This is a genomic window from Candidatus Methanocrinis alkalitolerans (genome assembly GCF_029167205.1).
In the GTDB taxonomy this organism is placed as follows: Archaea; Halobacteriota; Methanosarcinia; order Methanotrichales; family Methanotrichaceae; genus Methanocrinis; species Methanocrinis alkalitolerans.
Genome location: NZ_JARFPL010000001.1, coordinates 1 through 115,343 on the forward strand (window position 1 = coordinate 1; position 115,343 = coordinate 115,343).

Annotated in this window: 108 protein-coding genes, 1 tRNA gene and 1 pseudogene (1 of these 110 running past the window's edge); 62 read left to right on the top strand and 48 right to left on the bottom strand. The window is 56.9% G+C overall.

Translation table 11 applies throughout. The features are described from left to right. Window positions 1-528: 528 nt before the first annotated feature. The 3 genes from P0O24_RS00005 to P0O24_RS00015 all read right to left on the bottom strand — a co-directional run bounded on the left by P0O24_RS00005 (window position 529) and on the right by P0O24_RS00015 (window position 2,846). Window positions 529-900 (bottom strand): hypothetical protein, encoded by a 372-nt coding sequence (locus P0O24_RS00005; protein WP_316967683.1) that lies wholly within the window; start codon window positions 898-900, stop codon window positions 529-531. Between the two features lie 226 nt (window positions 901-1,126). After that, complete coding sequence (locus P0O24_RS00010; protein WP_316967684.1) at window positions 1,127-2,272, bottom strand: hypothetical protein; 1,146 nt, start codon at window positions 2,270-2,272, stop codon at window positions 1,127-1,129. A 310-nt stretch (window positions 2,273-2,582) separates the two neighbouring features. Continuing rightward, window positions 2,583-2,846, bottom strand: a complete 264-nt coding sequence (locus tag P0O24_RS00015; protein ID WP_316967685.1) for a hypothetical protein — start codon at window positions 2,844-2,846, stop codon at window positions 2,583-2,585. Between the two features lie 171 nt (window positions 2,847-3,017). On the opposite strand from P0O24_RS00015, the gene P0O24_RS00020 reads away from it, so the two are divergent. Continuing rightward, window positions 3,018-4,292, top strand: coding sequence for an IS4 family transposase (locus P0O24_RS00020; RefSeq protein WP_316967804.1), 1,275 nt, complete (start codon window positions 3,018-3,020; stop codon window positions 4,290-4,292). Window positions 4,293-4,852: 560 nt separating this feature from the next. Next, window positions 4,853-5,809 (top strand): annotated as a pseudogene (locus P0O24_RS00025) (IS701 family transposase). 108 nt (window positions 5,810-5,917) lie between these two features. On the opposite strand, the gene P0O24_RS00030 reads toward P0O24_RS00025, so the two are convergent. The 4 genes from P0O24_RS00030 to P0O24_RS00045 form a co-directional block, all read right to left on the bottom strand. Further along, a complete protein-coding gene (locus P0O24_RS00030) occupies window positions 5,918-6,253 on the bottom strand; it encodes a hypothetical protein (protein WP_316967686.1) in 336 nt (111 codons plus the stop codon). A 216-nt stretch (window positions 6,254-6,469) separates the two neighbouring features. Then, window positions 6,470-7,087, bottom strand: a complete 618-nt coding sequence (locus P0O24_RS00035) for a hypothetical protein (protein ID WP_316967687.1) — start codon at window positions 7,085-7,087, stop codon at window positions 6,470-6,472. A gap of 1,769 nt (window positions 7,088-8,856) precedes the next feature. Then, on the bottom strand, window positions 8,857-9,018 hold the full coding sequence (locus P0O24_RS00040; RefSeq protein ID WP_316967688.1) for a hypothetical protein: 162 nt from the start codon (window positions 9,016-9,018) through the stop codon (window positions 8,857-8,859). Between the two features lie 13 nt (window positions 9,019-9,031). Continuing rightward, on the bottom strand, window positions 9,032-9,418 hold the full coding sequence (locus tag P0O24_RS00045) for a DUF1699 family protein (RefSeq protein WP_316967689.1): 387 nt from the start codon (window positions 9,416-9,418) through the stop codon (window positions 9,032-9,034). 708 nt (window positions 9,419-10,126) lie between these two features. Between P0O24_RS00045 and P0O24_RS00050 the strand changes: the two genes are divergently transcribed. The 8 genes from P0O24_RS00050 (at window position 10,127) to P0O24_RS00085 (ending at window position 17,499) form a co-directional block, all read left to right on the top strand. Then, a complete protein-coding gene (locus tag P0O24_RS00050; RefSeq protein WP_316967690.1) occupies window positions 10,127-10,966 on the top strand; it encodes a hypothetical protein in 840 nt (279 codons plus the stop codon). A 655-nt stretch (window positions 10,967-11,621) separates the two neighbouring features. Then, window positions 11,622-12,158: a hypothetical protein gene (locus P0O24_RS00055; RefSeq protein WP_316967691.1), complete on the top strand. Its 537-nt coding sequence runs from the start codon at window positions 11,622-11,624 to the stop codon at window positions 12,156-12,158. A 117-nt stretch (window positions 12,159-12,275) separates the two neighbouring features. Beyond that, complete coding sequence (locus P0O24_RS00060; protein ID WP_316967692.1) at window positions 12,276-13,349, top strand: DEAD/DEAH box helicase; 1,074 nt, start codon at window positions 12,276-12,278, stop codon at window positions 13,347-13,349. A gap of 12 nt (window positions 13,350-13,361) precedes the next feature. Then, window positions 13,362-13,559 carry a helicase-related protein gene (locus tag P0O24_RS00065; RefSeq protein WP_316967805.1) on the top strand — a complete coding sequence of 66 codons (198 nt, stop codon included), beginning with the start codon at window positions 13,362-13,364 and terminating at the stop codon, window positions 13,557-13,559. Window positions 13,560-13,706: 147 nt separating this feature from the next. After that, the gene (locus P0O24_RS00070) at window positions 13,707-15,494 is read left to right on the top strand and encodes an NACHT domain-containing protein (RefSeq protein ID WP_316967693.1); all 1,788 of its coding nucleotides are present in this window, start codon (window positions 13,707-13,709) and stop codon (window positions 15,492-15,494) included. A 228-nt stretch (window positions 15,495-15,722) separates the two neighbouring features. Next, complete coding sequence (locus tag P0O24_RS00075; RefSeq protein ID WP_316967694.1) at window positions 15,723-15,935, top strand: type II toxin-antitoxin system HicB family antitoxin; 213 nt, start codon at window positions 15,723-15,725, stop codon at window positions 15,933-15,935. Further along, window positions 15,922-16,152, top strand: a complete 231-nt coding sequence (locus P0O24_RS00080; protein ID WP_316967695.1) for a type II toxin-antitoxin system HicA family toxin — start codon at window positions 15,922-15,924, stop codon at window positions 16,150-16,152. Before P0O24_RS00075 ends, P0O24_RS00080 begins: the two co-directional genes overlap by 14 nt. 186 nt (window positions 16,153-16,338) lie before the next feature. Next, window positions 16,339-17,499: an NAD(P)/FAD-dependent oxidoreductase gene (locus P0O24_RS00085; RefSeq protein ID WP_316967696.1), complete on the top strand. Its 1,161-nt coding sequence runs from the start codon at window positions 16,339-16,341 to the stop codon at window positions 17,497-17,499. Window positions 17,500-17,537: 38 nt separating this feature from the next. On the opposite strand, the gene P0O24_RS00090 is transcribed toward P0O24_RS00085, so the two are convergent. Next, complete coding sequence (locus tag P0O24_RS00090; RefSeq protein WP_316967697.1) at window positions 17,538-17,843, bottom strand: DUF3467 domain-containing protein; 306 nt, start codon at window positions 17,841-17,843, stop codon at window positions 17,538-17,540. A gap of 98 nt (window positions 17,844-17,941) precedes the next feature. Here P0O24_RS00090 and P0O24_RS00095 point away from each other — a divergent pair, with 98 nt between their 5' ends. The 6 genes from P0O24_RS00095 to P0O24_RS00120 all read left to right on the top strand — a co-directional run bounded on the left by P0O24_RS00095 (window position 17,942) and on the right by P0O24_RS00120 (window position 21,060). Next, complete coding sequence (locus P0O24_RS00095) at window positions 17,942-18,466, top strand: hypothetical protein (protein ID WP_316967698.1); 525 nt, start codon at window positions 17,942-17,944, stop codon at window positions 18,464-18,466. Continuing rightward, window positions 18,463-19,323, top strand: a complete 861-nt coding sequence (locus tag P0O24_RS00100) for a shikimate kinase (RefSeq protein ID WP_316967699.1) — start codon at window positions 18,463-18,465, stop codon at window positions 19,321-19,323. The genes P0O24_RS00095 and P0O24_RS00100 overlap by 4 nt, the downstream gene beginning before the upstream one ends. Further along, complete coding sequence (locus tag P0O24_RS00105) at window positions 19,320-19,604, top strand: chorismate mutase (protein WP_316967700.1); 285 nt, start codon at window positions 19,320-19,322, stop codon at window positions 19,602-19,604. The genes P0O24_RS00100 and P0O24_RS00105 overlap by 4 nt, the downstream gene beginning before the upstream one ends. Window positions 19,605-19,637: 33 nt before the next feature. Beyond that, entirely contained in the window at window positions 19,638-20,027 is a 390-nt protein-coding gene (locus P0O24_RS00110; protein WP_316967701.1) for a 5-(carboxyamino)imidazole ribonucleotide mutase, read from the top strand. A gap of 21 nt (window positions 20,028-20,048) precedes the next feature. Further along, window positions 20,049-20,489: a universal stress protein gene (locus tag P0O24_RS00115; protein WP_316967702.1), complete on the top strand. Its 441-nt coding sequence runs from the start codon at window positions 20,049-20,051 to the stop codon at window positions 20,487-20,489. 139 nt (window positions 20,490-20,628) lie between these two features. After that, window positions 20,629-21,060, top strand: a complete 432-nt coding sequence (locus P0O24_RS00120) for a universal stress protein (RefSeq protein ID WP_316967703.1) — start codon at window positions 20,629-20,631, stop codon at window positions 21,058-21,060. A gap of 264 nt (window positions 21,061-21,324) precedes the next feature. Here P0O24_RS00120 and P0O24_RS00125 read toward each other — a convergent pair whose 3' ends face one another. Together P0O24_RS00125 and P0O24_RS00130 are read right to left on the bottom strand one after the other, a co-directional pair. Beyond that, complete coding sequence (locus P0O24_RS00125; RefSeq protein ID WP_316967704.1) at window positions 21,325-22,383, bottom strand: M42 family metallopeptidase; 1,059 nt, start codon at window positions 22,381-22,383, stop codon at window positions 21,325-21,327. Between the two features lie 45 nt (window positions 22,384-22,428). Beyond that, a complete protein-coding gene (locus P0O24_RS00130) occupies window positions 22,429-23,964 on the bottom strand; it encodes a beta-ribofuranosylaminobenzene 5'-phosphate synthase (RefSeq protein ID WP_316967705.1) in 1,536 nt (511 codons plus the stop codon). A gap of 85 nt (window positions 23,965-24,049) precedes the next feature. Here P0O24_RS00130 and P0O24_RS00135 point away from each other — a divergent pair, with 85 nt between their 5' ends. The 7 genes from P0O24_RS00135 (at window position 24,050) to P0O24_RS00165 (ending at window position 33,687) form a co-directional block, all read left to right on the top strand. After that, on the top strand, window positions 24,050-25,306 hold the full coding sequence (locus P0O24_RS00135; RefSeq protein ID WP_316967706.1) for a hydroxymethylglutaryl-CoA reductase, degradative: 1,257 nt from the start codon (window positions 24,050-24,052) through the stop codon (window positions 25,304-25,306). Window positions 25,307-25,314: 8 nt separating this feature from the next. Further along, complete coding sequence (gene pheA, locus P0O24_RS00140) at window positions 25,315-26,133, top strand: prephenate dehydratase (RefSeq protein WP_316967707.1); 819 nt, start codon at window positions 25,315-25,317, stop codon at window positions 26,131-26,133. Between the two features lie 255 nt (window positions 26,134-26,388). After that, entirely contained in the window at window positions 26,389-27,543 is a 1,155-nt protein-coding gene (locus tag P0O24_RS00145) for an inositol-3-phosphate synthase (protein WP_394356630.1), read from the top strand. 212 nt (window positions 27,544-27,755) lie between these two features. Further along, complete coding sequence (locus P0O24_RS00150; protein ID WP_316967709.1) at window positions 27,756-29,411, top strand: PAS domain-containing protein; 1,656 nt, start codon at window positions 27,756-27,758, stop codon at window positions 29,409-29,411. Window positions 29,412-29,507: 96 nt separating this feature from the next. After that, window positions 29,508-29,789: a peptidylprolyl isomerase gene (locus P0O24_RS00155; protein ID WP_316967710.1), complete on the top strand. Its 282-nt coding sequence runs from the start codon at window positions 29,508-29,510 to the stop codon at window positions 29,787-29,789. Window positions 29,790-29,998: 209 nt separating this feature from the next. Beyond that, window positions 29,999-31,780 carry an SLC13 family permease gene (locus P0O24_RS00160; protein ID WP_394356631.1) on the top strand — a complete coding sequence of 594 codons (1,782 nt, stop codon included), beginning with the start codon at window positions 29,999-30,001 and terminating at the stop codon, window positions 31,778-31,780. A gap of 128 nt (window positions 31,781-31,908) precedes the next feature. After that, entirely contained in the window at window positions 31,909-33,687 is a 1,779-nt protein-coding gene (locus tag P0O24_RS00165) for an SLC13 family permease (RefSeq protein WP_394356632.1), read from the top strand. Between the two features lie 78 nt (window positions 33,688-33,765). Here the strand turns inward: P0O24_RS00165 and P0O24_RS00170 are convergent, their stop codons facing one another. Continuing rightward, window positions 33,766-34,662 (bottom strand): sulfurtransferase, encoded by an 897-nt coding sequence (locus tag P0O24_RS00170; RefSeq protein WP_316967713.1) that lies wholly within the window; start codon window positions 34,660-34,662, stop codon window positions 33,766-33,768. Window positions 34,663-34,804: 142 nt separating this feature from the next. Between P0O24_RS00170 and P0O24_RS00175 the strand changes: the two genes are divergently transcribed. The 3 genes from P0O24_RS00175 to P0O24_RS00185 all read left to right on the top strand — a co-directional run bounded on the left by P0O24_RS00175 (window position 34,805) and on the right by P0O24_RS00185 (window position 36,091). Next, window positions 34,805-35,377, top strand: coding sequence for a thioredoxin domain-containing protein (locus P0O24_RS00175; protein WP_316967714.1), 573 nt, complete (start codon window positions 34,805-34,807; stop codon window positions 35,375-35,377). A gap of 85 nt (window positions 35,378-35,462) precedes the next feature. Beyond that, window positions 35,463-35,858 carry a hypothetical protein gene (locus P0O24_RS00180; RefSeq protein ID WP_316967715.1) on the top strand — a complete coding sequence of 132 codons (396 nt, stop codon included), beginning with the start codon at window positions 35,463-35,465 and terminating at the stop codon, window positions 35,856-35,858. Window positions 35,859-35,926: 68 nt separating this feature from the next. Beyond that, window positions 35,927-36,091: a hypothetical protein gene (locus P0O24_RS00185; protein ID WP_316967716.1), complete on the top strand. Its 165-nt coding sequence runs from the start codon at window positions 35,927-35,929 to the stop codon at window positions 36,089-36,091. 6 nt (window positions 36,092-36,097) lie between these two features. Here P0O24_RS00185 and P0O24_RS00190 read toward each other — a convergent pair whose 3' ends face one another. From P0O24_RS00190 to P0O24_RS00205, 4 genes are all read right to left on the bottom strand, one after another. Further along, window positions 36,098-36,673 (bottom strand): OapC/ArvC family zinc-ribbon domain-containing protein, encoded by a 576-nt coding sequence (locus P0O24_RS00190; protein WP_316967717.1) that lies wholly within the window; start codon window positions 36,671-36,673, stop codon window positions 36,098-36,100. 5 nt (window positions 36,674-36,678) lie between these two features. After that, complete coding sequence (locus P0O24_RS00195) at window positions 36,679-37,041, bottom strand: DUF2073 domain-containing protein (RefSeq protein ID WP_394356634.1); 363 nt, start codon at window positions 37,039-37,041, stop codon at window positions 36,679-36,681. Window positions 37,042-37,045: 4 nt separating this feature from the next. Further along, complete coding sequence (locus tag P0O24_RS00200; RefSeq protein WP_394356627.1) at window positions 37,046-37,681, bottom strand: Era-like GTP-binding protein; 636 nt, start codon at window positions 37,679-37,681, stop codon at window positions 37,046-37,048. A 357-nt stretch (window positions 37,682-38,038) separates the two neighbouring features. Then, the gene (locus tag P0O24_RS00205) at window positions 38,039-39,139 is read right to left on the bottom strand and encodes a radical SAM/SPASM domain-containing protein (protein WP_316967720.1); all 1,101 of its coding nucleotides are present in this window, start codon (window positions 39,137-39,139) and stop codon (window positions 38,039-38,041) included. 96 nt (window positions 39,140-39,235) lie between these two features. Here P0O24_RS00205 and P0O24_RS00210 point away from each other — a divergent pair, with 96 nt between their 5' ends. The 18 genes from P0O24_RS00210 to P0O24_RS00295 all read left to right on the top strand — a co-directional run bounded on the left by P0O24_RS00210 (window position 39,236) and on the right by P0O24_RS00295 (window position 62,708). Continuing rightward, window positions 39,236-40,408, top strand: coding sequence for an argininosuccinate synthase (locus P0O24_RS00210; RefSeq protein ID WP_316967721.1), 1,173 nt, complete (start codon window positions 39,236-39,238; stop codon window positions 40,406-40,408). 99 nt (window positions 40,409-40,507) lie between these two features. Continuing rightward, entirely contained in the window at window positions 40,508-40,888 is a 381-nt protein-coding gene (locus tag P0O24_RS00215; RefSeq protein WP_316967722.1) for a DUF2111 domain-containing protein, read from the top strand. Further along, window positions 40,885-41,373 (top strand): GNAT family N-acetyltransferase, encoded by a 489-nt coding sequence (locus P0O24_RS00220; protein ID WP_316967723.1) that lies wholly within the window; start codon window positions 40,885-40,887, stop codon window positions 41,371-41,373. Before P0O24_RS00215 ends, P0O24_RS00220 begins: the two co-directional genes overlap by 4 nt. A 1-nt stretch (window position 41,374) precedes the next feature. After that, complete coding sequence (locus P0O24_RS00225; RefSeq protein ID WP_316967724.1) at window positions 41,375-44,587, top strand: tetratricopeptide repeat protein; 3,213 nt, start codon at window positions 41,375-41,377, stop codon at window positions 44,585-44,587. Between the two features lie 112 nt (window positions 44,588-44,699). Next, window positions 44,700-46,565: a tetratricopeptide repeat protein gene (locus tag P0O24_RS00230; protein ID WP_316967725.1), complete on the top strand. Its 1,866-nt coding sequence runs from the start codon at window positions 44,700-44,702 to the stop codon at window positions 46,563-46,565. Between the two features lie 68 nt (window positions 46,566-46,633). Next, the gene (gene htpX / locus P0O24_RS00235) at window positions 46,634-47,467 is read left to right on the top strand and encodes a zinc metalloprotease HtpX (RefSeq protein ID WP_316967726.1); all 834 of its coding nucleotides are present in this window, start codon (window positions 46,634-46,636) and stop codon (window positions 47,465-47,467) included. 148 nt (window positions 47,468-47,615) lie between these two features. Further along, window positions 47,616-48,926 (top strand): hemolysin family protein, encoded by a 1,311-nt coding sequence (locus P0O24_RS00240; RefSeq protein ID WP_316967727.1) that lies wholly within the window; start codon window positions 47,616-47,618, stop codon window positions 48,924-48,926. Between the two features lie 154 nt (window positions 48,927-49,080). Then, window positions 49,081-49,746 (top strand): ArsR/SmtB family transcription factor, encoded by a 666-nt coding sequence (locus tag P0O24_RS00245; RefSeq protein ID WP_316967728.1) that lies wholly within the window; start codon window positions 49,081-49,083, stop codon window positions 49,744-49,746. 22 nt (window positions 49,747-49,768) lie between these two features. Then, window positions 49,769-51,931 carry a CDC48 family AAA ATPase gene (locus P0O24_RS00250; protein WP_394356635.1) on the top strand — a complete coding sequence of 721 codons (2,163 nt, stop codon included), beginning with the start codon at window positions 49,769-49,771 and terminating at the stop codon, window positions 51,929-51,931. Window positions 51,932-52,060: 129 nt separating this feature from the next. Next, a complete protein-coding gene (lonB, locus tag P0O24_RS00255; RefSeq protein WP_316967730.1) occupies window positions 52,061-53,983 on the top strand; it encodes an ATP-dependent protease LonB in 1,923 nt (640 codons plus the stop codon). Between the two features lie 193 nt (window positions 53,984-54,176). Beyond that, a complete protein-coding gene (locus tag P0O24_RS00260; protein ID WP_316967731.1) occupies window positions 54,177-55,499 on the top strand; it encodes a TldD/PmbA family protein in 1,323 nt (440 codons plus the stop codon). Window positions 55,500-55,683: 184 nt separating this feature from the next. Then, a complete protein-coding gene (locus P0O24_RS00265) occupies window positions 55,684-56,955 on the top strand; it encodes a UDP-glucose dehydrogenase family protein (RefSeq protein WP_394356628.1) in 1,272 nt (423 codons plus the stop codon). Window positions 56,956-57,015: 60 nt separating this feature from the next. Next, on the top strand, window positions 57,016-57,747 hold the full coding sequence (locus P0O24_RS00270; protein ID WP_316967732.1) for a sugar phosphate nucleotidyltransferase: 732 nt from the start codon (window positions 57,016-57,018) through the stop codon (window positions 57,745-57,747). 48 nt (window positions 57,748-57,795) lie between these two features. Continuing rightward, complete coding sequence (locus P0O24_RS00275) at window positions 57,796-58,968, top strand: glycosyltransferase (RefSeq protein ID WP_316967733.1); 1,173 nt, start codon at window positions 57,796-57,798, stop codon at window positions 58,966-58,968. Continuing rightward, window positions 58,965-60,038, top strand: coding sequence for a glycosyltransferase family 4 protein (locus P0O24_RS00280; RefSeq protein WP_316967734.1), 1,074 nt, complete (start codon window positions 58,965-58,967; stop codon window positions 60,036-60,038). The genes P0O24_RS00275 and P0O24_RS00280 overlap by 4 nt, the downstream gene beginning before the upstream one ends. A 282-nt stretch (window positions 60,039-60,320) precedes the next feature. Beyond that, the gene (gene gmd / locus P0O24_RS00285) at window positions 60,321-61,295 is read left to right on the top strand and encodes a GDP-mannose 4,6-dehydratase (protein WP_316967735.1); all 975 of its coding nucleotides are present in this window, start codon (window positions 60,321-60,323) and stop codon (window positions 61,293-61,295) included. A gap of 1 nt (window position 61,296) precedes the next feature. After that, on the top strand, window positions 61,297-61,935 hold the full coding sequence (locus tag P0O24_RS00290) for a class I SAM-dependent methyltransferase (protein ID WP_316967736.1): 639 nt from the start codon (window positions 61,297-61,299) through the stop codon (window positions 61,933-61,935). 14 nt (window positions 61,936-61,949) lie between these two features. Beyond that, the gene (locus P0O24_RS00295) at window positions 61,950-62,708 is read left to right on the top strand and encodes a class I SAM-dependent methyltransferase (RefSeq protein ID WP_316967737.1); all 759 of its coding nucleotides are present in this window, start codon (window positions 61,950-61,952) and stop codon (window positions 62,706-62,708) included. Between the two features lie 30 nt (window positions 62,709-62,738). On the opposite strand, the gene P0O24_RS00300 is transcribed toward P0O24_RS00295, so the two are convergent. Genes P0O24_RS00300 through P0O24_RS00310 form a run of 3 tightly spaced genes read right to left on the bottom strand, consistent with a single transcriptional unit; the run spans window position 62,739 to window position 65,789 of the window. Next, window positions 62,739-63,911 (bottom strand): glycosyltransferase family 4 protein, encoded by a 1,173-nt coding sequence (locus tag P0O24_RS00300; RefSeq protein ID WP_316967738.1) that lies wholly within the window; start codon window positions 63,909-63,911, stop codon window positions 62,739-62,741. A gap of 35 nt (window positions 63,912-63,946) precedes the next feature. Next, the gene (locus tag P0O24_RS00305; RefSeq protein ID WP_316967739.1) at window positions 63,947-64,984 is read right to left on the bottom strand and encodes a glycosyltransferase family 4 protein; all 1,038 of its coding nucleotides are present in this window, start codon (window positions 64,982-64,984) and stop codon (window positions 63,947-63,949) included. A 40-nt stretch (window positions 64,985-65,024) separates the two neighbouring features. Further along, a complete protein-coding gene (locus P0O24_RS00310; RefSeq protein WP_316967740.1) occupies window positions 65,025-65,789 on the bottom strand; it encodes a glycosyltransferase family A protein in 765 nt (254 codons plus the stop codon). A 193-nt stretch (window positions 65,790-65,982) separates the two neighbouring features. Between P0O24_RS00310 and P0O24_RS00315 the strand changes: the two genes are divergently transcribed. Then, window positions 65,983-67,410, top strand: coding sequence for an oligosaccharide flippase family protein (locus P0O24_RS00315; RefSeq protein WP_316967741.1), 1,428 nt, complete (start codon window positions 65,983-65,985; stop codon window positions 67,408-67,410). 94 nt (window positions 67,411-67,504) lie between these two features. On the opposite strand, the gene cofE is transcribed toward P0O24_RS00315, so the two are convergent. The 12 genes from cofE to fpoO all read right to left on the bottom strand — a co-directional run bounded on the left by cofE (window position 67,505) and on the right by fpoO (window position 77,055). Then, window positions 67,505-68,674, bottom strand: coding sequence for a coenzyme F420-0:L-glutamate ligase (gene cofE / locus P0O24_RS00320; RefSeq protein WP_316967742.1), 1,170 nt, complete (start codon window positions 68,672-68,674; stop codon window positions 67,505-67,507). A gap of 5 nt (window positions 68,675-68,679) precedes the next feature. Then, the gene (folP, locus tag P0O24_RS00325; protein WP_316967743.1) at window positions 68,680-69,876 is read right to left on the bottom strand and encodes a dihydropteroate synthase; all 1,197 of its coding nucleotides are present in this window, start codon (window positions 69,874-69,876) and stop codon (window positions 68,680-68,682) included. Window positions 69,877-69,968: 92 nt separating this feature from the next. Then, entirely contained in the window at window positions 69,969-70,754 is a 786-nt protein-coding gene (locus P0O24_RS00330; RefSeq protein WP_316967744.1) for an ABC transporter permease, read from the bottom strand. Then, window positions 70,738-71,661, bottom strand: coding sequence for an ABC transporter ATP-binding protein (locus tag P0O24_RS00335; RefSeq protein WP_316967745.1), 924 nt, complete (start codon window positions 71,659-71,661; stop codon window positions 70,738-70,740). The genes P0O24_RS00330 and P0O24_RS00335 overlap by 17 nt, the downstream gene beginning before the upstream one ends. A 92-nt stretch (window positions 71,662-71,753) precedes the next feature. Further along, entirely contained in the window at window positions 71,754-72,770 is a 1,017-nt protein-coding gene (locus P0O24_RS00340) for a COG1361 S-layer family protein (protein ID WP_316967746.1), read from the bottom strand. Window positions 72,771-72,840: 70 nt separating this feature from the next. Then, window positions 72,841-73,635 (bottom strand): metal ABC transporter permease, encoded by a 795-nt coding sequence (locus tag P0O24_RS00345; RefSeq protein ID WP_316967747.1) that lies wholly within the window; start codon window positions 73,633-73,635, stop codon window positions 72,841-72,843. A gap of 19 nt (window positions 73,636-73,654) precedes the next feature. Continuing rightward, window positions 73,655-74,425, bottom strand: coding sequence for a metal ABC transporter ATP-binding protein (locus P0O24_RS00350; protein ID WP_316967748.1), 771 nt, complete (start codon window positions 74,423-74,425; stop codon window positions 73,655-73,657). Between the two features lie 111 nt (window positions 74,426-74,536). Further along, a complete protein-coding gene (locus P0O24_RS00355; protein ID WP_316967749.1) occupies window positions 74,537-75,490 on the bottom strand; it encodes a metal ABC transporter solute-binding protein, Zn/Mn family in 954 nt (317 codons plus the stop codon). Beyond that, a complete protein-coding gene (locus P0O24_RS00360) occupies window positions 75,487-75,789 on the bottom strand; it encodes a hypothetical protein (protein WP_316967750.1) in 303 nt (100 codons plus the stop codon). Before P0O24_RS00360 ends, P0O24_RS00355 begins: the two co-directional genes overlap by 4 nt. A gap of 89 nt (window positions 75,790-75,878) precedes the next feature. Continuing rightward, the gene (locus tag P0O24_RS00365; RefSeq protein WP_316967751.1) at window positions 75,879-76,460 is read right to left on the bottom strand and encodes a hypothetical protein; all 582 of its coding nucleotides are present in this window, start codon (window positions 76,458-76,460) and stop codon (window positions 75,879-75,881) included. Next, window positions 76,454-76,807, bottom strand: coding sequence for an OB-fold nucleic acid binding domain-containing protein (locus P0O24_RS00370; protein ID WP_316967752.1), 354 nt, complete (start codon window positions 76,805-76,807; stop codon window positions 76,454-76,456). Before P0O24_RS00370 ends, P0O24_RS00365 begins: the two co-directional genes overlap by 7 nt. A gap of 71 nt (window positions 76,808-76,878) precedes the next feature. After that, a complete protein-coding gene (gene fpoO, locus P0O24_RS00375) occupies window positions 76,879-77,055 on the bottom strand; it encodes a F420H2 dehydrogenase subunit FpoO (RefSeq protein ID WP_316967753.1) in 177 nt (58 codons plus the stop codon). A 114-nt stretch (window positions 77,056-77,169) separates the two neighbouring features. Here fpoO and P0O24_RS00380 point away from each other — a divergent pair, with 114 nt between their 5' ends. The 3 genes from P0O24_RS00380 to P0O24_RS00390 are packed head-to-tail and all read left to right on the top strand — an operon-like array spanning window position 77,170 to window position 79,402. Further along, window positions 77,170-77,943 carry an SAM hydrolase/SAM-dependent halogenase family protein gene (locus tag P0O24_RS00380; protein WP_316967754.1) on the top strand — a complete coding sequence of 258 codons (774 nt, stop codon included), beginning with the start codon at window positions 77,170-77,172 and terminating at the stop codon, window positions 77,941-77,943. Continuing rightward, on the top strand, window positions 77,931-78,890 hold the full coding sequence (gene mer / locus P0O24_RS00385; protein WP_316967755.1) for a 5,10-methylenetetrahydromethanopterin reductase: 960 nt from the start codon (window positions 77,931-77,933) through the stop codon (window positions 78,888-78,890). Before P0O24_RS00380 ends, mer begins: the two co-directional genes overlap by 13 nt. Beyond that, window positions 78,887-79,402 (top strand): nicotinamide-nucleotide adenylyltransferase, encoded by a 516-nt coding sequence (locus P0O24_RS00390; RefSeq protein ID WP_316967756.1) that lies wholly within the window; start codon window positions 78,887-78,889, stop codon window positions 79,400-79,402. The genes mer and P0O24_RS00390 overlap by 4 nt, the downstream gene beginning before the upstream one ends. A gap of 8 nt (window positions 79,403-79,410) precedes the next feature. Here the strand turns inward: P0O24_RS00390 and P0O24_RS00395 are convergent, their stop codons facing one another. The 6 genes from P0O24_RS00395 to P0O24_RS00420 all read right to left on the bottom strand — a co-directional run bounded on the left by P0O24_RS00395 (window position 79,411) and on the right by P0O24_RS00420 (window position 84,883). Next, window positions 79,411-80,781: a tetratricopeptide repeat protein gene (locus P0O24_RS00395; protein WP_316967757.1), complete on the bottom strand. Its 1,371-nt coding sequence runs from the start codon at window positions 80,779-80,781 to the stop codon at window positions 79,411-79,413. 147 nt (window positions 80,782-80,928) lie between these two features. Further along, a complete protein-coding gene (locus P0O24_RS00400) occupies window positions 80,929-81,396 on the bottom strand; it encodes a phosphopantetheine adenylyltransferase (RefSeq protein WP_394356636.1) in 468 nt (155 codons plus the stop codon). Window positions 81,397-81,495: 99 nt separating this feature from the next. Beyond that, complete coding sequence (locus P0O24_RS00405) at window positions 81,496-81,930, bottom strand: adenylyltransferase/cytidyltransferase family protein (RefSeq protein WP_316967759.1); 435 nt, start codon at window positions 81,928-81,930, stop codon at window positions 81,496-81,498. Continuing rightward, a complete protein-coding gene (locus P0O24_RS00410) occupies window positions 81,911-82,312 on the bottom strand; it encodes a Mov34/MPN/PAD-1 family protein (protein ID WP_394356637.1) in 402 nt (133 codons plus the stop codon). The genes P0O24_RS00405 and P0O24_RS00410 overlap by 20 nt, the downstream gene beginning before the upstream one ends. Window positions 82,313-82,409: 97 nt before the next feature. Further along, window positions 82,410-83,387 carry a biotin--[acetyl-CoA-carboxylase] ligase gene (locus tag P0O24_RS00415; protein WP_316967761.1) on the bottom strand — a complete coding sequence of 326 codons (978 nt, stop codon included), beginning with the start codon at window positions 83,385-83,387 and terminating at the stop codon, window positions 82,410-82,412. 8 nt (window positions 83,388-83,395) lie between these two features. After that, window positions 83,396-84,883, bottom strand: coding sequence for an acetyl-CoA carboxylase biotin carboxylase subunit (locus P0O24_RS00420; protein ID WP_316967762.1), 1,488 nt, complete (start codon window positions 84,881-84,883; stop codon window positions 83,396-83,398). Window positions 84,884-84,972: 89 nt separating this feature from the next. Between P0O24_RS00420 and P0O24_RS00425 the strand changes: the two genes are divergently transcribed. Together P0O24_RS00425 and P0O24_RS00430 are read left to right on the top strand one after the other, a co-directional pair. After that, window positions 84,973-85,401, top strand: coding sequence for a pyridoxamine 5'-phosphate oxidase family protein (locus P0O24_RS00425; RefSeq protein WP_316967763.1), 429 nt, complete (start codon window positions 84,973-84,975; stop codon window positions 85,399-85,401). Between the two features lie 71 nt (window positions 85,402-85,472). Beyond that, window positions 85,473-86,996, top strand: coding sequence for a replication factor C large subunit (locus tag P0O24_RS00430; protein WP_316967764.1), 1,524 nt, complete (start codon window positions 85,473-85,475; stop codon window positions 86,994-86,996). 27 nt (window positions 86,997-87,023) lie between these two features. On the opposite strand, the gene P0O24_RS00435 is transcribed toward P0O24_RS00430, so the two are convergent. Beyond that, window positions 87,024-88,214: a methionine adenosyltransferase gene (locus P0O24_RS00435; protein ID WP_316967765.1), complete on the bottom strand. Its 1,191-nt coding sequence runs from the start codon at window positions 88,212-88,214 to the stop codon at window positions 87,024-87,026. Window positions 88,215-88,395: 181 nt separating this feature from the next. Between P0O24_RS00435 and P0O24_RS00440 the strand changes: the two genes are divergently transcribed. The 4 genes from P0O24_RS00440 to P0O24_RS00455 all read left to right on the top strand — a co-directional run bounded on the left by P0O24_RS00440 (window position 88,396) and on the right by P0O24_RS00455 (window position 92,620). Continuing rightward, on the top strand, window positions 88,396-89,298 hold the full coding sequence (locus tag P0O24_RS00440) for an ArsA family ATPase (RefSeq protein ID WP_316967766.1): 903 nt from the start codon (window positions 88,396-88,398) through the stop codon (window positions 89,296-89,298). A gap of 404 nt (window positions 89,299-89,702) precedes the next feature. Beyond that, window positions 89,703-91,091, top strand: a complete 1,389-nt coding sequence (locus P0O24_RS00445) for a right-handed parallel beta-helix repeat-containing protein (protein WP_316967767.1) — start codon at window positions 89,703-89,705, stop codon at window positions 91,089-91,091. A 71-nt stretch (window positions 91,092-91,162) separates the two neighbouring features. Then, window positions 91,163-92,236: a hypothetical protein gene (locus P0O24_RS00450; RefSeq protein ID WP_316967768.1), complete on the top strand. Its 1,074-nt coding sequence runs from the start codon at window positions 91,163-91,165 to the stop codon at window positions 92,234-92,236. Window positions 92,237-92,542: 306 nt separating this feature from the next. Then, window positions 92,543-92,620: transfer RNA gene (locus P0O24_RS00455), tRNA-Arg, on the top strand. Between the two features lie 64 nt (window positions 92,621-92,684). On the opposite strand, the gene hisG is transcribed toward P0O24_RS00455, so the two are convergent. Next, the gene (hisG, locus tag P0O24_RS00460; protein WP_394356638.1) at window positions 92,685-93,557 is read right to left on the bottom strand and encodes an ATP phosphoribosyltransferase; all 873 of its coding nucleotides are present in this window, start codon (window positions 93,555-93,557) and stop codon (window positions 92,685-92,687) included. A 117-nt stretch (window positions 93,558-93,674) separates the two neighbouring features. Between hisG and P0O24_RS00465 the strand changes: the two genes are divergently transcribed. Both P0O24_RS00465 and P0O24_RS00470 read left to right on the top strand, forming a co-directional pair. Continuing rightward, window positions 93,675-94,193, top strand: a complete 519-nt coding sequence (locus P0O24_RS00465) for a nitroreductase family protein (protein WP_316967770.1) — start codon at window positions 93,675-93,677, stop codon at window positions 94,191-94,193. Further along, window positions 94,190-95,815, top strand: coding sequence for a tRNA uridine(34) 5-carboxymethylaminomethyl modification radical SAM/GNAT enzyme Elp3 (locus tag P0O24_RS00470; RefSeq protein ID WP_316967771.1), 1,626 nt, complete (start codon window positions 94,190-94,192; stop codon window positions 95,813-95,815). Before P0O24_RS00465 ends, P0O24_RS00470 begins: the two co-directional genes overlap by 4 nt. Window positions 95,816-95,846: 31 nt before the next feature. Here the strand turns inward: P0O24_RS00470 and P0O24_RS00475 are convergent, their stop codons facing one another. From P0O24_RS00475 to P0O24_RS00490, 4 genes are all read right to left on the bottom strand, one after another. Then, a complete protein-coding gene (locus P0O24_RS00475; RefSeq protein WP_316967772.1) occupies window positions 95,847-95,993 on the bottom strand; it encodes a hypothetical protein in 147 nt (48 codons plus the stop codon). Between the two features lie 116 nt (window positions 95,994-96,109). Further along, window positions 96,110-96,808, bottom strand: a complete 699-nt coding sequence (locus P0O24_RS00480; RefSeq protein WP_316967773.1) for a hypothetical protein — start codon at window positions 96,806-96,808, stop codon at window positions 96,110-96,112. 120 nt (window positions 96,809-96,928) lie between these two features. After that, window positions 96,929-97,168 (bottom strand): DNA polymerase domain-containing protein, encoded by a 240-nt coding sequence (locus P0O24_RS00485; RefSeq protein WP_316967774.1) that lies wholly within the window; start codon window positions 97,166-97,168, stop codon window positions 96,929-96,931. A 318-nt stretch (window positions 97,169-97,486) separates the two neighbouring features. After that, window positions 97,487-97,636, bottom strand: a complete 150-nt coding sequence (locus P0O24_RS00490; protein ID WP_316967775.1) for a hypothetical protein — start codon at window positions 97,634-97,636, stop codon at window positions 97,487-97,489. Window positions 97,637-97,883: 247 nt separating this feature from the next. Between P0O24_RS00490 and P0O24_RS00495 the strand changes: the two genes are divergently transcribed. After that, window positions 97,884-99,368 (top strand): ABC transporter substrate-binding protein, encoded by a 1,485-nt coding sequence (locus tag P0O24_RS00495; RefSeq protein WP_394356639.1) that lies wholly within the window; start codon window positions 97,884-97,886, stop codon window positions 99,366-99,368. 237 nt (window positions 99,369-99,605) lie between these two features. On the opposite strand, the gene P0O24_RS00500 is transcribed toward P0O24_RS00495, so the two are convergent. Beyond that, a complete protein-coding gene (locus tag P0O24_RS00500) occupies window positions 99,606-99,848 on the bottom strand; it encodes a type II toxin-antitoxin system ParD family antitoxin (protein WP_316967776.1) in 243 nt (80 codons plus the stop codon). Between the two features lie 446 nt (window positions 99,849-100,294). On the opposite strand from P0O24_RS00500, the gene P0O24_RS00505 reads away from it, so the two are divergent. After that, window positions 100,295-101,332, top strand: a complete 1,038-nt coding sequence (locus P0O24_RS00505; RefSeq protein WP_316967777.1) for an FmdE family protein — start codon at window positions 100,295-100,297, stop codon at window positions 101,330-101,332. 77 nt (window positions 101,333-101,409) lie between these two features. Here the strand turns inward: P0O24_RS00505 and mtxX are convergent, their stop codons facing one another. From mtxX to P0O24_RS00520, 3 genes are all read right to left on the bottom strand, one after another. After that, complete coding sequence (mtxX, locus tag P0O24_RS00510; RefSeq protein ID WP_316967778.1) at window positions 101,410-102,210, bottom strand: methanogenesis marker protein Mmp4/MtxX; 801 nt, start codon at window positions 102,208-102,210, stop codon at window positions 101,410-101,412. A gap of 4 nt (window positions 102,211-102,214) precedes the next feature. Continuing rightward, the gene (locus tag P0O24_RS00515) at window positions 102,215-103,177 is read right to left on the bottom strand and encodes a methanogenesis marker 2 protein (RefSeq protein ID WP_316967779.1); all 963 of its coding nucleotides are present in this window, start codon (window positions 103,175-103,177) and stop codon (window positions 102,215-102,217) included. 73 nt (window positions 103,178-103,250) lie between these two features. Further along, complete coding sequence (locus tag P0O24_RS00520) at window positions 103,251-104,195, bottom strand: HEAT repeat domain-containing protein (RefSeq protein WP_316967780.1); 945 nt, start codon at window positions 104,193-104,195, stop codon at window positions 103,251-103,253. Between the two features lie 313 nt (window positions 104,196-104,508). Here P0O24_RS00520 and P0O24_RS00525 point away from each other — a divergent pair, with 313 nt between their 5' ends. Further along, a complete protein-coding gene (locus tag P0O24_RS00525; protein WP_316967781.1) occupies window positions 104,509-108,039 on the top strand; it encodes a PAS domain S-box protein in 3,531 nt (1,176 codons plus the stop codon). A gap of 109 nt (window positions 108,040-108,148) precedes the next feature. On the opposite strand, the gene P0O24_RS00530 is transcribed toward P0O24_RS00525, so the two are convergent. Together P0O24_RS00530 and P0O24_RS00535 are read right to left on the bottom strand one after the other, a co-directional pair. Beyond that, on the bottom strand, window positions 108,149-109,333 hold the full coding sequence (locus tag P0O24_RS00530) for an MFS transporter (RefSeq protein WP_316967782.1): 1,185 nt from the start codon (window positions 109,331-109,333) through the stop codon (window positions 108,149-108,151). Window positions 109,334-109,440: 107 nt separating this feature from the next. Further along, entirely contained in the window at window positions 109,441-109,986 is a 546-nt protein-coding gene (locus P0O24_RS00535; protein WP_316967783.1) for a GbsR/MarR family transcriptional regulator, read from the bottom strand. Window positions 109,987-110,077: 91 nt separating this feature from the next. Here P0O24_RS00535 and P0O24_RS00540 point away from each other — a divergent pair, with 91 nt between their 5' ends. From P0O24_RS00540 to P0O24_RS00550, 3 genes are all read left to right on the top strand, one after another. After that, the gene (locus P0O24_RS00540; protein WP_316967784.1) at window positions 110,078-112,411 is read left to right on the top strand and encodes an RND family transporter; all 2,334 of its coding nucleotides are present in this window, start codon (window positions 110,078-110,080) and stop codon (window positions 112,409-112,411) included. Next, entirely contained in the window at window positions 112,408-113,463 is a 1,056-nt protein-coding gene (locus P0O24_RS00545; RefSeq protein ID WP_316967785.1) for a COG1361 S-layer family protein, read from the top strand. The genes P0O24_RS00540 and P0O24_RS00545 overlap by 4 nt, the downstream gene beginning before the upstream one ends. A 359-nt stretch (window positions 113,464-113,822) precedes the next feature. Next, window positions 113,823-115,343, top strand: the 5' portion of a protein-coding gene (locus P0O24_RS00550; protein WP_316967786.1) for a C25 family cysteine peptidase. 765 nt of this gene lie beyond the right edge of the window; only the first 1,521 of its 2,286 coding nucleotides appear in the window; it begins with the start codon at window positions 113,823-113,825; its stop codon lies off the right edge, out of view.

Below are 115,343 nucleotides of genomic sequence, written 5' to 3' on the forward strand. Positions count from 1 at the left end.
AGGAGATGAAACGTATCATTGCGGAGTCCTTTTGTAGTTTCGCTAAATGCAAAAGTTATGCAGGTTATTGGATAGAGAAATTTTTATTGAATAATATGCATTATAAAGATTTATGCGAATGACTATAGATCGTTATCTACTGCTTCTAGAATTGTCTCGTTATCGTTTGGTATATAGTTATTCGGGGTTATTCTATAAATTCTATCCCATAACAACAGGCTTGCCTTTACCCAGTTTTCATCGTTAAATTCAATGGATGGAAAATACAATATAGAACCAGATGAGCCACTCATACAAATCCAAGGAGTCCTTTTCCTCACTTATATTTAAGGATTTTGGAGAGGATGCTATGTTGTAGAGTCCTTAATCTATTAAACTTCGAGAGTCTCATTTGCATAATACAGAAGGGGCCAATAAAGGTCGTAATAATTCACGATCCCTTCTTCTGAAAGCTCCATCGATTACCACCTAGATTTCGAGTAGCTTTGATTAGAACGCCACATCTCCCTCATATATCTCGGCGCCGAACTATATACCCTCATCAACCGCAGCATGATCCTTCATCAAGAAGATCCGCTCCTTGGGCGTCTCCGTGAATGCCACAGAGTTCTTTAGGACTGGAGCATACTTGCTGAACTTGTCCAGCTTGACTACATAACCCTTTAGATCCTCTATGGGATACGCATTGAACCCGTTCCTTTCGAGGAGCTTCAGCCCCTGGTTCCTCTCCCCTAACGACTTGAACTCAAACCTGTATGTATCCCGGTTGTAGTGGTAAGCAAGCTGCCTGAAAAGATCCTGGTTATCAGCGAAGAAGTATTTGAAGACCCATAGCTTCCCTACCTTGAAGACGTTAATACGTTTCCGTTTTTCTTCTACATCGAAGGTTTGCACGCTCATTGGCTACTCACACCTCCGTAATCATGGTCTTCGCACCTTTCCAAGAACCTGGGTCAATTAGTTGAATGCAACGCGATGAGAACTAAGACAATCGCACGGTTCGCGAACTAGGGCGCTTTTCGACGCCAAATTACGACGCTTCCTTGTGGAAATTCGCACGTATTTACTAGTAATAGTCGAAGTTGTTCGTGCCGGAGATTTAAACTACTTATTAAATATACATACATTAAATCATGTTATACAGTATAAGTTGAATTATTGAAACAATACTTGCAAGAAATGTTACTACAATCTTTAAAATGCTCTCCATATCAAACGGCCATGTTCTGATCTTATCTATCCGATCGATTGCATGTATATAAGCATTATAAGCGATGCAGGATTCTATATATCTGTTACTTTTATCGTCATTATATATAATAACTTCCAAATCTTTAATTAATTTTAATGTCCTGCTTTCATAAAACTCTTTACAGTTTTTTATTGTTTTATGTATATAGATTCCGGGCAATATTAAAACTATAAAAAAGCCAAATGGTGCAAGCAAAAAAACCGCTAAATCGGAATAAAACAAATATCTTTCATAATTTTGATTCAATATTCCTGATAAAATGCTTGGGAGGCCTATTATCAATGCGCTGTATGAATATAATAAGTTCATATGTATTATGTTTAATTTGCGGACTTGTATTATTGAATTAGGAGCATCGATTTGAAATTTATAGGATTCGTTAGAGATTTTTCGTAACAGTATCATTAATCCTAATATTATATATACTAAAGTCAGGGATGCCACCCAAGCACAAGTCACACCAATAAAGCCCAATATAGAGGTTAACAAAACGTCATTGTATGTGACAAGACCTGCTTTATAATAATTTATAAAATCAAAATATGATAACATAGAGAAGATTATCCCTAGAATAATTGAAATAAATGATATGTAGAAAAACCTATTAGATAATATGGAATATTCTTTGAACCATTCGGGCACAGGTTCATTCTTAAATTTGTATGGTGCAAATATAGCATATAGATAATTGTCCATATTATTACGTACTTTACATGGAAAATATAGTTCGCTACAAATAAATACGTCTAATGATACATCTCGCAATCTCCTTATCATAATCAATATCATAAAAACAGATACTGCCCATAGAAATCCCAAATTATTATAATAGAATTGTTTTGCTAATGGATACGCCAAATCTGATACTAAACCAAGAGTTATTAACGTGCCTATCGACGCAAAAAACACAGCGAATATGAGATATATGCGCGGTATTTTAGTTTTACTAAGCACAAATTCTATATAAAGTTCATATTGACGTCTTAATTTATCCCTACAATTCTCTTTATCTTGCTTCATATAGATCAGACGCTCTAATTCTTCAGATTACACTATCAGATATCAATCTTTCAGAGCCCTCAAAATGATTATATTCTCTGGCCATTATCTTTGTCCTCTTCTTGAAGAACTCATCTCTCTTGAATCGTTGACGGACTAGATGACACCTTCGCATTCACCTTCTGTGTGTATATTTTATCATCTGCAGTGGTGTTCAATCTATTCATTTAAAAGAGTATCCTAATTATGGCTGCAAATACATCAGGATTATTCGCTGAGGTGTAATCTATGATGGTGCTCTTTGAATTGGTCGATAACTCGCTTAGAGTTCTTAGAGGACTATACACCTTCTCCTCAGATACATGTCCCGGGCTCCATCGCCTTCCCACCAGCTAAGGTGCCAGTAGGTGTGGATCCTCGCAACCCCTTCCGCCGAGCATTTCGCTTTCTCCACTATGTAGAACCTCAGATCCTCCATCCTCGAATCAGGCTTCAAGCACTCAACCTCGGTTCTTAGCTGTCGGGCTTCTTCTTCTTCTTCTTCTTCTTCTTCTTGGCTCCTCGCTGTTTTATTTGGTTGGATTTCATAGGTCATCGGTTAAGGATCGGTTTAAATAGTCTCGCTGATTTTTGATCCCACTTCCGTCATACAAAATATAGCATAACCTTATTAATAACCTATTGGAACTATAGACCACTGATATATAATTCGCCGGGGGTAGCATCCGTGGTCGCTCGTCACTTAAATGTGGATATTGACCTGATCATGATGGAGCTTTGTGCTCTGTTTCCGCCTGAATGGCTTAGAGATAAGGCGAAAGAGACAGGTTTGATAAAGCGTGAGCGTAAGATCGATCCAATTTATATTTTCTGGTCATTATCGATAGGCTATGGGGTCTTTCTTCAACGGACTCTTGCCGCTTTGAAGCGCGACTATGAAAGATTTTCTAAGCAAATTTTGAGCGATAGTAGCTGGTACTACAGGTTCACTCCAGAGCTTGTTGCGTTTCTCCGAGAATGTGTGGTGCGAGGCGTTGAATACTCGGCCCAGGAACCCGGTCGAACCCTCAGCGATCGTCTTTCACCTTTCGAAGACGTCTTGATCCAGGACTCCACCATCGTCAGGTTACACTCAAAGCTGGCAAAGATCTGGCCAGCCACGAGATCGCGAAAAGTAGCAGCAGGTGTCAAGGTTTCCGTCCTCACAAGCGCAGTAGCTTGCGGTCCTAAGAGCGTAGCTCTGTTCTCCGAAAACACGAACGACATAAAGACTTTGAGGATAGGGCCATGGATAAAGGACCGGATCCTGCTTATTGACCTGGGGTTCTACAAGTATCAGATGTTTACTCGGATCAAGGAAAACGGCGGATACTTCGTTTCGAGGCTGAAAAGCAACGCTAATCCTCTCATCATTGAAACCCATCGTACCTGTCGAGGCAGAAGCATCGACGTTCGAGGAAAGCATCTTCAGGATGTATTGAAGGACTTAAAGAGACAGGTATTAGATGTCGAAGTTGAGGTGAACTTCAACCGCCGAGCTTATCGAGGCAAGGAGAAAAAGGACATCGAGCGGTTCAGGCTGGTGGCGATATACAACGAGGATGAAGATAAGTATCATTTGTATGTCACAAATATCTCTCCAGAGTTGTTGGAACCTGAAGAAGTTGCCAGGCTGTACGGGGCTCGATGGGAGGTCGAGATCCTGTTTAAAGAACTCAAGAGCAGGTATGCGCTAGATATGGTTCCTACATCTAATCCTCAAGTTATTGAGGCGATGATCTGGATAGCTATACTTACGCTAATAATAAGTCGGAAAATTTATAAAGTTGTCCGAGCCTTAAATCCCGAGGTTAAGATGGCAAGATTCACCACCCTTAGATGGAGCAATATCTTCACCGAAAACGCAAGCTCTCTACTCGCTGGCGTCCTTCAACATATGGGATTAGAAACTTCCTTAAAAACATCTTTAGAATTTAGTATGAGTGAAGCAGTAGATCCGCATGTAAATAGAAAGCGCTTTACCGAGGAGTGGTGGGCTTAACCGATGACCAATGGGTTGGATTTAAGGGATCATCAAACCTGTAACTTGGCCCCTATAACTTCATGAAGATTTCGAAAAACCCCTCAAAATCCCAAAATGCAGACCGTCCCTACTTAAAGGGTATTTAAATATGGGCGCTCGACCAGAGGATAATCGAAGTCCTCTCATGACTGCTGGGAACAGGGATGATCATGAGACGTATAGTTACCTGATGATTCAGGAGCGGGATTCATGGCAGGCATTCACATGATCAAGTCCGCTTATCGCTACCCTGAAGTTACCCACACGGAATAGCTAAGAGCCATTTTTTACTTTTTGCTGATACCCTGAAGCTCCGTCTCGGGGAGAGCCGTCGCAACTCGAATATTATAAGGTCATATCCTTTTGAGCTCGCGTTCTAGTGCCACTTCAAGATCAAGAAAAGTTATACGAATAGGACTTACGCATTTGACGGAAGATTTTTAGATGATCCGGTCCATCCAAATACAAACACAAATATGAGGTGACGTATAAAATTGAATCCACCCAAGTGTTGCGACCTGGACTATATCCACTTTCTGATGGCTGCTGCCAACGTTTTTACGTGTACCGAAGCAGCTCGATGTCATCCGGAGGGGTCAGATTAACCCTCCCACGATGCATTTACTCGACTTCTACAAAGATGGCCGCCAGATACGGAGGCATTGTGGATCGAATCATCACATCTCGTTCGGCCTGGTGAAGGCATCTTAATCGTGGACGATACCACTTTAGACAAGCTTTATGCAAAAAAGATGGATTTAGTTTACCAACAATATAGTGGGAAACATCATAGTGTTGTTAATGGGATCAATATTACTACATTGGTATGGACAGATGGAAATTACGTGATTCCTGTTGATTTTCGGATCTATGACAACTACAATGATGGAAAGACCAAGAACGATCACCTCCAGGACATGTTGGAAAAAGCAAAGGAACGAGGCTTCCGACCCGATTTCGTTCTCTTCGACAGTTGGTATTCCAGCTTAGATAATCTCAAAAAAATCCGTGGCCATGGGTGGCATTGGCTAACTCGACTCAAGAAAAATCGACTGGTAAACCCCGATAAAACAAATAACGTTCAGATCTCAACAATAGACATTCCTTCAGATGGTAGAAATGTCCACCTGAAGGGTTATGGATTTGTCAAAGTGTTCCGGATAGTTTCCAAAGACGGTGACGAAGAACATTGGGCAACCGATCTGATCGACATGGAAGAACCAGATCGAAAAGAACTAGCACGCAAGTCTTGGAAAATAGAAGAGTATCATCGCGGAATAAAACAGTTTTGTGGCGTAGAACGATGTCAAGCGCGGAATGGGCAATCTCAGAGAACACATATACTCTTCTCAATAAGGGCATTTCTGAGATTTGAAGTCGATAGGATCAGAACGTCTCGGGGCTGGTTCGAGAGCAAGCAAAGTGTCATTCGAAATGCTATAAGAGAGTATATAAAATATCTAAATTATAATGTCTCAGCCACGCTAACTGCGTAAGTCCTAACGAAAATTCTACTTGCCGAAAAACAGTAGCAAGCGAGCTTTCCGGACACATCTCTGGGAAAATAAGCTAACACTGCTTGAAGGGGCACTAGATTGAAGTTATTACCATTCGCTTGTAAGGTCATAAGGACTTTCTAATAATCTCTTTAAAATTAGATCTTTTCTGGAAAATTTTTCGAACCTATTTATCTTTACCCAATCTAATTGTTGCTCATATGGTACAAGATTATCTTCAGAATCATACATATAGCAAATCATGATGAAGTACCTATTACCATTATCAATTAAATGGTGTGGGCCTATGTTAAAATTTGCGTGCCCATGAGGCCCAATAGTTTTGCTCCCACAGCTTAATATTTCAAAACCTTCAAGTCCTGTAAAATTTTTGAATTCGGAATACTTTACCCGGCATTTCGCATTAACGGTTTGAACGCTCATTAATTTTCCTGCTATCGATTTTTTGAGAATAGATATCAATCGACTCTGTATAGAGATCAAATAAGGCCAGCTTCATAAAGACTAAGAATATAATTATTAAATTTTTATAATATACTGAATTGTTAATATCGTGTTGACAAATTCTAGTAAAATTATTTTAAACAAAATTTAAGTTAAACGTTTGAATTTATGCACATTTTGGCAAGCAATAAATTCTTAATTTTGCATAGCCTTACTGCGGAATGCCGGCTTTACAATTCCATCACTAATATATACAACTGGCTTTACTTTATACATGTTATTAAAATAGTTTTTAATAGTTATATTGAAATAAGCCGACGTCTCCTCGAATCTATAATTTAGTGAACCTGTGCCAGGAGTTCTTCTAAATAACACTAAATCTCCTTCCAAAGGCAATTTAATCTCTTGATCCAACCAAAGCTCTTTGACGCTTGCTCTGGTTGTAGCTGTATGGTATAATTTTACAGTATAGTCTTTATTTCTTTCTATATTTTCTATATATGCATAAGCCACCCAGTCACTACTTCCGTAATAACCCTTCCCGTAAACTGTTTTAGAATTTGAGTCTTTTGGTATCAAGTACACCTCGATTATGCCTCCTGTAGGGAACATCGGTATCAAGGGGAAATTACCATGTACCTCAACTACTAAGCCTTGTAAAGGGTCAAAATCGCCACCAATTTCAGTATCGTAAAGCCCGAATTTAAATATCGGCATACTAAGTAAGGTATATATTACAGCAATAAAAATCAAAGATGATACGGTTGCCTTTAAGCAGCGTTTGAGACGAAACCAAGGGCCTATTATATTCATATATGTCAACACCTAAAAAACATATTTCCGAAAATATCTATATTCAGAGCCTTTATAGGGATTGAACACATTACATATAACACATATATTAACACGATGAATAAACCTATTAATAATCCCAAAGATAAAAAGGGTCTAGCAGTTATAGGAAGAATAGACATAAATTTGATACCTACATTGCCTAAACTATAAATAATATTCGACATGAATATAACACATATAAATAAAAATAGTAAAATTGAACTAATAAATGTAGAAATAAAGAAAGGCTTAACTACTCCATAACATGTAATGCTTTCCAAGAAATACTCCCATATAAAAACGTGAAAAGAAGGATATGGATTTTTTATTAAAAAATATATGATTCCGCCTGAAAGCAATAAGAATATTAAAGCCGTAAAAATGAGGTCAAATAATAATACAATAATGAATATACTAAAATTATAAAATTTTACTTTCTGCAAAAGCCATAAAGTTTCCTGAAGTGATATATAATCCGGAATTGCATTTATAATTATAATTACTAACAAGACTTGCAAGAGCATCTTCGGAGTAATCAGCACCAGTAGTTCGACAGATGATTCATATTGTTGAATAGCATAATAATTAATAAGAAGAACTAGAATAATTGATACAATGCACGATATAGAAAACCGCCTAAAACTCCAGAAATCCCCCAAATAATCATTTAATCTTTTGACGAAATATTTTGGAATATCTAGGATATTCTCGGTCACTCTCTGAGTACCCCTGAGCATATTTGCTACTTCGTTTCTTATATCGGGATCTCTTTGATTTTTATCTAATATATAAAATACTGAAACGATAACAGCTATTATTTTGAATAAATGTGACAAAGCTCCTATATCCACGTCAATTAGTTCCTTTATTCTTGCTATTTAATTGTTACGCCTTTCTATAGAATTTTCCAGTTCAATCGTATCGAGATTCAGATATGAGATTCATAATGAAGATCCGCTCTTTTAAGGTCTCTTTAAATTCTCCTAGTTATCATAGGCTGCAGCCTTCATATCGTAGTCTCCATAACCTCCCGATAATCAGGTCGATTAGCGTAATAGCCAAGTTACGGGAACAAAGTCGATCACACAGCTCCTGATATGAGGTACTCATTGAAGCCAAACTCCTAAGCCTTCTTATGGATTCGAGCTCATAGGCCGCCTTTTTCAGACTTTCCTCCTCTATGGATTTAATGATCTCATCGATGGAGGTGCTGAGAGCATAAGCCTTGTAGGGTCGGCCTAATATCCTCGCCACCTCGGCGAAAGCTTGCGCATAACCACGGAGGAGGTGGAGGAGATCACCGGGGAGAAAATCGGGTCTATCACCAGAACGGGCCTGCCAGCGACCCGCCTGTGAAGGACCGGGCCCCTATGCATAGCACAACAAGACCTCCGGAACGAGAAACTCGGAGGATCGCAGGAGATGATTAAATATTGAGGCTGAATAAAAATATCATGGAAGCAGATTACCGACCCACCTGGCTCTTCGCCAACGCCCTCGACGCCTCAGATCGAGGCCATTACCTCTCTTCCCTTTAATAGGCTCCTCGCTGTTTTGTGTGGGTGGATTTAAGGGACCACTATTCCTGTAGCTTGGTCCTAATAACTTCAGGACTGCAGGGATTTGGGATGATCATGAGATGTATCGCCACCTTATGACTCACTAACGAGATCCAAGGCAAGCATTAACATGATCTAATCCGCTTATCGCTATCCTCAAGTTACCCACAGAGAATAGCGAAGAGCCCTTTAATAAAAGTAGGTAATGGCATTCATCGGCTTAGGATCGCCGATCTCGCCGAGAACTGTAGCAGGCTCCTCTCGTACCTTTTTGGCCCCAAATTTCAGGTCAAGTATCAGGTCGTCCAGTCTATCCGCAGTGACGGGCATCACCAGATCAGCCAGCGTCATCACGCCTTAGTCCTCATCCAGGAGAAGAAGCGATCTTGACAGATAAACAATGTTTTGATGTTACCTCCCTACGACAACCCCCACCAACCCCGGCGATACCCCCCAACTCCTCCGCCACCGTTGCGACGATCTGCTTGGAGTCTGGCCCCTCGGTACGGACCTCCCTCGCCCTCTGGAGGATAAAGGCGTAGTCGGCGGTTATGTACTCGTCTATGTCGGTTCTGTGGCCTTGTATCCGCCCCGGAAAGAGCTTCACCCCCTGAACCTTCAGGAGGTGCCGAGAAGATTTGGACATGTTTCTATATCTGTACGGAGAGAACTCGACCGCCTCTAGAGGAGGGCATATCTGTATCAGCTCAAGAAGGGTGGGGGTGGAGATGGGGGAAGTCAGATGAACCACCCCCTATTCAGGATCCACGGTGGCTATCTCGACCCGAGAGTTGATGACTCGGATTAGCATTATGGCCTCCTCGCTGTTTCATAGAGGTTCATCTCACTTAAATTATTAAAATATATATTTGTGTGAATATTTTTTGTTGTCCTGAAGGCTCTCGCGGAGTCTTTCGCTGATTGGATAAGGCTATTATTCTCATCAAGACTCCATTATTAATTCTGGTATTTATATAGTTCAGAATAAATGCAGATAAGCCTTAATCGTTTTTCTATTCAGGCTAACAGGGGTCAGCCAGCAGCACGTTAGTCAAATTGCTGCGGCGCACTCCGTAGCAAGCTGCGGGGTATACGATAAAAATTAAAACACCATTGTTTCTGTGCAATTCGCTATATGGTCAAAAAGATTAAATAACTAAAACTCAGGTGAAATAAGTTGATCTATATGCAATATGAGCTTTATATAGAATATTTACTTAATAAAACCAGAATACCTCATATATATATTTTATTTGCATTTTTTTGGGCGTTCGGTGGTTCAATGTTGATATATATTTTATTATCAGATTATGCTAAGATATATTATATAGAATGGTATTATTATAATTTGGGCTTTCTTTGGTTTTTATCGGTTTTTATGACTTTAATTATGATCAGAAGATTACGAGACATATCTATCGATATATTTATCAAATGTAAATTGCCATATCCTAAGACAATGAATAGATGCAAAGAAAAATATTTGTATGCAATATTTACTCCATATAGACTTAAGAATAATGATTTAAACAACTGTTTTAAATCTCGTAAAATATTATTGTATATAATATACAACCGTTTATCAATTGCTTTTTTAACCGCGATCTGTTTTGGTTCATTAGCTGCTGTAATATCATATCATGATCTTGGATTTTTGCATGACTTTAACGATATTATGTTTATTTATGATATTTATGTAAACACAATATTTACCTTTTTAGGTGTTACCGGAGCTTGGATTGCTTCTATAGTGTTAATTTATATAATGGTAGGACTAGTATTATTATTGAGAAAATTTTTAATTGAAATTGATAATTTAGAAATTAATACTACCAACTCAGTAATGAAACTCAAAAACTTGAATAGATTACACATGAATCTCTTATATGCTTATGCTTCGCTAATGATCGGTCTTCCAAGCCTTATGATCACATTCGAGAAAAATGCTGGAAAAATAGTATTTTACACAGATGCTATATATCTTTTTCTTGCTCCCGTAGGCTTTTTTGTGATTTTATTTTTGCCGGGAATATACATACATAATATAATAAAGATAAGTAAAGACCAGTACACAGATCAATTATTAAATCTAATTGAAGATATGGAAAGAGTGATTTGCAGATACGAAAAAGACAGTGAATATATCAATGCATGCATAGCGTATAATGCTTATATCAGTACCTTGGGTCGTTTAGAAAAAGTTAGAACGTGGCCTGTCGATAAAGAGAGCCTTATGAAGATTATTGTAACATTTATGATAAGTATCATATCGATAATTGGTGACCATTTCTTTGTGTGAAGTTTTTCGTCAACACCGGTCTAAATATGTCCAATTACGGCGGAATAAAACTGTCCAGATGTTAATCCCTGAGCTGAACCGGAGGGGGTTGTGCCGATGCAGGCTTCACCAGAGCCTCACAGAGGTCCGATTTATCAGGGCGAAGGATCTTCTTATCCAATCCATTTGAGCAATCTGGCCTCAAGAACCCGGAAGGACGGCAGATTCTCTGTATCCAGGTCTACTATGATAGGGTAGTTGGGTCCCACCGCTATTTTTATTCAGCCTTGATTTAAAAATCTCTGATTGAATCCTGAAGGATCTAACGGCAGAGATCGATACTGTCTCCTGGAATGTGATTCTCTCCAGGCGGAGCGCTGGCGGCCCTGGAGGCGTTTTGGAGGGATGATCTCTTCCGATTTTTCCCCCTTCACACTTTAAAACGGTAGCCTCCTAGACGAAAATATATTGTATAAAACTTTTGTCATAATATCAAGCCAACATAGGGGGCCGAGATAAAACTTAAGCGGACGAAGAGACTCACATTCCGATCACAGCAGACAGCGGAAGAGTGGCTTGAGAGAGAGGCGACGATCTCGATGCCTAGGGCAAGTGCATCCAAGCTCTCCAAGGTCATCGCTGTAATCCATTAAGCAGATCGAGGAGCGAACAAGATATGAAACCAGACGTAGCGTTCTTGATTTCCTCTGAGGAGGCCGAACATATCAGCGATATCCCCAAAGACTTCACGACCCGCGAGAGATGGTTTATCGCCGAGGACGAGACCGAGACCTGGGTCTCCTTGACGTTTCTGGAGGGACTTCGATCTATCGGCCGGGACCCCGAGATCTTGCAGGCGTCCGAGGAGCTTCCTGTATTTTGCGGTCCAGCTTCGCCGATCGATACGGTTGAGCACGGGGACGAATTGACGGCACGAGCGTTATCACTTATCCCCGAGGCCGTTGGTGTGGTCTATGTGGGCTGGGAATACCAAAGAGAGTTCGCCATGGAGTTCATGACCTGGATGGAACGGTTCTTCTGCTATTCCCAAAAGGATGGTCGTCCCCTTACCTGGCTGATCCTCTCCGACCCATCGGGCCAGCGCGACGATACGGGGCGAGAGGTGGCGAGGTGGGCGCATACATCCCTATACCGCCGAGAAGATAGCTTTAAGGTCTGGCTGGAGGGGCTGGGTTTCAATCTCGACGAATAACCGGCACCGCCATCTAAATGACCAATATAATAATTGGATAAGCGATCCATCTAACCGACGAACAGCTGTAGAGCCATATATTGCACCCCTCGATGAAGACCAACAGACAATGAAGCCATGAAGCTCACCTTCGATAAAGGGACGATCCTGATCCGCGGAGAAGCCCGGGTACCCAATTCCATTTGGGACGAGCGCTCCAGGGCCTTCAGAGCAATGGCTCTCTACTACAGGGATATCGTCGACTTCCTGAAGACCTCGGGCCTTGAATTCAGGGACGACGTCCTCAACCTCATCCCATGCCCCGAACTTCAGAGCAGCGTCGTATTGAGAGATTATCAGAGGCAGGCCCTCGATGCCTGGTCTGCTAACGGTCATAGGGGCGTTATCGTCCTGCCAACAGGTAGCGGAAAGACGGTTGTTGGTATAAAGGCCATATCGCTCCTCAACACCCCAACTCTTGTCGTGGCCCCTACCCTCGACCTGGTGGATCAGTGGCGCGCCCGTCTGAACGAGGAGTTCGATACCGACGTAGGCGTATTTGGTGGAGGAGTGCGGGACATTAAGGCTTTGACCGTCTCCACCTACGACTCGGCATACATCCATGCAGCCAAACTCGGGAACAGGTTCGCCCTCGTGATCTTCGATGAGGTCCACCACCTCCCTACTGCCGGGTATCGGAACATAGCCGAGATGTTCGCCTCTCCTTACAGGATGGGGTTGACGGCCACCTTCGAGCGGGAGGACTGTCTCCATGAAGAGCTGAACCGGCTGGTGGGCGGGAAGGTCTTCGAGAAGAGGGTAAAGGAGCTCGCCGGCAAGCACCTGTCACCCTTCCGTCTCGAGAAGATCACCGTCGATTTGACCGATGAAGAGCAACAGGAATACGATATAAATCAGAAAACCTTCTCGAACTATCTGGCCAGGATCGACTTAACCATCCGGGGGCCTTCCGACTTCCAGAAGCTGGTCATGAGAAGCGGCAGAGATCCTGGTGCCAGGAGAGCGTTGCTCGCACGGAACCGGGCGAGGGAGATAGCTTACAACAGCTCCTCGAAGATAGGTACTCTATCGACGATCCTGAAGAATCACAGAGACGGCAAGATCTTCATCTTCACCGAGCACAACAAGCTCGTCCACCGGATCTCAAAAGAGTTTCTGATACCCGCCATCACCTATAGAACCCCGTCCTAAGAGAGGAGCGAGATCCTGGACAGGTTCCGATCAGGGATGTACAGGGCGGTGGTCACCTCCAAGGTACTGGACGAGGGTATCGACGTTCCGGACGCGGACGTGGGCGTCATCCTCAGCGGCACGGGAAGCGAGCGGGCCTTTGCGGAGTCGTGGGAAGACGACGGATTTATGCAGCAGGTTGCTGAACAAATTCCGTGGTTACACAATTGATTCATCCTGGATAAGATGAGGGATAGGTCCGGACGGGAGTGGTACCTTCACAAGACGGTGAAGAACGGTTGGAGTCGGAACGTCCACTAAAAATCATAGTGCGAAAACTTTTAGCACCAATAGATCCTCAAATACTTGAGGCAAGAGATGATCCCCATATCCCTCCGCACGTTATCGCGCTTCATCACCTTTTCTGCCTGCCTAATTTTCATCATATGGGGGTACAGTGATTACAGCAACGGGATCATGCCTTATCCCCAGGCGGCGGGTTTTCTGCTCGCTTTGGCTGCCTTTCTCGGGTCGTCCCGAGTCTCTGAGAAGCCTGTCTTTAAGCCGTCTGAAAAGGAATTGGCCGCCCGCGACGCCCACAATCGCCAGGCGATGCTCAACCGGGTGCGGGACTTCTGGGTGAAGGGGGTGCTGGAGAGCTCCCCCCACGAGGAGGCGCGGATCGAGCTGGGCCTGGAGGAGCGAAGAGACGCCGTCGCCGAGCGCCCCTGGGACGTGATACTGCGGACCCCGGACCGGCCGGACTGCGTCCTTCCTCCCGGAACTAAGATCTCCGACGTCTTCGAGAGGGTCGGCCGGTCCCTCCTCATCCTGGGAGAGCCGGGGGCCGGGAAGACCACCACCCTGCTGGAGCTTGCGAGGGAGATGATCGACCGGGCCGGGGAGGACCCCTCGGAAAAGATACCGGTCGTCTTCAACCTATCTTCATGGACCGACCCGAAGCAGCCGATCGCCGACTGGCTGACAGAGGAGCTGAGGGCGAAGTACAACATCCCGAAGAAGATCGCCGCCCCCTGGGTCGAGAACGACTCTTTCCTCCTTCTCCTCGACGGCCTCGACGAAGTCGCACCGGAAAGAAGGGACGCTTGCGTCGTGGCGATCAACAGCTATCTCGATGAGCACCTGGTCCCGGTGGTGGTCTGCTGTCGTAAAGAGGAGTACGATGCCCTGGATGGCAGGCTCAACTTACAGAGTGCGGTCCTCCTGCAGCCCCTGACGCCCGAGCAGATCGATGGCTATCTCGAAAGACTTAGCCCGGATCTCAACGCTCTTCGAGAGGCGCTACAAAGCGATCGCGAACTTCAGCAGTTCGCCCAAACACCCCTGATACTTAGCATTATGACCCTCGCTTATCGAGGGATGCCTATTGAAGAGCTTCAATCGCTCGGCTCTATTGAGGACCGGCGCAGGCATCTCTTAAAGACCTACGTCGATAAGATGTTCAAGCGTGACGTTCCAAGGACCGATTCGAAGCTGTATCCAAAAGATAAGATGATTCACTGGCTCTCCTGGCTGGCCCGGAAAATGTCGGAGCATAACCAGACCGTGTTCATGATCGAGCGGATGCATCCTAGCTGGTTGGATACGAAAGCTCAAATGCGGCTGTATTCGATGATAATTGATCTGGTCGGTGGGCTGAGATTTGGGGCGAATTCTGGGCTGTGGGTTGGGTTGATTGTTGGCTTTTGGATTGTTTGGCTGAGTTTTGGGCCTATTGTCGGGCTGTTTGTTGGGATAATTCTTGGGATAATTGTTGGGGAAATTGTTACTGCGATTCTTGGGCTGGATGATGGTGAGGATCGTGAGATAGAACTTGATGAGGACCGGGGGAATTTTGGACTGATTGTTGGACTGATTGTTGGGCTGTTTGTTGGGCTGAGTGTGGGGCTGAGTGTTAGGCTGAGTGTGGGGCTGAGTGTGGGGCTGTTTACTGGGCTAATTTTTGCTGGTGTGAACGTCATCGAACATTTCGTCCTCCGTCTAATACTCTGCCGCGAAGACTTCCTCCCCTGGAGGCTGGTCCCCTTCCTCGACTACGCCGCCGAGCGGATATTCCTCCGCAAAGTCGGCGGAGGCTACGTCTTCGTCCACCGGATGCTTATGGAGTACTTCGCCTCCCTAGAGCCTGGACCTGGCGGAAGGTGAAATCTTTTATCAGGCCGGAAACGGAAACCTTCATCACCCCCATCCCCCACCACCAAACGACCGTGAACTGCGACGTTCTGGTGGCGGGGGCCTTCCCCTCGGGGATCGCATCCGGTCCACGATTGGGCGGAAATTCCCAGGGAAGGGGAGAAGGCAACTATGTGGAGGTTCCTCGAAAGGAGGATGGTTTAACTGATGGGTCGCATATATTCGACCGGGTGATTGGACATGTGGACGTTTACGGCTGTGGTCTATAGGGAAGAGGAGATGTACGTGGCTCAATGCCCCGAGGTCGGGACGGTCAGCCAGGGGAAGACGCCAGAGGAGGCCGTGGACAACCTGAAAGAGGCGACCGAGCTTTACCTGGAGGAGTTTCCTCTGGAAGAGAAGAGACGACCTTTCATAACCACCTTTGAGGTGGTTCACGTTGTCAAAGCTTAGGACGGTCTCCGGCGAGGCGGCGGTCAAGATACTCTGTAACAAGTTCGATTTTGAGATCAGCGGACGCACCGGAAGTCACGTTCGGCTATCGAAGATGACGCACGACGGAAAGGTCGGGACTGTGGTGCCCATGCATCGGGAACTGAAAATTGGTACGTTGAAGGGCGTGCTGAAGCTGGCAAAGGTCGACGAGGACGAGTTTGCCGAGTATTTGTGATCGTCCGTTCTCGGGTCGGGCTCGTTCCTGTTGAGGGCTTTGATTCATCTTGTTTTTCGAGGGCTCGATCTCTTCGCCTCTGCCTGAACCTGCATGAGATTCCCGGACTTGCCAGGCTCCTAGCGTTTTGCCCCTCTTTGTCCGAAACAGAAACCTTCATCATCCCCTTTCTCCCACCAAACATCCGTGTACTGCGACGTTCTGGTGGTGGGGGCCTCCCCCTCGGGGATCGCCGCCGCCACATCAGCCGCCGAAGGCGGCGCTGAGGTGATCCTCCTCGACAAAGAAATGGGCGGCGACTTCGACCACCCGGCGAACACCTTCTTCGACGGTATGTTCCGCCGGGCGGGTCTGGAGGTGGAGGAGGAGTACGTCCTCCACGACCTCGAAGGGATGAGGATAATATCGCCCGCTGGCCACGCCGTCGAGATCCCGGCGCCGGGCAGGTTCATCGACCGGGGGAAATTCGACGCCCTCTACCTCGGCAGGGCCGAGGGGGCCGGGGTCCGGCTCATGCGGGGCGTCGCCCGGTCCGCCCCCCTCGCGGGTTCGGGGCGGCGGGTCGAGACCGATGCCGGGGAGATCGGGGCCCGGGTCGTCATCGACGCCTCCGGGGTCGATGGATTGATCGCGAGAAAAGAGGGGCTTTCGCCCCTGAAGCATCCGGAGGACGTCGCCTGGGCCGCCGAGGCGGTCGTCGAGCTTTCGGGACTCGGGGAGGAGAAATACTTCGAGTACTTCGTTGGCTCGATCTCGCCGGGGTGGAAGGCGACCTTCTCCCCCGGTGGAGGGGATTTGGCGACTTTGGGGGTCTTCGTCCGGGGGCACGGCCGGGACGTCCGGCCGTTCCTCGACCGGTTCGTGGAGCTGTTTAAGAAATACAAGTCCGCCGAGTACGACGTCTCGGAGATGAAGGTCGTCTCCATCAACCGGGGCGGGGACGCCATCGCTGCGCTCCCCGGCGAGATCGTCGCCGACTCCCTGATGGCGACGGGGGCGGCGGCGGGGATGAGCGGGATCGCCTACGCCATGCGGGCGGGGACGATCGCCGGGGAGGTGGCCGCCGGGGCCGTGGGATCGGGGGACGTATCGATCCGGGGGTTCTCGCCCTACATCCGACGGTGGCGCCGGGAGTTCGGCCTGGAGTATCGGATGGGTCGGGCGTCTCTATTGACCCTCGGCAGGATGAGGGATGAGGAGATAGACCGGCTGGCTTTGGGCCTTTCTAAGAGGGACCTCGGCGTTCCGGGGTCCTTCTTCAGGAAGGGGCTCTCGACGGGGATATCCCTGGCCACGACGCGGCCCCGGACGATCCCCAGCCTCGTCAGAAGCTTCGTCGAGGGCTGAAGAGGACGCGGGTCCAGAGGCCCGAGCCCGTCATCAGGTCAGGCCACCTCGACGTTGCTGCTCTCCTCTCTGCCGCCGCCGTCCTCGGGGAGCTTGATCTCGCCGTATGTCGCCTCGTACCTCTTCAGGTTCGTTGAGAGGGCCCGCAGCAGCCGTTTTGCATGTCGGGGGGTTATCGTCACGATCGCCCTTCCCTGGGCGAGGTTCGTCTCGGGGATCTTGTGGAGGAAGGTGAGGGTGACCTCGTCGTCGGCGTGGCTTATCTTGATCAGGTTCGCATATACCGGCTCCAGGCTATCGGGGATCCTGACCCCCAGCTGCTGCGTCCTTTTCTTATCCGTCAAACTGCTTCACCGGAGGGTTTGTTGGTATGAAGCCTGCCTTATCCCTTTTCCCTGCGGGATACGAAAATCCTTTAACCGCTGGAGCGGTCTTCTCAGCCATGATAGAGCTGAGGAGTGACCCTTACGTCCTGAAGTCCCGGACCGTCCAGGATACGGAGCTGGATTTCAGGATAAACCTGAACCTCTCCTGGTGCCGCGGCGTCCTCTTCAACGTGGTGGCTCAGAAGAACTCCGTCGCCATCGTCGAGTACGACGCCCTCCTCTGGACCGATGAAGCTCTCATGTTCGTCGAGTACAAGGACTCCGTCGCGGCCTACAAGAACCTCTCCACCCGGAGGATCCAGCAGATAGGAAGCCTCGCAAAGAACATCGCCGCCGGCCTAGGCTACCGATCCTACACCTTCGTCGTGGTGGTAAACGACCTGTCCTCTCCCACGACGAGGGGCGGCGCCGTCGTCATCCCCCTCTACATGCTCGGAAGCTACGAGCCGGTCTTCAGCTCCGCGGTCTCGGAGCTGGAGATGCTCGATAAGCTCATCGAGAAGTACGCCAAGAGCGGCAACGACGGCGTCGCCGGAGACCTCTCCAAGCTGAAGACCCTCATCGAGACGGGGTTATCTTGAGCCGGAGGGGAAGGGCGACGGCCCTGGGGGCGGCGACGGTCCTCAACGCCGTCGCCAACTGGAAGGGCTCCGCCTTCGGGATCGACCTCCATACCTCCGCCGAGGTCGTCCTCGACGACTCGCTTTGCATCAGGGGGGACGTCCCCGGCATCGACGACTCCCTCATCGTCAGGTCCGTGGAGCTGGTCCTGGAGCGGTTCGGCGTCGAAGCCGGTGGGGTCGTCAGGACAAAGAGCGATATACCCCTCGCCCGGGGGCTGAAGAGCAGCAGCGCCGCCGCCAACGCCGCAGTCATGGCGACCCTCGACGCCCTGGGAGAGGTGATCGACCCCCTGGAGGCGACGAGGATCGGGGTCGAGGCGGCGAGGGCCGCAGGGGTCACCATCACCGGCGCCTTCGACGACGCCGCGGCCTCAATGCTGGGGGGCTTCGTCGTCACCGACAACCGGAAGATGTCCCTTCTCAAAAGGGAGGCCCTGGAGTCGGAGGTCCTCCTCCTCGTCCCCGAGGAGAAGATCTTCTCGAGAGATACGGACGTCGCAAGGTCGAGGCTCCTCTCCCCCATCGCCGACCTGATCTTCGAGCTCGCCCTGGCCGGAGATTATTCTCGGGCCATGACCCTCAACGGCCTCGTCTACTGCACCGCCCTGAACCTCTCCGCCGACCCCATCTTCACGGCTCTCGCCGCCGGAGCCGGGGGGGCGAGCCTATCGGGAACCGGCCCCGCCTATGCAGCCCTGGCAGAAGACGATATGGCGGAGGGCGTCGAGTCGGCGTGGCTCGATCTGGGCGGAAGGGTCATAAGGACAGAGGTTAACAACATCGGCTCATCATTGGCCGTGAGGTGGCGATCATGAGCCTGGAAGATCTTCGCGCAGATGTAGAGAGAGTTGACCAGGAGATAATAAGGCTGATAGACGAGCGGGTGAGGCTTGCTGAAGATATCTTCGAGGCCAAGAGGGCTCTTGGTGCGGGGATCGAGGACAAAAATCAGGAGATTCTGGTGATGAAGAGGGCTCTTGACATGGCCACAGAGCTGGGGCTTGACCCGGGAGCGATAAAGGAGATATTCGCGACCCTCATCAGGATGAGCCTGGAAAAACAGCACGAGCTTCTGGGGGATAATAATCTCCCTTAGAGCCATTTCGCGAACCTTTGGGGTTTGGGATATATGACCGAAGTAGCCGTAATATCAGGGTCCAGATCTGACAAGCCCGTGGTGGATAAGGTCCTCCGGGTCCTCGGGGAGAAGGGGGTCGCCTTTGAGGAGAAGGTCCTGTCCGCCCACAGAAACCCCGACGAGCTGGACCGGTACATAAAGGAGACGGATGCGAAGATCTTCATAGCCGTCGCCGGCCTATCCGCCGCCCTTCCGGGCGTCATCGCCTCGCGGACCGATAGGCCTGTGATCGGGGTTCCGGTGAGCGCGAAGCTCGGGGGGCTTGACGCCCTCCTGGCCATCGCCCAGATGCCGCCGGGGGTTCCCGTCGCCTGCGTGGGGATCGACAACGGCGAGAACGCCGCCCACCTGGCGTTGAGGATCCTGCGGTCCAATGGGTAGGCGTCAAAGGGAGCGTCCCGTATGTACAGGAAGATCCTCATAGCCACCGACGGATCCGAGGTATCGAAGGCCGCCGAGAGGGGGGGGATGAAGCTCGCGAAGTCCCTCGGCTCCGAGGTTGTAGTCCTCAACGTGATAAACGAGATGGCCATCTCAAAGGCGATCGCCGCTCTCGTAGGCAGGGGCTTCACCGAAGAGGATCTTAGGAGGACCCTCAAGGACTCTGCCGAGGAGATCGTCATGGAGGCGACGAAGATGGGCGAGGACTCCGGCGTTCGGGTCGATCCCCTCATCAGGGAGGGGGACCCGGCCCTCAGGATCCTGGAGACCGCGGCGATAGAAGGCGCCGACCTGATCCTCGTGGGCTGCCACGGCGAAGGCGGCATCACCTCGAATCTGATCGGAAGCGTCGCCCAGAAGGTCCTGAACTGGTCTGAGACGACGGTGATGGTGGTGAGATGATGGGGTCGTACCACGGCCCTTTCGCACTTTATAAGGCTTCCAGATGCCGGTATCGGAAAGATACCTATTTATATCAAAGGCGCGGTGGATAGACTTAAAAGGTCCAGAAGGTTGTAGGGAGATAAAGAGGTGTAATAAAATGTACGATCGGATTCTAGTCGCTACAGACGGCTCCGCAAAGTCCAAGGTCGCAGTCCAGCAGGGCGTAGACCTGGCTAAGGCGATCGGCGCGAAGGTGCTCGGAGTTTACATAGTGAACGAGGTAGTGGTGGCCAGCGCCGTCAGGCAGCTGGGAGCTGACAAGAAGGATATCGAAGCCAAGCTCCAGGCCAGCGGAGAGAAGGCGGTGGCCGAGATCAAGAAGATGGCCGATGAGGCGGGCGTCTCCGCCGAGACTATGGTCAAGTCCGGCGCGCCAGCCAACATGATCGTCGACATCGCCAGGACCGAAGAGGTCGATCTGATCGTAATGGGCAGCCATGGTGAGAGCGGCGTTACAAAGCTCCTCATCGGAAGCGTCGTCCAGAAGGTCCTTTACTGGGCAACCTGCCCCGTCCTCGTAGTGAGATGATTTAAGATGGCAGCAGTAGAAGCGATGGCCGCAGCCAGCATAGTCTGGCCAGCTTTTGCGGTTGTTTTCGTCGTCGGCACCATCCTCGCCTATACGGTAATCAGCCTGATAGGCGGCAGCTAGATCGGCGGATAGACGTCCTCTCGGCAGAGGACGTTTTCGACACTTTTTTGGATCATTTTGGTCATCCTATAGGTGGCCGTATATCGATATACATCGAGGTCATCGAGATCGAAATTGAAGAGAAAAAAAGGAATGTCGCCCCTATTCCTCTGTTTTGAAGTATCGAGGGGCGGTCTCCAGGGCCCGGGCTATAAGCTCTGCGCAGGCATCGACGTCCTTGATGCTCAGGACCTCTACGGGAGAGTGGATGTACCGGGTGGCGACGCTGATCACCCCGGTGTGAATCCCCTCTCGGGTCAGCTGTATGGCGGTGGCGTCGGTGGTCCCGCCTCCTGAGACGTCCATCTGGACGGGGATCTCGAACTCCCCCGCCGTCTCGGCGAGCCAGGAGACGACCTTCTCCGTCGTGATGATCCCCCGCCCCGAGGCGTCGGCGATGGTGATGACCGGCCCCTTCCCCATCTCAAGAGCCGAGTCCTTCTTCTCGATCCCCGGATGGTCTCCGGGGATGGTGACGTCCGTCGCGAGGGCGACGTCGGGACGCAGGTCGAAGGCGGACGTCCTCGCCCCCTTCAGCCCCACCTCCTCCTGGACCGTCCCCACGGCGTATATCGTGGACTTCGACCTCGTTCGCTTCAACGCCTCGATCATCATTACGACCCCGGCCCGGTTGTCGAGGGCCTTGCCCGTCACCCTGTCCCCGGCGAGCTTTGCCAGGGCTCGGTCGATGGTGATGGGGGTTCCTGCTTTGATCCCCAGGGCCTTGGCCTCTTCCTCATCAGCGCAGCCGGCGTCGACGAACATATCCTTGATCTCGACGGGCTTCTTCTTATCGTCGTCCTTCATGACGTGGGGGGGCTTCGATCCGATGACGCCGTATACCGGCCCCGAATCGGCGTGGACGATAACCCTCTGGTTGAGAAGCGTCTGGTCGAACCAACCGCCGATGGTGACAAAGCGCAGAAATCCCTTCTCGTCGACGTACTTGGTCATGAGCCCTATCTCGTCGACGTGGGCTGCGATCATCACCGACGGCCGCTCCCCCTTCCTGGTGGCGACGAGGTTTCCGAGGTTATCGATCCTGATCTCGTCGACGTAAGGGGCTATCTCCTGGCGGATGAGATCCTGGACAGACCCCTCCCGCCCCGAGATCCCGTGGGCGTTGCTCAGAAGTTCAAGAAGCCTTTCTATATCGCTCATCTTATATCATCTCGCATACAAATGTATAATTATACAACAGAAAATTCAGGCGACCCTGACCCTCGCCCCCGAGTTCCGGGCCCTGGTGACCAAGACATCGCCCCCGGTATCCCTCATCACATCCATCGCCGCCGACTCTATCTCCCTTGTGTTGGAGTCGGCGACGGCGTAGACAGTCGGCCCGAAGGAGCTGAGACCCGCTCCGGCGGCCCCCGCCGTCCTCATCTCCTCCATGATGGTCCTGACGAGGGGATGGGCGAGCTCCACCTCCACCCTCTTGAACCCCAGCTCCTGGACCCTGTTCACAGCATCGCCGAAGCTCTCGATCTGCCCCTCCAGGACCGACGGCATCATCCTCACTATGATCTCGCGGCAGAGCTCTGCGACCTCACCCTTCGGGACGGGACAATAGGTCCCGAAGACGTCCAGTTCTCTTTGGCCGAAGGCACCTTTCGGTACCTTCGGCGTCGCGAGAAGAAATATCCAGTCATCAGGGACCTCTCCTCGCATGATCACCGGCGCAGGTCCGACCCCCGCGGAGGCGGAGGAGGGGCGGTAGTCGATCTTATCTTTACCGGGGCCCAAGGAGTGGCCGCCGTCGACTATGAACCCGCCCCTCTCGAAGGCCGCGACCCCAATACCGCTGGTGCCGCCCCTCCCGACGGCCACGGCGATATCCCGGGCGGATGCCGTCGTGCCATAGAGCTCGCAGAGGGCTCTGCCCACCGCCATGGCGAGCTGGGTTCCGGCTCCGAGGCCGACGTGTTGCTGGTAGCAGGACCTTATTCTAATATCGGCGCCCGGAAGGTCGAACCGTTTCATCACCGCCTCGGCCGCCGCCATAGCTCTATGGGCGTTCTCGCCTCTGACGCGGAGCTCCTCGCTCCTCTCAGCCTCCACCACGATGGTGGGCTCCTCCAGCGCCACCCCCACGCCGCCGTCGACCCTGCCCAGGTCCCCGGCCATATCCGTGAGGGTCAGGTGGATCCGGGATGGGGTCTCTACGACCACCCTGGACCTATCCTGGAATTTGTTGTAGGGGAAGGTCTCGGTGATGGACATGAGGGGCCTTTCGTGCCTTATGATCTTGTAGTCCCTCGATAGCATTGGCTCGGTGGAGAAAACCTTGAAGATCCCCCTCATCTCCTCCCCGTCCTCCAGGGACCTCACCCTCAATAGGTCGCGCCTCGACTCGATCCTGTGCTTCTTTAAGATCGTTCCGATGGGGACGTCCGCCCGCATCAGGTCGGCGCGAAATCGGTCTTCGAGCCGCTTTATGGGGGTCCGGGAGGTGGCATGGATGAGGGTCTCCCCGGAGGCGGAGCTTTTTAGCTTCACCACCCTGTAGTTTACATCGTCCCCCGGATCTATCTCCAGCTCCCGGGCGGTCGCCTCATCGGCGGCCATCACCTTCTGGACGATCGTCTCGATCTCGACGGGGCTTCCTGTGACCACCTCCAGAAGGCAGGTGACGGAGCCGTCGGTCCCCAGGAGCATCTTCTGGACGGGGCTGAGCCTCCCCACCGCCTCTTCCAGCTTTCCGATCTCCTCTCCGATCCTGAGGGGCGATGATCCTGACACATAAAAAAGAAGTGCAGCCCGGCATAAAGTTTTTCCCCTCCGGGGACGAGCCTTCTCATCGCTGGGCATTTTGGAGGTAGTTTATTTGAAGACGTCGAGAATTTCGGGGTTATACAGTCTTTCCGCTTCGGATCGGCTCAAGATGGTGGCGGAGAGCGCAGACCTCTCCGGGGACGAGGTGGAGGCGATCGAGACCGGTGGCCTCACCCTCCACCAGGCCGACAAGATGGTGGAGAACGTCGTCGGCCTATTCGCCATCCCCCTGGGGATAGCCACCAACTTCGTCATAGACGGCCGGGAGGTCCTGATCCCCATGGCGACGGAGGAGCCCTCGGTGATCGCTGCCGCAAGCAATGGGGCGAAGATGGCCCGCTCAGGCGGCGGATTTGTCACCAGCAGCACCCGGCCCGTCATGAGGGCCATAATCCAGGTGACGGGGGTCGACGACCCTTGCGGGGCGAGGCAGACGATCCTCGCCCGGTCTTCAGAGATCGCGGCTAGGGCAAACGAGAGGGACCCGATGCTCGTCAGCCACGGCGGAGGGGTAGTCGGCATCGAGGCGGAGGTCGTCACCACCAGGAAAGGTCCCATGGTCGTCGTCCACCTCCTCGTCGACTGCAGGGACGCCATGGGCGCCAACGCCGTCAACACCATGGCCGAGGCACTCGCCCCCTTCATCGAGGAGATCACCGGCGGCAGGGTATACCTGCGGATCATATCGAACCTCGCCGACCTGCGGCTCGCCCGGGCCCGGGCGGTCTTTTTGGCCGAGGAGATCGGAGGGGCGGAGGTCGTGGACGGCGTCATCCTCGCGTCCGCCCTCGCCGAGGTCGACCCCTATCGGGCCGCCACCCACAACAAGGGAATCATGAACGGCGTTACGGCGGTGACGATGGCCACCGGAAACGACACCAGGGCCATCGAGGCGGGGGCCCACTCCTACGCCGCAAGAGGCGGTGCCTATCGGTCTTTATCGGTATTCGAGAAGAACAGAGACGGAGACCTCGTCGGATCCATCGAGCTTCCGGCTGCCGTCGGGACCGTCGGCGGCGCTACAAGGGTCCATCCCGTGGCTAGGGCGAGCCTGAAGGTTCTGGGAATCGTCTCAGCCGACGACCTGGGGAGGGTCCTCGCCTCGGTGGGCCTCGCCCAGAACTTCGCGGCCCTCCGGGCCCTCGCGACGGAGGGGATCCAGAGGGGCCACATGTCGCTTCACGCCAGGAACGTCGCCGTCGAGGCGGGGGCGATCGGCGACGAGATCGAGCTGATCGCATCGAAGATGGCGGCGGAAAAGAGGATCAACGTCGACAGGGCAAGAGAGCTCCTGAGAGATGGAAGATGAAATATCAGATGAAGAGAGCCGTCGGGGTTTTGGGGCCGGAGGGGACCTTCTCGGAGAAGGCGGCTAAAAGGCTTATGCCTGACGGCGATATCCGATACTTCCGGGACTTCGAGGAGGTTATCGCCGCCGTCGAGAGCGGCGATCTGGATATCGGGGTCGTCCCCCTGGAGAACAGCCTGGAGGGATCGGTGGGCCAGACCCTCGACTCCCTCCTGGGCCGAGATGTACAGATCATCGGCGAGATAAACCTCCGGGTTAGGCACTGCCTCCTGGGCCTGGGAAGTCCCGGGGAGGTGAAGGTGATCCTCTCCCACCCTCAGGCCCTCGCCCAGTGCAGGGGCTACCTCAAACGCCGGTTCCCCGAGGCGGAGCTGAGGACCACCGGCTCCACCAGCCACGCCGCGCGGCTCGCCCAGGAGTTCTCCGAGATGGCGGCGATCGCCGATGCCGAGGCCGCGGAAAGGTACGGCCTTGCGGTCATCGATAGAAACGTCCAGGACTCAGACGAGAACGTCACGAGGTTTGCCGTCGTCGGCCGGGTGGCACCGGAGCCGACGGGTTTTGATAAAACCTCCCTCGCCATATACCTGGAGAGGGCCGAGGCCGGCGCCCTCTGGGAGGTCCTGGGGGAGTTTGCGATCCGAAATATCAACCTCACCAAGATCGAGTCCCGCCCCAGCAAGATGGGCCTCGGCGACTACTACTTCTTCATCGACCTCGAGGGGCACGTCTCCGACCCCCTCGTCGAGGAGGCGCTGGCTCGGATAAAAAAGAGGGCCGCCATCACAAAGGTCCTCGGCTCCTATCCCCGGACCGGATCTTTTTAGGGGGTTATAGACCCTATCTTCGGCTTGGAGGCGGGAGCGGACCGGAGAGGGTGTCCTTCGGATGGGGCGATATAATCAATCCATTTTTCCGGCGGATATCTTTCGCTGCCGATATGAAAGAAATTAGCTTCAGACGGCCGCATGAAGCCCAAATTTTGGGGTCGAAATGGCCTATAGGTTTATCTAATAGAAATGTAGCATACTCGGTATCACGTTAAGTTTTACTACTTCAGGTGAATTCGGGAGGCGATGAGGTTGAAAAAAATAAAATTAGCGATTGCCGGCCTCGGCAACTGCGCCAGCTCTCTCATCCAAGGGATTGAATATTATAAAACTTCTGATGATGAAAATTGTATAGGGCTGATGCATCGGTCCATCGGAGGATACAGCCCCGGCGACATAGATGTGGTGGCGGCTTTCGACATCGACGAAAGAAAGGTGGGAAAGGACGTCAGCGATGCCATCTTCGCCCCGCCAAACTGCACCAAGTCCTTCTATCCCGACGTCCCCTTCATGGGAGTTGTGGTGAAGAAGGGGCCGGTCCTGGACGGGGTCGCTCCTCACATGTCCTCTTACGACGAGAACAAGACCTTCGTCGTCTCCGACCTCGAGCCCTGCGACGTGGTGGCTGAGCTGGAAGATAGCGGCGCCGAGGTTCTCATCAACTACATGCCCGTAGGCTCGGAGGAGGCGAGCAGGTTCTATGCCCAGGCGGCCCTGGATGCCGGAGTGGGTTACGTCAACTGCATGCCGGTATTCATAGCCTCCGATCCCGTCTGGGCGGAGAAGTTCAAGGACGCGGGCGTCCCCATAGTAGGCGACGACGTCAAGAGCCAGATAGGCGCCACCATAGTCCACAGGACCCTGGCCAAGCTCTTCACCGATCGGGGATGCAAGCTCGACCGGACCTACCAGCTGAACACCGGCGGAAACACCGACTTTTTGAATATGCTCAACCAGGAGCGTCTCAAGTCCAAGAGAATCTCCAAGACGGAGGCGGTCCAGTCGGTCCTCGACATCCCCCTCATGGCCGACGACATCCACATCGGACCCTCTGACTACGTCCCATGGCAGAAGGACAACAAGATCTGCTTTTTGAGGATGGAGGGGCGGATCTTCGGCGACGTGCCCATCGACCTCGAGCTCCGGCTCTCCGTAGAGGACTCCCCCAACAGCGGCGGGTCCACCATCGACGCCATAAGGGTCTGTAAGATGGCCATCGACAGGAAGGTCGGCGGGCCCCTCATCGAGATATCGGCCTACACCATGAAACATCCGCCGATACAGTATCCCGACCACGTGGCGAGGGAGATGTTGGAGAGTTTCATCAAGGGGGAGGTCTACGACGTCGGCCCCGACTCCCCCCTGGGGCGAGAGATGGCCACCGCCGTCCAGGAGAAGGGCGAGTGAGGCCGCGAGATCAAAAAGCCGAGTCGTGCGCCTCCTAATCACATCCCTCGTCCTCCGAACGATAGATCGCCATAGGGATAAACCCGCCCAGAAGGCAAAATCATGGGGCTTCTGATTCGCCGTCTCATCATCGATGCCCACCATCACAGGTTCAGGTCATATTTCGGTCTGTCCTCTGGGCGTCGTACCCCAGAGCTCGTCGGAGGCCGCATATGATCAGGGTTCTTTTGGTCGACGACGACCCCACCCTTCTGGAGCTCACCCGGATCTTCCTGGAGAGGTCCGGCGATATCGCCGTCGACGCCGCGGGATCTGCCCTCGAGGCGCTTTTAAGGCTTGAGGGAGTGGCGGACCCTTATGATGTGGTCATATCCGATTATGCCATGCCGGAGATGGACGGCATCACTTTTCTGAAGGCTGTACGAGGCCGGAAGCTCGATATCCCCTTCATCCTCTTCACGGGAAAAAGCCGGGAGGAGGTGGTGATCGAGGCGCTCAACTCCGGCGTCGACTACTACATACAAAAGGGCGGCGATCCGAAGGTCCTCTTTGCAGAGCTGACCCATCAGATCCGGCAGGCAGCAGATCGCGAGAGGGCCAGGAGGGAGGATCAGATAGAGAGGGTGCTGGCCCTGGAGCTCTCCGGGGCGACCTCTCTATCGGCAGCCCTGAAGCTCTGCGTCGATGCAGCTATGGAGGTCTCGGAGGCCGACTGCGGGACGATGTACCTTCTGGACAGAACCTCCGGAAGCTTCGTCATCCGCTACTCCACCGGGTTCTCTTCTGAGTTCGTCGAGGAGATATCCAAAAGGAGGCGAAGTCCGGGGACGTCGCTGATCGCGAGGGCCAAGAGGTCCATATACATCCGATATCAAGATAAGGACCTCCCCCTCCAGGAGGCCCGGGAGCGGGAGGGGCTCCGGGCCATGGCCGTAGTCCCGGTCCACCATGAGAACGAGGTGGTGGGCTACTACAGCGTAGGAACTCACGCCTCAGATGAGATCCCTCACCAGAGACGTAGCGGCCTGGAGACCATCGCCGCCATGACGGGAAACGCCATCTTTCGCCTCCAGGCCGAGGAAGATCTCCGGAGGAGCGAGGAGGAGCTTCGGGCCATCTTCAAGGCGGCGGAGGTCGCTTTCGTCATAACCGATGCCACCGACCCAGACCCCACCGTCCTGGAGTTCAGCCCCGGGGCTGAGAAGATCTTCGGCTATAGTCGCCAGGAGATGGTGGGGGGGGCGGTCTCAAGGCTTCATCTCCCTGAGGATGTGGCCCTCTTCCCCGAGGTACACCGGCAGATGAGGGAGGGGGGCCGGGGCTTTTCTGGGCTCATGACCCTGGTACGAAAGAACGGCGAGAGGTTTCCCGCCCTCTTCTCGACCCACCCCCTCTTCGACGAGTCGGGGCGGATGCGGGCAGCCCTTGGCGTCAGCATCGACGTTACCGAACAGAGGCTCGTCGAAGAAGCTCTCAAAGAGAGCGAGGAACGGCTGAAGTTGGCGGTAGAGGGGGGCAACCTTGCGGTCTGGGACTGGAACCTGGCGACGGGGGAGGAGGCTTTCAGCGATAAATGGTGCGAGATATTGGGGTACTCCGTCGAGGAGCTGAAGGCCAGCCTCGGGATCTGGGACCGGCTCGTCCATCCCGACGACCATGCGAGGGTAAAGCAGGCCTTGAGGAATCACCTCGACGGGCTGACCCCTTACTGTGAGACCGAACAGAGGATGAGGTCTAAAGACGGGCGCTGGGTCTGGATTTGGGGCCGGGGTAAGGTGGTATCATGGGACGAGAGAGGCCGTCCGGCGAGGATGACCGGGGTCATCCAGGAGATGAGGGGAGGGAGGGGCGGATCCCGGGACCTCTGAGGTTTCTCCTCGCCGGTGGAGACGAGGGAGAAATAATGGCGTCGGATACAGTAGTCCCGGAGAACCTTTTTATCCCGCCCCGCCAACGACCCATCCATGACCAAACAGGTTCATGCCGCCCACATACTCGTAAAAACGGAGAAGAAGGCGAAGGAGGTCCTCGATAAGATCCACAAGGGCGAGAGCTTCGCCGAGATGGCCCGGAAGTACTCCGACTGCCCCTCAGGGAAGAACAAGGGCGACCTCGGATGGTTCGGGAAGGGGAAGATGGTCCCCGAGTTCGAGAGGGCCGCCTTCGAGGGGGATAAGGGGAAGGTCCTGGGGCCGGTGAAGACCGACTTCGGCTATCATATTATAAAAGTTCTCGACAAGAAGTAGGCTTCTCTTAGAATCGGCTCCTCCATGGTGAAGAAAGCGAGCAACGACGAGAGTGCTTATATCAACTTCTCCGAAAGTGCTGCAGCTCTCGTCAGACGGATTGCCATAGCCTCGGGCGGCGGCGTCAGGCGCCCTCGGGCCAAACCTATAAATCTCATTCCCCCATAATTTGTTGGGTGATGGCCGGAGATGAGATTCTGATATTCGGGATGACCGGAGATCAGGTCATGATCTTCGGCGTCCTTCTATTGGCGCTCATCTTCTTCGTCTGGGGTCGATGGCGCTACGACATAGTATCTCTCCTCGTCCTCCTCACCGCCGCCATCGTCGGCCTCGTCCCCTGGGACCAGGCATTCCTCGGCTTCGGCCATCCCGCCGTCATCACCGTCGCCGCCGTCCTCGTCGCCAGCCGGGGCCTTTTGAACTCGGGTGTCATCGACGTAATGGCGGGGTGGCTCTCCCGGGCGGGGGACTCCCCGACCCGCCAGGTAGCCTCCCTCACCGGCCTCATAACCCTCCTATCCGGTTTCATGAACAACGTCGGCGCCATGGCCCTCCTCCTCCCCGTCGGCGTCAGGATGGCGATCAAAAGCGGCAACTCCCCATCGATCCTTCTGATGCCCCTAGCCTTCGGATCCCTTCTTGGAGGACTGTTGACCCTGATCGGAACCCCTCCCAATATCATAATCGCCACCTTCAGGGCCGAGAGCGTCGGCGAGCCCTTCAGCATGTTCGACTTCACCCCCGTCGGACTGGGGGTGGCTGTTGCAGGGTGGCTGTTCATATCTATGATAGGCTGGAGGCTCGTTCCAGCCCGCAGGTCTCCTTCATCCAAGGAGAGGCTCTTCGAGATAGAGAACTACCTCACCGAGGTCCTGGTCCCTGAGAGAGCGAAGCTCGCGGGTAAGACCCTCCAGGAGGTGAGGGAGGTCTCCAAGGCCGAATTTCAGGTTCTCGGTCTTCAGAGCGGCGAGATGAAAATTGCGTCGCCCTCTATCTTCCATCCTCTGATGCCCGGGGATATCCTCCTGGTGGAGTCGGACGCCGATGAGCTGAAGATCTTCCTCGACGATACCGGTTTCAAGCTCGGCGAGGAGAAGAAGCTCGGCGAGGAGGCCCTCAGCTCAGAGGATATGGATATAGTTGAGGCGGTCGTCAAGACCGATTCGAGACTGATAGGCAGGACGGCGAGGTCTGTTAATATGAGGTGGCGGTACGGGGTCAATCTCGTAGGGGTCGCCCGCCACGGCGTCCAGCTCCATAAGCGGCTGGGACGGGTCAGGTTTCAGCCAGGCGACGTCCTCCTCATCCAGGTACCGAGGGAGGTCCTGCCGGAGGTGTTGAGCACCATGGGGTGTCTCCCCCTGGCGGAGCGGGGGCTCCGCCTCGCCCATACGAGGCGGATAGTCCTATCCGTCGCGATCTTTGGATCGGCGATATTGGCGGTGGCCGCAGGCCTCCTCCCCGTCCAGATCGCCGTGGTTTTGGCGGCGGTGGCTATGGTGATGGGGGGGATCCTCAACCTGAGGGAGGTGTACACCTCTATAGACTGGCCCGTGATAATCCTTCTGGGGGCCATGATCCCCGTGGGACGGGCTCTTGAGACGACGGGTGGCGCAGGCCTCATCGCTGAGAGCATCCTTGCCGTATCCGGAAACTATACCCCTGTCGTATCCCTGGCGATGCTCCTTGTCATCACCATGTTCCTATCGGATATAGTAAACAACGCCGCGGCAGCGGTATTGATGGCGCCTATCGGCCTTGGGGTCGCCCAGTTCATGAACCTCTCCCCGGATCCCTTCCTGATGGCCGTCGCCATAGGAGCATCCTGCGCCTTTCTTACGCCGATCGGACATCAGTCCAATACTCTGGTGATGGGCCCAGGTGGGTACCAGTTCGGAGATTACTGGAGGATGGGGCTGCCCATGGAGATGGTCATAGCCGTCGTCTCTATCCCCCTCATCGTATTGGTCTGGCCCTTCAGCGGGTGAACTGGATGGACCGGACCGGCGGGAACGACGGGAATGGGTGAGGATCGATCTCCTCTCCAGCCATCAAAAAAATATAAATTCTAAAAGAATTATATGATCAAGAATTGTTGGGGGACGATCTGGTGGCGATGGGGACAGAACAGCTCCTGATATTCGGCATTCTGGGACTCACCCTCCTCCTCTTCATCTGGGGGCGGTGGCGGTACGACATCGTCGCGATGATGGCGCTCATCGCCGCGGCGATATCTGGGGTCGTACCCTGGAACGAGGCCTTCTCGGGCTTCGCCCATCCGGCGGTGGTGACGGTAGCCGCGATCCTCATCGTCAGCAGGGCCCTCCTCAACTCCGGGATCGTCGATCAGATCCAGAGGTCGATCACCAGCCCCAAAGATTCGACGAAGCGGCAGGTGCGGTCGCTGACGGGTCTCGTGGCGGTCCTATCCGGGTTCATGAACAACGTGGGTGCGCTCGCGATCCTCCTCCCCGTGAGCCTCCGCGTCTCCCGGAGGACCGGCAATCCTCCCTCCGCCCTACTGATGCCCCTGGCCTTCGGGTCCCTCCTCGGTGGCCTCTTGACCCTCATAGGCACTCCGCCCAATATCATAGTCGCCTCCTACAGGGCCAAGGTGGTGGGCGAACCGTTCAGGATGTTCGACTTCACCCCCGTCGGAGCAGGGGTCCTTCTGGCAGGCCTCCTCTTCATATGGATCTTCGGCTGGAAGCTGACCCCCCAGAGGAAGGGGCGATCCTCGAAGGAGGACCTCTTCAAGATCGAGAACTACATCACCGAGATATGGGTATCCAGCAGGTCGAAGGTCGCAGGAAAGAGGCTCCGGCTTCTGAAGCAGGCCCCTGTATCGGATATGCAGATATTGGGCCTCGTTCGGGGCGATATCCGGATCCCCATGCCCGCCGGAGACGAGGTCCTGGAGCCGGGGGACATCCTGGCGGTGGAAACTTCTGCCGAAAATATAAAATCGCTCCTGAAGTGGGGCCGGTTTGAGCTCCTGGGAGGTATGAGGGTCGGAAAGAAGGCGCTCATCTCCAAGGAGATCGGGCTTATCGAGGCGGTCGTCGCCACCGACTCCCCGATGTTGGGGGAGACGGCGAGGAGCCTATCTCTCGCCCAGCGGTATGATATGAACCTCATAGCCGTCGCCCGGCGGGGGGAGGTCTTGGCGGAGAGGCTCAGCGAGATCGCCTTCCAGCCGGGGGATGTCCTCCTGATGCAGGGGCCGTCGGGGACGATACCCGAGGTTCTGGAATCCCTGGGCTGCCTCCCTCTGGCCGAGCGGGGTATGAAGCTTGGGAGGCGCCAGAAGAATGCGGCAGTGCCTCTATCGATCTTCGGAGCTGCCCTCGGGGCGACGGCCGCGGGGATCCTCCCCGTGGAGATCGCCTTCACATCGGCGGCGTTGGGGATGGTCCTCGCCGGGGTCCTCACGATCCACGAGGCGTACGAGAGCATCGACTGGCCGATCATATTCCTCCTGGGCGCTCTCATCCCCGTCGGAGCGGCCCTGGAGAGCACCGGAGGGGCGGAGACGATCTCAGCCGCCCTCCTTCAGGCTATGAGCCCCTTCCCGGCTGCGGTGATCCTGGCGGCCCTCCTCGCCTGGACTATGATCCTGACGAACATCGTCAACAACGCCGCAGCGGCGGTGATAATGGCCCCCATCGCCGTCAATGCCGCCCGGGTCTTGGAGCTCTCGCCCGACCCCTTCCTGATGGCCGTAGCCGTCGGCGCATCCTGCGCCTTTCTTACGCCGATCGGCCACCAGTCCAATACCCTGGTGATGGGTCCGGGAGGCTACCAGTTCGGGGACTACTGGCGGCTCGGCCTCCCCCTGAGCGTCGTCGCCGCCCTCGCCGCCGTCCCCCTGATCCTCCTCTTCTGGCCTCTTTGAGGGGTGGCGGCTCGGAGATCCGGGCGGGATCGGTACGACATCCAGCTCCTCATCTCCCCTCTCCCTCTATCTGTTCCTTCAGGTCAAGATCGAGAGGGCCGCATCGTACCCCATGGAATAGAGGGGGTACCACACCATCGAGGCCACCCCTCCCTTGCTGGAGTAGACGACCACCTGCTGGTCTTTGTCCAGGCCCCCGAACGCCTGGGCCAAGGCCTGGGAGCTCGCAAGGCCGTTTGAGCCCATTACCCTGGAATATTCGATGTGTATCGCCCCGTCCAGGTGGCCGGCGTTGTACTCGGCAGCGGTCCTTGGGTCTACCAACTGGTGGCCCGCCAGCTCGTCGGCGGAGGCGAAGAGGTCGAGGTTGGGGTTCGGGCTGTAGGTCTCAGGGGCTCGAGGGGTGGAGGTTTCGACGAACTGTAGCCCCGCAGCCTTGCGGCCTCCCTTGGTCCCCTCCAGGAGGCGGACGTCCTGGTGGCCCAGGTACTTCATCACCCAGAAGGCGAAGGTGTCGTATCCGTTGACGAAAGAGTCGCCGTAAATCACCAGAGGATCGTCCTCGGAGATCCCGGCCGCCCCGAAGATGGCGGCGATCTCCGCCGGCGACTTGAGGCTGTCGTCGGTGTGGAATACCTGGTCGAGGGGCAGGTGGATCGATCCCTCGATGTAAGATTCATCGCCGGGAACGCCGGCGTAAGCCATCACCAGCCTCTTCTCCCCCATCCTGTCTTCGTAGAGGGCTCTCGCGGTGATCGCCGATGAAGGCAGGTTCTGTACCGCACCCCCGGCGGTTGCTGAGGCTGACTCCATAGAGCTTGCGCCTTCCATGCTCGCGCCTATGAACGATAGACCTGACGACCACGTTCCACCTCCTCCACAGCTAGCACAGCCGGCGAACGCTCCCCCCGAAAGGGCTACAGCGGTCGCCAGGACCGCTGCGAGAATCCGTATTGAACTTCTATAGTTTCCCATGAGATGCATCCTCCTTGATGGTTTGCTATTAACGACTCCGTCCGCCCCTTCGATCTCGATAGATCGTCCGCCCTTTATTCCGCGGACATGGCGAATCAGAGTCGGCCATGAAGTCGGGAAGGCGGGAAAGAAGATAAATCTGATGATGGTGATGTATCCGGTGGGAGATGTTACAGCCTTGTCGCCGACAAAACCCGAGGATATGGCGGATCTGGGATTGTGGGCCTTCCTGGTCGCCTCGGTCCTGGTCTTCGCCGTCCCTGGAGCTGGGTCGGATGGTGGGGCGGGATGGGGCCCTGAAGGTTGGTGGATCGGTTATCCTGATCGACATCCTATTGCCGGATCTGCCGTCGAACACCCCTCCTGGGCCCTCGAACCCCTGAATGAGACGCCTGTGATCATACTCGTCCATCTGACCAACTGTCCCGCCTGCAAAAGACAGGAGGCCGATCTAAAAAAAGTCCTCGCGGATCTCGGCGATGAAGTGGCCTACGTGGATCTGCTGTACGAACGCGATCCAGAAAAGTCCTGGGCTGGACTTGCCTTATACGATCCTGCCGGAAGTCCCAGGACAGTCCCTCTGACGGTATTTCTGACCCGAGTCTTCGGGGTGGATGGCTCGGAGGTCGCATGGCAGAGCGCCATCGGATATCAGGGCGAGAGGTGGATCAGATCCCACCTGGTGGAGGCGATCCGCCTTTACGCCGGTAACTAAGCTTCTTCTGGAGCCTTTCATCAAAAGGAATAAATGGTAATAATTCAAAGACCCGGATCGTAGTAACAGGGAGGTTAGGTTATCCATGAAAATAATTCTGATGGCTATATTGGCCACCATGCTCCTGGTGGGCATGGTCTCAGCCGCTGGAACTCCGATCGATCTGAGCACTCTGGGCAAAAAGGCGGAGATTAAGTCCACCATGACCCCCGTGATCATAAAGTACACAAGGGAAGCTCCCAGGGCCACCACCGACGCCGTGGACGTGAGGACCCTGGGGAGGTCCTTCGGCACCTTCACCGGCGCCTCCGGGATGCAGCCCGTGGAGCTGGGTGCCTCCAGGCCCGTCACCGTCACCCCCAGCTTCTCGATCTCCGTCAGCAACAGGACCTCTTCTCAGGTCACCCGGTATACCATGCCCTTCGCCATAGGGCAGCCGGCGATATACACGCCGCAACAGATGATCTTCGGAGGAGCTTGAACCCCTCCTCTGAAGCGGTCGGAAGGGCGAGGGGTGGATATAATCGTCTTCTATGGGGGCGGTGAATCTTGAAGGTCACGCTGGTGGTGGACGGGAAGACGATACCCATGAACCACTTCACCCAGGAGGTGATGGAGAAGGTCGTCTCGGGGGTGGCCGGGTCCCTCCGGGGGGTGGACCCACAATGGAAGAAGATGGTCGTCGAGGTGGAGCGGGGCGACCCGGACGAGTGACCTGTTTCACTCCTTTTTGGACTTTTTAAAGGCTGAGGAGAGGTCTATCAGGTAAGTCCCCTCTTTTACGGCCATCACCAGCTCCTCCCTCTCGAAGAGGGATGGAAGATTGAGCTCGTAGCTGCCGGGCTCCGACATCCTGATGCTCTCCAGGGTCTTATCTTCATCGTGCCGGTCCTTATCAGATCTCCCGGCGGCGGTCTCAGATTGGTCCCTGCTGGTATCCAGGTCTACAAATCCGAGCTTGCCTTTGGCCCTCTGATCCTGCCCATCTCTCCGGACCGGTCTACTCTTCTTAGCCTTATGTATACCCTTGCCGTCCCTCCTCTCATCTTTGGGCCGATCCCCCTCCCGGTCTCGTCGGGGCCCAGCCTTCAGGATCTTTCGGAGCGAATCGTCCCCTTCAGGCCAGGGCTCGTAGGGTCCTCCGATCTCGGAAGCCTTCAGGGCACTCCTTACTTCTCTTATCTTATCTTTGGACTTCACGAAGAGGAACTTCTTCCAGCCGCAGACAGGGCAGCCCTCAAGGACGTCCATCCCGTCTTCAAAGACCCGTTTGCAACGGGTACACATGTGGGGCATGCTGATCAGTCACCGACCGAGACCTTGGTGCTGATCTGGTACTTGTCCTTCTCGATGGTCCGGAGCTGGTTTGCAGGTCCGATGACGGTCATCCTCGTCTTGACCCCGGACTTTCCCAGGATCTTGTTGAAAAAGTTCGACTCGTTCTTGACCGGGTAGCTCTCGATCTCTATCCCCGAGAACTCGTCGAGGCGTATCTCGGTCATCGTCATCTCGATGAGCTTGACCTCCTCCTCTGGGGTCAGGCCCAGCTCCAGCACCACGATGTTTCCTCTCTTGACCTTGCTCAATATGAGCCGGATCTTCTCCATGGAGGACATGGACTCAAGCCTCTCGGCAGAGATCAGATCCATCTGTACTTCCCTCATCATCTCACCCGAAGTGCCTCGCTATGGCCGTATACAGCTCATCTATATTCGAGCCTTCCAGGGCGGAGATGGTGACTAAGGGGTGTTGTGGGAAGGCCGACTTTATCCTGGAAGGAGAGGCTCTGGGCAGATCCATCTTGTTGGCCACGATCAGAAGGGGGAGCTTTCTAGCCTCCATGTTCCCCACCACCGTGACGTTGACCTGGGTGTAGGGGTCCTCTGTGGAGTCCATCACCAGAAGGACGCCGTCGAGGTCTTCGAGCCATTTTATCGCCTCGATGACCCCTTCCGTCGCCTCCTTCGCCCTCCTCTTCGCCTCCTCCTCCTCGAGACCGTAAGCCATGAACTCTCTGAAATCGATCTTGGTAGCCATCCCCGGCGTGTCGACTATGTCCAGCTCGACGCTGGATCCGTTGGTGTTTATCATGACGCCGTCCGTCCGCATAGCCCGTCTCGTCTCGTGGGGTATGTGAGATATGCCGCCGGTCTCGACCCCGCTCCAGTCCCTCACTATCCTGTTGGCGAGGGTGGTCTTTCCGGCGTTGGGAGGCCCATATATGCCTATTCTGGCCCTTTTTTTACCAAAGATCCATTTTATCCAAACGGCAAAGTTCATCTTTAGACTTCTGATGACTCTCATGCCCAATCCTCTCGGGAGAGATGATCATGTATGTACTAATAATTTTCCACCGCTTTTTTTATAGCCATCGATGGAAAGTAAATTTCTCCGATTTATCGGAATTTCGATGCCTTCCGATATTGGGGATGGCCCTTCTCAGCAGGAGAATAGGCTTAAAAGTCGATGGTCTGGACTTTTGATATGAGAGGATGCGATGGCAGTGATTCTCCATCTATCGGAAAGAAGCGGTCGAGTATGGCTCTGGAAGATCGGTGCCGTCAGATGAGATCCCGCCGAAAGAGAGGCGGCTGATCCTTCGGCGGGGAAGGCCCCACCGACGATCCGGTTCCCCCCTCCGCCGAACTCTATGCCTGCATCTCATGGGCCAAGGTGGAGACTCTGGGCAGGGCAGTCGGACCTAAAAGCGTCAAACTCCCCCGACCTTCGAATATCCTTCCATATATCTTTCAGGGGACGATCCCGGACGTTTCCCACGACTTCGCCGATGTAGGGACATGGCCTGACGCCGCCGTCGACACCGACGTGGATCCAGCGGCGTCCAGCCATGCACCCCAGCATCTCCCCCTCGAAGTAGGTGTTGGCAAAGACCCGGGGTCCGCCGGGGGTGGCGTTGACCTTCCTGTAGAACCGGAGGATCGACTCCCGCTCTATCTGGGTGAGCCCTTCGTCTGGAGATCTAGGCATCCCCTCCCATATCGAAAGCTCATGGACCCCCAGATCCGTTGCCAGGTCGTAGAGGTCGAAGATCCCTGAGACTCCGTCGCCCTTGACGTGGACTGAGATGGTGACCAGGAGTCCGGCGTCCAGAGCCATCTTTATCGCCTCTATCGCCTTCTCGTGAGCGCCGGGGACGCCCCTGATCCCGTCATGGACGGTGGGATCGGTGCTGTAGACCCCTATCAGCAGGTTGTAGAGCCCCGCCTCCTTCAGCCTCTTCGCCTTATCAGGGGTCATCTCGAGCCCCGGGGTGAAGAGGTTCACCACCGCCCTCTCCGGGTCGACGTAGCGGATCAGCTCGAAGATATCGTCCCGGAGGAGGGGGTCGCCCTCGGTGAAGGTGATGATGCTCGCCCCCAGGTCGAGGGCCTCGTCGACGACCTTCTGGATCTCCTCCGCCTCTAGCTCCCCCTCACCTTCTTTGATCAGGCAGTGATGGCAGCTGCAGCCGCACTCTCTCGTCACCTCGATGCTGACGGTCTGGGGAACGAACCTGCCGATGGCGATCTTCGCCTCGCTGAGGACGAGCCTCTTGAAGGGGCCGCTGGGTATGGGTGGAAGCCAGGTGGAAGCTACTATGTCTCCTTCCCTCACCAGGGCTGGCTTCTCCTCTGCCAGCCGCCGGTTTATCTTGTTGAGGGCTGGCTGGACCAGCATCGAGATAGCTCCTCGGGCCTGGAGGATCCTCTTATCCTGGTCGTATTCCACCGTCAGGGCGGTGGTCTTCAGTAGAGGGGTCATCGGGGGAAAATTCGATCGGAGAGTTATAGAGTTATCGATCGCAGAACGCAAGGGTTAAAATAACTGATCGCTGAGTAGGCCCCTGGTGATATTAGATTGTCTGAAGTTATAGTCCTCGCTTATTCTGGAGGCCTCGACACCTCCGTCTGCGTCCCTCTCCTCCGGGAGCGTTACGGCTTCGACGAGGTGATAACCGTCCTGACGGACGTCGGGCAGCCGAAGGAGGATATCGAGAGGGGAAATGAGAGGGCAGAAAAGCTGAGCGACGGCCATTACGTCATCGATGCTCGGGATGAGTTCGTGAGGGACTACATATTCCCCGCCATCAAGGCCAACGGCTCCTACGAGGGCTACGTCCTGGGCACCGCCATCGCAAGGCCTCTGATCGCGAGAAAGACGGTGGAGATCGCAGAAGAGCTGGGGGCGGACGCCCTGGGGCACGGCTGCACCGGCAGGGGCAACGACCAGCTGAGGTTTGAGGCGATCTTCAGGGCGACGGACCTGCGGGTGGTGGCGCCCATGCGCGAGCTGGACCTCAGCCGGGAGTGGGAGATCGATTATGCGAGAGATCACGGGATCGACGTCCCCGTAACCCGGGAGAAGCCCTGGTCGATAGACGAGAACCTCTGGTCCCGGTCCATCGAGGGAGGCCGTCTAGAGGACCCGTTCTTCGAGCCTCCCGAGGAGATCTATGCCTGGACCAAGTCCCCAGAGAGGGGAGTCCCCCCCGAGAAGGTGGAGATCGAGTTCTCGAAGGGCGTTCCCGTCGCCCTAGACGGTGAGAGGATCGGCGGCGTCGAGCTGATCGAGAGGCTCAACAGAATCGCTGGAGAGCACGGCGTCGGCAGGACCGACATGATCGAAGATAGGGTCCTGGGCCTGAAGGCGAGGGAGAACTACGAGCATCCGGCGGCGACGGTCCTCCTCAACGCCCACCGGGACCTGGAGCGGCTCGTCCTCTCTCGGGCTGAGCTGCGGTTCAAGGCCGCCGTCGACGAGGCCTGGTCGGAGCTGGCGTACATGGGGCTTGTGAACGACCCCCTCTACGCCGACCTCTCCGCCTTCGTCGACGAGAGCTCGAAGAGGGTAAACGGCGTCGTCAAGATGAAGCTATATTGCGGGAGGGCCTATCCCGTGGGCAGGAGGTCTCCGGACGCCATATACGACCAGGAGATGGTCTCCTTCGACAGCCAGACCCTGAGCCAGAGGGACTCGGAGGGATTTTCTAAGTACCATGGGTTCCAGGCGCGTTTCCTGGCGAAACGTTGATGGTCAGACTGAGGTTCAGACTGAGGTTCAGACTGAGGTTCAGACTGAGGTTCAGACTGAGGGCAGACTATATCAACAATTAGAGCCCGAGATCCTCCCATGGCAGATCTTATAATATCTGAGAAGTCGGGCCCCGCCGACCTCGCCCCCATTGCCCTGGCCGCAAACCAGATCCTGGGGCTTCCGGTGACTCTGAGGTCCCTCATGGTCCCTGGGGTGAGGGTGGAGGGGGGGGAGGTCCTCGACGACGGGTACTCGGGACCGGTCCTCGAAGAGGTGATGGCATCGGGAAAGGCGTTGAGGACCGTCCCCAAAAGCGGCGTCTATCAGGGCGTCCCCGTCTCCGTCGCCCCCATAAGGGATAAGGGGGGCGAGGTGATCGCGGCGATGGGGGTCGTAGACGTCGTCGGCACCATCGACATACCTTCCGTCTTCGGCGCCTACACCGAGGTCGTCAAAGAGGTTTCAGCGAAGAGATGAGGATCCAGAGGGGGTTGGCGGGGGATCTCCCCTCGATCCTCGCCGCAGAAAGGGCCTGCTTCTCAGAAGAAGCGGCCTTCTCGGCAGAGGTCCTCACCTTCTTCCTGGAGGAGGGATTAACCTTCGTCGCCGAGGACGGCGGACTCGCCGGCTTCGTCATGGGGTTTGCGGCTGGCGATCTTGGGAAGGTGGCAACCCTGGACGTCATCCCAGGACGGCGCGGTGAGGGGCTGGCCCAAAGTCTGATGGAGGTGCTGGAGGCGGAGCTGGCATCCCGGGGGGTCGAGGCCGTTACCCTGGAGGTGGCGGTGGATAACCGGGGGGCCATCGCCCTCTACGAGAAGCTCGGCTACCGGGAGGCTTCCCTCCTGGAGGGGTACTACGGGACCGGAAGTGACGCCATTCTCATGGCCAAGCTCCTGGAACAGGAAGGACGCCTCCTCCAAACCACAAAATATATCGATATCCAGAACGATTCACCTTGACATGAAGTCCTGGGCCCTCCCGATCCTCATCGTCTTCCTCGTCTTCTCTCCTCCTGTCGCCGGAGACGATGAGCCGGGGGGGTGGCTCGGCAAGGCGATAACCTTCTACTCCAGCGGTTCTTACGATCTCGCTCTCCTTTATGTCAACAAATCTCTGGACATCGATCCCGCCTATCCTGACGCCTGGAATCTGAAGGGGTACATCGAGAGCGACCTGGGAAGGTTTGACGCCGCCGCCGAATCTTTCAACAGATCTCTCTCCATCGAACCCTCAGACCCCCGGATCTGGTACGGCCGGGGGTTCGCCCTCCACAGCCTCGGGAGGTATGAGGAGGCTGTAGGTTGCTACGATCGAGCCCTGGAGTTCAACTCATCCGGCCCCGACCTCTGGCGGGCGAGGGGTTTTGCTCTCTACAGCCTCGGGAGGTACGGGGAGGCGGTGGCATCTTACGATGAGGCTCTCGTCATCGACCCGGCCCAGACCGAAGTCTGGTACAGCAAAGGGCTCGCCCTCTCCGGCATGGGACGGTATGACCAGGCGATCGAATGTTACGAGTTAGCCATCAATATCGACGAATCGGACGTCGCCTCATGGCACGGCAAGGGCTTCGCCCTCTTCAGCCTAGGAAGGAGCGATGAGGCCCTCCAGTGTTACGATCGGGCGATAGAGATCGACCCCTCCCGCGCCGACATATGGTACAACAAGGGGATCGTCCTGGCGAGCCTGGGTGAGTACGACGAGGCGTTCAAAAGCTACGATTTCGCCTCGGATATCGATCCCCACCACCACGCCGCATGGTACAACAAGGGGCTCGTCCTCTACAGCCTGGGAAGGTTTGAGGAGGCGATGGCGTCTTACGACCGGGCACTAGAGATCGATCCATCCCTCGCGGCCGTCTGGAACAGCAAGGGCAACGCCCTCTTCAGCCTCGGCAGGTTGGATGAGGCGCTCAGCTGTTACTCCAGGGCCGTGACCATCGATCCAGGTTATCCGAACGGCTGGTATAACCAGGCCGTCGTCCTCCATCGGCTCGCCCGCCCGGATGAGGCGGTGGAGGCGTACGACCGGGTGATAGAGATCGATCCCGCCTATGATGGCGTCTGGTTCAATAAGGGTCTCGCCCTCTATGCCATGGCCAGGTTCCAGGATGCGATAGACTGTTTCGAGAGGGTTTTGGAGAGCGACCCGGCGAACGGTGACGCCTGGTACAACAAGGGGCTCGCCCTGGGACGGCTGGAGAGGTACCAGGAGGCTCTGGACTGTTATGACGAGGCCCTCTCGATCTATCCGGGACGGACGGACTTTTTGAACAACAGGTGCAGCACCCTCTACAGCCTCGAAAGGTACAACGATTCGGTCGGCTGTTACGACGAGCTGATAGGGGCAGACCCAGGCTACGAGAACGGCTGGTTCAACAAGGCGGTCGCCCTCACCAGGCTGGAACGGTACCGGGAGGCTGCGGACGCTTACAGTGAGGCGATCTCCATAAACGGCTCTCGGATCGACGCCTGGCGCGGGAGGGGCGACGCCTTCGCCAGCATCGGGGAATACGAGGAAGCCGTCAAATCTTACGACGGGGCGATCGCCGTCAACCCCGGCGATCCCGAAGTCTGGTACCAGAGGGGCTTTCTCCTCTACAACGCCAGCAGGCTGGAGGAGGCCGTCGATAGCTACGACCGGGCCCTGGAGATCGACCCCTCTTATGAGGGGGCGTGGGGGCCCCGGGGGCTCGCCCTCTACCAGCTGGGAAGGTTTGAAGAGTCGATGGATTCCTACGATGAAGCCCTGAAGACGAGACCGACGGACGTATCCCTCTGGTACAACAGGGGGGTCGTCCTCAGCAGCCTGGAGAGGTACGAGGAGGCGATAGATTCCTACGACCGGGTGATCGAGATCGATCGGTACGAGAAAGGAGACGCCCTCTACCAGCTGGGCAGGTTCGCGGAAGCGGCGGAATGTTACGATAAGGTTCTGGAGGTCAACCCCCTGGAGGCGAAGGCCTGGTACCAGAAGGGGTCGGCACTCCAGAGGCTCGGAGATTACGGGAGGGCTGCCGAGTGCTATGGCGTGGTCATCGAAATCGATCCCCATTACAGCGGGGTCTGGCGCGAGAGGGGCTCCGCCCTCATGGGCTTTGGGGGCTACGACGGCGCCGTCGCCTCCTTCGAGAGGGCCCTCCAGGAAGATCCTTCGGACCTCGTCGCCCTCCTGGGCAAGGGGTCCTCCCTTCACCGGCTCGGGCGATACGACGAAGCCCTCAATAGCTTCGAAGCGGTCCTGAGGGCCGATCCTCGAAATAAGGACGCTTGGCGGGGCAAGGGGCTCGCCCTCCAGGGGCTTGGAAGGGACCTGGAGGCGGTAGATAGCTACGACGAGGCGATCGCCGTCGACCCGTCGGATGAAGGGTCCTGGATCGGGAGGGGCTCGGCGCTCGCCGGGGTGGGGCGGCTGGAGGAGGCGGTCGGGTCTTACGACCGCGCCATCGCCCTCGATCCCCTGGATGCGGGAAGGTGGTCGGATAAGGGGCTTGCCCTCCAGAAGCTGGGGCGGCTTGAGGATGCCATCGCGTCTTACGATGAGGCGATCGACCTCGATCCGGCCAGCTCCGAGGCATGGCGGGGCAGGGGGGCCGCCCTGGAGGCGTTGGGGAGGCCCGAGGAGGCCATTCGATCTTACGACGGCGCCATCGAGGCCGACCCCCACGATGCTAGATCCTGGTTTGAGAAGGGGTCCCTCCTGGAGGAGATGGGCAGGAGGGAGGAGGCCCTCGATGCTTATGGGAGGGCGGTGGAGGTCGATGCGTCCTTCTTCGATCCCTGGAGGAGGAAGGGGCAGCTCCTCGGCGATATGAAGAGGTACGCCGAGGCGCTCGAGAGTTACGACCGGGCGTCGGAGATCGACCCTGCCGATGGTCCCGTCTGGTTTGAGAGGGGTCTTCTCCTCCAGAGCCTGGGGAGGCTGGAGGATGCTGTCGAGTCCTACGACCGGGCGTCGGAGATCGATCCCAACTCCGTCGATATCTGGTATTTCAGGGGGACTGCCCTCGACGGCCTCGGCCGTTACTCTGAGGCGGTGACGAGCTACGATCGGGCTATCGCCATCGATCCCAGGGACCTGAGGAGCTGGAACAGGAAGGGGGATACCTTCTACAAGCTGGGGCAGTACAGGAAGGCGGTCGAGTGCTACGACAAGTTCATAGAGCTCAGCTCGTAGCGGCCTCGAGGCCGTCGACGGTATCCGCCCCCATCCCCTCCGACGGACGGCGCCCCCTGAATGACGGACCCCACCGTAAGGTATATCGGAGGCGAGGAGGATCCCAACCCCCATGAGACGTGGGGGTCTTATTCTGCTGGCCCTGGTCCTCGCCCTCGCATCCCCTGCTGTGGGGGTGGGGGGGTCGGCGCTGGAGCTCTTTGAAGAGGCTGACCGGCATTATCGAGGTGGGGAGGTCGACCTCGCCCTCGATCATCTAAACCGATCCCTCGAGGCCGATCCAAACCTCTCTTGCGCCTGGGCCCTGCGGGGCGAGATCGCCCTCTACAACCTGACCGATCGGAAGCTTGCCGCCGAGTCCTTCGAAAGGGCCCTGGATATCGACCCCGGTGATGCCAGGGTCTGGTATCTTATGGGAAACTCCCTCGCCTTTCTCGGGAGGGCACAAGAGGCTCTGGAGGCCTACGAACGGTCCCTGGAGATCGACCCAGGAAGCGAGAAGGCCTGGAACAACCGGGGGCTGATCCTGGGGGCTCTGGGGAGGTATGAAGAGGCCGAAGCCTCTTTTGGCCGTGCCCTCGATATCAACCCCAACCTCGCCGAGGCGTGGCAGAACCGGGGGAACGCCCTCCGGGCCCTGGGGAGGGGCGAGGAGGCTCTTTCTTGCTACGATTCGGCCCTGGATATCGATCCGGACCTCGCGGGATCCTGGAAGGGGGCGTCGGAGATCCTCCGGACCCTGGGGAGGAACGAGGAGGCTCTGGAGCGGCTGGAGGGGGCTCTCCGGGCCGATCCCCATGATAAGGCCGGCTGGAACGAGAGGGGACTTCTCCTGGGGGTGATGGAAAGGTACGAGGAGGCGGCTGAGAGCTTCGACGCCGCCCTGGAGGTCGACCCCGGATACCTCCTCGCCTGGAACAACCGGGGGCTCGCCCTCTCCAACCTCGGCCGCCTCGAGGAGGCGGTGGCCTCCTACGACTCCGCCCTGGAGGTCGACCCGGCCTTCGCCCTCGCCTGGTACAATCGGGGGAGGGCTCTAGGGGAGATGGGGAGGGGCGAGGAGGCGGTGGAGTCCTACGACTCCGCCCTGGAGATCGAGCCGGCCTTCGCTCTCGCCTGGAACAACCGGGGAGCGGCCCTGGCAGACCTGGGGAGGAACGGGGAGGCTCTGGACTCCTACGACCGGGCGATATCCATCGACCCTTCTTATGGGATCGCCTGGTACAACCGGGGCTCAGTCCTGTACCTGGAAGGGCGGTACTTCGACGCCATGAAGGCCTTCGACGAGGTGATCAGGTTCGACCCCGACTCCGCCGACGCCTGGCACAGCAAGGGCCACGCCCTCTACCGGCTGAACCGGCCGAGCGAGGCGATATTCTGCTACGACAAGGCCCTGGATATCGACCCCGGAAGGGCCGAGGCCTGGCACCATCGGGGGGTCGCCCTCGTCGATATGAAGAGGGATAGGGAGGCGGCGGAGGCCTTCGACCGCGCCATAGATATCGACCCGGAGTACGAGCCGGCGGTCTACAGGAAGGGGGTCGTAGCCTACGGGACCGGCGAGATGGAGGAGGCGCTCCGGCTCTTCACCAGGGCCTCCGAGCTCGACCCCGATCACGCCGAGGCCTGGAACAACCGGGGGTGGGTCCTCTACACCCTGGGGAGGAGCGAGGAGGCGATGGAGGCGATCGACCGGGGGCTCGCGGCTAACCCCGAGCTCGTCAGCGGCTGGAACAACCGGGGGGTAGTCCTGACGGCCCTGGGCCGGAATGAGGAGGCTCTGGACTCTTTCAACAGAACCCTCGACCTCGACCCCGGCCACGCCGGAGGCTGGAACAACAAGGGGGCGGTCTTATACCATCTTGGCCGCTACCGGGAGGCCGCCGACTGCTACGAGAGGGCGCTAGCGATAAACCCGTCCTTAGCCGACGCGAGGGCGAACAGGGCGGCGGCGCTGCGGATGATGCAGGTGTCCTGAAGAGGAGGCTGCTCTGCCATCGATCGACGCAAAGTATATGGGGTATAAGCCTGTACTCTCCCGTTACTATGATGAACGGAATCAGGACTACCCTTCTATTGGCCAGCCTCACGGGGCTGATGCTTCTGATTGGGGGAGCCCTGGGTGGGAGGGGCGGCATGATGATAGCCCTCCTCTTCTCCCTGGTGATGAACATGGGGACGTACTGGTACAGCGACAAAATTGTATTGAAGATGTACAAGGCAAAAGAGGTGACAGCTGCCGAGGCGCCGGCCCTCTACGGGATCGTCCGGGGTCTCGTCGACCGGGCGAATATGCCGATGCCGAAGGTCTACATCGTCGATACCCCCATGCCCAACGCCTTTGCTACCGGAAGAGACCCGCAGCACGCCGCCGTGGCGGCGACCACCGGGATCATGAAGATCCTGGATAAAGACGAGCTGGAGGCGGTGATGGCCCACGAGCTCGCCCACGTAAAGAACCGGGACACCCTCATAAGCTCTGTAGCCGCCACCATCGCCGGGGTCATAACCTTCATGGCCAGCATGGCCCAGTGGTCCCTCATCTTCGGGGGCCGGGATGACGATGCGGGAAATATCGTCGGGGTCATCGCCATGGCGATCCTGGCGCCGATAGCTGCCATGATCATACAGATGGCGATATCGAGGAGCCGGGAGTTTGGGGCCGACGCCAGCGGGGCCCAGCTCTGCGGAAGGCCCATGGCCCTGGCGAGCGCCCTGGCAAAGCTCGAAGGGGGTGCCGCAAGAGCCCAGGCCGACGTCAACCCGTCGACGGCCCACATGTTCATCGTCAACCCCCTCAAGGGCAAGAAGCTCGCCTCCCTATTCTCGACCCATCCGGCGACCGAGGAGAGGATCGCGCGCCTCTCTGCGATGCGTTAGGCCCGGGGCCGAAATCTGCCGTCCTTGGCGATCCGGGCGGCAGAACTGTCTTCATTTTATTCGCTTTTTTTTATTTTCGTCTAATCTTCGCCAGAACGCAAGATATAAGGTGATGAACGGTTAAACTTCGGGCAAAGAGTGTCCTTCCATGAACTTTGAAATAGTTGTCATAATTCTGCTGATAATAATCAACGGCCTATTCGCCGGATCGGAGATCGCCGTCGTATCCTCCAGGAAGTCCCGGCTGCAGGAGCTGGCGGAGGGGGACCATTCCGGGGCGAAGCTCGCCCTCGACCTCGCCAACGAGCCGACCAACTTCCTCTCGACGATCCAGATCGGGATAACCCTCGTCGGGACCCTCGCTGGCGCCTTCGGCGGGGCGACGGTGGCAAGAGACCTGGCGGTCTGGCTGGAGGCGGTTCCAGCCCTTGCAGCTCACAGCGATTTCATAAGCATCGGCATCGTCGTCGTCTCCATAACGTACGCGATGCTCATCTTCGGGGAGCTGGTCCCGAAGAGGGTGGCGCTGAACGATCCTGAGCGGATCGCGTCCGTCGTCGCCTCGCCCCTCAGCCTCCTTTCACGAGTCGCAGGCCCCTTCGTCTTCATCCTCAGCGCCTCGACGGAGGTGGCCATCAGGGCCCTGGGGATAAAGCCCAACAACGGCCCCCCCGTCACGGAGGAGGAGATAAAGATCCTGATAGACCTCGGCGCCGGGGCAGGGGTCTTCGAGGAGGCGGAGAAGGAGATGGTCGACAGGGTATTTCGGCTGGGAGACCGGAAAGCTGCAACCCTCATGACCTCGAGGTCTGAGATCGTCTGGCTCGACGCCGGCGACACACCTGATATGATCAAGGAGAAGATATCCGGAAGGGCTTATACGTTATTTCCCGTCTGCAACGGCAACCTGGACAACGTCATGGGGGTCGTCCACGCCAAAGACCTCCTCTTCCGGACGGAAGGGGTCGATGGGGTCGAGTTCGAAGGGGTGCTCTTCCCAGCGCTCTTCGTCCCCGAGAGCATGAGGGGGCTGAAGGTCCTGGAGAGGTTCAAGGAGACCGGCATCCACCTCGCCATCGTCGTGGACGAGTACGGCAAGGTGGAGGGGGTCGTAACCCTCACAGACCTTCTGGAAGCGATAGTCGGGGATATCCCCAACATAGAAGAGCTGACCGAACCCCCAATAATTCTGAGGGAAGACGGCTCATGGCTCGTGGACGGGATGATCTCGATAGACGACTTCAAAGAGAACTTCGATATAGAGAAGATGCCCGATGAGGACGCGGGGGTCTACCAGACCCTCGGCGGCTTTGCCATGACGCAGTTTGAGAGGATACCCCATTCCGGCGACCACTTCGACTGGGGAAATCTCCGCTTTGAAGTGGTGGACATGGACTACAACCGCGTCGATAAGCTATTGATCACGCCCCTGAGGCCCGATGGAGAATATGGCCAATAGATCATGTTTCAGGTCCGGATCCCCAGAACAGGCCCCGATGCTGCCTCCAAACCCCGCCATCAGATCTGGGGGGCCAGAGGACCGTCGACCATCGACCATCGACGAAAGACTTATATTCACCAGAGGTTACTATCTCGTAATTACCTTTTGAGTGATGGTTTTGGATCCCGTAGAGATTCTGGACATACTGGGCAACGAGAACCGGAGGCGCATACTCCAGCTCCTTTCCTTTCGACCCTTCTACTTCAACGAGATGGCCAAGAGGCTGGACCTGGGGCCCAAGGCGGTTATAGACCACCTGGGGATGCTGGAGCGGGCGGGGCTCATCGAGTGTTACCGGGACGACCGCAGGCGGAAGTACTTCAGGATAGCCGAGAACGTCGTCCTGGAGGTCGCCTTCTCCCCCCACTCCTACGGCGTCAGGACCTACCGCCCTGAGACCTCTCAGAAGAGAGGCACCCTCCCTTCCCCTGAAGCTCCTCGAAGCTCGTCGGCCGGGGTGGGGGGCCCGTCCGGCGAGCTGGAGGCGATCTCCTCCCATCTGCGGGATCTGGAGGCGGAGCGGCTCCGGCTGAGGCGGCTCCTCGAAGAGATCGACTCCCAGGAGATGATGGCGAGGAGGCTCGCCACGGGGCTGATCGAGAGCTTTGCCTCCGACCAGCTGGAGGCGGAGATCCTCGCCGCCCTCATCTCCGGGGAGTCGGCGACGGACTCCCTGGCCCGAAGGCTGGGAATCCCCCCGGCGGTGGCGGAGGAGCGGCTCTTGCGGCTGGCTTGCGAGGGGAAGGTTCAAAAGAGGAACGGGACGTGGACGATATGAGGGGTCTGGGATCTCGATGAGCATGGAAAGGATCATCACTCTCAAGGTGGCCGAGGCCTACCACAGGGACGTCGGCCGGGGGATCGCGAGGCTCAGCCAGGACCATATCCTGCAGATGGGGGTCGAGGGAGGGGGGATCGTGGAGATCCAGGGCAAGAGGAACGTCTACGCCGTAGCATGGCAGGCTTCGCCCAAGGACCCTTCCGACCAGATCAGGATAGACGGAAACCTCAGGAGTAACCTCGGGGTCGGGGTAGACGAGAGGGTCTCCGTCAGGAAGAGCGAGGCGAGGCCTGCCAAAAGGGTCGTCGTCGCCCCCACCACCAGGACGAGGCTCGTAGGAGGTGCCCAGTATCTCCTCCGGATCCTCCTGGGAAGGCCCATAGTCAAAGGCGAGCAGTTGAAGGTGGAGATGATCTCTTCGTCCCTGGGATTTGTCGTGGTGAGCACCGCGCCGAAGGGGCCGGTCGTCGTCACCTCCGAGACGGATATCAAGATCTTGAAGGATACCCTGGAGGAGATGGCGGTGAGGGACGTCTCCTACGAAGATATCGGGGGGCTAGCCAAGGAGATCAGGATGGTGAGGGAGATGATCGAGCTGCCGCTGCGCCATCCCGAGATCTTCTCGAAGCTGGGGATCCAGCCGCCCCAGGGGCTCCTCCTTCACGGCCCGCCGGGTACGGGAAAGACCCTCATCGCCCGGGCGGTGGCGAGTGAGACGGAGGCGAACTTCGTCAGCCTCAGCGGCCCCGAGGTGACGTCGAAGTTTTACGGGGAGTCCGAGAAGAGGCTCCGGGAGATCTTCGATGAGGCGGAGACGAATGCCCCTTCCATCATATTCATCGACGAGATCGACTCGATAGCACCCAAGAGGGAGGAGGTGGCCGGGGACCTGGAGAGGCGGGTGGTGGCCCAGCTCCTCTCCCTCATGGACGGTCTCGCCGCCAGGCATGAGGTGATCGTCATCGCCGCCACCAACAGGCCCAACTCCCTGGACCCGGCGATCCGGAGGGGCGGCAGGTTCGATCGGGAGATCGAGATACGAATCCCGGATAAGAACGGGAGGCTCGAGATCCTCTACGTCCATACACGAGGGATGCCCCTAGCCGAGGACGTCGACCTGGAGGTGATCGCCGAGATGACCCACGGCTTTGTAGGGGCGGACCTGGCATCGCTGTGTAAGGAGGCGGCGATGCACACCTTGAAGAGGCTGATCCCAGACCTCGACATCGAAGAGGCGGTACCCGGCGGGGTCCTGGAAGGGCTTAAGGTGACGGGGGAGGACTTCAGGTCCGCCCTGAAGATGATCGAGCCCTCGGCCATGAGGGAGGTCTTCGTGGAGGTGGCAGAGGTCCACTGGGACGAGGTGGGGGGGCTTGAAGGGGCGAAGCAGGAGCTTGTGGAGGCGGTGGAGTGGCCCATCAGGTATCCGGAAGCCTTCAGCTCCATGGGGATCAGGCCTCCCCGGGGAGTCCTCCTCTTCGGCCCCCCGGGTACGGGAAAGACCCTCCTCGCCAAGGCGGTGGCCACCGAGAGCCGGGTGAACTTCATCTCGGTGAAGGGCCCCGAGCTCCTCTCCAAGTGGGTCGGCGAGTCGGAGCGGGCGGTCAGAGAGGTCTTCAGAAAGGCGAAACAGGCCGCCCCTTCCCTCATATTCTTCGACGAGGTCGACTCCATCGTCCCGGCCAGAGGCTCTGGCCTCGACTCTCACGCCACCGAGAGGGTGGTGAGCCAGTTTCTGACGGAGCTGGACGGGATCGTCACCCTGGAGGAGGTCGTCGTCCTTGCCGCCACCAACAGGCCGGACCTCTTGGACCCCTCCCTCCTCCGGCCGGGGAGGTTCGATAGGATGATAGGGATACCGATGCCCGACGATTCCGCCCGAGAGAGGATATTCAAGATACACCTCTCGGGGATGCCCCTTGCAGCAGATGTCTCCGTCTCCGACCTCTCGGGGATGACCGCGGGCTGGACCGGGGCGGATATCGAGACCCTCTGCCGGGAGGCGGGGATGATCGCCCTCCGGGAGAGGATATCTCCGGGGATGAAGAGGGAAGATCTGGTGCTGGAAGGGGTCCTGGTGGAAGGGCGCCACTTCCGGGAGGCTTTCGGGCGGGCAAAACCCCACCTAACCCCGGAGATGGTCGCCGATTACCAGAGGGTGATGAAGGAGTTTGAAGTGTGATGAAGGAATTTGAGGTGTGATGGGAAATTGGCCAAAGAAGACCAGTCATATCAGAATCGGTTATTGCAGAATCGATCATCTCAGCATCGATCATCTCAGCATCAGTTATATAGGTTAGAAGGTCTCACTATGAGCGAGAGGGCCGATATTTTGTTGGAAGACGAGAAGAAGGATCTCCTCGGCAAGACCGAGTTCGACGACACCAGCACCGTCGAGGTGCCTGAGAGCCTGATAGACCAGGTCATAGGCCAGGACGAGGCGGTGGAGGTCATAAAGAAGGCGGCCCATCAGCGCCGCCATGTTATGCTCATCGGCTCCCCCGGAACGGGCAAATCGATGCTGGGAAGAGCCATGAGCGAGCTCCTCCCCATCGAGGAGCTCCAGGACGTTCTGGTTTATAACAACCCCGAGGAGAACAACAACCCCAAGATCAGGGTGGTGCCGGCGGGGAGGGGCAGACAGATAGTCGACGCCCACAAGATGGAGGCGCGCAAGAAGACCCAGACGAGGAATATGTTCTTCATGCTGATCGTTATGGGCCTCCTCGTCTACGCCTACTACATGGGCCAGCTCCTCTTCGGGATCATAGCCGCGGCCCTGATATTCCTATCGATGAGGTATCTTATCCCCAAGGACGACTCCCTCGTCCCCAAGCTTTTGGTGGACAACAGCAAACAGAAGAAGGCCCCTTACGTCGACGCCACGGGAGCCCACGCCGGCGCCCTCCTGGGGGATGTCCGCCACGACCCCTTCCAATCTGGGGGCCTGGAGACCCCGAGCCACGATAGGGTCGAGTGCGGCGCCATCCACAGGGCCCACAAGGGGGTCCTCTTCATCGACGAGGTGAATACCCTCCGGCCTGAGTCCCAGCAGAGCCTCCTCACATCCCTCCAGGAGGGGGAGTACCCCATCACGGGCCAGTCGGAGCGGTCCTCCGGGGCCCTCGTAAGGACCGAGCCCGTCCCATGCGACTTCGTCATGATCGCCGCCGGAAACCTCGACGCCATGGGGGGGATGCACCCCGCCTTGCGGTCCAGGATCAAGGGGTACGGCTACGAGGTCTACATGAGAGACACCATGGAGGATACCGTCGAGAACCGGGAGAAGCTCGTCCGGTTCGTCGCCCAGGAGGTCGCCCGGGACGGCAAGATCCCCCACTTCACAAGAGACGCCGTCGCCGACATCGTGAGAGAGGCGAAGAGGAGGGCCGGGAGGAAGGGCCACCTCACCCTCCTCCTCCGGGACCTCGGCGGCCTGATCAGGGTTGCCGGGGACGTCGCCCGGTCCGAGGAGGCTTCCCTCACCGATACGAGCCACGTCCTGGAGGCGAAGAAGATGGCCCGGTCCGTCGAGCAGCAGCTCGCCGACATGTACCTGGAGAGGAGGAAGGACTACTCCATGTTCAAGAACGCAGGGGCCGAGGTCGGAAGGGTCAACGGCCTCGCCGTCGTCGGCGACTCCGGGATCGTCCTGCCCATCATGGCCGAGGTGACCCCCGCCCAGTCGAAGGAGGAGGGGAAGGTCATCGCCACCGGGAGGCTCCAGGAGATAGCAAAGGAGGCGGTCCAGAACGTCTCGGCCCTGATTAAGAAGTTCCTCGGTGAGGATATCACCAACAAAGACGTCCACATCCAGTTCATAGGGACCTACGAGGGGGTCGAGGGGGACAGCGCATCCATATCGATAGCCACGGCCGTTATTTCCGCCCTGGAGGGCGTCCCCATAAAGCAGAACGTGGCGATGACCGGCTCCCTTTCTGTGAGGGGGGACGTCCTCCCCGTCGGCGGAGTCACCCAGAAGATCGAGGCTGCCGCCCTGGCGGGGATCACCACCGTCCTCATCCCCAAGTCCAACGAGGGGGACGTCCTCCTGGACGATACCTTCAAGGACAGGATCAAGATCATCCCCGTCACCTCCATCAGCGAGGTCTTTGAGTACAGCTTCTCGGGCCAGAAGCCGAAGCTTTTGGAGAAGCTGAAGAAGTTCGCCGCGGAGAAGAAGCTGGGGATCATCCTCCCCGAGACGATACCGACCCCCAGCAAGGGGCTGTGATGGGGCGGGGGGGGGTCCCGGCCCTCTCCCCCTGCCGATCTCTTTCTGTAATGACTCCCCCTCATTTTGTATCTCTTTTTGTTGACGTTTCTTATTATCTGATCTGACATCAGCCGATGGTCAGGGTTAAGTCATAGAAGCTCCCTCCTCCGGTCGAGAGGTCCTTGAGAGGCGAAATAGAGAGGAGAGTCGGATGGAAGAGTTTTTCGATCAGAGGGTGCTGCGGGGAAGAGCGACCAGGATAGTCCTGGACAACGGGGAGCTCGACGAGATATCGGAGAGCTTCTTCGTCGGCGCAGCCATAAGGGCTCTGTCGGGAGGGTCCTGGGGCTTCGTCGAGACCGAGAGGCTCGACGACCTCCCCGGAGATCTGGAGAGGGCGAAGAGGGCGGCCCGGAGGATCGGCGGAGACGAACGGCTTGAGCTCGCTTCCTCCCCTCCCGGGAGGGGCGGGAAGGTCCCGGTGAAGAGAGACCCCGCCGACCTATCCCTGGAGGAGAAGGTCGATCTTCTCCGGGAGATCGAAGGGGCGGCGAAGGTCCCTGGGGTGGGGTCGACCCAGGCCGTCTACAACGAGGTGATCGTCAAGACCCGTTATACCAGCTCCGACGGCAGGGACCTGGAGGGGGAGGCGACGAGGGTCGGCTTCTACGTCACCGCAGTCGCAAGCAGGAGCGGAGTCTATCAGGTGGGGATGGAGAGCCGGGCCGGAGCCTGCGGCCTGGAGCTCTTCAGCGACGTCGATGCGGTGGGCTTAGCCCGGCGGGCGGGAGGGGCCGCCGTCGCCCTCCTGGACGCGAAGGCCCCGAAGGGCGGGAGCCTTCCGGTCGTCGTCGATCAGGAGCTCGGCGGCGTCTTCGTCCACGAGGCTGTCGGCCACGCCGTCGAGGCTGACATAGTCCTGGAAGGCGGCTCGATCCTGGAGGGGAAGATCGGCGAGAGGATAGGTTCAGAGCTTGTCACCGTCAAAGACGATCCGAGCCTTCCCCTTTACGGAGGCTACCCCTTCGACGACGAGGGGAGCGCCCCGGCCGAGACGGTCCTCGTCGAGGATGGGGTCCTCCTCTCCTACCTCCATTCCCGGGAGACGGCCGGAAGGCTCGGCGGAACCCCTCGAAACGCCCGCGCACAAGGAAACTCAAGGCCGGTGGTGAGGATGTCCAACACCTACATATCTCAGCCGAAGGACGGCTGGACCCTCGCCGAGATCCTGGAGGAGATGAAGGACGGGGTCTACCTTTTAGGAAGCAGAGGCGGCCAGGTCTCCACCGCCGAGGGGGTCTTCCAGTTCAACGCCAAGCGCGGCTACCTGGTGGAGGGGGGTGAGCTGGGCCCCCTCTTGAGGGACGTATCCCTCTCGGGCCACATCCTGGAGATCCTGGAGAGGGTTGTGGCCGTCGGCGACGACCTGGCCTTCAACAGCGGTCGGTGCGGAAAGTCCGGCCAGCTCGTCCCGGTCAGCGACGGTTCGCCCCACATGCTCATCGAGGAGGCGACGGTGGGGGGGGCAGGATAGGGTTGAAGGAGTGGGGCGAGCGACGAAATCTGGCGATCGTCATGCCGATCGTCAGTGCGATCGTCAGTGCGATCGTCAGTGCGATCATCATATATGTCCGGAGCATCATCCGGCGACAAAGGACTCTAGACGCCGGATCTTTGAACCTATCCATGGCGTCTTATATCGGACGGAGCTGGTCGGGGTGAAGATATCGGTGGTAGGAGGGGGATATGTGGGCTTGGTCTCGTCTGCATGTTTTGCAGAACTAGGCCATAATGTAAATATTATAGAAATAGACTGTAATAAAGTCGAAGCGATCAACTCCGGAGAGCCACCGATATACGAGAAGGGTCTGGATGGCCTCCTCTCCAGACATGCGGGCGAGAACCTTATGGCGACCGATAGTTACGACGTAATCCCCGAGTCGGACCTCTCCTTCATCTGCGTGGGAACCCCCCCCGGTCCCGACGGGAACGCAGACCTCTCCATGGTCGCCTCTGCCAGCAGGTCTATAGGCAGATATCTGCGGGATGGAGAGGGATATCACGTGGTGGTGGTCAAGAGCACCGTCCCTCCCGGTACGACGGAGGAGCTGGTGATCCCGACGGTTCTCGAGGAGGCTCGCGGCAGATCCGATGATATCGGCTTCGCCATGAATCCCGAGTTCCTTAGAGAAGGCATGGCAGTATACGATTTTATGCATCCTGACAGGATAGTGATCGGGAGCAGAGAGGGCGGGGCGGGAGATCTCGCTGAATCGGCGTACTCCGGGATCGACTCCCCCGTTCTTAGGGTGGGGATCAGGGCTGCAGAGATGATCAAATACGCGTCCAACGCCATGCTCGCCACGAAGATCTCCTTCTCCAACGAGGTGGGGAACATATGCAAAGATCTCGACATAGACGTCTACGAGGTGATGCGCGGGGTCGGCCTTGATCACCGGATCTCCCCCCATTTTCTCAATTCTGGCGCTGGCTTTGGGGGAAGCTGTCTGCCGAAGGACGTCTCGGCTCTGATACGCCTAGCAGAGTCTCTCGGAGAATATCCGGTTCTGCTGAAGTCCGTCATTGAGGTCAACGAGCGCCAGCCTCACAGATTGGTGAAGCTCCTCGAGGAGAAGATCGGCGATCTTTTTGGAAAGGAGGTCGCAGTACTGGGGCTCGCGTTTAAAGGCGATACCGATGACGTCCGCGATTCGAGGGCTATAAAGGTGATTCTGGACCTCAAGGAGAAAGGCGCCTCCGTCAAGGCCTACGATCCTCTGGCGATCCCCAACGCGCGAAAGGTGGTCCCTGATATCAAATACTGCAGAAGCGCGGCTGAAGCTCTCGAGGGCTGCGACGCCGGTCTCATAATGACGGAGTGGGCCGAGTTTGCCTCCCTCGACGAGGAGTTCGACATGATGAAGTCCAGGGTGATCCTGGAAGGGAGGCGTATCCTCTCCTGCGAGGATGCTGAGGGGATATGCTGGTAGTTTCTTTCTGCAACCATAGGCTTTGAAGCTCAAAAGAGAATTTCGATATGGAGTACAGATATGCAAGGATTGATACCAGCGGCAGGCGGTGGCACCAGGCTCGGCCCCTTCACCAACGCCATCCCAAAAGAGCTCCTTCCCGTTGGGAATAAGGCCGTAATCGAGCACGTCGTAGAGGCGATGAGGCTTGCGGGGATCGACGATATCGTAGTCGTCGTCAGCCCTCACAAGCACGGCCTCTCAGACTACCTCGGCTCCGGCCGGAGGTTCGGCGTCAACCTCACCTACGTAGTCCAGGATGAGAGAAAAGGGCTCGCAGATGCGGTCCTCTCCGGAGAGCACGCCATCGACGGAAGCTTCGCCGTCGTCCTGGGGGACAACTTCTTCCGTCCCAAGGATTTTTTGAGGGATCTCATCTCCTACCATGTGGAAGAGGGAGCCGACGCCACCATCGGCGTCGCAGAGGTGGAGGACGTTACACGCCACGGGATCATCATGGCCGAGGGGGACCGGATAAAGTACATCATCGAGAAGCCCTCACCTGAGGAGGCGCCCAGCAGCCTCGGAGCCATAGGGGCTTACGTCTTCGAGAGGTCCATCTTCGACTCCATCCGGGAGACGAAGCCTGGATATAATGGAGAGCTCCAGCTGACAGATTCGGTGATGGTGGCCATCGATCGGGGAAGAAGAGTCCTTTACAGGAAGATCGAAGGGATTCACATAGATGTGGGGACCCCTGGGGATCTTATGCTCGCAAACAAGTGGTATATGAATAACGAGGAGTCTTTGTGACCCGGATCGTTCTATATTTTGATATTCTATCTATAGCCCTGACGGTGGTTGGCTGAAAAGGAGGTGCCTGGAGCTATGAGCAAGATATGCATATTCGGACCTTCAAAACATTTCTTCAGTGGTTTGAGCTACTACACCATCAGGGTTTCGAATGCATTAGCGGAGGAGAACGAAGTCTCGGTCGTATTATTCAGAAAGCTTCTCCCCAAGTTATTATTTCCGGGCAGAAAGCACGTGGGCAAAGATCTCTCAGATTTGAACCTGTCCGGGGAGATCGACGAGCGCTACATCGATTGGGACTCGCCTTTGAGCTGGCTCAGAGCATATCATTTCTTGAGGAGAGGCAATCCTCAGATCCTGATATTCCAGTGGTGGACCTCTTCTGTGGGTCACATTTACGCCATCTTCAAGTTGATAAACCGTTTGTTCCTGCACAAAAAGATAATCGTGGAGTTTCATGAGGTCGTCGATCCTCTCGAGGAGTCGATACTTCCGATAAGGATATACTCCAGGATAATTGGACGGATAATCACAAAGAACATTACCGCCATAACTCACTCAAATGCAGATAAGGAGCTGATAGCAGAGAAATACCGCCTCCCCTCAAAGGATATATCGGTCATCCCTCTTGGTCCCTTCGATCATTTTAAAAAAATAAATAAGGAAGAAGCCAGGAGGAGGTTGGGAATAACGGATAATTATGTGATTTTATATTTTGGACTGATAAGAAAATACAAGGGGGTGAACCACCTCGTCGAGGGCTTCAGCCAGATCCCTGAAGAGAAGGTGCGCCCCATGAGGTTGCTCGTGGTGGGTGAAGTTTGGGACGATTTGGGGTTAGAGGAGTTGATAGAGGCCTCACCCCACAGGGATAAGATATCTCTAAGGGACGAGTACGTCCCGGACGACGACGTATCCCTTTATTTCTCCGCTGCGGATCTTTTGGTCTTGCCATATCTGAGGGCGTCTCAGAGTGGTGTAGCGCACATTGCGATAACCTACGGGATACCGGTCATTACAACGAAGGTCGGCGGTCTCGCGGAGTCCATGTCCAGCTATGAAGGCGCAACTTTCATCTCCCCTGGGGATCCCACCGAGATAAAAGATGAGATCTTGAGATGTTTCGATATCTCCGCGTCACGGAACATCAGGTCTTCAGAGATGGGCTGGGAAGATATCGCGAAGAGGTACGCCGAGATATTCGAGGCGACTCTGAGATGAAGATCCTCCAGATATCTCCTCGATATCACCCCGATATCGGCGGCGTGGAAACTCACGTCAAGGAGATCAGCGAAAGGCTGGCAGAAAGGGGTTTCGAGGTCGAGGTCGTCTCTACCGACCCGACGGGAAGGCTCCCGGAGAACGAGATCATAAACGGGGTCGCTGTGAGACGGTTCAGGTCGATAGCTCCGGATAATGCCTATTTCTTCGCTCCCCAGATCTACCTTTATCTCAAGAGGGCGAGGTGCGACGTGATCCATGCCCACGGCTACCACGCTCTCCCGGCATTCTTCGCGGCGATGGCGAAGGGCGACAGGAAGTTCGTCTTCACCCCCCATTATCATGGAAGGGGTCACACCCCGTTCAGAGACCTCCTGCACAAGCCTTACAGGCTGATCGGATCGAGGATATTCGAGGCGGCCGACAGAGTAGTATGCGTATCTCTCTTTGAGAGGGGACTTCTGGAGACGGATTTCGACGTCCCCGGCGAAAGGATAGAACGAACGACGAACGGGATAAGCCTCGACGAGTTTCAGTGCGATGCGGGCGAGAAGGACTTGAGCAAGATCCTCTATGTCGGAAGGCTCGAGGAGTATAAAGGCGTCCAGCATATAATTCGAGCTCTGCCTCACCTCGGCGATCGAAGACTGGTGGTGGTCGGGCGGGGTCCCTACGAGGGGGAGCTGAAGCGTCTTGCTGAGGATCTCGGAGTGGAGGAGAGGGTCGAGTGGTTACGGGATCTTTCCAGAGAGGAGCTCCTGGATCACTACAGGTCTGCGGGGGTCTTCGTCATGCTCTCGTCCTTTGAGGCCTTCGGGATCACCGTCGCCGAGGCGTTGGCCAGCGGGACACCCTGCATCGTCGCGGAGGGGAGCGCGTTGGAGGAGTTCGTCGACGGCAAGACCTGCGTCGGATTGAGCCGTCCGATAGTTGTTGATCAGCTGGTAGAACGTATCGGCGACCTCTCGGGCGAGGTGGTCGGCGAAGGGGACCTGCGAAGAGATAATATCAGGTCGTGGGACGAGGTCGCGGACCAGCACGTGAAGTTGTATGAGAGGTTGGTGGGTTGACCTCTGATTTTGCTCTCCCACTTGCAGGAGATATCCGGAGGTGTACTGGAAGGCGGGGTTCGACTGGGATATGACCGAGATTTGACCGAGATTTGGCCAGGCATCTACCATCGGTGCCTGAGATGATGGTCGGTGTATCTGAGTTTAATCGGAAAAACTTTAAATGATGGCCGATGATGGCCTCGACGGACGCGAATGGAGAATGATGGTTGAGAATAATGGCGAAGGTTATAAAAACCTGCAAGCCTTCGAGCCTTTCGTCCGATCTGGAGATGAAGCAACATGACCAAAGCGGCGTTGATCACCGGGATAACAGGGCAGGACGGATCGTACCTCGCAGAGCTCCTGCTGGCCAAGGGCTATGAGGTCTACGGCCTCGTCAGAAGGCTCAGCACCCCGAATATGTCCAGGATAAGTCATATCGCGGACAACATAATATTTCTCGAAGGGGACCTCACCGACCAGTCCTCCCTCAACGTCGCGGTCCAGACGGCCCAGCCCGACGAGGTCTACAACCTCGCCGCTCAGTCCTTCGTCGCCACATCCTGGAACCAGCCGGTCCTCACCGGGAACGTCACGGGCCTGGGGGTCACCCGGATCCTCGACGCCGTGAAGCACTTCTGCCGCGACGCCAAGTTCTACCAGGCCTCCAGCAGCGAGATGTTCGGAAACGTCGAGGAGGTCCCCCAGAACGAGGATACCCGGTTCTGCCCCCGCAGCCCCTACGCCATCGCCAAGGTCTACGGCTACTATACGACGGTGAACTACAGAGAGAGCTACGGGATGTTCTGCTGTAACGGCATCCTCTTCAACCACGAGTCTCCGAGGCGAGGGATCGAGTTTGTTACGAGGAAGATCACCGACGGAGTCGCCAGGATCCACGCTGGCCACTCAAAGGAGCTGCGGCTCGGAAACCTCGACGCCAAGAGGGACTGGGGGTATGCGGCCGATTACGTCGAGGCGATGTGGCGGATGCTCCAGCAGGACGCCCCCGACGACTACGTCGTCGCGACCGGCGAGAGCCATTCGGTGAGGGAGTTCGTCGAGATGGCCTTCTCCTCGGTCGGCCTTGACTGGCGGGATCACGTCAAGATGGACGAGAGGTTCATGAGGCCCGCCGAGGTCCCGGAGCTGCGGGGTGACGCCTCGAAGGCGAAGGAGGCGCTCGGGTGGGCGGCGAAGACGTCGTTTGAGGAGCTCGTCGAGATGATGGTGGGAGCGGACGTAGAGAGGATGGTGGCGGATCACGGAAGGTAAGATGAAGTTTGGGGCTCAAGTCCCAAGGGAACACTATTTCAAAGATTACGATACCAAGGAGCGTTTTATCAGCTATTGGTATCAGATTGACGAGGTCTTGAGGACGAATCCCAAAAACGTATTGGAGATCGGCGTCGGAAATAAGACGGTCAGCAATTACTTGAAAAATCAGGGGATCGAAGTAACCACCGTCGATATAGATCCCAGTTTGGAGCCCGACCGGGTCGGAAGCGTAACGAATCTAAGAAAATTTTTTGAAGAGGGTTCTTTTGATACGTTATTATGTGCTGAGGTGTTGGAGCACCTGCCCTTCGATTGTTTTGAGGTTGCTTTAAAAGAGATGAAGTATGTAGCCAAGAATTTTGTAATACTATCTTTGCCGTACTTTGGCATCGAATTTATGTTCAGATTTAAGGTCCCTTTAGTTAAAGAGAAGAAATTATTATTTAAAATCCCATATTACAGAGAGCATAGGTTTGATGGGGAGCATTACTGGGAGATCGGCAAAAAAGGATATTCGATTAAATTCATATTAAAAATTTTATCTAAATTATTTGTTATTAACCGATATTATTACATAGCAGATAACCCATATCATATGATTTTTGCATTGGACGTGAAAGACAAAGAGATTAACTAAGGGAATGCTGATAAATGGCGATCTTCAAGGAAGTTCGAAGAATTATAACGCTAAGTAGGTACCTTATTGGATCGTATCTAGATATCTTCCGTTCCATCCAATATAAGGGCGATATCGTTATTTGCCCCATATGTGAAGGCCACTTCAAGTACTTCTTGCCCTTCGGCGTTAATAAAAGGCCGAACGCCATGTGCCCACATTGCCGATCTCTCGAGAGACACCGACTTCTCTGGCTTTATATGAGAGATCGAACCCGCTTCTTTGAAGACGATATCAAAGTTCTTGAGATCGCTCCTCATTATTACATACAGCGAAAGTTCAGATCGATGCCAAATCTTGATTATGTGAGTGTGGATTTATATTCACGTTTAGCTATGATTAACATGGATGCAACAGATATAAAATTTCCTGAAGGATCTTTTGACTGTGTCCTCTGTTATCACGTCTTGGAGCATATACCAGATGATAAAAAGGCCATGAGCGAGATACTAAGGGTTTTAAAGCCAGGTGGATGGGGGATTTTGCAGGTACCGATCCTTGCGGAGACAACCATCGAGGACCCTGCGATCAATTCCCCAGAAGATCGAGAGAGGGTCTATGGACAGTCTGACCACGTAAGAGCTTATGGACTTGATTACAAAGATAGGCTTGAAGACGCAGGATTTATCGTGACGGTGGATGATTACGTAAGCGAGCTAGGCGGCGAAGTCGTCAGAAGATGCGGGCTGGAGAAGGATGAATGTATTTATTACTGCGTAAAGCCTTCTCTTTAGCCACTGCATTCTATATACTACAGCATATTTTCAAGGTATAATATCTTCGATAATATTAGTAAATTTCTTATATTGAGCGTCAAAATTGAAAATAGCTGCTCTTTCCCTCGCTTTATCGGAAAGTTCGGTATAATATTGATCATCCGAACAAATTTTGTTAATCTTGTCAACCCAATCTTCTATGCAAAATGGATCGTCAACGATAATTCCAGCATTGGATACTACTTCAGGCAAACCGCCCCGTTTACTCACGATTGTAGGGATTCCGTTTAACATCGCTTCGACGCAGACTCTGCCAAAAGGCTCTGGCCAGATTGAGGGAACCAAGAGAACTTTGGTTTTAGAATAAACCTCCCGCATGTCATCAGTCCATTCTATATAGGTGATGTTTTCTGCATTTTCAAGTTCAGATTTGAATTCAAAATGGGGAGGAATTTTACCAACGCATAGAAATCTATTACCAGGCATCTTTTTGGCTATATCTAAAAAAATTTTAACACCCTTTAATATATCCGGTCTTATCATTGTTATAAATTTACTGTTATGGGTATCAGATTCGACCGATTTATACTCTATAAATGGATAAATATATTCAGATTCAACATCAAACCACTCCCTAGTAAGATCCGAGACAAATCGGCTGTTCGCAATAACAGAATCTGCCCCTTTTACGGTTCTTTCGCTCCATTTAAGCAACTTCCTCGAAAATGGGTACTGAAGAGAGTCTTGGCCGAATTTAAGGGCGTTATAGAGTTTCGAGTTCATATTAGGTAAGCAACGCCAACATACTTTATTACATTTGATCCCATTCGCAAAACCTATAGGGCAGAAATGCGAATAATCACGGATAAATAGGGCAGAAGGAATATTATATTTCATCGCTATTTCAACGCTCGGTAAAGCGAACTCTAATTGGGTTAAAATCATGTCTGGCCTATTTTCGCTGACAAAATTGTCTAGTATAGATAACCACTTCTTACATTCCATATAAGTCTTAATATGCCTAAATTGAGGTATATTGATCGATGCAGCTCTCTCATGTATATGTAATTGATCTTTTATTATTTCATTGAATGAATGGCCGTTGGTGATGATATGAACCTCTTTCTCTTCTGAAAGACGTTTTGCCAACGTATACATCGAAAGCTCTGCACCACCAATTATAGGATAAAAATTTCTTACTGAAACTAAGATTTTAATCATTAAATATCACCAACATCATGCGGGACACATCTAGATTATACTTCCAGCAATGTTTTATATATCTCAAATGTATCCCGTGCGGTCCTCTCCCAGGAGAAGCCTCTGCTCCGCTCCAGGGCAGCACTATCCAGCCCCCCGTCGATCAGGGAAGAGATCTCTCCGACTATCTCTCTGTAGTTCAGAGTATCGAAGTCCAGCAGTAACCCGCAGTCTCCGACGACTTCCGGGATGCTCGCCTTATTTGAAGCGATGACGGGAACCCCACAAGACATCGCCTCCAATACCGGAAGCCCAAACCCCTCGTACTCCGAGGTATGCAGATAGGCGTCGGATGCATTGAATAATAGGGGCATATCTTCTTCAGGGACCCATCCTACGCTGATTATGCCTTCGCCCTCCAGCCCCTCTCCGTAGCCCGCTTTTATCATCTTGACGTCTCCTCTCTCAGAGCGGATATACCCAAATAGCTTCTTGGCAAGATCCATCCTCTTGTGCTCGAGGTTCGAGGAGACCACCAATACGTGTTTGTCTTCAGGATTGAGTCCGAACCGCTCTTTGCAGATCGATCTCTCCATCGGCCTATATAGATCGTGATCTACGCCGAGGTGAACGACTTCGATTCTATCTACCTTGAGATCGGTCAGCCTCAGAAGTTCATCTCGTGTAAAGCGGGAATCGGCTATGATTCTGTCAGCCTTCTTCAGGGCTCTTGGTGTCAGGAGGTACTGCACCCTAACGGATAAGTTGTTCATCTCAGAAGGGTATATCATGGGTGCCAGGTCGTGGACCGTAACTACGAATTTATTTATTCTTTTAAAGTAGATGGCTGGGGCGAGGGTCTGAGCTGTTGCGTGGACCAAATCTGCGTCAGCATTCCTGTAAAAGGGCCAAGAGAAGACGGTATTTCCTCGGATCTCGCCCTCAGGTCTTCTGACCCGTGCTAGATCAGACTCGTTTCCTATGATCGCCGCGATCCCTCTATAGAGCTCATCCTCATACTTTCGCAGTCCATAAATGGGGTGAGACGCTTTTGAAATGTTCCAATGAACGATCTTCATGATAGAGTCACTCATAATTTAGTAAATATTATTATGAATCTCTTCTACAAGGATCTCAACTGCGGCCGTATACGAGGTGCTGGAGGTATCTGGTTATGTCGTATCTTGAGATTATGCTCAAATGCAACAAGATATACCTTAGAATCGGGAATGTTGTTATCTTCTGAAAAGCGCTTAAGTTGCGAGGATTTATCGATACCGCTTCGTCGTGGCTGATATAATGGTCAACCGATAAAAATACCCCCTTTCTTATACGGGCACCCTTCCTAACCAGATCATATTCAAAAATATTAAATTCGTCTATAACACGGCCATTTTCGAACTCATAAAACCTGAACCTGATCTTGCTCAATATCTCCCTCTTTATCAGGGAACACCCTCCGAAACCCACAGCTTCGATCGTTTTAGAGCGGACCATGTAGCCGCTTTGGAGCACATCATGCCCATTGATCTCTCTTTTCATGATATCTATTATCCTTGGATCATAAGTCATATCGGAGTCCAGGAATAACAGATACGGCGAATCGCTGTTGAGCAGATAATCGACTATCGCGTTCCTTCCGCTCGTTATGCTGCACAGCCTTTGATTCTTTCTTTGGTCAGGATTTTCCGTTTCATATACAATTACGCGCCCAAAAATTTTATATTTATTTAATAATTGATCCAAATCTTCTGCAAAGTCGGTCTCATCAGTGGCGATAACGACCTCCGAGCGGTCGTAGTTCCTCTGGATTTCATGAAGATTTTGCATGAAATGATCTAAAGCAAATGACGACCTCCTCACAGCGGTGGTGCCGATGACGACGTCAATTTGACTCACATTTATCACAGCGCTTTGGGAGTAGCAACCTGATCTCTATTAAAACTGTCGTCCAGGTTTTCCAGTCATAAAATAGCCCTATCGGGACGAGGATATCGATATCGATCCGATTGAGGGAACCTATATAACATAGAAACCGAATCTCAGATGTAAACCGAATCCTGTACCTGCTATCCGAAAAAGGAATCCAGATATGTCAGTTGAGCGATCGAGCATCACAGTATTTTTGTCCCAAATTGGGGTCACCATTGCGGGTTTCCTCTCACTGATGTATTTCGCCCATGTGCTCGGTCCGGAGATTCTGGGCATTTATTTTGTTTATATAGCTATATTTAATTTAATTGTTATGTTTATGGATTGCGGGTTGAACTCTGGGACCATAAAGAGGATCAGCGAAGGGAGAGAAGCGTCTGAGTACTTTACTGCCTCCCTCTTGATGCACAGCGCGACCCTCCTCTTATTCTTGGCGGCTCTGTATGTTATGAGGGGTTGGATCGACGATTACATCGGTGTTAGCGTTTTCCACTTTTTGGCCTTGAGCCTACTTTTTATGAGATACTCCCAGCTGATCAGAGCAGCGCTCGCAGGTGAAAAGAAGCAGGGAATAAGCTATCTGATTTACCTGGCGGAGAACATAGCAAGAATTATATTTCAACTAATATTTATCACACTGGGCTATCAGATCTATGGGATGATCGGAGGATTTTGCATCGCCCTTCTGGTAAACATTCCCTTGGGTCTCAAGTTCACAGGGGCGAGGCTGAAGAAGCCATCGATGGAGCACGTAAAGAGCATCTTCTCCTACTCGAAATACTCTTTTGGAATAAGCCTAAACGAGTATCTGTACCAATCGATGGACATCCTCGTAATAGGCCTTCTTATGCCCAAGTTCTATTCGGGCGTCTATGGTGTAAGCTGGTCTTTTTCAAATGCTGCGATTTTGGGAACTATCGCCATATCGACGACTCTATTTCCTTATATCAGCGGATGGTCCGCAAACGGACAAATAGACCAGATTAAAAATGCCTTTTCAGAAGCCCTCACTTACTCGCTTATGTTGGCCATCCCCGCCTTCGCGGGGGTATTGATTTTTTCAGGTGACCTCCTTTATTACGCATACGGGGAGGCCTTCACCGTGGCCTGGCTGACTCTCATAATTCTTACTGGTGCAAGGCTTGTGGAGACGGTCCAGATGATTACGAGAGGAGCGCTCGCAGGAATGAATAGGCCCGACCTGGTTCTTAAGGTAACTTTGGTCACGATACCGCTGAACCTCATCGGAAACTTCGTTCTCGTCTACGCCATTGGGATCGTCGGCGCGGCCATCGCCACATTCGCAACAATCGCCGTCTCGCTCAAGCTGAGTTTAAAGTACTCAGAAGGGATTGTTCCGATCTCAATTCCCTGGAAGGATATAAGAGATGAATCGTTATCCGCACTCTTCATGATCTTGATCCTACTGATAGGGCTCCATTTTGTGCATGTGAATCGCTACGAGATTTTGGGAGCCTATACGGCGATTGGAGCGGCGGTATACTTCACAACGCTGATCACAATAAATGAGAAGATAAGGGTTAAGATGATATCGATATTTCGGGTATTAATCAAAAAAAGCCTATGAAATTATAGGTAATATGACAGGATCTGAGCCATCACGAAAATTACTGGTTCTCTCTTATCGGGCGTGGATAACTTCGAGATATCTATATGACGGTTCAATCCATGAAATGATCCCGCTTAAACCCCCGGGGCAATAGCTCCCCCGCCGTCGCAATCTCCGCATCCCCTCTCGTGTTCGCCATGATCACCTTTATGTCGTCCCCGAACTCGATGAGGTTCTGCCTGCAGATCCCGCAGGGAGAGACGGGCTCCTGGCTATCCGCCACCACCGCCAGGGCCTCAAACTCCCTCTCCCCCTCCGATACCGCCTTCGCGATCGCCGCCCTCTCGGCGCAGATGGCGGCGCCGGAAGAGGCGTTCTCGACGTTGGCGGCGGAGTATATCTTGCCGCCCCTGGCGAGGAGGGCGGCCCCGACCCGAAAGCCCGAGTAGGGGGCGTAGGCCCTCTCAATCGCCTCCGTCGCCTCCTCGATCAGCCGGTCGTACCCCCCCTGGTACGGGTGGGGTCCGCACCGGAGGGACCCGATGTACATGCACTCCTCGGGGGGTATATTCGGGATTTTCATATCTTCGCCGTCATCGGCGAGCCGGACGGGAGCTCCCCTTATTATCACCGCCGGTATCCCCTCGTCCCCCTCTCCCATGACGACCTCCGCCGCCGAGACGAGGTTGTCGGCGACGGCCTTCCTCGTTATCAGAAGGGGCCTTCCGAAGAGGTCCCTCTGCCCCCTCGCGTCCTCTACGGGGACGACGCCGTCGCAGGCGAGGGCGACGCCTACGCAGCCGAGGCGGAGGGGGTGGGTCCTGCTGTCGCCGACGATGACGCCGATCCTCTTTCCCGACGCCTCCTCCAGCCTCTTCCTCACCTCCGCTGCCGACCTTCCCGGATCCCTTGGGAATAAGACGACGTGCCCCGGCGGCGCGTTGGAGTGGTCGATCCCACCGTTGGGGTAGAGAAACCCGTCTTTTATAGTAAGAACGACCCCCGGGATCCCGCCGATGATCCGGTCTGAAGATCTTATGATCAGCTCCATCTCCCGCGCGTCTTTATCGTACCTCTCCGCCAGCTCGCAGGCTCGGTCCCCAGGAGTGACGTGGGATAGGTCCACGACCCCCCCCTCGGCGGTGGCGACGGCGCTCTCGGCGACCACCAGGACGTCCCCCTCGGCGAGGCGGAGCCCCGCCCTCTCCATCCCCCGGAGGATCGCCTCAGCCAGATCGTCTCCCGGCCTCACCAGATCCGTCTTTATCCCGAAGAGTTCCAATTAATTCACCAGTACCTTTTGGGGTCATCCACCCTCTCCAGAGCCCCCTCGATGGCTCCTGCCACGGCGGGGAGGTTGAAGGGCTGGCTTTTGAGGTTCTTTCCGAGACCCCGGACCTGGGCCGCCGTCCCCAGGACCAGGACCTCCATCTCGCCGGGGTCGCACCGGAGGGCTCCCATGGGTATGGCGGCGTCTCCGCCCCGGGCGAGCATCTCCTGCTTTATGACTATCGCCTCCATTGAGGTGACGCCCCTTATGGAGAGGGCCCGAAAGGACCCCTTCCCCCCCAGGGCTTTCGCGCCACCCTCCTCCACCCCCAACCTCCCGAAGGCCTGATGGAGGTCCTGGGGTCGGCCCCAGGAGGCGAAGACCTCCACCTCGATCCCTCCAGCCCTAGCTATGGAGGGCCTTCCCCGGACCGCCTCAGCCATCCGGATCGCATCCATCGATGCCGCCACGTCGTGGGTCCTGACGAGGTGGGCGCCGTTGTAGACGGCGATGGCGGTGGCGGCCAGGCTTCCGGGGAGCCTCTCTGCGGGGATGGGACGACCGAGGACGGCTCCGATGAACGACTTCCTGGATAACGCCGCCATCACCGGCCTGTTGAGGACCCTGAGACGTGAGAGGCCGTCGAGGATCGCCAGGTCGTGGCCTGGCCCTTTGGGGGGGGTCCACCGGCCGATCCCCGGATCGACGGTCACCTTCTCCATCGATACCCCTGCCTCCTTCGCCGCCACCAGCCTCTCGCCGAGGTTGGCCACGATCTCTCCAACCTCGAGGATGTCGCCGGGCCTATCCCTCGACGCCATGATGATGAGGGAGCCGTCGTGGTCAGCGACGGTCCGAGCCATATCCGGGTCGCGAAGCCCTGAGACGTCGTTTATGCAATCAGCTCCCATGGACAGGGCGTCGGATGCGACCTTCGCCCTCTGGGTATCGACGGATACGACCACCTCGCCTCCCAGCCGGTCGAGGACGGCCTCGAGGGCGGGAAAGAGCCTATTTCTCTCCTCCTCCTCGGGGATCGGGGGCGAGCCCGGCGCAGTGGAGACCGCCCCCAGGTCCAAGACCTCCGACCCTTCCTCAGCGAAGGAGAGGGCCCGCTCGAGGAGGGCGTCCTCCCCGGCGTACGACTCCTGATAGAACGACTCGCGGCTGAGGTTGATCACCCCCATCACCCGGACGGGGTGGAGGTCTCCCAATATCGTTTTGCCGATAAAGCCCTCGATCGTCAATTTTAGCGCCCCACACCATAAGAATCGTCGACTTTAAAACCTTATTCTAGGGACCTTCCTTACTCTGATAGCCTCAGCATCATCCCCGTCCTCCTCGCCCTCTCGATGGCGAGGTTCAGGATCAATAGGCTCGCAAAAAAGTAGAGGAGGGCGAGGGCCATCCCCAGGAGGATCTGGTGGCTCCCGTAGCCGTAGGCGGACCGGTAGTACTCCAGAAGGTAGGTCAGAGGTATCGACTTCGATAGGATCTGGAGGGGGCCGGGGAGGATCGATACCGGATAGTAGACCCCGCTCACCAGCATCATGATCCCGCTGAGGGTCCAGGCGGCGACGTCAGCCCTCTGGCCAAAGAGGAGGATCGATATGCAGACCACCATACCGATGGAGGCGGAGGTGATGAAGGTCCCGGCGAGGAATACGATGACCGTTACGGCACCTCCTGCGAGAAAGTCGAAGCCGAAGAGGTGGCCGCTTGCGGCCGCCAGGACGAGGAAGACCGCCACCCCTCTGATCACCCCGAAGAGCATCGCCCCCAATACCAGGTGGTAGCCCCGAACGGGAGAGACGAAGGTCTGCTTGATGCTCTTGGACCAGAGGTCGAAGAGGAGGATGTAGGCGACGTCTATCTGGCTGATCTGGAGGATGCTGAGGGCTATAGCCCCCACCAGGACGAAGGCGACCATATCGTCGCCCACCTCCAGAAAGCGGGTGAGAAGCCCTATGGAGAGCAGGCCGATGAAGGGCCAGAAGATCAGCTCGAAGACGGTGAATACGTTCCGCTTCGATATGATCCAGTTCTTGTAGGTCGCAGATAGAACCTTATTCAGCTCACCTCGCCAGCTCAAGGAAGACATCCTCCAGATCTGGCTGTTCTATCTCTATATCCAGTATATCCGCCCCATCAAAGGCCTTGATGATGGTGCTGAACGTCCTTCCAGAGTGGTCGAAGATCATCTCCACCCTCCCGGAGAGCTCTCTCACCTCCATCACCCCGGGGATGATCCGAAGCCTCACCGGATCGATCACCCCCTGGTACTCGATGGTGATCCTGTGGCCGATCTGGAGAGCTCTCTTCAGCTCTTTTGGGGTCCCCAGGGCGGCGAGCCTCCCCTCCCGGAGGAAGGCTATCCTGTCGCATAGCTCCTCAGCCTCGGGCATGTAGTGGGTCGTGAGGACGACGGTGATCTCCTCCTCCTGGTAGATCTTCTTTATGAGATCCCTGGTCTTCATCGCCATCTCCGGATCGAGGCCCGAGGTAGGCTCGTCGAGGAATAGGATCTGGGGCCGGTTGAGGATCGACTTTGCGAGAGATACCCTCTGCTTCTGGCCGGTGGAGAGGGTCTCGAACTTGGCGTCGGATTGAGGTCCGAGCTCGAAGGCCGAGATCGCGTCGTCTACGGATCTATAAAGGCTCCGGCCGTAGAGGCCGTAGAGCATCGCCGAGTGGCGCAGGTTCTCTCGCACGGTGAGGGACCAGGGAAAGTTGGGGTTTCCGCTGCTGATGTTGATCCGTTCCCTTATGGCGTGGGTATCTCTCAGGGCGTCGCGGCCCAGAACCTCGAGGCTGCCGCCGTCGGGGCGGATGAGGGTTGAGAAGATGGACATGAGGGTAGTCTTTCCGGCGCCGTTGGGGCCGAGGATGCCGAAGACCTCCCCCTCCTCGATGGAGAGGGATATATCGAAGAGGATCATCTTCTCCTTGAAGAGCCTCCTGAAGCTTTTGCAGATCTTCTCCGCCCTCAAAGCCGGCATATCTCTTCGCAGGGCGGAGGTTGAAGATATCTATGACGGTGGCGACGGCGTTGAAGGAAGGCCGAGGGCTTATGCCGCCTCTGGGTCCGAGGCTATCTCCGGTTCCCCACCAGGTTCTTCAACCGGGGCGGCCGCCTCCCCCTGCCCCAAAGGAGCCAGAAGATCGCCAGGGCTGAGCCGCCGAAGAGGGCGGCCGGGAGGGGGGCGCCTATAAGCGGCCACCCCTCGGGTATGGCGACGGTCAGGGGGACGGATAGAGACGCCGCCCCTCCGGAGCATTCGATCTCGCAGCCGAGGCTGTAATCCTGGGGGCGGGCCGACCCCTCCATAAAGAGGTCGAATCGAGCGACTCCGACCCCTCCGGGAGGTATGTCCCCGAGACGGCTCCGAGCCGTCAGAGGGGTGAAGGGGGAGGCGGCCACAAGTCGGGCAGTGCAGTTCTGGGCGGTTTCATCCCCCGCGTTTCTGATGATGAGGCTGATGGAGCCCTCCTCTCCCGGATATAGATCGGATCTTGTCCCCGCCAGCTCCAGGGAGGGGGGGGACCCCTCCACCGACAGGACAAGGTCGATGCGGAGGGCGGTGGGGAGGTAGAGGGGCGAGGCGGTCCCGCCGCTGAAGCTGACGTCGACCTGGTGCTCGTATTCGATCTCCAGGACGAGGGGTACCGGACCCGAGGCGCCGTCTTCGATGGAGATCTCATAGTTCAGGGACGCGGTATCCCCCGCATCGAGCCGGTCGAGGTGGACCGGTCCGGAGAGGATCCGGACGGGTCCACCGGAGAGGAGGTGGGCCTTCAGGTCCGATGCAACGAGGCAGCCGAACTCCGCCAGCATCTCCATCGCCGCCTCTTCTTCATAGCCTTGGGGGACGAGACCGGGAACGAGCCTCTCTACCACCCCGTCGTTGGCCATGACGAGCCTCAGAGTTCCGGAAGTTCCGGGGGCGACGACGGGGTTTATGGCGGAGGCGCTGATTCTGGGACCCCCTTCGACCTTGTAGTGGTCCCCGGCGAACTGGACCCCTCTGGCCTCTCCTGAGCCTCCGGCTGAAGGCGCGATGAGGGGGAGGACAAAGAGGAAGAGGAGGAGGGTCTGATATCGGCGCATCTCGGTCCGCCTTTTGTACCCTCTTGCGTATAAGTTTGTTGTATCAGTACACGCAGCCGGCCTCATGATCTCAGCGGGCGATGATGGTGCTGACGAAGAAAGCCCCCGATGCGGCGAGGATGATCGTCGCCCCGGATGGGGTGTTGAGATGGTAGGAGGCCAATAGTCCCGCGGAGACGAAGGATATCCCCAGGAGGATGGAGAGGATCATGATCCCCTTGAGGTTCTTGGCGTGCTGCCTTCCAATGGCGCCGGGTATCGTTAGGAGGGCGATGACCAGTATTATCCCTACGATCTTTATCAGGACGACGACGCTGAGGGCGACCATGGAGAGGAGGAGGAGGCGGAGCCGGAATACAGGAAGGCCGAGAGCCTCGCCGTAGAGGGGATCGAAGGAGAGGATCAGCAGCTCCTTATAAAATAGGGCGACTAGGACGATCATCCCGAGGGTGAGGGCGGATATGATCTTGATGTCGAAATATGAGACCGCCAGGATGTTTCCGAAGAGGTAGTCGAAGAGGTCGGGGGCGCGTCCGGGGCTTTTGCTCACGAAGACGATCCCCAGGGACATCCCCACCGCCCAGAAGACCCCGATGGCGGTGTCAAAAGAGACCTTCGACCTCTCGCTCACCGCCCCTATCCCGAGGGCGGTGGCAAGAGAGAATATGATCGCGAAGATCAGGGGGTTTGCTCCCAGGAGGTAGCCGAGGCCGATGCCGCCGAAGGCGGAATGGGCGATCCCGCCGCCTATGAAGACGAGCCGGTTGAGGATGACGTAGATCCCCATGACCCCACAGAGGACGGACGCGATCCCTCCTGCCAGGAGGGCGTTCTGCATAAATCCGTACTGTAATATCTCGATCATATCTCTCCGTCGGCCCGGCTCAGTCGTGAGGTCTCAGGACCCGGTGGGGGACCCCGTGGGCTATCATCTCCACGGGGCAGTGGTAGGCTTCCTCGATATCCTCTGCCAAGAGCTCCTTTGAGTCGTGGTAGTAGAGCTTTCGGCTGACGCAGGCTATCTTCTTTACGTAAGCCGAAACGGCGCTTATATCGTGGGAGACCATGATTATCGTCATCTTCTCGTTGAGCTCTCCCAGGAGCTCATAGAACTCGACCTGTTTCGCCGAGTCGATCCCCGCTGCCGGTTCGTCCAGGAGGAGGAGGCGGGGGCCGGAGACTATCGCTCTCGCGACGAAGATCCTCTGCTGCTCCCCCCCCGAGAGGCTCCCGATCTCTCTATCGGCGTACTCGGACATACCCACCAGGGAGATCGCCTCGCAGGCGGAATCGAGGTCCTGGGGGGTGTACCGCCGGATGAGCCCTCTCGCGGCGTATCTGCCCATCATCACCACCTCGAGGGCGGTGATGGGAAACTTGGGATCGAAGAGGCTCTTCTGGGGGAGGTATCCGATCTGCTTCCTCGCCGCCCTGGGGCTCCTCCCGAAGACCTCGATCTTCCCCCTCGCGGGCTTCACCAGGCCGAGGATCGCCCGGAGGAGAGTGGTCTTTCCGCCGCCGTTGGGGCCGATCACCCCCAGAAAGTCCCCTTCCTTTATCTTGAGGTTGATCTCCTCGAGGACCCTGAACCCGTCGATCTTGACCGATAGGTCCTCGATGTAGACCGCTGGATCGCCGGCCTGATCGCCCTTCATGAGAGCAGCCCCAACCTCCCCGCAGTCACTCCAATCTCACCTCATTATAATATCTTCTCATGAGATCTCCATACGCCGTCACCGCAGGATAAGATCCCGGCGGCTCCACTTCTATCCTCCCCCGTCTTGGCTTTTGATCCCCGACGATATCTCCCTTGCGACCTTTCGCATATTATCGACGTAATCCTCGGCCAGGGGGTCCAAGGCGACGACCCCCCCGCCTATCTCGGCGGCTATGATCTCACCGGATTTGGGGTTGAAGCTCGGGTCGACATAGATCGTCTCGACACCCTCTTTTCTGGCGAGGTCGACGATCGTTCTCAGCTGCCTCGGCCCTGGCTCCTTATCCTCTTCGAGGATCGCGACCTGGACGAGGCCGTAATCCCTGGCGAAGTACCCCCAGGCTGGGTGGAGGACGATGAACTTCCCTCCTTCAGCGCCGGAGAAGGTCGAGGCTAGCTCGAGGTCGAGGTCTTCAAGCTCTCTCTTGAAGGCTGCCAGGTTCTCTCTGTGGGCGTCGGCGTTCTCGGGGTCGACCTCCGTGAGCCCCCGGCAGATGTTCTCTGCCATGATGGCTGCGTTCTTAGCCGAGAGCCAGATGTGGGGGTCGGCGGTCAGGATCGACGGGTGGAGATCCCAGAGGGAGGGGCCGTGGTGGTGATCTGCCTCACCGTCGCCGCCTCCGTCTTCGTGGTGGTGATGCCCTTCCAAGAGATCGATTCCTGAAGACGAATCGACGATCAGCATCCTCCTGTTCGCCCCGATGATCTTATCCATCCAGATCTCCAGCCCCGCGCCGTTCTTGATGTAGAGGTCGGCCTTCGCCACCTTTGCGAGCTTCGACGGGGCCGGCTCGAAGGTGTGGAGGTTTGCCCCCGGCGGGACCAGAACGGTGACTTCGACGAGGTCCCCGCCGACGGCCTTCGTGAAGGTGGCGAGGGGGACGGTGGTGACGACGACCTTAACCTTCCCAGGGCCGTCTGCGGGCACCTCGTCGGATATGCAGCCGCATAAGAGGGCTAGAGCGAGGGTGAGGGCCAGGGCGGTACTGCGGCTGGAATTCACACATCCACCTCCTTGAGGACCTTCCCGATGTACCTGGTTTTGGTCTTGCCGTCCTCCTTCCAGTAGCAGTACCAGTAGGGTCCGTGGGGACAGCTCCTGCACTCCTTGCCGCACCGGACCCACTCCTGCCGGTAGGTGACGGAGGCTCGCCTCTTCTCACCTTTCTCTTCCTCGGCGGGGGGCGATCCTCCATAAGACCTCTTCCGGTCCATAATGAGCCGATCGAGGTAATCCCTGATCTCCAGGAGGTGAGGGAGGTCCTCTTCTGCCATATCGTCCAGGATGTATTTCGGGATCATCTCCGGGTCTTATGTAACTTTGCCGTTTAAAATCTTTTCCTCAGGTTACATAAGAGGCCGACGGACACGGCTCGACCGCTCTTCGAGGATCAGCCGCCCTTCGATAGAGCTCTGATCTTATCCCGCCCCGTCCCCCTCCCCAGGGGCTGTTCCAGGATCCAGTCGAGGAACTCGAAGACGATGGGGGCCATGAAGACGTAAAACTCCCTGGTGAACCGGAGGGCCTCGTCGACGGACCGGAAGTGGCGGACCTCGATCATCGTCCCCGGAGCGGTCATCCGGCTCCTGAGGTTCTGGTCGACGACGAGGGATGAGGCTCCGCATGAGGCCCTCGCGGGCTGGAGGGCGTCGATGTTGACGGGGACGCCGCCCCAGTGGCGGTATAGATCCAGGATGAGGCCTTCGCGGCTCTGGTCCTCCTCCTGGGAGACCTCTAAGACGACGTCATCGTCGAGGTCCTCAGGCCTGGGGACGATCGCCGCCTCGACGACGACGGAGTACTCCTCTTCCTCGTAGCCGGGAGAGCCGGAGAGGTCCACCGCCTCAAAGACGATCCCAAGCCCCACCGTTGATCCGTCCTCCAGCTCGCATCGCCAGCCGTCATCTTCGGCGTAGAGCTTCCATCCGTCGAGCTGGAAGACCCTGGCGGAGGCTGGGGGCATGATCACCATCTGAGGACCTCCACATCTGCAGCATCTTTGACCGAGATCTCCCGGCGCCCCTCGTACTCGGCGATCTCGCCCCTCGCCCGGACCCTGTCGCCTTTGGCGACCCTGGCCGCCACCTCCTCCGCGCCGTCCTCACGGCTGACGAATATCGGCATGGCTGAGGACTGGAGCCGGAGGATGAGGTGGCTGCCGGTGGTGGTCTGGACGGAGCTTACGGTCCCCTCGGCGACGACGAGGACGGGGATCTCGTCGAGATCGGCGTCGAAGCCCCCCAGGGCCCAGGAGGCGGCGGCCAAAGACCCCAGGGCCATCGAGAGCAGCACCACCACCACCTTCTCCTCCTTCTGCATCACAAAACCTCCACCCTTCGGGCCGATAGCTCGAAGTTTGACTGCAAAAAAGAAATATCAGGGATCGCTCTTCACTTCTTCTCTTCCTTCTTCTCTCCCAGGTGCTGCTGGTATGCCGCCTCGCAGGAGGCGAGACAGTCCTGACAGAGTCCTTTGTAGGCTCCTTCGGGGTTTGCGAGGGTGTGCACCTGTACTCTCACCGGTACCAGAGTGGGCTTAGCAAGTCCGCAAAGTTCACAATCTGCCATGCTCTTTCATCTCCCGGAGAGGGCCATAAACCTTTCTCCCTGTTGAACTTTTCCATCAGACCGCCGGTCGCACCTTCCGCAAGGGCTTAACCCCGGATCGACGACTGGATCATCATGCAGAGATCATCTGAAAGGTCGATAATCACCCTCCTATCGGATTTTGGGTCTCTATACCCCGCCCAGATGAAGGGGGCGATCTTATCTCGGGCGAGGGACGCCGTCCTCGTGGACATCGCCCATGACGTGCCGCCCCAGGACGTCCGGGCCGGGGCCTTCGCCCTGATGGCGGCAGCCCGCCACTTCCCTGCGGGGACGGTTCACCTGGCCGTCGTCGATCCCGGCGTCGGGACGGGGAGGCTCGGGATCGTCGTTGAGAGCGGCGGCCACACCTTCGTCGGCCCCGACAACGGCCTGTTGATCCCGGCGGCGAGGTCCCTGGGGGTGCCGGAGGCCTGGATGATAGACCAGGTCTTCTTCGAGGGGGCTTCTCCCACCTTCCACGGGAGGGACGTATTCGCTCCGGCGGCTGCGGCTCTCGCCTCCGGCGCCGCCCCCAGCTCCTTCGGCCCCAGGATCTCTCCGAAGGAATTGCAGATGGGGTCTGCCGAGATCTCCGAGGACTGGATGGAGGCGGAGGTCGTCTACGTCGACGGCTTCGGAAACGTCATAATCAACGCCACCGAGATCCCCTGGGATGTGGTGATCCTCGCCGGAAGGAGGCTGATGAGGGCGAGGACCTACGCCGAGGCGGGGCCCGACGAACCCCTTATAACCATTGGGTCTCATGGGTTTGCAGAAATTGCGGTCCGCGGGGGGAGCGCGGAAGGTCTCTTCGGCCTTGCCCCCGGAGACCGGATACTCTTGGAGAGAGGAAATTGTTCGGAATAGAGTTCGTCCCCAACGAGCCCGCCCTGAAGGTGGGATATCTTGCGAAGCTCGCCGAAGATGCGGGCTTCGATACCATCTGGATCACCGATCACTACAACAATCGAGACGTCTACTCGACCCTCGCGATCCTCTCCCTCGCGACGAGCAGGGTGAAGCTTGGGACCGGGGTCACCAACCCTTATACCAGGAACGTCGCCGTCACCGCCTCCAGCATCGGCTCCATCAACGAGATCTCCGGTGGGAGGGCGATCCTGGGGATGGGCCCCGGGGACAAGGCGACCTTCGACGCCATGGGGGTCGCATGGGAGAAGCCCCTTTCCGCCGTCAGGGAGTCGGTGGGCGCCCTCAGGGATCTTCTGGCGAAGAAGAGGGTGGCGGCCCACGGCATGAAAGGCGCCCAGCTCGCCTTCGCCCCCGGCAAGATCCCCATATACATCGGGGCCCAGGGGCCGAAGATGCTGGAGATGGCGGGTATGATCGCTGACGGCGTCCTCGTCAACGCAAGCCACCCCGACGACTTCAAGTACGCCGTCCCCCTGATCAGGGAGGGGGCAAAGAAGGCGGGGCGCGATCCGAAAGGTGTGGAGATCTGCGCCTACACCAGCTTCAGCGCCGACAAGAACGGCGAGAAGGCGGCCAATGAGGCGAAGATCGTCGTCGCCTTCATCGTCGCCGGCTCCCCCGAGACGGTCCTTTCGCGCCACGGCATAAAGGCCGAGGAGGCGGCAGCCGTCTCCGCCGCCATAGCCAAGGGCGACTTCGGCTCCGCCCTCGGCTCCGTAACCGAAGAGATGATCGACGTCTTCTCCGTCTCGGGAACCCCCGACGACTGCAGGGCGAGGGTCGACGACCTCCTGGCGACCGGCGTCACCCAGATCGTCGTCGGATCGCCGATCGGCCCCAACAAGGAGAGGTCCATAAAGCTCATCGGAAAAGAGATCCTATGAGGAGAGGTCTGTACATCGGGCGGTTCCAGCCCTACCACCTGGGCCACCAGGCCGTCCTCCAGAAGATCGCCGAGGAGGTGGACGAGATCGTCGTCGGCCTCGGAAGCGCCCAGGCGAGCCACACCCCGGAGAACCCCTTCACCGCCGGCGAGCGGATCAGCATGATCTGGCCGGCCTTGAAGTCCCTCGACGCCACATGTTACGTCATACCCCTCTGGGACATCGCCAGGAACGCAGTCTGGGTATCTCACGTCCGGGCCATGACCCCCAGCTTCGATCTCGTCTATTCCAACAACCCCCTGGTGGTGGAGCTCTTCGCCGAGGCGGGGGTGGAGGTCAGAAGGCCGCCTATGTACAGAAGGGAGGTCTATTCGGGGACGGCCATCAGGAGGATGATCCTTTCAGGAGACGAGAGCTGGAAGCGGCTCGTTCCCTTCTCCGTCGCCTCGGTGATCCAGGAGATCGGCGGCGTCGAGAGGCTCAAGAACGTCAGCTGTGGTGACGAGGGGTAAAGGCGCGTTCACCCGCTGTCCGTCTCCGCCTCTTCGGCCGCCGTCACGTCTTCAGCCGTTGCGTCGTCTCCAGATGGATGGTCCGCCCCTCCATCCTCCGCCGTCTCTTCCTCCTCGGCCGGGCGCATCTCAAAAGGCTCCTTCTCGCCATCACTGGCGTTAATATCTCCAGCCTCCGCTTCCAGCGCCTTTTCGTAGCATTCGATCGCCTCTTCGTGGCGGCCCAGGGTGGCGAGGGCGATCCCCTTGTTGTTCCATGCCTCCTTGAGGGTGGGGTCGATGGAGAGTGCCATCTCGTAAGATCTGAGGGCTTCGTCGTAGAGGCCGAGGGAGCTATAGGCTACCCCCTGGTTGTACCATGCCATGACGTAACCGGGATCTATCCTGAGAGCCTCCTCATAAGACGGAATCGCCTCCTCCTGGCGGCCCAAAAATCCCAGGGCGATCCCCCTGTTGTTCCAGGCCGGGGCGTAATCCGGATCGATCTTCAGGGCCTCGTCGTAACTGGCGACAGCGTCCTCGAAACTTCCCAGGGTCGAAAGGGCTACCCCCCGGTTGTACCAGGCGGGGGCGTAGCCTGGATCGATCTTCAGGACCAGATCGTAGGAGTCGACCGCCTCCTGGCGGCTCCCCAGGATCCCCAGGGCGATCCCCCTGTTGTAGAGGGCCATGATATGGTATGGTTCGATATCGAGGGCCTTCTCGTAAGAGTCGATGGCCTTCCGGTGGCGGCCCAGGGTGCCGAGGGCGATCCCCCTGTTGTTCCAGGCCGTGGCGTATTCCGGGTCGATCTTCAGGGCCTCATCGTAACAGTCGACGGATCGATCGTACAGCCCCGCGGCGTAGAGGGCTCTTCCCAGGTTGTTCCACGCCTCTTTGAGGGCGGGTTCGATCTCCAGGGCCCTCTCGTAAGAATCGATGGAACTGTTGTAGTCTCCCCGGGAATAGAAGATCCCCCCCCGGTTGCTCCAGACCAGGGCATACTCCGGATCGATCTGTAGAGCCCTCTCGTAAGAGGCGAGAGCTTCATCGGCCCGTCCCAGCCCCTCCAGGACGACGCCGTGGTTGTTCCAGGCGGGGGCGTAACCAGGATCTATCTCCAGGGATCGGTTGTAGCAGTCCAGAGCCTCGTTCTGCCTTCCGAGGGCGCTTTTGGCGATACCTTTGTTGTTCCAGGCGAGGGCATACTCCGGGTCCAGCTCCAGGGCGTTGTCGTAGCATAAAATGGCTTCGTCGTATCTGCCGAGCTCCGAGAGGGCGACCCCCTTGTTGTACCAGGCGAGAGGGTAAAGCGGGTTCTCCTCCGCATACCTCTCCGCACCGGCGGGGAGAACGAATATCGAAAAGAGCGCCAGGAGCGCCAGGGGGCGAAGCATCATCCTCTCCCCTTTTATTGTGTGAGTTGATATGGATTACGGTCGCCGGAGGCGATCGACTCCTTCCCGGCCGTCTCCATCCTGGGGGACCCGCCCGGCGAGAACGGACCCGTCGGTTAAAAGCCGGCCCAACGACGGCTTCCCGTCCGTCTAGACGACCATCTTGCCATGGGAGTCGATCTCGCCGCCGCAGATCCGGGTGGAGGAGATCCGGACGTCGTCTTCGGCCATCTGGTACTCTATCCTCACGATATTGAGGGGACGAAGGCCGTTTTCTCTCCTGATCTCGTTGATGTTGCAGGCCATCGGTTCCGTCTCCGGAGATACGACGATGGCGTCGTAATCCTCCTCGATCGCCGAGCCGTAGACGGTGTGAAGCATCTCGATCTTGAAATCTTCTACACCAAAAATCTCTTTGAGCGCCGCCCTCAGCTCTCTGACCCTGGTATCGAAGTCGCGGACCGGCCGGCTCCGCTGACTTTTTGCCATCCTGTCCGAGGTGAGGGCGATCACCACCTCGCCGTCGTCTCCTGCGACCTCGAAGGCCCGCTTCAAAAGAGCGATATGGCCGTCGTGGAGGGGGTCGAAGGTGCCGCCGACGGCGACTTTGGGGGCCATATTGTCGGCAAAGGTGTGGGATCGGTATAAGTAGCTGGCGCTGAGCCCCCGATCCCGTGAAGAGTCGGTCATCTATCTACGGGAGGAGGACCGATATCGCTACCTTCGGCGCTCCTCCAGAACCTTAGCGACTATCGAACGGGAGCTGCAGAGGGGGCAGGGGTCGTGCTCCACGAGCCTCACCACCCGGGCGTCGATCCCCCGGGTGGCCAGCTCCTCTTTGAGGAGGACGACGTCGAAGTGCTGGTCGTAGCCGAGGGTGATGACGTCGGGCTTCAGATCCTCGATCGGCCGGAATATGTCTGTCTCGTCTCCCAGGACCGCTCTGTCCACCATCTTCAGGGTCGAGACCATCAGGAGCCTCTGCTCCTGGGGGATGATGGGGCTGGGTTTATGCTGGACGTTGGCGTCTCTGGCCACGATCACCAACAGCTCGTCGCCGAGAGCCTTCGACTGTTCCAGATAAAAGAGGTGTCCAGGATGGAGGAGGTCGAAGGTTCCCGTCGCCAAAACCCTAGTCAAACCAGTCCTCATCCTCCTCGACGTCCACGTCCAGGACGGGAAGGTCTCGCTGAGAGCCCGTCCTGTCGTAGCAGGTCCAGCTTCTTTCGTCGAAGGGGAGGCCTGCGATGATGTGGTAGTCGCCGGTCTTGGAGAAGAAGATGAGGTCCGCCGACGATGGGCGGATGTTGGATGAGGGGTGGCTGTGGACCGATCCCGCGATCCTCATGTTGGGGAGCATGTAAAGCCGGACGAGGGCGCTCTTGCTCGACGATTCGGTCCCCGGAAGCATGATCACCTCGGTGATGACGCCGTCCTCGGCCCGGAGGAGCCCCGCAAACTCCACGGGGAGGGTCGATCGGGAGGCCTCGAGGATGAAGTAAAGCGTATCTCTGGCTATCCCTTTTATCTCCATCTTCCGCTTCATCTTCGACACCTCTCCATCTCAAAAATCTCCCTTTACAAATAACCTGCGCCGTCCCCCCGCCGCCGCCGTCGTGAGGCGGGAGATCTCAAGCTTCCTCATCCATAGCCGACCTGAGGTGGACGCAGTCGCCGGCTAGGACCCTCTCCATGCTGCCGTCGTCCTTCCTTACCAGAAGGGCTCCGTCCGCCTCCAGGGCCTCCGCCGTCCCCTCAAACTCGCAGCTTCTGGTGATGATCTTCACCCTTCGGTCGAGGGTCGAAGACCGGGAAGACCACTCCTGGTGGATGAGGTCGAAGGACGTCTTCATCTTCCCGTAACACCTCTCCAGCTCCTCCAGGGCTCTTTGGACGAGCTCCACCCGTTGGATATCTCCTCCTGCCTCCCTGGATATGGAGGTTGCCTTCCATCCTTCGGGCAACGAGGCAGGATCGAGGTTGGCGTTGATCCCGATCCCCACCACGGCGTAGTCCAGGGTGTCCATCTCGGCTCCTATCTCCGTCAGAATGCCGCAGACCTTCTTCTCCCCCACAGTGAGGTCGTTGGGCCACTTTATCTTCACGTCGAGGCGGTAGAGGGCCGCAAGAGCCCTGGCCACGGCGACGGAGGCGGCGATGTTCACCCTGAAGGCGAGGGCGGGGGGGATGTCGGGCTTCAGGATGACGCTCATCCAGACTCCGCCCCGCGGGGAGCTCCATGGCCTATCCATCCTCCCCCTGCCGGCGGTCTGGACCTCGGCGACGACGACGGTCCCGTCCTCCGCCGAAGGGGCGATCCTCTTCGCCTCGGCGTTGGTGGAGGCGAGGGTGGGATGATATATGAAGGTCCTTCCTACGAACTCTGTGGCAAGGCCGGCTTTTACGACCTCCTCTCGGAGGAGGTCCGGGGCAGACCGCATCCTGTAGCCCCTCCTCGAAGCCTCTATCTCGTACCCCTCGGCCCGGAGGGATTCGACCGCCTTCCAGACGGCTGCCCGGCTGATCCCTAAGGCCTCTGCCAGATCTTGGCCGGAGGTCCACCGACCGGCCCTTTGGATCAGCTCTCTCTCGATCTCTTCCCTATTCAAGGGGGGACCTACTCCTCGGAGGCGGGGGCTTCCCGATGGGCCATGTAGGCTCCTACGGCCGCGGATATGGCCGCCACCCTCCGGGTGTCGGCGCCGAGGGCGGAGGCGAGGGATAGCCCCTTCTCGTACTCGGCCTCAGTGACCTTCTTCACCTCCTCCATTATCGACTCTTCCTTCAGGAAGTTGGTGTTGATGTCGCCCCGCCTGAACCTCTCGTTTCTTAGGACCGCTACGTGGAAGTTTATGTTCGTCTTGACCCCGGTGACGATGTACTCGTAGAGGGCTCGCTCCATCCGGGCGATCGCCTCGGTTCTGTCCCGCCCCATGGCCACCACCTTGGATATCATGGAGTCGTAGTAGGGGGGGATCACAAATCCGGCGTAGACGCCGCTGTCGACCCTTATGCCGGGACCTCCGGGGCTCCTGTATCTCTTTATCCTCCCGGGGGAGGGGGCGAAGTCGTTGAGGGGGTCCTCGGCGTTGACCCTGCACTCGATCGCCCACCCTCTTATCTCGATCTCGTCCTGGGAGTAGCCGAGGGGTTCGTCGGCGGCGATCCGGATCTGCTCCTTGGCAAGGTCGACGCTCGTCACCATCTCGGTTATGGGATGCTCCACCTGGAGCCTGGTGTTCATCTCCAGGAAGTAGTAGTCGCCCCTTGAGTACATGAACTCCACAGTCCCCGCGGACCGGTAGTCTATCGCCTCGGCGGCCCGGACGGCGATCGATCCCATCTCCTCCCGGAGCTCCGGGGTCATGATCGGCGATGGAGACTCCTCGATCAGCTTCTGGTGGCGCCTCTGGATGGAGCATTCTCTGTCGGAGACGTATATCGTCTTACCCCTGGAGTCGGCGAGGATCTGAAACTCGATGTGTCTTGGGTCAGCGAGGTACTTCTCGACGTAGACGGTCTCGTCGTCGAAGGCGGACCTCGCGATGGACCTCGCAGAGTCCAGGGCCGGTCCCAGGTCCTTATCCTCCCAGACGATCTTCATCCCTATCCCGCCGCCTCCGGCCGCCGGCTTCAGCATCACGGGGTAGCCGATGGACTCCACCAGGTCCATCGCTTCCTGGGGGTCGGTTATCCCTCCCTCGCTTCCGGGGATTATGGGCACCCCGGCGTTCTTCATGATATCTCGCGCGGCGATCTTGGACCCCATCCTATCTATGGACTTGCTGGTGGGGCCGATGAAGACGATCCCTTTCTCCTCGCAGGCCCGGGCGAAGGTGGGGTTCTCCGAGAGGAACCCGTAACCTGGATGGATCCCTTCCGAGCCCGTCTCCTCTGCCGCCTCCAGAATCTTGTCGATCCGCAGGTAGCTTTGGGAAGCCGGAGATGGGCCGACATAGACCGCCTCGTCGGCGTACTTGGCGAAGAGGGCGTTTCTGTCAGCCTCGGAGTAGATCGCGACGGTGGAGATGCCCAGCTCGCGGCAGGCTCTCATGATGCGGATGGCGATCTCGCCACGGTTGGCGATCAGAATCTTCGTGAACATCGGCTCTGGTTAGGAGGCCCGAGGCTAAAAACCTTTGGCGATCCGGTGGAAGAAGGTTTTAATTACCTTTCACCCCGAGAGAGGAGGCCATGAAGCCGAGGGAGATCTCCGGGGAGGAGTGCGAACAGCTGCTGGCGAATTCCAGGTTCGGGAGGCTGGGCCTATCGTCGGGGGGCGAGCCTTACGTCATCCCTATGTCTTACGTCTACGCCGATGGGTCGATCCTCCTCCACTCCGGCCTCAGGGGTAGGAAGCTGGAGATGGCGAGGGAGAACCCCAGGGTCTGTTTTCAGGTCGACTCCGTCGAGAGGGGCCGTTGGAGGTCCGTCATAGCCTTCGGAGAGGCCCGCCTCTCCGAGGATGCGGCGGCCAAAGAGAGGCTCTTTGACATCTTCACAAAGAAGGAGATGGCAGGTCACGGCGGCAAGTCCTTCCGCCGGGAGGATATGGAGAGGATGCCGATGGTGATCTGGGAGATCGAGATCCAGGAGATGACGGGGCGCGAGGGCGTCTGGTAGAGGCTCATCGACCTGGAGCCTGGTAGAGAGATCGAGACGAAGATGGGATCGATGGAGAGGCCGTTTCCGCCATGACCGCCACCAAATGGACTGAGAAGTACAGGCCCAAGAGGCTGAAGGAGGTTCTCGGAAACGGGAAGGCCGTCTCGGAGCTGGAGGGCTGGGCCCGGTCCTGGGAGAGGGGTCTCCCCGAGAAGAGGGCCGTCGTCCTCTACGGTCCCGCCGGTGTGGGTAAGACCTCCGCCGCCCTTGCCCTCGCCGAGGAGATGGGCTGGGACGAGATCGAGATGAACGCCAGCGACAGCAGGACCGCCGCCGCGATCCAGAAGGTGGCTGGGGCCGCTTCGCGGATGACGACCTTCTCGGGGAGGAAGCGGCTCGTCATCCTGGACGAGGCCGACAACCTCTACGGGTCCGCGGACCGGGGCGGCTCTGCCGCTATGCTGAAGCTGGTGAGGGAGACCGACCAGCCGGTGGTATTGATCGCCAACGACTACTACGGCCTTACCAAGCCCCTCCGGGAGGCGACCTTCGGCATCCAGTTCCGGAGGATCACGAAGGGGACCGTTGCCTCGGCGTTGCGGGAGATATGCCGGGCCGAGGAGGCGGGATGCACCCCGGAGATGATCGAGGAGATCGCCGATAACTCCGGAGGAGACCTCAGGAGCGGCATAAACGACCTCCAGGCCGCCCTCGAGGGCGCCCTCGACCCCGGCGAGGTGGCGACGGGGGTCCGGGACGCCAAATCATCGATATTCGACGCCGTCGCCAAGATCCTGAGGGGTTCGAACCTCGGCGAAGCCGTTAAGGTCGCTTGGACTTTAGACGAGAGCCCCGAAGACCTCGTCCACTGGATCGATGAGAACCTTCCCCTCGTCTACGTTCCCGCAGACCTGGCCGCAGGCTACGACCGCCTCTCCCGGGCCGACGTATTTCTGGGGAGGGTCAGAAGGAGGCAGAACTACGGCCTCTGGCGGTACGCCTCCTTCATGATGACCGGGGGCGTCCAGGCGGCCCGGACTGAGAAGAAGGGCGGCTACATCCCCTTCCGGCCGCCGGGCTACTGGAGGAGGATGGGCCAGACTAAGGGAGCAAGGCAGGTCCGGGACTCGGCGGCCAAAAAGATCGGAAGGCATTGCCACATCAGCTCCCGGATGGCGAGGGCCGAGATGATGGGATTCTTCGGCCTCCTCCTCAAAGATAAAGAGGCGGGGCCGAGGGTGGCGGCCCTCCTGGAGTTCACCCCCGAAGAGATCGCCCTCCTCATGGGGACGAAGCCGACGACCAAGAAGGTGGCGAAGCTCTACGACGCCGCCCAGGAGATCATCGAAGAGGAGAGGGTCTCGGAGATTGAAGGAGCCTGGGGCGGATCTCAAAAGGGAGAGGAGGCCGAAGAGATGAAGCGGCCTCAAAAGACGGATAAGGCCAGAAGCGGCGCTCCCGACGAAGACGATTCTGAGGTGGGGTCGGAGGCCGGCGATCCGGATGAGGGGCCGTTCGAGGAGGGCGGAGCGGCATCCTCCGACCTCGGCCAGAGCTCCGAGCCGACAGAGCCGGAGAAGGACGACCGCCAGAGGTCCCTCTTCGACTTCTGACGGAATATAAAAATAGATTTTTTTACTTCAGAAGGTCTTCAGCTCCCCCTTCATCAATTTGTCCTGGATCATCAGGATGTCGTCGAGCCACTGGTTTGCGATCTCTTCCGCCTCGGACTGGACGCGGGAGTAGTTGGCCCCCTCCGTCACCGTCGTCTGGATGGAGAGCATGTGGGGCTCGTCGATGGGCTTGCCTATCTGGGAGAGGATCCGGACGTAGACCTCCCCGACCTCCTCCACCTCGGCGACGATCTTGTTTGCGATCTGGGTCGAGAGGAGGTTGTAGATCTTCCCGACGTGCCTGATGGGGTTCTTCCCGCTTGTCGCCTCCATGGACATGGGGCGGTTGAGGGTGATGAGGCCGTTGGCCCGGTTGCCCCTCCCGACGGAGCCGTCGTCTCCCATCTCCGCCGAGGTCCCCGAGACCGTCAGGTAGACCGACCCCGACTCGGGGTCGTCGGCGACGTTCAGCTGGACCTTCACCTCCCTCTTCGCGCAGGAGCAGACGTTCTCCTCGATCTCCCGGACGATCACCTCTTTGGTCTCCATGTAGTCGGCGAGGTCGTCGAGGTGCCTTCCCACCATGGCGCAGGCGACGGTCAGGTTTATGGTGTCGCCGGACCTCATCGCCATCACCTTGACGTCTTCGCCGATGGCGGGGATCCTCTTTTTAAGGTCCATGAGGAACCTCTCGGTATCGTAGACGACCGTCTCCGTCTCGGAGAAGGGGGCGTATCCGACGCCGAAGGAGGTGTCGTTGGCGCCGGGGACCTTCCTCTTGAAGACGTCCTGGAGGTCTGAGGAGCCGGTCCCTATCCTGCAGTCCAAGATGACGTGGTCGCTGACGTCGATGTTGCAGAGGACGCTTCTTATGTACTCCTTCGCCGTCCTCCGGGCGATGACGTCGACGGGGATCTCCTGCTCCTCGAAGAACCGCGTAGCTCTCCCGGAGAGGAGGACGTATATCGGCTGGATGATCTCGCCGCCTCCAAAGGCGGGGCAGGACCTGCCGGCGACGACCTGGGTCTCGTCGGTGTTGTGGTGGAGGACGGCCCCGACCCTCCTCTTGTACTCGTGGCAGAGGGCGCAGCTGATCGACTCCGCCAGCCCGTCGGCGATGCTGTCGGGGTGGCCGATCCCCTTCCTCTCCACTAGCTCGATCATCTGCTCTTCGACTGGCTGCTGGCTCAACCTCTCGACTCTGATATTTCTCGTCATGCCCCGTTCCTCATTTCGTCTCTGGGGGGGCTGAACGGATCGATGGCATATTAAAACTTCGCAAGCTTCCTCCTCCCTTCCCCCTCTCTTCCCCCTCTCCTCCCCCTCTCCTCCCCCTCCCCTCCCGGACCGTCGGAGGAGAGCAAAAGGGGTAAATCTCGCTCCCGTCAACTCTTCATCCATGCGACTCGTCTACATGGCTGGGAAGGGGGGCGTCGGCAAAAGCGTCTCCTCGGCGGCGACGGGGCTCTGGACCTCTCAAAATGGCAAAAAGACCCTCGCCTTCTCCATGGACCCCGCCCACTCCCTCTCCGACATCCTGGAGGCGGAGATCGGCGATAAGCCCACCCCCATAGCCGAGAACCTCTACGCCGTGGAGCCGGACCTCGCGGCGGAGGCGGAGAAGTTCTACGCTAGCTACAAAAGCCTATTTCGAGCATTATTCGAGATGTTCCAGTTCGAGGTCCGCCCCCAGGACTTCGGGGCCGTCCCCGGGGTCGGGGAGCTGATCTTCATGGACCGGCTCTACGACGTCTACATGGAAGGAGATTACGACGTCGTCGTCATCGACTCGGCCCCCACCGCCCTCGTCCTCCCGCTCCTGAAGCTTCCCGAGGTGACCACCGGCGTCGTCACCCGCCTCCTGGGGATGAAGTCGAGATGGACGGGGATCTTCAACATGCTGGAGCCGGGCTTCGGCGACTCCGTCGTCAAGGAGGTCCGCCGCCTCAGAACGAAGGCCGAGACGATGAGAAACGCCCTCATCGACTCCGAGATCACCACCATCTCCGTCGTCATGATCCCGGAGAAGGCGGCGGTGATGGAGAGCGAGCGGCTGATAAAGACCGTCGAGGCCCACGGGGTATCCGTCGACTCGATAATAGTCAACCACGTGATGGCCCCCTGCGAATGCGACTACTGCAGCCGGCGGGTCGCCTCGCAGAAAGGGTACATCGAGGAGATCAAAACGAAGTTCGCGAATAAGCAGATCGCGCTCCTGCCGTCTTACGGCGAGGAGGTGAAGGGGCCGGGGCTCGCGCAGGTGGCGCGGGATCTGTACGAGAAGGGGCAGCTGAGGATATAGATGGGGGGGGGGGCTTGGGGCCGCCTCACTCCTGCGAAAGGATGTGGGGAGATAGGAGTGGTGGGGTGTCGCGGAGAGGGGCGAGATTTTGGGATTGGTTATGCAGGCAGCTTTCGGGATTTTGGTTGGATATGGCATATCCATATTTTCTCTACCGTTTTGATGTGGGCTGGTTTTTGGTGAAATTGTTAAGGCTGCAAGCTCAATCCGATGGAATATGTTGTCCATGTATTGATGGGTCTGAGGCGAGTTTTCCGAAAGGAATTTATATCGCTCGTATGGAGGGTAGTTAGGAGGTCAAAAGCGCATATCGTCATGAGGGAGACGAAGAGCCTTAAGAGATTTATCAAAGGGAGGCTAAGAGTGGAATGAGTTTCTATAATAAAACTATATATAGAAAAATAATGTGTGCTAAAATCGCCATAATAGGATTTATCTGTGTTTTAGCCTTCCAGGGGTCGACTTTATCTGCTACGGCTAAATTAGAATGTTATAGTTTTGAGAATGAGACGGATATCGATAGCTTTGGTTATACTGATTGGTATCAGACTTCTCCGGGCTATAGAAGCTCTTGCTCTCTTAAATCCGGTGTTATCGATCAAGGGAAAACAAGCAGCATTTTCAAAGATGTAGTCGGTCCTGCAAATGTCAGTTTTTACTGGAGAGCGGAAGAATTCCACAATTGGGCCCCTAGCGTTAAAACAGATATAGGTAAATTTTCGTTTCTGGTAGACGGTAATGAGATCCATCTAGATAGAAACACTGACGTATTCGGTTGGAATAAAAAAGAGATCGAAGTTGAAGGCGGAAAGCATGTACTTGAATGGAGGTTTCTCAAGCGTTCTATCGGGAGAAATATACCTGAATCAGCTGGGGCTGGGTGGATTGACAATATTTGTATTGAGAAAAATATATTGGAACCAGAACCTAAAGTGCCAGAACCAGAACCTAAAGTGCCAGAACCAGAACCTAAAGTGCCAGAACCAGAACCTAAAGTGCCAGAACCAGAACCTAAAGTGCCAGAATCTGTATGCGATTATTATAATAAGACTACCTATGTTGATCAATATAAATTTAACGAAAGTATATATATATATAGGACAATTAAAGAGGCTATTGAGCACGTAGAAGAAAACGGAACTGTGATAATAAGATCTGGCTCATATAACGAAAATGTTATAATTGAGAAATCGCTAACTCTAATTGGAACTGAAGAATTAAACTCTATTATACATACAAATGGAACAGGAGTTTTAATAAATGCTGATCATGTTACAATAAATTCTATCGCAATTAACGAGGCATCCACAGGCATTCGCTTAGTTAATAATAAGATAGGTTGTATAATTTCTAACAATAGTATATCAGATTGTAAAATGCATGGGATGGTTATTCAAGGTGTCGAAACAGAAGTTAGTTATAATTATGTTAATAATAGCTTAAATAATGGTATCGTCTTATTGAATTCCGTAAAGTGTAATGTTTACAGGAACGAGTTGAATGGGAATGTTGAGCATGGATTATATATATACAGCGGAAATAAAAATTTTATAGATAATAATTACATTAGAGAATCCAAAGCTGGAATTAGATTGGATCATTATTGCGATGGTAATATAATCGGATTAGGTAATATTTTTGCGGCCGATGTTCAATGTGATATAGTATGTTCGAATAACTACAATTGTTATGCAACTAGCTTACCAGGCATGTGCGGGCCGAGTGATAATGAAGTATTATTTGACGCAATTTGCTTACGATGTGATCATGGGAAACTGGGTGGACCTATATGACGAAATCAAAACGCTTAATAATAATAGTATTAAAATTATGTTTATTAGCTTGTATAGTGCCTTATATTGGAGTGAGTGAGGAAGGATCAGATCCAGAATTTAAATCCGGACCCACAGTTATCACTCCCATCCCCATCCTCAAGCCTGGACCCATGTTAGTTTCGGATTCCACCATTTCTCCAGCTAATTTGCAGGACATCACTATTGCAAGTTCCTCACGTTCTAAGGGATCGTATTATATAGGTCCGCTAGGCCCTCCAATAACGATAGACAAAAATACAAAAGGACTGCGCGAAAAATACTATAAAAATGATAATATTACAATACGATTGAGAATCCTGAATTGTGATTTGAAGAATACGATAGAATATGTCAATTTGCAGGAAGAAATCCCCAATCAATTCGAATTAGTAAAAAAGGATAGCGATACCTATGAAGACGATTCTGAAAAAAATCCTAATAGAGACCCAAAGACTATAAGATGGGTCTTCAACGACGGCATATATTCCTCAATAAATCTAGAATATACTGTAAGAACTAATAAAAGTGGTCAATTTATATTTAATAGTCCTTTGCTGAGAGCGAATATTAAAGATAATAATGGGAGATCACACGAAATTTCACAAAGCAACAATGATAACTTATATATAGCTATTCATAATAGAGAGCCTAGTTTTGAGAGATTAGAATACCCAGAAGCAATTAAATTAGGAAAAGATGCTACTATTAATGTAGTTGTCAAAGATTTCGACTCCGATCCCATAAACGTTTATATATATAAAAAGGATCATACGTTAGTCGGGACGTTTTTATCAAAAAATAATGGACAGGACAATTCTTCACATACATATATATTGAATCAATCAGAATTAAATAACAAAGGGGTTAATGAGTTCACATTAGTCGCTACTGATCATGAAAGCAAGACGCAACAGAGTATAGAAATTGAAGTATATAATATAATAAAAAGAAAGTATATTCCGACAATAGATACGCAATGGATTATTTTTCTCAGTTTTGCATCAGGAATTCCATCATTACTCATTGGAATAGCAATTGGGTATCGGCATTATAAAAGAATAAAAAAATATATAAAAATATATCTAGCTACGAATGAACCTAAATATAGACGAAGAAAAAGATAAAAATTCCAATCGATAAAAACCCTTAACTTTTTCATTCTAGAATTAATTAACTTGATAATTTTATTTCTAAAAAACAAGAATATTTGTTGAGTATATAATGTCAGGTCGCGTACTCGTTCTACTGAAAATTGCCACTCGAATCGAATCCAAGCGACTCATTTTCTGCCAAACAGCCATTACGTCACCCGTTAGCGCTATTCAGTAATCTGGGTACGCGACCTTATGTCAAAGGCTTCGGGAATATACAATAATAGACACTCGCCGGAAACCTTGATATACCAGTTTCCCCTTCCAGAAAGCCGTCGTGGGCGTGTAGCCTAGCCAGGACAAGGCGGCAGCCTCCTAAGCTGTAGATCAAGGGTTCGAATCCCTTCACGCCCGCCAACCACGATCTTGCTTTCCTATTCCTTTCTTCCTGATCTTCCTTATCTATCGCCCCGGCGAGGCTTCAAGGCACGATCTTCGATATGGCGACCTCGATGATATCCTCGGCCCCGGCCTTCTTCAGCTTCGGGATGAGCAGGTTAATCCCCGACCGGTCGACGACGGACTGGACGGCGTAGTACCCGGAGTTGTAGAGCTTCGAGACCGTCGGCCTCTTCATGCTGGGAAGAAGGGCGATCACCTCCTCGATCTGATCCTCGGGGACGTTCAGGGCGATCAAGACCTTCCCCCTCGCCCGGGTGACGGCAAAGAGCATCGTCTCGATCGCCTCGATCTCCTCCCTCTTCTCGGGGTCGGCCCAGCTCTCCTTATTTGCGATCAGCTCGGAGGTCGACTCCAGGATGACGTCGACGATCTTCAGGCCGTTCTTGACGAGGGTCGAGCCCGTCTCCGTCAGGTCGACTACGGCGTCGGCGAGCTCCGGCACCTTCGCCTCCGTCGCGCCGTAGGAGTACTCCACCTCGACGGGGATGCCGAGATCTTCGAAGAACCTCCTCGTCAGGTTCGGATACTCCGTCGATATCCTGGAGCCGGGAAGGACGCCCCTCGCCGAGGTGGCCTCCTGGGCCTCGGGGACGGCGACGACGACCTTCACCTTTCCGGGGCCCTGCTTTCCGTAGTCGAGCTCCGCGACGGTGACGACGTCCGCGGCCGACTCCCTGATCCAGTCCGTCCCGCTGATCCCCAGGTCGAAGCGCCCCTTGGCGACGTATGTAGGGATCTCCTGGGGGCGGAGGATCTTCACCTTCCCCACCCTGGGATCGTCGATCCGGGCGTTGTACTCCCGCTCCGTCCTCTTGATCTCCAGCCCCGCCTGGGCGAAGAGCTGGAGGGTCTGGCTCTGTAGGCTCCCCTTTGGAATGGCGATATCGATCATGGATCTGAACACCTTTCCCGGAAGGGTGCCTTCGGGGCTTTTATCTCTTCCCGTCTCGACCTTCGCCTCCGGCTCCATCAGAAATTTTAATATCCCTCGGGGGGCGACATAAGGGCGATGAACTTCAAAGAAGCCCTGGTGGGCCGAAGGTCGGTGAGGAGGTACGCCGACCGCCCCGTCGGCCGGGAAATGGTCTCCTCTCTCATCGAGGCGGCGGAGGCCGCGCCTTCTGCCGGAAACCTCAGGGCGAGGGAGTACTACGTAGTCGCCCGCCCCGAATTGAAGGCAGCCCTCGCCGCCGCCGCCTTCGGCCAGGAGCACGTAGCTAGCGCACCCGTCGTCATCGTCGTCTGCGCCGATCCGGCCCGGTCGGGGAGGAGGTACGGCGACCGGGGCCAGCTCTACTCGATCCAGGACGCCGCCTCGGCGACGACCTGCCTCCTCCTCGCCGCCTTCGATATGGGGCTATCAGGCTGCTGGACCGGCGCCTTCGACGAGCTGATGGTGAGGGAGATTCTGAGCCTCCCCCGCCGGCTCGTCCCTACGGCCATAGTTCCCATCGGCTGGCCCGCGGAGAGACCGGCTCCGCCGCCGGGACGGGATATGGCAGAGGCGGTCCACTGGATCGAGGGATGAAGACGGATCGGAGCCAGAAAACGGATCGTGGCGAGAAAGCTGATCGAGAGGTAAAGGCGGCTCTCCGGGAGATCGTCGACGCCGTCCTATCCGGGGAGATCTCAAGCGAAGCGGATCTCGATCGGTGGAAGAGGAAGGCGGGCAGGAAGTTTGGCCTCGCAGACCTGCCGAAGAACGCCGATATCCTCGCCGAGGCCGGTGAAAGTGAGCGTGCCCGTCTGAAGCTCCTGGGTAGAAAGCCGACTCGAACCTTATCGGGGGTGGCGGTGGTGGCTGCCATGACATCTCCCGCCCCCTGCCCCCACGGCGTCTGCGTCCCCTGCCCCGGGGGCGTCGGCCGCCGGGACGCAAGTCCGACGCCCCAGAGCTACACCGGGCGGGAGCCGGCGGCGATGCGGGCGATCCAGCACGGCTACGACCCCTACCTCCAGGTGAGGGCCCGCCTCCGCCAGCTTGAGGAGATCGGCCATCCCGTGGACAAGGTGGACCTGATCGTCATGGGCGGGACGATAACCTCCAGGCCCCTCGGCTATCAGACCTGGTTTGTAAAGAGGTGCCTTGAGGCGATGAACGACCATCCCGGAAGGGACGGGACGGCGACATTTCCAGATTCCAGAGGGTGTCTGAGGAGCTTTCGTGAAGTGGCGGCGGCTAACGAATCGTCCCGGGTCAGAAACGTCGGCACCACCTTCGAGACGAGGCCCGACTGGTGCGGTCCGACCTCCATACGAAATATGCTCCTTCTGGGCGGGACGAAGGTGGAGCTGGGGGTCCAGTCCACCGACGACGAACTTCTCGGGAAGATGAGGCGGGGCCACTCTGCCCAGGACGCCGTCGATGCGAACCGAGCCCTCAGAGATGCGGGTCTTAAGGTGGGGTTTCACATGATGCCGGGGCTTCCCGGCTCTGATCCTCGGAGGGACCTCGCCTCCTTTCGGGCGCTCTTCGATGGCGAGGATTGGAGGCCCGACTACCTCAAGATCTACCCCGCCCTGGTGGTGGAGGGGACGGAGCTCTACGACCTCTACCTCCGGGGCGAGTACGAGCCCCTGGGAGACGATGAGGCGGCGCAGCTCTTATCCCGGATCAAGGAGATGATCCCCCCCTACGTGAGGCTCCAGCGGGTACAGAGGGACATCCCGGCCCCGGCGATAGCCGCCGGGGTCAAAAAGAGCAACCTGCGCCAGCTGGCAAAGGAGAGGCTCCTTGCGAGGGGGGGGGCCTGCCGGTGCATCAGGTGTCGTGAGGCGGGCCTTCGGGGCGTCTGCGAAGAGACGGAGGTATCCATCAGGGATCTCTCCTACCAGGCCTGCGGCGGCGAGGAGCGGTTCCTCTCTTATGAGACGGATGACGGGACCCTGGCGGCCTTTCTGAGGCTGAGGCTGAAAGAGGAGGCCCGGGTCAGGGAGCTTCACGTCTACGGCCCCATGACCCCCCTGGGAGAGAGGGGGGGATGGCAGCACCGGGGGCTGGGATCAAGCCTCCTCGCCGAGGCGGAGGAGATCTCCCTGGGGGCGGGATACGACTCGCTTTACGTCACCAGCGGCATCGGGGCTCGGCCCTATTACCGGCGCCACGGCTACCGGCTGGCGGAGCCTTATATGGTCAAAGGCCTCCGATGACGCCGCCAGAGCATCTTCGCCGGCACCTTCCTCAGGGGGGTGGGCACTCCGGGATGCAGTTCATCGCGAGGAGGAGGAGGAAGGCGGCAGCCAGGATCAAGATCAGATGGTTTTTCAACTTTATCCACCTGACCTCGGCCATAAGGACCTCGATATTTGAAGCTGGTATCTGCGCCATAAGAATCATCCGCTCTATCGGTCCATCCGAGAAAAACGGGTTTTGGATCTCCTCTGCCTTTTCATCATGCCGGAGAGGCAAACCCCGGAACAATCTGGTTATTTTGTATTTAATCCTTAATAAAACTTGTCTTTCAGCCTAAAAATTGTATGGTTTCCACGGGCTCGACGGGGCCGAACCGACGGATCAGGTCCTGAAGACTTCATGAACCTGAAGGGGAAGGCCGCCTCCTCCCAGGCCTTCTCGATGAGCCTCCCATAATAGTCCAGATCGAACTCGGTGGCGTCCCATTCCGCATCGACCTCCCACATCTTTGCATCCCGGACCACGTATCCCGCGGTCATCCCCGGCGACAGCTTCAATCCCCTTCTCCGATAAGCAGAGACCACCGAGGCTCCGACGCATTTTTTGTCGTAATGAAGCTTGCTCATCCGCCGGCGTATCACCATCTCAGAGGGGTCGGCAGCCTGGAGCCCTCGACGATACCTCCTCGCTATGTCCAGCGCCTCCGGCTCAACCCTCCGGAGCTCATCCATGGACCGGGCTTCGCCCATCTTCTCGAATACCTCAGTCTGCATCCGTCTGACGTACTCCGGGGTGTCCCTCCTCCGGGCCAGAACCCCCTTCACCTTCAGCCCCCCTCCGGAGAGCCGACCGAAGTACCGGTTGTAGGCTCCGAAGCCGTCGGCGAGGGGGAGGAAGACGATCCAGTCGTAGGGGTCGAGCTCGGTGGCTATATTGGTCAGGGCTTCCACCTTCTCCTTGAATAAAGAGACGACGGAGACGTCGCCGCCTTTGACCCAGAGGCAGTCCACGATCCCGTGAAGGACCAGAAGGTCCAGGGTTTCTGCGATGAGCTTCGCCTGGAGGAGCAGCTCCCTGGAGATGGAGGTGATCGCCTCGTGGACCTCGATCCCTCCGAACTTGGTGTTCTTCTAGCCTGTATAGCCGAAAGATGTGACCAGCATCCACTTCAGCACCGAATCAAGGCCTTTGTACCGGGGATGGACCTTCTTCAGCCCCTTGGTCAGAAGCCTCAGATCCAGGAGCGGCTCGATCACCCCGCTGAGAAAACCCCTTTTGCTGCCGCCGTCCAGGGTCTCGGGGGATAGGTTGTAGTTGACTATGATCGAGGGGTAAAAGGAGGTGAAGTCCAGCTCGTAAGCCTTCTCCATTGGTCATCGGTTAAGAGAAGAATCGCGATGAGGCAGCGATCTCGGTAGCAAGTACGGTGAGATTGGCTTGGTCAAAGAGGCTACAGCAAGTCAGTCTTGAAATCGGATCAAATCTAGATGACGCATAATTCGTGTGAAAAATGGCGAGATCGTGTAGTTTAAACTCCTTAACCGATGACCAATGAAATCCCATTCAAATATGATAAGCGTGCTTCTTCAAAGTAGTACCAACTCATTCCCCCCATGAGCAAGTGCTTCTCATCGCCGAATTGCTCAATCAAATACCGTAGACGTTCAACTCGATAGGGCATGGAGAGTTTATCTTGTTCTTCCAGAAAAACCGTTTCGATATTTGCTCTCTTTTTCGGGCACATTTATTCCACCACGGGTACTTATTCTATCTATTCTTCTCCCACTAAATATGGGCATCCATCTGGACAGGGCGTTCAACGTTGCCAGGGAAAGCACACGGAGGAAGGCTGTTACCGCCCACGAAAAACGTTTCGGCGTTTAAGATGCAGATCTTAACCATCAAAATTAAGGTTCCAGAGCACTAGCTATAAATTTCCGTGGTTTACATAATTATAACGAATAGATTCATAAATAGGCAGAATAACATTTACCATCATAACAAGAGATCTGACTATCCATAAAGAGGTGTTTGCAAGTGCTAAAACCCCTGATATTTGGACTGGCCCTCGCCCTCCTGGCGCTGATGGCCGCCGGCCCCGCTGCGGCCGCCGACCGCGAGGTGGCAGAGTACACCATCGCCGATGCCACGGGAGACTGGGGCTTCCCCTCTCCATACGCCCACTACTCCCGGGGGCCCGGATACGTCCGGATGAGCTTCATCTTCGACACCCTCGTCTGGAAGGACGACCGGGGATACCTTCCGGCCCTCGCTGAGGAGTGGGAGTACATCGATGCCGAGAACGCCTACCTCTTCCATCTGAGGGAGGGCGTCACCTGGCACGACGGCGAGCCGTTCGACGCCTCCGACGTCGTCTTCACCGTAGATTACATCAAACGCCACCCCTACCAGTGGGTCGACTCCGCCATAATCGAATCTGCCGAGGCCTCCGGCGACCACGCAGTGAAGCTCCGCCTCGCCGACCCTTACGCCCCCTTCATGGACCTCGTCGCCTCCACCCTCCCCATCCTCCCCCGCCACATATGGGAGGGGGTCTCCGATCCTGCGGGCTATAGGGAGGACGACGCCCTGATCGGGACAGGCCCCTTCATCCTCGCCGACTACAACAAGGCCCAGGGCAGCTACCTCTATGAGGCGTACGACGACTACTATGTAGGCGCTCCCAAGGTGGGAAGGATTGCCTTCGTCAAGGTCTCTGACCAGACTGCCCCCGCCGCCCTGAGGCAGGGGTACGTCGACGCCGCCTCCGTTCCGCCGGAGGCGGTATCAGCGCTCGAGGGCGCCGGACTTGAGATAATCGAGGGCGCTCACGACTGGAACGCGAAGTTGATGATCAACCACCAGAAAGAGCCCTTCTCCGACCCCGAGTTCCGGCGGGCCCTCGCCCTGGCCATCGACCGCGATGGCCTGGTGGATATCGCCCTCCGGGGGCAGGGGGTCACAGGAAGCCCCGGGATGGCCCCCCCCGACAGCGACTGGTACAACCCCGGAGTCGAGGCGTATGAGCGCGACCCCGACCTGGCGAGGGATATGATCTCCGACCTCGGTCGCGCCGGGGAGAAGGTGGAGATCCTCGTGGCGGAGAGAGGGACCGTCGGCTGGCCCGGCTCCCGGGTGGCGGAGCTCCTGGAGCGGCAGCTGGAGGATGCAGGCCTCGTCGTCACCCTCCGATCCCTCGACGGCGCCACCCTCGACTCCAGGGTGATGGCCTGGGACTTCGACCTCGCCCTCTCCGGCCACGGAGGCCTAGGCGCAGACCCCGACTACCTCCGGAGGATGACCCTGGAAGAGACTCTCAACAGCGCCCGTTACGCCGATAACGGCCGGTTGGCCGACCTCCTGGAGGATCAGAGGAGGGAGACCGACGAGGACCGCCGGGCTGATATGATCTCTGAGGCCCAGGAGCTCTACGCCGAGGACCTTCCCGCCCTCACCCTTTACTACCCCCGCTGGTATTGGGCCCACAACGGCGAGGTCGACCTCTACTTCACCAGGGGCGGTATAGCCATCGGGGTTCCGATACCCTTGAACAAGATGGCCTTCGTCTAGGGATGAAGAAAGTAAAACAAAGGAACGATGTCCCAACTTCCGGGGCATCCATCGCCTTTTTTAAATCCTCCGCCCCGATAGCCAGGAAGTTCGGCGGGGATCCGGGTGCTTCATCCGTTTGCGAGGAGGCACCATCACCATCTTCTCCAAGCGGTTCAGAAAAAGGACCTTCAGCTCCTGTGGGAGGTTCTCAAGCTCCTTTTTTGCAGAGTCTGAGAAGACGAGGTCCATAGATCTTCAGCGCTCAGCCTCAAGTATCTTTTTTATCTCTTCAAAGGAATGGGTCTCGGCCTTTCCGGCTTCCAGCTCGCCCATCTCCGTCATAACTCCTCTATGCGCCAGCTTCAGCTCTTCTTCCTCGATGATCCGCTTATAAGCCATGATGGCCTGACGTATGACTTCCGTCCGATTTCCAGCATAACCCTTCTCGATGATGCTTTTTATAGCAATCTCGTACGGAGCCCCAAGATTAACATTCATAGCTCATCATCCTATGCATATTGAATGAACATTGAAGTACATAACGATTGTTCACGCCATGATGTGGTACGAGTCGACGACGGAGATCTGTATGAATTTAACCAAAAGATTTATTACGTATTAAGATCATCCTGCCATTGGGGTGCGATAATCTCGTCATGTCTTGACCTCCTTGAGATGGCATCCCTCTACAGGCCATTGCCCTCTCTCCAACCACGGGCGCCGTATCAGGGGCAAAGCCATGCCAGAAACGGCGCCCTTCTTCTGCCATGTTCTCCTGAGCAGATTATAAATTAATATGAACTATTTAGATTAAAATATTGATTAATATGAATTTCAACCAAAAATGTTATAAATAATTCGGTATAACTATCTCCGGCTTGCGTAGCATAAATTAGAATATTGCAAGCTCTTATATCGAAAAATATCGAGAATAAGGTGATGATGTGAATATCTATCGAATTATAGCGACGACCCTCCTCCTCCTGGCCCTGGTGCCGGGAATGGCCCTGGCCGAAGGGGAGGATATGTACCAGCTCGGCGCCGACGCCGCAGAGTACGCCATGGCAGAGATGGGGTTTGAGAAGGGCGATGCCAATGTCCTGGCCCTGACGAACGCCGGATACGCCGTGATAGGCGGCCAGACGACGCAGATCTGCCTCGATGCGGTGAGGGAGGCGACCGGCTGCACTCCGGGAAAGGGAAATTTCCTCAACATCTTGACCCCCCCCTGGAAGCCCCTCTGGTTTGGGTTCTATAGCAAGAATACCGGTGAGGCGGTCTACATGAAGGTGAACGACGACGGGACCGGCTTCGCCATTCAGGAGATGGAGAAGATCGACGCCGAGACGGTCCTCGCCGACGTCGAGGGCTGGGAGCCCGGCGTCTTCGGCCACATGCTCCCCGTAGTCAACATCTGGGCCCACGAGAAGACCCCCTATATATTCGGTAAGGCGGTGGAGTTCCACGACCACCTCTGCCCCGGGGTCTCCAGCGGCTTCTTGCTGGCGAAGTATATGGAGAACGAGCTCCCCATCGAGGACGCCACAAACCAGAGCTACAAGGTGATAGCCTGCCCCAACTGGTGTAAAGAGGACTACTTCCAGATGGCCTGGGACTGCACCCCCGGAAAGAAGGGGATGTACGTCAAGTACCTCACCGCCGACGAGACGTCTGCCCTGACGGAGAAGTTCGGCACCAGGGTCGCCGGGATATTCATCCGGTGGGACGCCTCCTCCAAGACCGGTGACGGCCTCGTGCTGGGATTCGACTTCGACAAGGCGACGGAGATGAGCAACTCCGAGGGCTGGCCCAGCTGGGCCGCGAGGCTACAGCAGGATATAATCCTCATGGACGCCGCCGACTCCCCGGAGACCTTCGTCTCCACCATCAAGGAGTTCAGCCTCGCAAAAGAAGATGAGCTCTTTGCCCTCCAGGGCGCGGGGGTCCACCCCCTGAAGGTTCTGGGGGTCATGTCTGGCTGAGACCAAAAGATCGCGGGGCGCATCGTCGCCCCAAAATTATTTTCCCTCTTTTCGTACAGTCTTTCAGCCCGACGACTTCACCTCCCCTTCATCGCCACCAGGGCGCTGGCGAGGGTGACCGGCCCCGCAAAGCTCCTCCTCGCCCGGCTGGAGTCGACGAAGACGGGGTCCATGATGACGGGGGCGCCGTAGCCCCTGGCTCCGGAGAGGAGCATCAGAGTCCGGAAGATGAGGTTTCCAGAGATCCCGTCAGGGGCTACGATGAGATCGTCGCCGCGGCACGCCTCGATGAGGATACCCCGGTGCTCCGCCCGAACCCCCGCATCCCGGGCGAGCCGGGCCAACAGCTCCCCCTCGGCGAGGGTCCTATCGACCCGCTGGGACCTCCCCAGGTCCTCCATCCTCCCCCCGGATAGGATCGAGACCTGGGCGTCGACCCCCATCCCCCGGAGGTACTCGGCCCCCATCACAGCCAGATCCCGCCGGGCGGATACGGTCTCCCCCTCGTCTATTCCCACGGGGGCGAGGAAGAAGGACCAGTCCGGCAGCGCCAGGAGAGAGATCCTTCGAACCCTCACATCGAAGGTCCCGGCTATCTTCCTCATCACCCTGGTGGCAGAGAGGTTTCCCCTTACGGCGCCGTCGATCTCCCCCTTCTCCAGAAGCTCCACCAGGGCCGAGGCGGGGTCGTCCGCCCCGACGACGGCCACCTCTTCCCCGAGGTCGCAGCCGGGGTCCCCCACCAGGACGACCTCGGCGAACTCTCCCGCCTCTTCGATCCCGGCCCATAGCTCTGGGCTGCCGTCGGCGCCGATGCCGATCCTGGCGCGCCGGCCTTTTGCGGCCCGCTCCATCCGGTCGACGAACCTTCCGTCCACGGGATCACCTGATGCCCGTGATCGTCTCGGCCTCGAAGTCGAAGAGGACCGCCTTCTCATATTCCGACGATATCACCAGCTTGCGCTCTTCGGTCACCCTCCCTACGACGGCGGAGGCGAGCCCCCGTTCAATAAAGACCCGGACGACCTCTCCGGCCTTCTCCTGCGGAGCCGTCACGACGAAGCCCATCCCCGGATACATCTTCTGCCAGGCTAGCATATCCATCCCCTCGGGCCGGGGGAGGAGGTCGAGGTCGACGACCGCCCCTTTCTGGCTCGACTCCAGGAGCATCCCCAGGGTCCCCAGCATCCCGGGGTTGCTGATGTCTTTTCCCGCCGTCACCAGGCCCCGTTCCCCAAGCTCCCTCATCGATCCGAGCTGTCGGAGGAGGACCTCCCCTTCCTTGAAGCTGGTGGAGTCCCAGTTGATGGCGAACTTCGGGTGGACCCTCCCGTCGAGGTCTACCCCCACGACGACGGAGTCGCCCGGCTCCGCCGAGGAGCTGAGGATGACCGCCCCCTTCTTCGCCTTGCCGAGGATGGCGACGTCCAGGGAGCTGTAAGGGGTGTCCGGATGGAAGTGCCCTCCGACGATGGGGACGGCGAACTTCTCGATCCCCTTCAAGAGGCCCCGGAGGACCTCCTCTGCGAGGTCGGGCGAATCTACGCTGAAGACGTCCACCATCGCCACAGGCCAGCCCCCCATCGCCGCGATGTCGTGGACGTTCACGAGGACGGCACAGTAGCCGGCCCACTCGGCATCGGCCTCCAGAAGTCGAGACCATATTCCGTCGGCGGCCAGGAGCATCACCTCGTCGCCGTCGTCGATGACCGCCGCATCCTCCCCGAAAGAGGCTATGATCAGGTCCGATTCTACAGGAAAGTGGCCTACGAGATCGCCTATGGCCTTCTTGCGGGTTATCCCCACAAACCCACGAAGCTCTGCCGCGAGAGACTCAAGGTTCATCGCCCATCAGAAGATCCCGGCGGAAAAATAGGTGACGGTGCCTGAGGGTCGTCGGCTAGACCTCTCCATCTTCCTAGCCTCCGACGATGTCGAATACCTCCACCAGAGAGTCCAGGGCCTTATCCCTGACCTTCGGCGGGCCCCTGACGCACGCCTCCTGGAGGTGCTCGATCGCCCGGGGGTCTCCGATCTCCCCCAGGGACCAGGCGGCCCAGGCCCGGATCTCCTCGTCGTCGCCGCCGAAGACGACCTCCACCAGCCGGTCGAGGGCGTCGGCGAGGCCGATCTCCCCGAGGGCGGTTACGGCGGCGAGCCTCACCCGGGGGTCTACGTCATCGAGGAGGGACGCCGCCATCCTGCACGCCTCAGGGCCACCGATCTTCGCGAGGGAGTTGGCCGCCTCCATCCTGACGGCGGCGCTCTCATCCGACAAGGCCGGCGAGAGGTGGGGTGCCGCCTCCGGCGCTCCCATCTCCCCCAGGGACCAAGCCGCCCTCCTCCGAAGCTCCGCGTCCTCGGCCCCGATGAAAGGTGCCACCATCGCCATCGATCCTCGAGAACGGAGGCGGCCGAGGCCCACCACCGCCATCCTCTTCGCCTCCAGGTCCCCCTCTTTCAGAAGCCCTTCGAAGGCCTCCCCGGCGCCGAAGGCGACGAGGGCGAGGGAAGACCGGAGCCTCACCTCCCGGGACGGATCTCTTGCGAGGGACACCGCGAGGGCCGGGACCGCTCTGGGGTCGCCGATCGCCTCCAGAGCCGACGCCGCCCACTCCCGGACGACGGGGTCCTCGTCCAGAGAGAGGGCTTTTGCTAGGGGTTCGATGGTCCTTGCATCCTTTATCTTTCCCAGGGCCCACGCGGCCTTGAACCGGACCTGGGGATTTTTGCCTTTTTCCAGCGCCTTCAGGAGCGGCTCCGTCGCCTTGGACCCCGCCTCCACCAGCTTCCAGGCGGCGGCCTGCCTCTCGAAGTAGTCTTCGCTTCCCAGCAGTACGACCAGTTCTGAAAGGGGCTCCATGGCCGAGAGTCTCCTGCTTCCCCTCCATTAAGGTTTCCCCGAACCCGCAAGGCGGTGTCGCGGGCTGAGACGGGACCTGCCCGAACTTCCGATTCGAGGAGCCTGGCATCTGTTGCGGTGAGGATCTGATGCTAAATCGTTATATCCATCTTCTTCCAAGTTGACTCGATATCCCGGAAATAACTGGACCGTTCGATGGACCAGAAGCCTTGCGCCGTAGGTGAAAGCCCTTTAGATCGAAGGATCGCCATCTCAAACCGTATATGGGTATCGACCAAGAAAAGTTGTGACCTTCCGAGGAGTTGTCGACGATATGAGCCATGCAATTCTGGATGAAGAGATCGATAGAGCGGAAAGGCGGATAAGAGCCCTCCTCGGAGACGAATGCCTCTCAAGAGAAGAGCTGGCCGGAGGCCTCGAAGAGATCTCCTCGGCCCTGACGAGCCTCCGAAGATCCCTGGAAGACCGCAAGAGAAGGGACGACGAGCTCGTTCGGACGAACGAGGCTCTCAAAGGGTCGATGGAGAGGTATCGATCTCTGGTGGAGAACGTCGACGGGGTGATCTACGTCGTCGAGCCTCAGGGAAGGATCGCCTATGTCAGCTCCGCCGTCGAGAGGATATTGGGGTACTCTCCTGGGGAGATCCTCGGCGAGGACGTCTATCGATTCGTTCATCAGGAGGACGCAGACCTCCTGGAAGAGAGGTTGAAGGCCGCCTTCCGTGGCGGATCGACCGTCTCGGAGCTGAGGTTCATAGACAAAAGTGGGGCCGTCCGATGGGCTAGGACCTACGGGAGGACGATCGACGAGGGGGGGCTAGTCGGACTCCACGGGATCCTGGTGGATATAACCGAACCAAAGGAGGTCGAAGAGGCGCTCAAGGAGAGCGAGGAGCGGCTGAAGCTGGCCATCGAGGGGGCAGATCTCGCCGTATGGAACTGGGATCTCATGACCGACGAGGTTGTGGGCAACCACCGATACGCCGAGATGATCGGGCTTGGTCCCGTCGAAGAGAGCACCGGTGAGCACTGGAAGAGGTCGATCCATCCTGAAGACCTCCCAGAGGTGCAGAAGGTCCTCGGGGATATCGTCGGGGGAAAGACGCCCCTTCTGGATCTGGACTACAGGACCATCTCCTGCGGCGCCGTCAAATGGGTCCACGATCGCGGTCTAGTGGTGAAGAGGGACGAAGAAGGCAGGCCCACCAATTTGGCGGGTGTGATGCAGGATATCACCTGGCGAAAAGAGATGGAAGAAGCGATCTTTGAAGGTTCGCAGAAGCGGATAGAGCTGGAGCGGATCGTCAGCCGAAGTCCTGCCATCGCCTTCGTCCAGCGCGTTCCTCTCGGAGGCCCCGTCGAGTTCGTATCAGAAAACGTCATCCAATTAGGATACACCCCCGATGACTTTTATTCCGGAGCCGCTTCGTTTGTTGGCAGCTTAGTCCATCCCGACGATATGGAGCTGGTGGTCTGCGAATTGAAACGGCAGATCGAGGACGGATCCGACAGCTTCTATCAGGAGTTCAGAGTTCTTGACTCGTCTGGCGAGGTCCGATGGCTTGCCAGCAACATCTGGATCAGCCGGGATGATGACGGCTCCGTGACCCATGTTGAGGGAATAGCTCTCGACATAACTGAAAGGAAAGAGATGGAGATGGCCCTCGTCGAGAGCGAACGGAGGTTTCGAGAGATGGCAGACACCCTCCCCCAGCCGATATTCGAATGTGACCTTCAGGGGAAAGTGACCTTCGCCAACCAGACCGCCTTCGACCTCTTCGGATACGACCGTGGCGACCTGGAAGAGGGGGTCAACATCTTTGCTGTATTCGCCTATGAAGACCGGGAGAACATGATGGAGAACTTCCGGAGAAGTCTTCACGAGGATCGGGTCTTCGCATATGAGTACACGGGGCTGAAGAAGGAGGGGTCCACCTTCCATCTGATAGTCTACTCCCGGCCCATCATCCGGGATGGGAGGCCCGTCGGCCTCAGGGGGACGATCTTAGACATCACCGAACGCAAGAGGGTGGAGGAGAACATCAAGAAGCTGGCGGACTTAAGCGAAACGCTGGTGGAGATCGCAAGCCCCATGATCTGCGTCGTCGATAGGAAGAAGAGGATCTTCCTCTGGAACCGGGCGGCCGAAGAGGTGACCGGATACTCCACCCAGGAGGTTTTGGGGGACGAGGAGATCTGGACGATCCTCCTTCCCGATCCCCTGGAGAGGTCGGACTTCCTCGCCTCCCTCGATGAGATCGAGACGGGCATGACCATAGAGAGCCATAGATCAAAAATTTTGGCCAAATCCGGGGCCGAGAGGACGATCACCTGGAGCGGCATAACCCTAAATGACAGCGACGGCCAGAGGATCGGGACCGTCATCACCGGCCAGGACATGACGGAATACGCCAGGATGGAAGAGGATATCCGCTATGAACGGGAGTTCTCCAGGGGGATAATCGAGGGCGCTGACCTCTTCATCGTCGGCCTCGATCCCCGGGGGAGGATCACCCTCTTCAACCGGGGGGCTGAGAAGGTGACGGGCCACCATGCAAAAGATGTGATGGGGACCAACTTCTTCGACTGCTTCGTCTCAAAGGCCGATAGAGAGCCCTTCGAGGTCCACGTTTCTTCCATCTTCGAGGGGAGGGCTGCGGGGCAGATGGAGGCGGCGGTCATCAGCCGGTCCGGCGACGATATGACGATCCGCTGGGGTTGGAGCGCGGTCCGGAGCAAGACCGGCGAGATCGAGAGGGTGATCGCCTTCGGCCACGACATATCTTACGATCGGTGGCTGGAAGAGCAGATGCTCCTCTTCATGGATGCCATCGAGTCCTCCAACGACGGGATCGCCATCTTCGACAAGACAGACCATCTCCTCTTCGCAAACCCTGCTCTCCTGGATATGTTCGGGTTTGAGCTCGAGGAGGCCCGGGGAAGGATCTACAAGGACTTCATCCTAGAATTCGGGGACGAGATCCCGTCGGAGGATGGTGAGAGAGGCGAAAGGGTCCGGATGATCTGCGTTCGAAAGGACGGGTCCACCTTCCCCGCATCCATCAGCTTCGCTCCCGTCACCAGCAAAGACGGAGGGCTGATCGCCACCATAGCTGTGGCCAGAGACATATCCCAGACGATCGAGTATGAAGAGAGGCTCAAGACCCTAAACCGGGAGCTTGAGAGCTTCGCCTACACAATATCTCACGATCTGAGAGCGCCCCTCCGGGGGATACAGGGGTTCGCCCTGGCCCTCCAGGAGGACTACGGCGATGGGCTTCCCGACGTCGGCAAAAGGTACCTGGAGAGGATCGGGAAGATCGCGGCCAACATGGATCGGCTGATCCTGGACCTCTTGGACTATTCCCGGATAGGGAGGGTGGTATACCTGCCAGAGAAGGTCGATACGAAAAGGCTGATCGAGGAAGCCTATGAGGACGCGAAATGGATGGGAGGAGGAAAGCCCGTCGATCTCCGATTGGTGGGGGATTTTCCCATCATCAGCTGCGATAGGTCCCGGGCAAAGCAGATCTTTTCTAACCTTCTGGAAAACAGCCTGAAATATTCAAAAGATCATATTGAGATCGAGGTGGGATGCACCGAAAGAGACGGCGAGTACGAGTTCTGGGTCAGGGACAACGGCATCGGCTTCGAGATGATCTACCGGGATAAGATATTCGACCCCTTCACCCGCCTGGAGAGGTCCGGGGAGGGGTCGGGGATAGGCCTCGCCACCGTCAAGAAGATCGTCGAGACCTGGGGCGGGGAGGTCTGGGCGGAGTCCGTCCCAGGCGAGGGGTCGGTCTTCAGGTTCACCATCCCCAAAGAGGAGCCTGTGGCTTGACGGTCCCTGCTTTTGTTGTGGTTAGAGGATGTTGATGGTGGCAGTGGGTGGCGATGACGATGATGACGATTATAATGGGGGTGACGACAGGAATGGTGGCGGCCCTCTTCTATGAGGACGGTCCCTGGGCCGCCACCGACCCCAGAGCTCTCATCGTTGAGATGTAAATGGCGATGGTGGCACCGATGCCCCCGACCCCACCCAGGATGAAGACGGCATCGATGGTGGAGAGGTCCATAACGAGCCCTCCCAGGAGGGGCGCCGCAATCATCCCGAGGCTCATGGCGGTGTTGTAGGCGCCCATGGAGGTCCCCATCCCTATCTTCTTTCCCAGCTTCACCGTCAGGGCCATCAGGGCAGGCATCATGCAGGCGCTTCCCAGGCCGTTGACGGAGGCGACGAGGAAGAGGTCCCAGAAGCTCGCGGCGGCTGGTATCAGGGCGAGGCTGGCGGCGGAGACGACGGATCCTCCGAGGATCATGACATCGGCCCTCCCCCTGTCTGCCATCCTCCCCAGGGGCACCTGGAATATCGCCATCATGAATATGGATACGGTGAGGATCAGCCCCACCTGGCCGGGGACTACGGAGATATCTGGGGCGAAGAGGGGCATGAAGACGAGAAGGAGCCCCCGGACCATGGCGTTGAGGGCGGTGAAGGCGAGGACCGCCGGGACCGCGGGATGGCCCAGGACCCCTCTATAGGATATCCTCTCGCCCTTCCCTCTGGAGGATCGGCCGCCGGTCTCCGGGAGGAAGACGACGACCACCAGAAAAGCCAGGGCCGAGAGGGCGGCCATGGCGTAAAAGGCCGAGGAGAATCCGAAGGCGTCGTTCAGCACCCCCCCCAGGAGGGGGCCCGAGCCTAGGCCCAGGAAGAAGGAGACCTGAAACTTCGCCATCAGCGTCCCCTCCTCCCCCTTCCGGGAGAGGTCGCCGATGTAGGCCATGGCGATGGGGACGACCATCGCCGAGGCGATCCCGTGGAGGAACCTGACGGCGGTGAGGGAGTATACGCTGCCGGCGGTGACGTATCCGAGGGAGAGGGCGGCGTAGGCGAATAGCCCCAAGACTATGAACTTCTTCCTCCCCGACTCGTCGGAGAGCCTCCCGACGATGGGCATGAATATCGCCCTGGCGGCCGCAAACCCTGAGAAGATGATCCCGATCCAAAGGCCGCTAGCCCCCAGGTTCTCGGCGTATATGGGGAGGAGGGGCCCGACTATGCCGAGGCCGAGCATCGCGGCGAAGACCGATATGAAGAGGACTTCAAAGATCCGATGATCTACTTTCATGAGGTTCTATCCTGAAGGCCGGGGCTTGCATTCCGCCTATGTAAAGCCAGGGCTGCAGGACCGATCCCCATCAGAACCGACTCCCCTTATCGATCCCTCGTCCCGGATCACTTCACTCCCTTCCTCCGCCCTTCGACCTCCCGTCCGAGGATCTCCGTCAGATCCTGGAAGGAGAACTGATCCAGGAGATCGGCGAACCTCTGACCCCCGATGCAGTCGTCTCTGATCGACTCAAGCCGCCCTCTGAGCCTCTCCGCCTCTTCCCCTCCTCCGGCCGCCTCCAGGTTCTCCATCGCCTCCCCGGCTCCGGCGGCGAGGATCTGCATGATCTCCCTGAAGATCTCGTTGTGGACCTTCCTGCCCTCGTCTATGCTTATTATGGTGGAGTAGTAGAGCCTCTTGTCCCCGGGCCTGCGGGCCCGTCGGACTATCCCCATCCTCTCCAGCTGGGCCATGTTGGTGCTGACGGTGGACTTGCTGTAGCCCGTCACCTCCGCCAGATCGTCGAGGGAGAGGGGGGTGTCTGCCGTCATCAGATATCCCCTGATGGCCCCGGCAGCGTCGCTGTACCCCAGCATCTTCGCAACCCTTATGCTGGCGTCGACCATGCAGCCTCTCGCCGCCTCGTCGGGTCGAGCGTCTTGCCGATTCATCGATGATGGCTCCGCCATAAGCTTTAAGTACATTTCGTATCCTCCGAAAGCTCCGAAGATTCGGAATCTTCCAATATCGTGTAAAGAATTTATGAAGGTGCTGATCACGAGCAACGGAGAGCGGCTGGGCAGGTGGATCGAGGGCAATCCCATCGTCATCCTGATGGTGGCGGCGCTTCTGACGGTGGGATCGATCCACTACGCCCAGACGATCACCATGGAGACGGAGACGGAGACCTTCGTCGACCCGGACTCCAGGCTGTACGTGGAGTTCTCCCACCTATACAACGATCGGTTCGGGACCCAGTCCATCGTCGTCCTGGTGGAGGGGGACGCGGCGACGAGTCCTGGGTCCCTGAAGGCGATGGAAAGGCTGACCCGCCAGATGGAGGCGGTGGATCACGTCCTGGGGACGGTCAGCATCGCCGAGATGGTGATGGAGGTGGAGGCCGATGCTACGGGCGTTCGGAGGGTCCCCGACAGCCAGGAGAGGATCGACGAGATCCTGGAGGTTCTGGAGAGGACGAACCCCGCGGCCCTCAACGCCATCCTCCCTGACCGGAGGCATACCATAATTCCCATCGATCTTCCGACTTACATCCCTCAGGAAAGCCTCAAGGCGGTCCTGCCGGAGGCCCGCTCGGCGGTGGCGATGGCGGAGTTTCCTGCGGGGGCCGATACGATAGTCACCGGCGAGATCGCCCTCGGCGACGAGATAGAGCGGGAGATGAACACCTCCATGGGGACCCTTCTCATGATCTCCGGCCTTCTGATGGTGGTGGCCCTCTTCCTCGTCTTCAGGCATGTCAGCCTCCCCCTGCTGCCGCTGCCCGTAGTATTTCTGGGGATAATCTGGACTTTCGGGATGATGGGACTTCTCCAGGTCCCTCTGACGATGGTCTCCATGGCGGCCTTTCCGATCCTCATCGGCCTTGGGATCGATTACGCCATCCAGTTCCAGAACAGGATCGAAGAGGAGTTCCAGCGGGGCGGATCCGTCGCCATGGCGGCTATAGAGACGGTGGCCCACACCGCTCCGGCCGTCTTCATCGCCCTGATCATCACTGGGGCGGGTTTCTTCTCCCTCTTCTCGTCGTCGGTCCCCATGGTGAGGGACTTCGGCCTCCTGTGCCTCGTCGGCATCATCATGTGCTACATCTCCTCTCTCTTCGTGGGGGTTACCATAATACACCAGATGGAGAGGGGGCGAAACGACAGAAACGTCAGATGCGGCCTTGAAAGGAGGGGAAAAAAATCTCCGATAGCCCCTCTGATCGTAAGGTACGTGACCTTCATCCTCTGCAGGTGGAGGATATTTCTGGCGACAGCCCTCGTCCTCGCCTTGGTCGGCCTTTATGCTGATACTATGGTCCCCATAGAGACGGACATGAACGAGTTCATACCCCAGGACCTCCCGCCCCTCAGCCAGTTCCGCCACCTCAACGACATATTCGGCGGCGAAGACCAGCTGAACATCATCGTCCAGGGGGATGTCATCGACCCATCGACCCTGATCTGGATGGATGAGTTCGGCGACTACGTAGCGAGATCGAGGGAGAAGGTCTACGGGGCCACTAGCCTCGCCTCCCTCGTCAAAAGCTACAACGGAGGGTCGATCCCCCAGGATCGGTCTGAGGTGGCGGCCATCCTGGACCGAGTCCCCGACCATCTCAAATACCAGTACATCGACGGCCACGACACCGCCCAGATCATCCTGGAGATAGGCGACGCCTTCGAAAGCCTCGGCCAGGTGGGGATCGAGCGGCTCACAAACGAGATCGACAAGGATCTCTTATGGTTCGAACACCCCCCAGGGATCTCCGTCACCCAGACAGGAGAGATGGCGGTGATGAATTCCGTCATAGGCGCCCTCACCACCGGGAGGATGAGGATGACCTTCATCGGTCTAGTCCTGATATTCTTCATACTCCTGGTCATCTACAGAGACCTGGTTAAGGCGGTCCTGCCGGTGCTTCCGATGTTCATCGTCATCGGCTGGATGGGCGGAGTGATGTACGTATCCGGGATGATGTACAACCCCATGACCGCCACCCTGGGGGCTCTGATCCTGGGGGTGGGGTCGGAGTACGGCATTCTGACGATGGAGCGGTTCTATGAGGAGAAGGAGAAGACAGAGGACGTCATGGAGGCGCTCTTGACCGCCACGGGGTCTATCGGGGCTGCGATAGTCGCCTCGGGGCTCACCACCATCTTCGGCTTCTCCGCCCTCATAGCCTCCCCCTTCCCCATGACCAGCAGCTTCGGAACGATAACCGTCCTCTCGGTCATATTCGCCCTCTTCGCAACCTTCACCGTATTTCCGGTGCTTCTTATAAGGTTCGAGTACTGGAGGAGACATGAGGCGACGGTGAAGGTCAGAGCCTCAAACCTGCTATTAATGCCCTTCAGGAGGTTGAAGGATTGATAAAGATCGTCAATTTCGTCCATGTAACGGCGTTCCTGTTCATCGCCCTGGCCCTCGTCGGCTCGGCTCCCGCCGGCGCCTCTGATAACTACATACCCTCGGTCTCCCTGGAGAACTACTGGACCGTCTCCGGATCGCCCCAGCTCGACGCGTCCCTCGCCGGGACGAGGGAGTTCGACCGGGGCGGGACCGTCACCCTCCACGTCGACCTCGCCAACTATGGCAGGATCATGGGCTTCAAGGCCGACAAGAAGGCGGACTCGAGGATGGACCAGATGCTGGCGGACCGGGAGCTCGACTACGAATGGGAGAGGACGACGGCTCTGGGGATAACCGGGACCCTCAGGTCCGGAAACGATATGATCGAGGTGAAGTCCGGCGACCAGGTGATCGAGGCGCTCCGGGCGGGCGAGAGGTCGAGAGATTCGATGAATTTCGCCATCAAGATATCCAGCCGCACTCCGGCGGGCGAGTATCCTCTCTTCCTCGACCTATCCTACGACTACCAGTACAACGTCGAGGTGGACGCCGACAGCCTCGACGCCGAAGGTCGCCTCCGGGGGTTTCGGACAGCGTACTGGTACCAGAGGGCCAACGAGACCGTCACCATCCCCGTGAAGGTCAAGAAGGAGGCGTACTTCGAGATCGCTGAAGTCGAGGCAGACCTCCGGGCTGGCGAGAAGTCTGGGATCATCGAGGTGACATTCAGGAACACCGGCGAGGAGGTGGCCGAGGACGCGATAGCGAGGCTATCCGTCTTCAAGCCCTTCTCCTCCACCGACGATCAGGCCTACATAGGAACCCTCCTCCCTGGCGAGGTGAGGGCCGTCAGGTTCAAGATCGACGTCGACTCCGACGCGACGGAGAAGCCCTACAGCATCAACAGCGAGATCAAGTATACAGACATCAGGGGTGGGACGGTCATCTCCGAGAGCATGAAGATCCCGGTGAATGTGGGAGGTGCCAAGAGGTCTTACGCCCTTCCCGTCGTCGCTGCCTTGATCATCCTCGCGGCCGTCGGGGCTTACATCCACAGGAGGAGGCGGGGCTGAGATGACCCCTCTTCCAGCCGATCCCGCCCCTTTCTGATCCGTCATCTCCGTGCGTTCCCTTCCGGCCCTTCACCAGGACCCTCCTCCCTTCGGCCGGGACCGGTCCTCTCCGCCGCCTTCCCGCAGAGCCTTCTTGCCAGCGGCCTTTCGAGGCGTGGGAAATTGTTAAATAGTTTTTCAAGAGAATATGCATTTAAGCAATGAAGAGGGGACCGTATAACTCTTTGATCGAAAGGGCGGATCGGCTTTCGATGGAGGTGAGCTGGATATGAAATATCCGGATCATCCAAGGACGCTAATTCTGGTGGGTGTCAGCGCTGAAGCTCGATCTCTGCGGTCCTGAAGTATGAGGGAGAATTATGAAAAAAATTATTTCAGTGGCTCTGATCTGCCTTCTGAGCCTCTCTTTGGGTTCGACGATCTTTCCATCTGCCTTGGCTGCGGCAGATTCCGCCAGCACCGGCAAGGTCGTGATGCAGTACCTTCTTGACGATCCGACTATAGAGCGGGGCGTGGAGACGCTGACGACCCCCGATGGATCTATTGAGATCCGCGACTCGGTGACGATTCCTGGGCTGTACGATAGGATCGTCCCCGGAGAGCCGACGGTCCCCGTCAGGACCGCCAGGATACTGATACCGTACGGCGAGGAGGTCCAGGAGATAAAGGTCGTCCCCGGAAACGAGAGGTACATCGGCAGGCTCTCGATAAGCCCCGGCCGGGAGGCGGTACCCCTGGGCTTCACCAGCAACTGTACCGATTGCCGTCCACAGGAAAACTGGACCTCTCCAGACCCCTCCTTCCTCGACGAGTCGATATACGAATCGATGAGTCCCTATCCGGAGGCGGCATACTCGGTCCTGGGGGTCCAGAAGAAGCACGGATACAGCATCCTTTTCATAAACCTCTACCCCATCAGCTACATCCCCAAGACCGGTGAAGCTTACAGCTTCGGGGCCTTCGACGTCGAGGTTAAAACCGGCCCGGCCGAGACCCTCGATATGGGCCGTTTCAGAGGGCTTGCCCAGGACCGGCAGGAGGTAGAGATGATGGTGGACAACCCGGAGAAGGCGACCACCTATCCGTCGGACCTGGTTTCGACGGGCAGATCGCTCCTCCTGGACGGGAAATACGAATACGTCATCATAACGAACCAGTACCTCAAGGAGGCGCCAGGCCCATATAACTTCCAGGCCCTCATCGAGAAGAAGGAGGCGAGAGGGGTCAACGCTACGATAGTCACCGTGGAGGATATATACGCCAACTATAGGCGGTCCGCCCACCAGGATGAGCCGGAGATCATTCGCGACTTCATCAAAGACGCCTACGACAACAACGAGCTGAGATACGTCCTCCTGGGCGGCGACGGCGATGGGGCGAGGATCGGCGGAGAGACCTGGGACGCCATCGTCCCCGCGAGGCTCCTTTATGCCTGGGCTTATGAGCCTGATCCGCATTCCTGCGGTCTTCCGGCAGATAGGATAGGGATAGCATCCGACCTCTATTACGCCTGTCTCGATGGAGACTTCAAGAACGCCACCGGCGTCTACGGCGGTTCCGGCGTGAATTTGATGGCCGACGTCTACGTAGGGAGGGCTCCTGTGGATAACTACGTCGAGCTGTCGAACTTCGTTCGAAAGACGATAGCCTATGAGTCCACCCCATCCAACGACCGCTACCTTAAGGGGATATGGATGGTGGGCGAGTACCTGGAGCCGATGGTATATCCCAAGGCCAGCGAGGGCGATGCCGAAGGGCAGCCTCCTGAGACGGTGGACTGGTGGTGGGGAGGAGATTTCAAAGACAGGATAAAGGAGTTATTCCCCGAGGCGTTTTACGTCCACACCCTCTATGACAGAGACCACCCCGGAGACGAATGC

Coding starts and splice junctions, on each gene's coding strand:
- P0O24_RS00005 (WP_316967683.1), bottom strand. CDS start 900: ATGAGCGTGCAAACCTTCGATGTAGAAGAAAAACGGAAACGTATTAAC.
- P0O24_RS00010 (WP_316967684.1), bottom strand. CDS start 2,272: ATGAAGCAAGATAAAGAGAATTGTAGGGATAAATTAAGACGTCAATAT.
- P0O24_RS00015 (WP_316967685.1), bottom strand. CDS start 2,846: ATGACCTATGAAATCCAACCAAATAAAACAGCGAGGAGCCAAGAAGAA.
- P0O24_RS00020 (WP_316967804.1), top strand. CDS start 3,018: ATGATGGAGCTTTGTGCTCTGTTTCCGCCTGAATGGCTTAGAGATAAG.
- P0O24_RS00030 (WP_316967686.1), bottom strand. CDS start 6,253: ATGAGCGTTCAAACCGTTAATGCGAAATGCCGGGTAAAGTATTCCGAA.
- P0O24_RS00035 (WP_316967687.1), bottom strand. CDS start 7,087: ATGAATATAATAGGCCCTTGGTTTCGTCTCAAACGCTGCTTAAAGGCA.
- P0O24_RS00040 (WP_316967688.1), bottom strand. CDS start 9,018: ATGACGCTGGCTGATCTGGTGATGCCCGTCACTGCGGATAGACTGGAC.
- P0O24_RS00050 (WP_316967690.1), top strand. CDS start 10,127: ATGAATAGATGCAAAGAAAAATATTTGTATGCAATATTTACTCCATAT.
- P0O24_RS00055 (WP_316967691.1), top strand. CDS start 11,622: ATGAAACCAGACGTAGCGTTCTTGATTTCCTCTGAGGAGGCCGAACAT.
- P0O24_RS00060 (WP_316967692.1), top strand. CDS start 12,276: ATGAAGCTCACCTTCGATAAAGGGACGATCCTGATCCGCGGAGAAGCC.
- P0O24_RS00070 (WP_316967693.1), top strand. CDS start 13,707: ATGATCCCCATATCCCTCCGCACGTTATCGCGCTTCATCACCTTTTCT.
- P0O24_RS00075 (WP_316967694.1), top strand. CDS start 15,723: ATGTGGACGTTTACGGCTGTGGTCTATAGGGAAGAGGAGATGTACGTG.
- P0O24_RS00095 (WP_316967698.1), top strand. CDS start 17,942: ATGATAGAGCTGAGGAGTGACCCTTACGTCCTGAAGTCCCGGACCGTC.
- P0O24_RS00105 (WP_316967700.1), top strand. CDS start 19,320: ATGAGCCTGGAAGATCTTCGCGCAGATGTAGAGAGAGTTGACCAGGAG.
- P0O24_RS00110 (WP_316967701.1), top strand. CDS start 19,638: ATGACCGAAGTAGCCGTAATATCAGGGTCCAGATCTGACAAGCCCGTG.
- P0O24_RS00115 (WP_316967702.1), top strand. CDS start 20,049: ATGTACAGGAAGATCCTCATAGCCACCGACGGATCCGAGGTATCGAAG.
- P0O24_RS00120 (WP_316967703.1), top strand. CDS start 20,629: ATGTACGATCGGATTCTAGTCGCTACAGACGGCTCCGCAAAGTCCAAG.
- P0O24_RS00125 (WP_316967704.1), bottom strand. CDS start 22,383: ATGAGCGATATAGAAAGGCTTCTTGAACTTCTGAGCAACGCCCACGGG.
- pheA (WP_316967707.1), top strand. CDS start 25,315: ATGAAGAGAGCCGTCGGGGTTTTGGGGCCGGAGGGGACCTTCTCGGAG.
- P0O24_RS00150 (WP_316967709.1), top strand. CDS start 27,756: ATGATCAGGGTTCTTTTGGTCGACGACGACCCCACCCTTCTGGAGCTC.
- P0O24_RS00155 (WP_316967710.1), top strand. CDS start 29,508: ATGACCAAACAGGTTCATGCCGCCCACATACTCGTAAAAACGGAGAAG.
- P0O24_RS00160 (WP_394356631.1), top strand. CDS start 29,999: ATGACCGGAGATCAGGTCATGATCTTCGGCGTCCTTCTATTGGCGCTC.
- P0O24_RS00165 (WP_394356632.1), top strand. CDS start 31,909: ATGGGGACAGAACAGCTCCTGATATTCGGCATTCTGGGACTCACCCTC.
- P0O24_RS00170 (WP_316967713.1), bottom strand. CDS start 34,662: ATGGGAAACTATAGAAGTTCAATACGGATTCTCGCAGCGGTCCTGGCG.
- P0O24_RS00175 (WP_316967714.1), top strand. CDS start 34,805: ATGATGGTGATGTATCCGGTGGGAGATGTTACAGCCTTGTCGCCGACA.
- P0O24_RS00180 (WP_316967715.1), top strand. CDS start 35,463: ATGAAAATAATTCTGATGGCTATATTGGCCACCATGCTCCTGGTGGGC.
- P0O24_RS00190 (WP_316967717.1), bottom strand. CDS start 36,673: ATGCCCCACATGTGTACCCGTTGCAAACGGGTCTTTGAAGACGGGATG.
- P0O24_RS00195 (WP_394356634.1), bottom strand. CDS start 37,041: ATGAGGGAAGTACAGATGGATCTGATCTCTGCCGAGAGGCTTGAGTCC.
- P0O24_RS00200 (WP_394356627.1), bottom strand. CDS start 37,681: ATGAGAGTCATCAGAAGTCTAAAGATGAACTTTGCCGTTTGGATAAAA.
- P0O24_RS00205 (WP_316967720.1), bottom strand. CDS start 39,139: ATGACCCCTCTACTGAAGACCACCGCCCTGACGGTGGAATACGACCAG.
- P0O24_RS00215 (WP_316967722.1), top strand. CDS start 40,508: ATGGCAGATCTTATAATATCTGAGAAGTCGGGCCCCGCCGACCTCGCC.
- P0O24_RS00220 (WP_316967723.1), top strand. CDS start 40,885: ATGAGGATCCAGAGGGGGTTGGCGGGGGATCTCCCCTCGATCCTCGCC.
- P0O24_RS00225 (WP_316967724.1), top strand. CDS start 41,375: ATGAAGTCCTGGGCCCTCCCGATCCTCATCGTCTTCCTCGTCTTCTCT.
- P0O24_RS00230 (WP_316967725.1), top strand. CDS start 44,700: ATGAGACGTGGGGGTCTTATTCTGCTGGCCCTGGTCCTCGCCCTCGCA.
- htpX (WP_316967726.1), top strand. CDS start 46,634: ATGATGAACGGAATCAGGACTACCCTTCTATTGGCCAGCCTCACGGGG.
- P0O24_RS00240 (WP_316967727.1), top strand. CDS start 47,616: ATGAACTTTGAAATAGTTGTCATAATTCTGCTGATAATAATCAACGGC.
- P0O24_RS00245 (WP_316967728.1), top strand. CDS start 49,081: ATGGTTTTGGATCCCGTAGAGATTCTGGACATACTGGGCAACGAGAAC.
- P0O24_RS00250 (WP_394356635.1), top strand. CDS start 49,769: ATGGAAAGGATCATCACTCTCAAGGTGGCCGAGGCCTACCACAGGGAC.
- lonB (WP_316967730.1), top strand. CDS start 52,061: ATGAGCGAGAGGGCCGATATTTTGTTGGAAGACGAGAAGAAGGATCTC.
- P0O24_RS00260 (WP_316967731.1), top strand. CDS start 54,177: ATGGAAGAGTTTTTCGATCAGAGGGTGCTGCGGGGAAGAGCGACCAGG.
- P0O24_RS00270 (WP_316967732.1), top strand. CDS start 57,016: ATGCAAGGATTGATACCAGCGGCAGGCGGTGGCACCAGGCTCGGCCCC.
- P0O24_RS00280 (WP_316967734.1), top strand. CDS start 58,965: ATGAAGATCCTCCAGATATCTCCTCGATATCACCCCGATATCGGCGGC.
- gmd (WP_316967735.1), top strand. CDS start 60,321: ATGACCAAAGCGGCGTTGATCACCGGGATAACAGGGCAGGACGGATCG.
- P0O24_RS00290 (WP_316967736.1), top strand. CDS start 61,297: ATGAAGTTTGGGGCTCAAGTCCCAAGGGAACACTATTTCAAAGATTAC.
- P0O24_RS00295 (WP_316967737.1), top strand. CDS start 61,950: ATGGCGATCTTCAAGGAAGTTCGAAGAATTATAACGCTAAGTAGGTAC.
- P0O24_RS00300 (WP_316967738.1), bottom strand. CDS start 63,911: ATGATTAAAATCTTAGTTTCAGTAAGAAATTTTTATCCTATAATTGGT.
- P0O24_RS00305 (WP_316967739.1), bottom strand. CDS start 64,984: ATGAGTGACTCTATCATGAAGATCGTTCATTGGAACATTTCAAAAGCG.
- P0O24_RS00315 (WP_316967741.1), top strand. CDS start 65,983: ATGTCAGTTGAGCGATCGAGCATCACAGTATTTTTGTCCCAAATTGGG.
- P0O24_RS00335 (WP_316967745.1), bottom strand. CDS start 71,661: ATGCCGGCTTTGAGGGCGGAGAAGATCTGCAAAAGCTTCAGGAGGCTC.
- P0O24_RS00340 (WP_316967746.1), bottom strand. CDS start 72,770: ATGCGCCGATATCAGACCCTCCTCCTCTTCCTCTTTGTCCTCCCCCTC.
- P0O24_RS00345 (WP_316967747.1), bottom strand. CDS start 73,635: ATGATCGAGATATTACAGTACGGATTTATGCAGAACGCCCTCCTGGCA.
- P0O24_RS00350 (WP_316967748.1), bottom strand. CDS start 74,425: ATGAAGGGCGATCAGGCCGGCGATCCAGCGGTCTACATCGAGGACCTA.
- P0O24_RS00360 (WP_316967750.1), bottom strand. CDS start 75,789: ATGATCCCGAAATACATCCTGGACGATATGGCAGAAGAGGACCTCCCT.
- P0O24_RS00365 (WP_316967751.1), bottom strand. CDS start 76,460: ATGGTGATCATGCCCCCAGCCTCCGCCAGGGTCTTCCAGCTCGACGGA.
- P0O24_RS00370 (WP_316967752.1), bottom strand. CDS start 76,807: ATGCAGAAGGAGGAGAAGGTGGTGGTGGTGCTGCTCTCGATGGCCCTG.
- fpoO (WP_316967753.1), bottom strand. CDS start 77,055: ATGGCAGATTGTGAACTTTGCGGACTTGCTAAGCCCACTCTGGTACCG.
- P0O24_RS00380 (WP_316967754.1), top strand. CDS start 77,170: ATGCAGAGATCATCTGAAAGGTCGATAATCACCCTCCTATCGGATTTT.
- P0O24_RS00390 (WP_316967756.1), top strand. CDS start 78,887: ATGAGGAGAGGTCTGTACATCGGGCGGTTCCAGCCCTACCACCTGGGC.
- P0O24_RS00395 (WP_316967757.1), bottom strand. CDS start 80,781: ATGATGCTTCGCCCCCTGGCGCTCCTGGCGCTCTTTTCGATATTCGTT.
- P0O24_RS00400 (WP_394356636.1), bottom strand. CDS start 81,396: ATGGCCCCCAAAGTCGCCGTCGGCGGCACCTTCGACCCCCTCCACGAC.
- P0O24_RS00405 (WP_316967759.1), bottom strand. CDS start 81,930: ATGAGGACTGGTTTGACTAGGGTTTTGGCGACGGGAACCTTCGACCTC.
- P0O24_RS00410 (WP_394356637.1), bottom strand. CDS start 82,312: ATGGAGATAAAAGGGATAGCCAGAGATACGCTTTACTTCATCCTCGAG.
- P0O24_RS00420 (WP_316967762.1), bottom strand. CDS start 84,883: ATGTTCACGAAGATTCTGATCGCCAACCGTGGCGAGATCGCCATCCGC.
- P0O24_RS00425 (WP_316967763.1), top strand. CDS start 84,973: ATGAAGCCGAGGGAGATCTCCGGGGAGGAGTGCGAACAGCTGCTGGCG.
- P0O24_RS00430 (WP_316967764.1), top strand. CDS start 85,473: ATGACCGCCACCAAATGGACTGAGAAGTACAGGCCCAAGAGGCTGAAG.
- P0O24_RS00435 (WP_316967765.1), bottom strand. CDS start 88,214: ATGACGAGAAATATCAGAGTCGAGAGGTTGAGCCAGCAGCCAGTCGAA.
- P0O24_RS00440 (WP_316967766.1), top strand. CDS start 88,396: ATGCGACTCGTCTACATGGCTGGGAAGGGGGGCGTCGGCAAAAGCGTC.
- P0O24_RS00445 (WP_316967767.1), top strand. CDS start 89,703: ATGTGTGCTAAAATCGCCATAATAGGATTTATCTGTGTTTTAGCCTTC.
- hisG (WP_394356638.1), bottom strand. CDS start 93,557: ATGATCGATATCGCCATTCCAAAGGGGAGCCTACAGAGCCAGACCCTC.
- P0O24_RS00465 (WP_316967770.1), top strand. CDS start 93,675: ATGAACTTCAAAGAAGCCCTGGTGGGCCGAAGGTCGGTGAGGAGGTAC.
- P0O24_RS00470 (WP_316967771.1), top strand. CDS start 94,190: ATGAAGACGGATCGGAGCCAGAAAACGGATCGTGGCGAGAAAGCTGAT.
- P0O24_RS00475 (WP_316967772.1), bottom strand. CDS start 95,993: ATGGCGCAGATACCAGCTTCAAATATCGAGGTCCTTATGGCCGAGGTC.
- P0O24_RS00485 (WP_316967774.1), bottom strand. CDS start 97,168: ATGGAGAAGGCTTACGAGCTGGACTTCACCTCCTTTTACCCCTCGATC.
- P0O24_RS00495 (WP_394356639.1), top strand. CDS start 97,884: ATGGCCGCCGGCCCCGCTGCGGCCGCCGACCGCGAGGTGGCAGAGTAC.
- P0O24_RS00500 (WP_316967776.1), bottom strand. CDS start 99,848: ATGAATGTTAATCTTGGGGCTCCGTACGAGATTGCTATAAAAAGCATC.
- P0O24_RS00515 (WP_316967779.1), bottom strand. CDS start 103,177: ATGAACCTTGAGTCTCTCGCGGCAGAGCTTCGTGGGTTTGTGGGGATA.
- P0O24_RS00520 (WP_316967780.1), bottom strand. CDS start 104,195: ATGGAGCCCCTTTCAGAACTGGTCGTACTGCTGGGAAGCGAAGACTAC.
- P0O24_RS00525 (WP_316967781.1), top strand. CDS start 104,509: ATGAGCCATGCAATTCTGGATGAAGAGATCGATAGAGCGGAAAGGCGG.
- P0O24_RS00530 (WP_316967782.1), bottom strand. CDS start 109,333: ATGAAAGTAGATCATCGGATCTTTGAAGTCCTCTTCATATCGGTCTTC.
- P0O24_RS00535 (WP_316967783.1), bottom strand. CDS start 109,986: ATGAATCGGCAAGACGCTCGACCCGACGAGGCGGCGAGAGGCTGCATG.
- P0O24_RS00540 (WP_316967784.1), top strand. CDS start 110,078: ATGAAGGTGCTGATCACGAGCAACGGAGAGCGGCTGGGCAGGTGGATC.